This window comes from Bacillus sp. 204(2023) (assembly GCF_037027505.1).
In the GTDB taxonomy this organism is placed as follows: Bacteria; Bacillota; Bacilli; order Bacillales; family Bacillaceae; genus Bacillus; species Bacillus subtilis.
This window is the reverse complement of record NZ_JAXCHE010000012.1, coordinates 1-93,144: the sequence shown is the minus strand read 5'-3', so window position 1 is coordinate 93,144 and position 93,144 is coordinate 1. Positions and strand designations below refer to the sequence as shown.

Genomic DNA, 93,144 nt, shown 5'->3' with positions numbered 1-93,144 from the left:
GAAGAGTTTCTTGTGTGGAACATGAGAAAGACACCGTCCTTTTCAGTCTTTCTTTTATTTTATTACAGGGGAATTGATATTTTAAGGGAAAAATAAAGGCTGTCGAGATTTTCTCGACAGCCTGAGGGTTCTTTTTTGAACCCTCTTTTTTACGCTGCCATGCTGCGGCATTGTTCAGCACAGGTGAAGCAGGTTTTCGCACATGCTTGGCAATGATCATGATCGTGCTTTCCGCATTCAGTGCCGCATGCTTCACAAATATCGGCGCAAAGTGCACAAATTTCTTTCATAAACGGGCTGTCCGTTTGCATGGCTTTGACCGCCAGCGCGCAAATATCCGCGCATTCCCTGTCAAGCCGGATGCATCCGCTGAGATGATGCTGCACGCTTTCTTCCAAGCATTTAGTGAAACAATGATTGCAAGCCTTCATACAATCGATGCAAGCCTCAATACAAGCTTCAGAATATTGCTCCATGGTTGATTCCCCCTGTATGGCAGTATATGGTTTTATGTTTCCCGGCTGCATTTGAAAAAAACGGAGGAATGTGTTTTTAGCTGAGGAGATATGTACATATACCCTAAAACGGGTATATCTAACGTTTGGCCAGATAGTATAGGAACCAGACAGCGTGATTTTGTTCATCACGTGCTGCGCGCGTAAAGACGCCTTTCGCTTTTAAGTTTGACGTTTCCTCGGCCGAACGCAAGTAAAAGTCGACGGTTTCTTGTTCATCTTTAAAAGCGGCGTCCAGTCCTCTTGTGAAATTGTCCGGGCATTCTTCCGTTTGTTTCGGCATGATGTGTTTGCCGGTAATTGAACCATACAGTGTGGAAAATTCACGGAGGTGGCGAATCTCGTCACGCCTGATTTCTTCAATCTGTTTTCTGACCTCATCGCTGTGGGCGAGTTCGGCAAGCTTGCGGTAGCATTGAATTGCACTGAATTCTCCGTTGATGGCCTTCTGCAAATTCCGAATCAAAACAGGATCTTCCCTGTATGGCACCGGATAGGGATAGTAGCTGTAATGCAAGGGGATTCAACTCCATTCTTAGGAATTGGGCTTCTGTAAAAGTATATGTTGGGCAGGGAGAGATGTGCGGAGATAATCAGCTTTTTATATGTGAAAAGGCCGTTTTTACCAATAGATCAGATTGGTCATTTTCGTCAACATTCGATAAAATATATAGAGATAAAAAGAGAGGGGTCTTCTAATTTGGGAGCAGAGTTTTTAGTAGGCAGGTCCGGGAGTGGAAAAACGAAGCTGATCATCAACAGCATTCAGGATGAATTGCGCCGGGCTCCATTCGGGAAGCCGATCATTTTTCTAGTCCCGGATCAAATGACGTTTTTAATGGAATACGAGCTTGCTAAAACGCCAGATATGGGCGGGATGATACGCGCTCAAGTGTTCAGTTTTTCACGATTGGCCTGGCGCGTCCTCCAGCATACGGGAGGAATGAGCAGGCCGTTTCTGACGAGCACCGGCGTACAAATGCTCCTGCGGAAGCTCATTGAGGAGCATAAACAGGAGTTCAAAGTCTATCAAAAAGCGAGTGACAAAAGCGGGTTTACCGCACAGGTTGAGCGGATGCTGACAGAGTTTAAGCGCTATTGTCTGGAACCGGAGGATATCCGCCGGATGGCGGAAAGCGGAACGGCTTCTGAGTATCGCGGAGAACGTGTTTTATCTGAAAAGCTCCATGACTTATCAATTCTGTATCAGCAAATGGAAAAAAGCCTCGCAGACCAATATCTTCACTCTGAGGATTATTTGACATTGCTGGCAGAGCATATCCCGCTTGCGGAAGATATAAAAGGCGCCCATATCTATGTGGATGGCTTTTATCAGTTTACACCGCAGGAATTCAGGGTGTTGGAGCAGCTTATGGTTCATGCGGAGCATATCACGTTTTCGCTCACAGCGGACAAGCCGTCATATGAGCGGGAGCCGCATGAACTGGAATTGTTCAGAATGACGGGGAAAACCTATTACCGCCTGCATCAGAAGGCGAAGGAACTGAATTTGGACATTACGTATAAAGAGCTGAGCGGGACTGTGCGGCATACAAAGACGCCGGAATTGGCGCATCTAGAGGCACAGTATGAAGCGCGTCCGGCCGTTCCATACGCAGAAAAACAAGAAGCCCTTACTGTAATGCAGGCCGCAAACAGACGAGCTGAGCTGGAAGGCATTGCCCGGGAAATTCACGCCCTAGTCAGAGAGAAGGGATATCGCTATAAGGATGTAGCAATTCTTGCGCGCCAGCCGGAAGACTACAAGGATATGGTAAAGGAAGTTTTCGCAGATTACGAGATTCCTTATTTCATTGACGGAAAAGCATCTATGCTGAACCATCCGTTAATTGAATTTATCCGGTCAAGCCTTGATGTTCTGAAAGGGAATTGGCGTTATGAAGCGGTGTTTCGCTGCGTGAAAACCGAACTGCTATTCCCGCTCAATGAACCGAAGGCCAAAGTGAGAGAACAGGTCGATCAGCTCGAAAATTACTGTATCGCCTATGGTATTAAAGGCGACCGCTGGACAAAGGGCGATCGTTTCCAATACAGGCGTTTTGTGTCATTGGATGATGATTTTGCGCAGACTGATCAGGAAATCGAAATGGAAAACATGTTGAATGACACCCGCGATTGGATTGTTCCGCCGCTTTTTCAGCTTCAAAAACGCATGAAAAAAGCGAAGACGGTTCAAGAGAAGGCGGAGGCGCTCTATCGTTATTTAGAAGAGACGGATGTGCCGCTGAAGCTGGATCAGGAAAGGCAGCGTGCTGAGGATGACGGCAGAATCATTGAAGCGCAGCAGCATCAGCAGGCGTGGGACGCAGTCATTCAGCTGCTTGAGGAGTTTGTTGAAATGATGGGAGATGATGAGATTTCTCTTGATTTGTTTCAGCAAATGATAGAAGCCGGAGCGGAGTCGCTTACATTTTCTCTAATTCCGCCTGCGCTTGACCAGGTGTTTGTCGGCAATATGGATTTGTCCAGAATGTATGGCACCTCCTGCACCTTTGTGCTCGGGGCAAACGACGGCGTTCTGCCGGCACGCCCTGATGAAAACGGGGTCCTGTCGGATGATGACCGGGAATGGCTGAAAACGATTGGGGTTGAGCTATCCTCAGGCGGACGGGAGCGTTTGCTTGATGAGCATTTCCTCATCTACATGGCGTTTTCAAGTCCGTCTGACCGGCTTTACGTATCGTATCCGATTGCTGATGCGGAAGGAAAAACGCTTTTGCCGTCGATTATCGTTAAACGGCTGGAAGAACTGTTTCCGCATCATAAGGAGCGCCTGTTGACAAATGAACCTGAGCAGGTCAGCGATGAGGAGCAGCTGATGTATGTCGTGAATAAAAGCGTGGCACAGTCCTTTACCGCGAGCCAGCTCAGGTTATGGACACGGGAATACGACATCAGCGACGTCTGGTGGAGCACGTACAATGTGCTGATGAGTGAGCCGGACAGGCTGCAGTCGAAAAAGCTGTTCTCAAGCCTGTTTTTCCGGAATGAAGTGAAGCAGCTTGAACGCAGCGTGTCGAGACAGCTCTATGGTGAACGCATTCAGGGCAGTGTATCGAGAATGGAAACCTTTAACGCATGCCCGTTTTCCCATTTTGCGTCACACGGGCTGCATTTGAAGGAACGGCAATTCTTCAAGCTTGAAGCACCGGATATCGGCCAGCTGTTTCATTCCAGCTTAAAGCTGATTTCAGACAGGCTGCGTGAGCAAAAGCTGGATTGGCGCGATTTAACGAAGGAGCAGTGCGAGCTGTTTTCCTATGATGCGGTAGAACGGCTGGCACCGAAACTGCAAAAGGAAATTCTGCTCAGCTCAAACCGGCATTATTATGTGAAGGAAAAACTGCAAAAAATTGTGACACGTGTGTCCGGCATTTTAAGCGAGCATGCGAAAGCGAGCGGATTCGTACCGATCGGGCTTGAACTGGGCTTTGGAGGAAAAGGGCCGCTTCCGCCGCTGACCTTTCAACTGAAAAACGGCTGTACGATGGAACTCGTCGGGCGAATTGACCGTGTTGATAAGGCTGAAAGCTCAAAAGGCCTGCTCCTCAGGATTGTCGATTATAAATCAAGCGACAAAGGCCTTGACTTAGCGGAAGTATATTACGGATTGGCACTGCAAATGCTGACGTACCTTGATTTATCGATTACACATTCAGCTGACTGGCTCGGGATGAGGGCGACGCCTGCCGGAGTGCTGTATTTCCATATTCATGACCCGATGATTCAATCTAATCTCCCGCTTGGGCTTGACGAGATTGAACAGGAAATTTTTAAGAAATTTAAAATGAAGGGCTTGCTCCTCGGTGATCAGGAAGTGGTTCGCCTCATGGATACAACCCTTCAAGAGGGACGGTCAAATATCATAAACGCCGGCTTGAAAAAAGACGGATCTCTTAGATCAGACTCGGCAGCAGTCGGTGAAAAGGAATTTGATCTTTTGACAAAGCATGTGCGCCGCACCTTCCAGGAAGCGGGCGAACAAATCACCGACGGGCGCGTATCCATTGAGCCGTACAAAATGAAGAACAAGACGCCGTGCACATACTGTGCGTTCAAATCAGTATGCCAATTTGATGAATCACTGGAAGAAAACGAGTATCGCCCATTAAAGGCTGAAAAGGACAAGACAATACTTGAGTGGATAAAAAAGGAGGCGGATGGCAATGAACATTCCTAAACCGGCAGACAGCACATGGACAGATGACCAATGGAATGCCATTGTTTCAACCGGCCAGGATATTCTTGTGGCAGCGGCTGCGGGCTCTGGTAAAACCGCTGTGCTCGTTGAACGAATGATTCGGAAAATCACCGCGGAGGAAAACCCAATAGATGTAGACCGTCTTCTTGTTGTGACATTTACAAACGCCTCAGCGGCAGAGATGAAGCACCGAATCGCAGAAGCCTTGGAAAAAGAGCTTGTACAGCGACCCGGCTCGCTGCATATCAGACGCCAGCTGTCTCTTTTAAACCGGGCCAGCATTTCGACGCTTCATTCCTTTTGCCTGCAAGTGCTGAAGAAATATTACTACTTGATCGATCTTGATCCGGGCTTTCGGATAGCTGATCAGACGGAAGGCGAGCTGCTCGGTGATGAAGTGCTTGACGAGCTGTTTGAAGACGAATATGCAAAGGGTGAAAAGGCATTTTTTGAGCTTGTTGACCGCTATACGACAGACCGGCACGATCTGGACCTGCAATTTCTCGTTAAACAGGTGTACGAGTATTCCCGATCCCATCCCAACCCCGAGGCGTGGCTGGAAAGCTTTGTTCATTTGTATGATGTATCAGAAAAGAGCGCCATCGAGGAGCTGCCGTTTTATCAATATGTCAAAGAAGATATTGCAATGGTGCTTAACGGGGCGAAGGAAAAGCTCTTGCGTGCGCTTGAGCTGACGAAAGCGCCGGGCGGCCCGGCGCCGCGTGCTGACAATTTTCTTGATGATCTTGCGCAGATTGATGAACTGATTCAGCATCAGGACGATTTCAGTGAACTATATAAGCGGGTGCCCGCGGTCTCTTTTAAGCGTGCCAAAGCAGTAAAAGGGGATGAGTTCGATCCAGCGCTCCTTGATGAGGCGACAGATTTGAGAAACGGCGCAAAAAAACTGCTTGAAAAGCTCAAAACCGACTACTTCACGCGAAGTCCTGAACAGCACTTGAAAAGCCTAGCCGAGATGAAGACTGTCATTGAAACGCTCGTACAGCTTGTCATCAGCTATGGAAAACGATTCGAAGCTGCGAAACAGGAAAAATCAATCATCGATTTTTCTGATTTGGAGCATTACTGTTTAGCGATTTTGACAGCTGAGAATGACAAAGGTGAACGTGAGCCGAGCGAGGCTGCGAGGTTTTATCAGGAACAGTTTCATGAGGTGCTCGTTGATGAATATCAGGATACCAACCTCGTGCAGGAGTCGATTCTGCAGCTTGTCACAAGCGGGCCGGAGGAGACCGGTAACCTGTTTATGGTAGGAGATGTCAAACAGTCGATTTATCGATTCAGGCTTGCGGAGCCGCTTCTTTTCCTTTCTAAATACAAACGATTTACAGAGAGCGGAGAAGGCACGGGGCGGAAAATCGACTTAAATAAAAATTTCCGAAGCCGGGCTGATATTTTAGACAGCACAAACTTTTTATTTAAACAGCTGATGGGCGGCAAAATCGGTGAGGTCGATTATGACGAGCAGGCTGAGCTGAAGCTTGGTGCAGCGTATCCGGACAATGACGAGACGGAAACAGAGCTGCTGCTGATCGACAACGCAGAAGATACGGATGCAAGCGAGGAAGCAGAAGAGCTTGAAACGGTGCAGTTTGAGGCAAAAGCCATCGCTAAGGAAATTCGCAAGCTGATTTCATCGCCATTTAAGGTGTATGACGGAAAAAAGAAAACACATCGCAATATTCAATACCGAGATATCGTGATTTTGCTCCGTTCGATGCCGTGGGCTCCGCAAATCATGGAGGAGCTGAGAGCACAGGGCATACCGGTTTACGCCAATTTGACGTCAGGCTATTTCGAAGCGGTCGAAGTCGCCGTCGCGCTTTCTGTGCTGAAGGTAATCGATAATCCGTATCAGGATATACCGCTTGCCTCTGTGCTGCGCTCACCGATTGTCGGAGCAGATGAAAACGAGCTGTCTTTGATCCGGCTTGAAAATAAAAAAGCGCCGTACTATGAGGCGATGAAAGACTACCTGGCTGCTGGTGACCGGAACGATGAGCTTTATCAAAAGTTAAATACGTTTTACGGACATCTGCAAAAATGGCGCGCGTTTTCGAAAAACCACTCAGTATCTGAGCTGATTTGGGAAGTGTACCGCGACACCAAATATATGGATTATGTCGGCGGGATGCCGGGCGGAAAACAGCGTCAGGCCAATTTGCGTGTTCTTTATGACAGGGCGCGCCAATATGAATCAACGGCATTTCGCGGCTTGTTCCGTTTCCTGCGGTTTATCGAACGCATGCAGGAGCGGGGCGATGATCTTGGTACGGCGAGAGCGCTCAGCGAGCAGGAGGATGTTGTCCGCTTAATGACGATCCACAGCAGCAAAGGGCTCGAATTTCCAGTCGTGTTTGCAGCAGGTCTCGGCCGGAATTTCAACATGATGGATTTAAATAAATCGTACCTGCTGGATAAGGAGCTCGGATTTGGCACGAAGTATATTCATCCGCAATTACGCGTCAGCTATCCGACACTTCCGCTCATTGCGATGAAGAAAAAAATGCGCAGGGAGCTGCTGTCAGAGGAATTGCGTGTTCTCTATGTTGCATTAACGAGAGCGAAGGAAAAGCTGTTTCTGATTGGCTCATGTAAGGATCATCAGAAACAGCTTGCAAAATGGCAGGAATCCGCGTCCCAAACTGATTGGCTTCTGCCGGAATTTGACCGCTATCAGGCGAAAACGTATCTAGATTTCATCGGCCCGGCTCTTGCCAGGCACAGAGACTTGGGGGATTTGGCTGGTGTGCCAGCACACGCTGACATCTCAGATCACCCGGCTCGTTTTGCCGTTCAAATGATCCATTCCTATGATTTGCTTGATGATGATCTGGAAGAAAGAATGGAAGAAAAAAGCGAGCGCCTAGAAGCGATCCGCCGAGGTGAACCAGTTCCCGGCTCGTTTGCGTTTGATGAAAAAGCCCGCGAGCAGCTGAGCTGGACATACCCGCATCACGAGGTGACGCAAATTCGGACAAAGCAATCGGTTTCTGAGATCAAAAGAAAAAGAGAGTACGAGGATGAATACAGCGGCAGGGCCCCTGTAAAACCGGCTGACGGAAGCATTCTGTACAGACGTCCCGCTTTTATGATGAAAAAAGGCCTGACAGCGGCAGAGAAAGGGACTGCCATGCATACGGTTATGCAGCATATCCAGCTGTCACATGTGCCGTCGATAGAAGAAGCTGAGCAGACGGTTCACAGGCTTTATGAAAAAGAGCTTCTCACTGAAGAACAAAAAGACGCTATTGATATAGAAGAAATCGTGCAATTTTTCCATACAGAAATCGGCGGACAGCTGATCGGTGCTAAGTGGAAGGACCGGGAAATACCATTCAGCTTAGCGCTTCCGGCCAAGGAGATCTATCCTGATGCAAAGGAGGCAGATGAGCCGCTTTTAGTGCAGGGTATCATTGACTGTCTCTATGAAACTGAGGACGGATTATATCTATTGGATTATAAGTCGGACCGGATTGAGGGCAAATTCCAGCATGGATTTGAAGGAGCGGCCCCGATCTTGAAGAAACGATATGAAACGCAAATTCAGCTGTACACGAAGGCAGTGGAGCAAATTGCAAAAACAAAGGTAAAGGGATGTGCGCTTTATTTCTTTGACGGAGGGCACATTCTGACATTATAGCGAGATCCATAAGCTCCGGAATTTCAGGCGGAGCGGGTCTCGTTTTCTATATAAAAGAGAGGTGAAAGCATTTGCGGATTTTACATACGGCTGACTGGCATCTTGGAAAAACGCTTGAAGGAAGAAGCAGGCTGAGTGAACAGGCCGATGTGCTGGATGAACTGAATACGATTGTAAAGGATGAGCAGATCGATGCCATTGTAATGGCGGGGGATGCATTTGACACCGTAAACCCGCCAGCTTTAGCCGAGCAGCTGTTTTATGAGACCCTGTCTGCGCTTAGCGACAGAGGAAAGCGCCCGATCGTTGTCATTGCCGGAAACCACGATAATCCTGACCGTTTGTCCGCCGCTTCACCGCTGACACATGAAAACGGCATTCATTTAATCGGTTATCCGACAACAGAGCCGATTCATATTGAAGTGCCTTCAGCAGGAGAGCTTTTGGCGGTTGGAGCACTGGCGTACCCATCTGAAGCGCGGTTAAATGAAGTGCTATCCGATACGTTTGATGAAAAGCTGCTCCGTGATCACTATGATGTGAAAATCAGGCAGGCGTTTGAGCATATGACAAGCCGGTTCCGGAACGATGCAGTGAAGGTTGCCGCCAGCCATATTTATGTGGCAGGCGGAAACCAAACCGATTCAGAGCGGCCGATTGAAGTCGGCGGTGCATACACGGTGGCTGCTGAAAGCCTGCCGGCAGATGCCGCTTACGTTGCACTCGGCCATTTGCATCGACCGCAAACGATCAAGCGGGCGCGGACGCTTGCGCGTTATTCAGGATCTCCGCTCGCCTACAGCTTTTCTGAAGCGGGCTACGCTAAATCAGTGACGATTGTGGACGCAAAGCCTGGGGAAGAGGCCACTTGGCAAGAGGTGTTATTATCAAGCGGCAAGCCACTTGTGAAGTGGAAAGCGGCAAATGGATTGAGTGAGGTATATAGCTGGCTGGATGAAGGCAGAGATCAGAATGCTTGGATTGACCTGGAAATCCGTGTCGCGGACCAGCTGTCACTTGAAGAGATTCACAGGCTGCGGAAGGCGCACCCGGGCTTTATCCATATCAGGCCGGTTTTTGAAGAACAAAACAAAGACCGGGAACGGATCGAGGTTAAACATGTCTCAATCGAGGACCGCTTTAAGAAATTTTATGAAAAACAAACTGGTGGTGCGGTGCCGGATGAAGAAATGGTGAAGCTGTTTTTAGAGCTTGCATCAGGCGTTGAGGAGGAGGATGCGAAATGAAGCCGATCGCCTTAAGCATTAAGGGGCTCCACAGCTTTAGAGAGGAGCAGACGATAGATTTTGAAGGCCTTTCCGGTGCCGGTGTTTTCGGCATTTTCGGCCCGACAGGAAGTGGTAAATCCTCTATTCTCGACGCAATGACGCTTGCTTTATACGGAAAGGTGGAACGGGCGGCGAATAATACGCACGGTATCTTAAACCAGGCGGAAGATACGCTGTCTGTTTCCTTTACCTTTGCGCTTCAGACGAATCACCAAATCTCATACAAAGTCGAGCGTGTGTTTAAGAGAACGGATGAAATGAAGGTAAAAACGGCACTTTGCCGCTTCATCGAAATCAAGGATGAGCATACGGTGCTGGCTGATAAAGCCAGCGAAGTGAATAAAAGAGTGGAGGAGCTCTTGGGGCTGACGATCGACGATTTTACGAGAGCGGTGGTGCTGCCCCAAGGGAAGTTTGCTGAATTTCTGTCTTTAAAAGGGGCAGAGCGCAGGCATATGCTTCAGCGTTTATTTAATTTGGAGCAATATGGAGACAGGCTTGTGAAAAAGCTGAGACGGCAGGCGCAGGAAGCCAATGCGAGAAAAAATGAAATGCTTGCTGAACAGTCCGGTCTCGGTGAGGCGAGCTCAGAGGCAGTTGAGCAGGCTGAAAAAGCTCTCGAACAAGCTGAAGCCCGGCTGGAAGCGATGAGGAAGAACCGTGATCAGGCGAAGGAGCGGTTTACAGAGCATCAGGAGATTTGGAATGTCCAAAAGGAAAAATCCGCTTATGAAGAAGAGGAAAAACGTCTCGCAGAAGAACAGCCGCATATAGACAGCATGCAAAAACGCCTGCTGGAAGCAGAAACAGCAGCAGCTCTTAAGCCCTATGCGGACCGGTACGCAGAAGCGATCCAGCATGAGGAACAAGCTGAAAAGGAACAAACGCTAGCCCAAAAGGATTTAGCAGACCGGACAGCTTTCTTTCAGCAAAAACATGAAGAGTATGAAGCGTGGCGCCAGCATAAAAGCGAGAAAGAGCCTGAGCTTTTAACCAAACAGGAACAGCTTTCACGCTTGCAGGAAATCGAAATCAAACTGAGTGAGGCCAAGCAAGAGGAAGAGCGCAAAAAGGCTGACCTCCGACAGAAAGAAGAGGCTCTTCAATCTGTCATGAATGAATTAGAGACCGTAACAGACCGCCTGACACGAGGGCAAAACAGACAGACAGAATTGAAACAGCAGCTCAAATCCCTGCAGGTGACATCCGATGAGCGAAAAAGCTGCCAGCAGGCCGCAGAAATGGCATTGCGCATCAGACAAACCGAGGAGCAAATCAAAAAAGAGAAAAAACGAAGTGACGAATTGAACCTCGTGCTTCAGAAGATAAATGAAGAGAAGAATACACTCGTTCAAAAGACGGAAGCAGAAGAAAACAATATCATTCAGGCATATGAGGCAGTTCAAACTGTGTACCATTTGGTGTGCGAAACGGAACGCTCATTAACACGTATGACGGAAGAGACTAGAAAGAGTCAACACACGCTTCACTTACAGCGTGAAAAAGCAAGGGTGGCACTGCTGACAAAAGAGTTAGCCCAAAAGCTGACTGCCGGAAAGCCTTGTCCGGTATGCGGTTCAACCGATCATGATCCATCTGCCTCAGTACATGAAACGTATGAAGCCGACAGCCATCTTGAAGAGGACATCAAACGGACAGATGTGTTATTGACGGAAGCTGCAGCTCTCAGCCAGGAGATTCTTTCAGCCAAAATTACGCTTGAAGAACAATCCACGCGCTTTATTGAACAGTGTCCGTTTTTGCAGACAATTCAAGCGCAGAACCTTGAAGCGGCAGCTTCCTTCGAAAATCAGCCGGTGTATGAAGTATTTGAAACTGCCAAATTTGAATGGAAACGAATCAAGCAGGACATTCTTTCTGTTAAGACACGAATGGCACAAATGATCGGCGCCTATCAGGAGTCTTTAAAAAAGGCCGAGCAGCTTAATGAAAAAATCGGTTTTGAAAAAAGAGAAGCTGACCGTATTGAAAGCATCATCACTGAGCTTCAATCCTCAATGGACAGCAGTCTGAACATGTTTAAAGAAGCATTTCAGAATCAATCTGTGGACGAAGCAGAAAAATGGCAGCAAGCCATTGAAGAAAAGGACCGGGCTGCAGAAGAATGTGAAAAACGAATTGAGAAGAGTATCGCGTTTCTTGCTGAGCATGAAGCACAAAAGGAAAAACTGCAGGAATCTGGACACCGGCTTGAACGGGAAAAGCTGGAGCTTCATTATGCGGCTGAACGCATCAAGAGCGTGATAGCTGATTATGAGCACGAACTCGGAGATTATGCAAAAGGAGATTCGATTCAAATCAAACTCCGCTCTGTCCAGCAGGATCTAAAGCTGTTAAAGGAAAAAGAACAATCTTTATATGAAGAACTGCAAAGCGCCCAAATGAAGCTCAACCAGGCGAAAAGCCGCGCTTCGGCAAGCGAGCTCACTCTTCAAGAGGCGAAGGGCAGATTGGAAAAAGCAAAAGCTGCTTGGCTTGAGCATGCCAAAAACACCTGCTTTACCCGGACTGAGGAGGTTGAACAAAGTCTGATCCCAGCCGATGAACTTGAAAAGATGAAAACCGGCATAGACCAGTTTATGGATAAACTGAAGCAAAATGCTGCAAACTTAAAACGAGTAGCAGAGATACTTGACGGCAGAGCTTTATCAGAGAGCGAATGGAACGAAACCGTTGCAGCATTACAAGAAGCTGAGGACGCATTTGGCGCTGCTATAGAGGAAAAAGGCGCGGCAGCAAAAGCACTGGCTGTCATTCGCGACCATCATAAACGGTTTAATGAAATTGAAGCTGAACTGAAAAAATGGCAGACGCATATCGACAGGCTGGACAAGCTGCAAGCTGTGTTTAAAGGCAATACCTTCGTCGAATTTTTAGCTGAGGAGCAGCTTGAAAGCGTAGCGAGGGACGCCTCAGCAAGACTCAGTATGCTGACAAGACAGCGCTATGCCATCGAAGTAGATTCAGAAGGCGGCTTCGTGATGCGGGATGACGCGAATGGAGGCGTAAGACGCCCGGTTTCCAGTTTGTCTGGAGGAGAGACCTTCCTCACCTCGCTTTCACTTGCTCTTGCGCTGTCTGCGCAGATCCAGCTTCGCGGGGAATACCCGCTTCAGTTCTTTTTCTTAGATGAAGGCTTCGGCACACTGGATCAAGATCTGCTTGATACGGTTGTAACGGCCTTGGAAAAACTTCAGTCAGACAATCTGGCTGTCGGTGTCATCAGCCATGTGCAGGAACTGCGTGCACGGCTTCCGAAAAAGCTGATTGTCCATCCGGCTGAACCGAGCGGCCGCGGTACGCGGGTATCACTTGAGTTGATGTAAGGGAGGAGCGGAAATGGCAAAGCAGACTGCCGGAATATGTGAGCTGTGCGGCCGGAGCGATGTCCAGCTGACAGAGCATCATCTCACACCGAAAGAGGAAGGCGGAACGTTTTTGCCGACAGCGATGCTCTGTATTCCTTGCCATAAACAGATTCATGCCTTATATACCAATCAAGAGCTCGCTGTACGTTTAAACAAAATGGCTGAACTCAGAAGCGATCCAGAGCTTGCCCGGTTTGTCAAATGGATCAGAAAACAGCCGCCTGAGAAGCTGATCAAAACAAAGAAATCAAATGAACGAAAAAAGAAAAAATGACTAAAAAGCAGCCCTCTCTTTGCAGAGCGGCTGCTTTTATCCGTTTCCAACCATATCCTGATCGTTGACATCGGGGTCTATATAATTTGTCGCGTTGACTGCATTATTTAATAGAAGGAAATCTCCAGTGTTTCCTGCTCCCGAACCGAGCGCAGATTTTGAAGAGCTTTTCGGAGAAAGGTAAAAGGAATCACCAAAGTTTACGACTCCGCCCGATATGGAATTGATAGCTATAGGCCCGACAATTGCTGGCATAAACGACACCCTTTATCGAAGTCTCTGTTTATTATATGTTCTTGGCGGGCGATTGTGAGCGCGGAGACTGAATCTGTCTGATATGTTTGATTCTCGCGTCACCGCGGATAAGCGAAGCTGAACCAGCATGTAAAACAGAAGAGGCGGAAACCCCTTGAATTTTGATGCTGCGAACATAAATAGCCGGCACCTCGTGGCAAAATGCGCTTTGTACACCTGTTTCGGGAATCGGCTTCACGGCCTGCTGCTGAAAGATCTGATACTCCTTTTTGTTAAATGAGCCTTCATTATTGTAAAACGTGGACAGAGAACGCTGAACAGCAAATACTTTTACACTCATATCGATTTCATTTGTGTCGCCAACTTGAAACACACTTGCGATCCCGAGGGAATTAAACTTAACTAGTCTGATGCGTGATATGCGTTTAAGCATTATTCTGGCGAAATCGGAGCAAACGGCCCGATGATAAGAGATTCAGGCGGTGTATCAAAAATAGAAGACAGGTAGATGGATTCAGTGTCTCCGATGTGGAAAACGGAGGAACTGGACACACCGTTCATCCGGATGTCCCCGACTTCCAAGCTGCGGTTGATGACTGTAAAGATCATGCTTGCTCATCTCCTTTCATTTCTGATGGAATATGCTCCAGAAAGTGTTCTACAGCGCGGATGACATCACGCTTCACATGCTCAGCGATATGTTCTGCATATTGTGCAGGCGGTGTATTTTCTTCTTTTTTGATATGGGACATATAATAGTGAATCCGGCTGTCCATTTGTTTTCTGATGTCTTCAATAACATGGTGTCTGTTTGTATCGTCAAGTCTGCTGTCATATTGGTTTTCAAGCTGTTCCAAAATATCTGGGATTTCCTCAGTTAAGTACATGTCGACATTCTGGCGGATCTGCTGCATGAGCTGAGCGCTCTCTTCCTGCTGCATCATCCCGATTTGCGGTGTCGACTGGCTGACTTCAAAGTTTTGGACGCTGTTCGGGTCAGTCGGATTTAAGCCGATATTCAAAGTCCCGTCGAGCCTTTCGATTTTCAGCTGATCAAATTTATACTCCACACGCTCAATGGTAGTGGCCGGCCGCTGTTTCATCGTATTCATTTCAGTTTGAATCTCTTTCAGCTGACGTTCGAGCTGCTGAATGTGAATCGCCTGCTGCTGAACGAAGGAATTCAAGTTTTGCAGGTAAGAGGAAACAGATTGATCATACATGTTCTTCACCTCTTTCATATGATTAACGGCCAGGAGGCTGGAGCGGGACCAATGAACCTGTGTCGGGCTCCTGCAGCTGGAGCGGTTGCCCTGAGCCAGAAACTTCTGGTGCCGGTTCTACATAACTACCTGTATTATACAAATTTGACAGAGACTTGATTGATCCGGCGCTCCCGATTTGCAGAATGGAGGAGTTGCTGATTGATTCCAGCCGGAGATAGTTGATTTGAATGGTTTGATTAATATAGAAGTTCATGAGCCTCACTCCTTTTACGCATTGGCCACGATCGGCTGATCAACCGCATCATTGTCATACACATTCGTCGCGTTTTGATAATTCATCACCTTGAGGCTGTCGCCGGTATTAAAGCTGCCAGCACCGGCAAACGTTCTGACCTGAGCCTGAGGAGAAATCGTAATGCAGTCCCCGATGTGAACGACTCCGCTCGTACCAATCGCATTAATTTTAAACGCTCCGACAATGGCCGGCATACGAGCACATCCTTTGTTGAAAAATTAAAAAAAGACAGGTAAAGTGAAATGACAATTCTGATTTCAATTGGGCTATTCACGATAGCTTATGACAAACGCACATATGTGTGAGAGAAATTTAAAGGGGACATATCGGCTCTTGATGAAAGCGTTTTATTTTTTTCGGGCCGTTATGTTTAAACATGGCAAAAGAGGATGTTGGGTATAAATTGAGCGGAAATGCGGCGAAGGATGCCGCTATCCGCCTATGGTGATTTTTGTTTATTTCTTTGGTGTTTTTGCGTGTAGAATGCTTTTTGGAGTATGTCGTGCTGCGGTATTCGATTTTTGGGCGGGCACATTCTCGCCCTGAGGTATATCCCAGAAGTGCTGAGCAAAAAGCGGAGTTACAGGTGGTGTATTCTAATTGTTATAGAAAATGATTTACATACGGGAGTTTTCAAGATATCTCCCAAAAATCATTTCTTCTTTAATCCGGGTATTCAGCAGGATATCCAGCTCTTGGCTGCATTGAATCGTTTCCTTTGAATTCATGCCGTATTTTTGTGCGGTTTCAATTAGTGTGATCCTCATTTCTTCAATTTTACTGTTCATTACGCTATCTCCAATTCTAGATTTTATTTTGATATAAATACAGGATATCGTTAGTATAACCTATTTTGGCTCAAAAGGTTGCCTTTCGTCAATTTGACTAAAAAAGCGACAATTTTTGCTGCGGCCTTTTTTAATGGAGAAAGGACTAAAGTCTTGCTAAGTGTGCTTGTAAAAAGTTCTGCCGTTCCTCAATTTCTCTAAGTATGTTTGTCTGCTCTTTTTCGATCTGAAAGGGGCTTTTTTTGATAAAAGGATCATCAGCAGCGCTTTGACAAATGTCAAGGTGCCATTCGTTGATGAGAGGAGATAATTGTTCAATAGTAAACGACCGCTTCAGCACGTTTTTCATTAAGGTGTGATATTGCGACCGGAAGGCGGGAATGGATAGAAGCCTTGACGAAAGCGTCTTTCCTTTTGTCAGAAGCGGGTCTTCTTCATACCATTCTTGTACGGCAAGCGATCTTGTCTCCATCGGGGAAACGTAAAGCCGGCCTGATTCGTTTAAACAAAATGTGTAGTAAAAGCCTTGATTGGTGCAGGCGTTGCCGATCAGCCACAAAAAAAACAGCTTGACGTCCAGGTACAATTTAATCCTTTCAGCCAATTCGTCATCTCCGGCTGTGCGGATCAGGATGAAAAATTCATGTAAGAATGCCGAGGAATCATTGTTAAAAAGGGACAACGGAACCCTTGGATCGGCCGTCTTTGCTCCGTAACTCGTTTTACCAGCTGGCTGATGGTTCTTGATGTTCAAATAAATGCCTTCAGGCTGGCCATTGATGGTCAGAAAGCTGTACGAGGCAGCGGGAGCAGGTACGCCGATCTGGTCAAAAAAACAATAGGCGAGTCTGCGCCGCATCAGGGACGGATCATCCTGTTCTGCATTCAAAAAAAGTGTCCTTTCACCAAGCAGAGACTTTTCCCAGCTGATTTCATAGGATGCCTTTTCCGTTCTGTCACGCTGTGTGAGAAGAATGGGAGAAACAGATCGATCTGTTACGAAAAGCCCCTTGGCAGTACCTTTCCTTTTCAGCTGCTCCCGATGAAAAAATAAATGCACGCGCTCCATATTCTTTCCTCCTTCTCAAAACGACATTTGTATGATATGTAGAGCAAGCCCGTCCTGAAACGAAATGAAAACGGAATTGAGAAAAAGGGATTTCAGCATTCGACAGAGAATACATGAAGGAGCATTCTGATTTAAAAGATGATGGAGGAATAACATGAAATTTGCGACAGGGGAACTTTACAACCGAATGTTTGTCGGCCTGATCATTGACGATGAGAAAATTATGGATTTGCAAAAGGCTGAAAAAAAACTGTTTGAACTTGAGACGATTCCGGGATCGCTGATTGAATGTATCGCAGAAGGGGATAAATTCGTTGCGCATGCAAGGCAGCTGGCCGAGTGGGCAAAGAAACCGAATGATGAGCTGGGATCATTTATGTATTCATTATCTGAGGTGAAGCTCCATGCACCCATTCCGAAGCCATCAAAAAATATCATCTGCATCGGCAAAAACTACCGGGATCACGCGATTGAAATGGGAAGCGAGGCTGATATTCCGGAGCATCCGATGGTATTTACAAAATCGCCGGTAACGGTTACTGGGCATGGTGATATCGTAAAGAGCCATGAAGAGGTTACCTCTCAGCTTGATTATGAGGGAGAACTTGCTGTCGTGATCGGAAAAAGCGGGACCCGCATTTCAAAAGAAGATGCCTATGACCATGTTTTCGGATATACAATTGTGAATGATATCACGGCGCGTGATCTGCAAAAAAGGCATAAGCAGTTTTTTATCGGAAAAAGCTTGGATACGACATGTCCGATGGGGCCCGTGCTTGTACATAAATCATCGATTCAGGAGCCAGAGCGCCTCAAGGTTGAAACAAGAGTCAACGGCGAGCTGCGCCAATCCGGTTCGGCAAGCGATATGATCTTTTCCATTCCGGAATTAATTGAAACCCTCTCAAAGGGGATGACGCTTGAAGCGGGCGACATTATTGCCACCGGTACGCCGTCTGGTGTAGGCAAGGGGTTTACGCCTCCAAAATTCTTGCGATCAGGTGACAAAATTGATATTACAATTGACCCGATCGGAACGCTGTCAAACCAAATTGGCTGAATAAAACTGGAGGGCGGACCCGGACCCGCCCGTTTTTTCTGATAATCATCTTTGTGGCAGAGGACAAGTTCATGGTACTATAAGTGGGGTAATTTATCTGATAGGGGGAACATGTATGACACACCTACATATTACGACATGGGTGGTAGCGCTGATTCTGCTTTTCGTCAGCTACTCGCTGTATTCGTCAGGAAGTGCGAAGGGCGCAAAAATCACTCATATGATTCTGCGGTTATTCTATATCCTTATTATTTTGACAGGAGCTGAGCTGTTTGTCCGTTTCGCCAACTGGAACGGAGAATACGCCGGCAAAATGATTCTGGGCATTATCACCATCGGCCTGATGGAAATGCTCCTCATCCGCAAGAAAAAAGAAAAATCAACAGGAGGCCTGTGGGTCGGCTTCGTCATTGTCCTTTTGCTGACAGTGCTGCTCGGTCTGCATTTGCCAATTGGTTTTCAATTGTTTTAATAGAAAAACCTATGAACCCGGCTCTTTGATAGAGTTGGGTTTTTTTATATTTATCCCCTCATATTCCAAATCATTTAAAATAACCTTAAAATTCCCTGTAAGCGGTATCTCGTCCTATGAAATTATGATACCTTCAAGGAGATTCATTATTTTGCAGGAGGGATAACATGAAACGCAGAAAATTCAGCTCGGTTGTGGCGGCAGTGCTTATTTTTGCACTGATTTTCAGCCTTTTTTCTCCGGGAACCAAAGCTGCAGCGGCCGGCGCGATCGATCAGGCGGCTGCTCTGGAAAACGGCAAAGAGCAGACAGGCGCCATGAAGGAGCCGGAACAGGTGAAATGGTACAAAGTGACCCCGGGAGCAACGGATATTCAGAAAAACTCACATATGGCACTTACCGTAAAGAGTGATTCAGTACTGAATGTATCTGTATATCCAAGTAAGGAAAAAGCGCTTAAAGATGAGACGTTTGAGATGTACCGTTCTTTCACAGCGGAGGATGGAAAAAGCGAAGTCATCTTTCCATACGCGTGGAGCGGCCCTTACTATGTAAAAGTTGAATACCTCGGAGAAGAAGAGCCAGAGGACGACGGAACGGCAGAAGCAGCTGCAGAAGCCAAGTATACGATTGGGTATAAAGGCACCAAAAAACAGCCGTCAGATTTAGAAGAGGAAGAAGCTTGTCCGGTTGAAATGAGTGTCGATCAGAAGAAATCAGGAAAAGGCATCCTGGATAAGCTGAGAGCGATTCGTGATGAGCAGCTGAGCCAAACAGCAGAAGGCAAAGAACTGACAAGCCTTTATTACAAAGCAGCACCGTTTATCGTTGCAAAACTCGCACTCAATAAAACAGCAAGAAATGAAATCTATCAGGATCTTGTGACATTAAAGCCGTTATTTGACGATGTGTCAGAAAACGGAGCATCATCTTCGTATAAGGTCACTGAAAAGGATCAAAAAGCGATCAACCGGCTATACGATAAAGCTTTACAATCAGTCCCGTCATTCCTTAAAGAGGAGATAAAGAAACAAGCGGACCGACTAAATATGAAGCAGCTGCAAGGCAAAACAGCCGGAGCCATTTTAACAGAAAACAATATTGCAGCAAAAAGTGAAGTTCAGACAACAAAGGTTATTTTCAAGGTGAAGGACAATAAAAGCCTCTCATCCGTACATAATGAAATGAAGGGCTTTTCTGCAAGCGCGCAATCGAAAAAAGACATATCTAATGTGAAAAAGGCAAAGAAACTGTTTGACAATCTGTATTCATTTGAACTTCCGAAAGACGAGAAACAGAACGGCGCATATACGGCAAGCGCCAAAAGGGTCAAAAGCGCTGCTGCGACACTATCCAAGATGTCCAATGTAGAGTTTGCGGAACCCGTGCAGGAATACAAAAGCCTGGCAAACGACATTCAGTACCCTTATCAATGGCCGCTTAAAAACAACGGTGAAAACGGCGGTGTCAAAAACGCGGATGTGAAATATGAGCCTGCCAACACATTGCTGTCTAAACGCAAGCTTAACGATACACTCATTGCAGTAGTAGACACAGGCGTAGACAGCACGCTTGCTGATTTAAAAGGAAAAGTAAGAACAGATCTCGGACACAATTTTGTCGGACGAAATAACAATGCAATGGATGATCAGGGGCATGGGACGCATGTCGCAGGCATTATTGCGGCCCAAAGCGATAACGGCTATTCAATGACTGGATTGAATGCCAAAGCAAAAATCATCCCTGTAAAAGTGCTTGATTCCGCAGGTTCCGGAGATACTGAACAAATTGCTCTCGGCATCAAATATGCTGCTGACAAAGGAGCAAAGGTGATTAATTTAAGTTTAGGCGGAGGCTACAGCCGCGTGCTTGAATTTGCTTTGAAGTACGCAGCTGACAAAAATGTGTTGATTGCCGCAGCCAGCGGGAATGATGGAGAAAATGCCTTATCTTATCCTGCATCTTCTAAATATGTGATGTCAGTCGGCGCAACGAACCGCATGGATATGACCGCTGATTTCTCTAACTATGGAAAAGGTCTGGACATCTCTGCTCCAGGGTCTGATATCCCGAGCTTAGTGCCGAACGGAAATGTCACGTACATGAGCGGAACGTCTATGGCGACGCCGTATGCTGCCGCTGCTGCAGGATTGCTGTTTGCTCAAAATCCTAAACTGAAAAGAACAGAAGTTGAGGATATGTTGAAAAAGACGGCAGATGATATTTCCTTTGAAAGTGTCGATGGCGGAGAAGAAGAGTTGTATGACGATTATGGCGATCCGATTGAAATTCCGAAGACACCTGGTGTAGACTGGCATTCAGGCTACGGGCGGCTGAATGTCATGAAGGCTGTCAGCGCAGCTGATTTACAGCTTAAGGTCAACAAGCTGGAAAGCACTCAAACAGCTGTCAGAGGAAACGCGAAGGAAGGCACACTTATCGAGGTGATGAACGGCAAAAAGAAACTCGGCAGCGCCAAAGCCGGAAAAGACAATGCGTTCAAGGTTAATATCGCGACTCAAAAACAGGATCAAGTACTGTATGTGAAAGCAACTAAAGGCGATGCGAAAACATCGTATAAAGTTGTCGTCGTCAAAGGAAAACCTTCCGGCACACCGAAAGTAAACGCGGTGAAAACGAAGGATACGGCAGTAAAAGGGAAGGCAAACAGCAAAGCGATGATCAGAGTAAAAAACAAATCAAAGAAAGTCATTGCTTCTGCCAAAGCAGACGCAAAAGGAACGTTTTCGGTGAAAATCAAAAAACAAAAAGCCGGAACGGTGCTGTACGTCACGGCTGCGGATACAGATAAAAAAGAAAGCAAGGAAGCAAAAGTTGTTGTTGAAAAGTAACCAAAAAGCGGTGCTCGATGCACCGCTTTTTTATTTGCGCCCCCGTTGGACTGCTGAATACATAATGGATCGCTTTCCGTTTGAAGCTGTCCATTCAAAACGGTCTCCTGTCCCTTCGCTGCTGTAGTGATGCTGCATCGCGCATTGTGCGGTGTCATTTGAAAAGTGATAAAAGGACACACCCTGCCCCGCCGAAGTATTCGAAAAGACTCCTTTATTATAAGAAAAGACGCAATCGAATACCGATAAGCCGAAGCTGTGCAAGTGCTGTAGAAATGCGAGAAAGGTTTCGTCGTCAAGCGAATCCAAAAGCGCCATGAGCGGCCGCTTGACTGATTTCTCATAGCGGATGCGTTCTCCGCCGGAAAGGGAGATGTTTTCTTCACCGCATGCCAGAACCAATTGATCCTGAAAGCCGGCTTGCTCCCACTTTCCTTTATGATGGATCCAGATTGGGCTGTGTTGGAGACTGTCCGCCAGCAGTATATCGCCTTCTCCGTTTTCGATTAAACAGATGCCGTCTTCAATGAGGATGGTGCCGTATTCCCACTTTCGTTCCTCTGTATATAACAATTGTTTCCGTTTCATCCATGCTGTCTCCTTTTTCTTCATTCCTCTCTTTTCTTTCCAATTCAAGCCTGTCCCATACAACTCTTTTATGGACAAATCAACTATCTGCCTATAGATGCATAAACTTACTAAGGTGCTGAAAGAAACGAAATTGTTACGAAAGAAACGGGATTGGAGCTGATGTCACATGTGTGGAATTACGGGTTGGGTCGATTTTAAAAAGCAGCTCGTCCAGGAAAAACAAACGATGGACAGAATGACAGACACTCTTTCCAAACGAGGGCCTGATGATTCAAACGTTTGGGGGGAGCACCATGTTTTATTCGGACATAAAAGACTTGCGGTTGTTGATATTGAAGGCGGACGCCAGCCGATGGCGTGTACCTATAAAGGGGATACGTACACCATTATTTACAATGGCGAGCTTTATAACACGGAAGATTTGCGCAAAGAATTGCGGGCGCGGGGCCATCAATTCGAACGTACGTCAGATACCGAGGTGCTTCTGCACAGCTACATCGAATGGCAGGAAGACTGTGTCGACCATCTCAATGGCATATTCGCTTTCGCTGTGTGGGATGAAAAGCGAAATTTGCTGTTTGCCGCGAGAGACCGTCTCGGCGTAAAGCCGTTTTTTTACACGAAGGAAGGCTCTTCATTTCTCTTCGGGTCGGAAATCAAAGCAATCCTCGCGCACCCTGATATAAAAGCGCGAGTGGACAGAACGGGACTTTCTGAAATTTTCGGTCTTGGACCGTCCAGAACCCCGGGCACTGGCATATTTAAAGGCATAAAAGAAATCCGCCCGGCTCACGCGCTGACATTTTCCAAAGACGGACTTAATATTTGGCGTTATTGGAATGTTGAAAGCGAAAAACATACGGACAGTTTTGATGACACGGTTGCCAATGTCAGATCGTTATTTCAGGACGCGGTGACGCGGCAGCTTGTGTCGGATGTGCCGGTTTGCACATTCCTATCAGGCGGTCTGGACTCAAGCGCAATTACAGCGATTGCGGCGGGCCATTTTGAAAAGGCAGGAAAAGCACCGCTTCATACTTATTCGATTGATTACGAAGAGAACGATAAATATTTTCAAGCAAGCGCATTTCAGCCGAATGATGACGGACCATGGATTGAAAAAATGACAGAGACTTTCGGCACGACGCACCACAAATGCGTCATCAGCCAAAAAGATCTCGTTGATCATTTGGAGGAAGCTGTACTGGTCAAAGACTTGCCGGGAATGGCGGATGTCGACTCATCCCTGCTGTGGTTTTGCCGGGAAATCAAAAAGGACTTTGTCGTCAGCCTATCGGGAGAGTGCGCGGATGAGATTTTCGGCGGGTACCCGTGGTTCCATACGGCAGATGTTGAGTCTGGCTTTCCATGGATGAGATCAACGGAGGAGCGGATCAAGCTGCTTTCTGACTCATGGCAGAAAAAATTGAATCTGAAAGAATACGTAAATGCCAAATATGAAGAAACCTTGGCAGAAACGCCATTATTAGATGGTGAAACGGGTGTGGATAAAGCAAGAAGACAGCTGTTCTATTTAAATATGCTTTGGTTTATGACGAACCTTTTGGATCGGAAGGATCGCATGAGCATGGGGGCGAGCCTGGAAGTGCGGGTGCCGTTTGCCGATCACCGGCTTGTGGAATATGTTTGGAATATTCCGTGGGAAATGAAAATGCATGATAATCGGGAAAAAGGCATTTTGCGCAAAGCGCTTGATGGTATTTTGCCTGATGACATTCTGTATCGCAAAAAAAGCCCGTATCCGAAAACACATCATCCGGAATATACAAAAGGCGTCAGCGAATGGCTGAAAACGATCAGAAGCCAAAAGGACTCCGTGCTCCATACCTTGCTGGACAGAAAACAATTAGATCAGCTTTTAGAAACGGAAGGCTCCTCCTTCAAGGTGCCGTGGTTCGGGCAGCTCATGAAGGGGCCTCAGCTGATCGCCCATCTTGCTCAAATTCATACATGGTTTGAAGCGTATCGCATTGATATTGACGAGAGGTAGGTTCAATGCAAATGTGATTAAAAGCCAGAGATGTATAGATTTAAATAAGAAGGATAGATGAGCAGGGAAATATATGCTCTATCTATCCTTTTTTGTACAACAGCACTATCGAATTGCCCCCGCATTCCTTCAATAAGAATGAATAGGTTTTAATGTTCTGCCGATAAAACTAGCTGATACCGGGCTTAACTTTAATTCCCTAGCCCATACAGAAAGTTGACCAATATGGTGAATTTCGTGAGCGATGATATGGTGTAATATTTCATCTCGCGTATATAAAACACCTGTCTCCCAAGGAACGCTTACAAGTTTATCTTTTATTTGATCTGAATGTGTTTGTAAAACATCAATTATTTCAGTTCGGAATGTATTTGAGAGAGATTTCACTTTATTGAGTGTTTGATAATCAGCGAACTGAACAGCGATATCTTCTTTTCCTTGGATAGCACGAATCCAACTATATTCCACATCAATAATATGAAAAAGGGTATATAAAATATTCTCTACTCCGCCAAGACGGTTTTTAAGTAATTCTTCAGTGGTTAGTTGATGACACCAAGTAAACCATTGATCTCTAACCTGCCAGTTATATTCAAAAAATTTTATCACTGAACTCACTCCAATACTATCATGTATCATAACAATTAGCCCTTTTTTCCGTGATTCCTCTATTATTGAAGTGATGATTGAGAAATGTTTACATTCTACCTGTTGTATGGCATTAAAAATAATAATGCATATCTCGTCGATGATGCTGTGCGTCTTGTTACTTTTACAAAGTAAGAATCGGCATTTTCTTCATATACAATTAAGAAAAAACATACTAGACTTGAAGAATCAGTGATACATAGGAGTGAGAAAAATGAAAGAGATAAAAGAAGCTTACCAGCAATGCGGACAGATTGTTGGCGAATACGCGCCAGCCTGTTTCAAAGCATTATCATATCTCCCGCTAAAGCAAAGACAAGCCTCTTGGGCAGTATTGTCGTTTTGCCACACGGCGGCCAGTGCAGACGAAAAGGTATTGCCCGCATTTGAAGCTAAAGCTGATCATGTTTACCAAAGGACAAATAACGGTAATCAACATCTATGGAAGGCTTTTGATCATGCGTATCGGACCTTTACATTGGAAAGCGAACCTTTTCGGGAGTTTATTGCCGCACAAAAAGAAGACGCCAAGCCGTATGATGACCTTGATGAACTGCTCATGTACGCATATCGGACGGGCGGTGCTGCCGGATTGATGCTGCTGCCGATACTGACACGCCGAAAACAAGATCAGCTCAAACAAGCAGCCGTCTCTCTCGGCTTGGCCATACAGCTGGTTCGCTTCTTAAGTGATCTTGGCACAGATCAGCAAAAAAACCGCATTCCCCGTCAGGTAATGCAGCAATTCGGCTATACAGAGGCTGATCTCCAAAAAGGCACCGTAAATAAAGCGTTCACAATGACGTGGGAGTATATCGCTTTTGAAGCAGAAGCCTACCTTGAAGAGTGTCAGGATGCCTTGCCGCTATTTCCGCAGTATTCTCAAAAAACGGTGAAAGCCGCTCTTCATTTGTACCGGGCTGTTTTAGAAAAAATCCGGGCGAAGCAGCACGATGTATTTCAACATCACTTCGCTCTCACAGAGACCGAAGTGAAGCAGATTCTGTCTGATATCTAAAAAACACCCGGCCTTGATTGAGCCGGGTGTTACGCCATACCTTTTTGAATCCAGATACGTGAGCGCCATCTTCTGTACATTAAGATTCCCCGGACCCATTCATCCGCGATAAAAGAAATCCAAATGCCGGCAAGACCGAAACCGAGGTGGATGCCGAAAAGATAAGCAAGCGGGAGGCCGATGCCCCACATTGAAATCATTGCCATGTAAACCGGGAATTTCGCATCCCCCGCGGCCCGCAGAGAGTTAATGATAATGACATTAAACGAGCGGCCTGGTTCAAGGATAATGGTCATGGCAATCAATAGGCTTGCAGTTGCTATAATGTCAGGGCTTTGTGTGAAGAGTCCGATCAGGTCTTTTGAAAAGATCGTCATCAAAACAGAGGTAGCCGCAGCAATTCCGAGTGCCCAATATAAGCTCTTCATGCAGCGCTCATAAGCGGCATCAAATTGTTTGCCGCCGATATAACGGCCGATTAAGATTTGTGTACCCTGGCTGATCGCAGTGCCGAACAGCAAAATAAACATCGTAATATTTTGCGTATACACTTTTGTTGTCAACGCCTGCGCGCCCATGATGGCGATAAAATACGTGACAATCATTTGCGAAAGGTTGTATGAAAGCTGCTCTCCCGCAGAAGGAATGCCGATTTTCAGCAGCTTGCGCAAATGCTCTTTATGCATATGAAAGACTTTTTTCAGCGACATCTTCAGCTGGATGCGTTTGTTGACAATCACAATCATCGCGATTAATCCGATGACGCGGGCGATAGATGTGGACATGGCCACACCGGCAACGCCGAGAACAGGAAAGCCGAACAAACCGAAAATCACAACAAAGTTTCCGGCAATGTTTAAAATGTTCATGCCGATAGTGACAAACATTGTATCTTTTGTGTAGCCGTAGCTTTTTAAGATCGCGCTGAATGTCATGATTAAAGCCTGAATAAAGGACAGACCTCCGACAACTTGTAAAAAGACTTTCGCATCAGGCATCAGTGCGTCTGATAATCCCATCATATGAAGCAGAGGGACAGCCGCGAAAAAGACGACGGCGCTGATGGCCAGGCTGATGAAGAAGTTGGCGCCGATTGACACATAAGCGACTTCCATGGCTTCTTTCTTTTGCCGTGAGCCTAGAAATTGTGAAATGATAACGGTCGTTCCTGTTGCGATAAAGCTGAACATCACGATAATTAAATTTAAAATCTGGTTGCTGACGCCGACTGCTGCCACGCTGTTATCCGAGTATTGGCTGAGCATCAGTGTATCGGCATTACCCATAAACATATATAATGAGACCTCAATAAAGATCGGCCAAGTAAGCGAAAATAATGAGAACGTTTTGTCAGCGGGTTTTTTCAAAGCAGTTGATTTGAAGACAGCTTGTTTCATAGTGTCTAACCCCTTTCGTAAATAAAATCAACGTTTTAAAGTGTACCTCCATTTCCTTATAATAAAAAGGGATAGAAACGATACTTCTTGTAAAAATCCGACTTAAAAAGGAGGATGATTCAAATGCCTCGCATCCTGTTTACAGTCCCGCCTTTTCCGGTATTTATCGCAGCTGGGGAAGGGGTTTTTAAAAAAGGAGAAACCCATGTGAAACGTGTATTCTCCGTGTTTGATCTGATATATGTCAAACAGGGAACGTTATATATAACGGAAAATGAAACATCGTTTTCTGTTGAAGGCGGCGAGTACATCTTGCTTTCTCCCGGTCTTGAACACTACGGGACGAAGGGCAGTGATGAAGCAACCTCCTACTATTGGCTTCACTTCAGTGAACATCGATATGAATTTACGGCAAAGGGAGGCAGCAACTGGTCTGAGCTTCAGCAGGAAAAAGGGAGCTTTGAAGAGCCGGCCCGCTACGGATTGGCCTTGCCGAGAAAAGGCAAGGTGCAGCGCCCGCAGTTTATGGCGCAGCAGTTTGAAAAGCTGATCGATTACTCCGCGGAAAACTCTGATTTGCCGCTCAGAAAGCAAATCTTATTTGAGGAGCTGATGCTGCATCTTCAAAAAGAAGCGTTCCAAATACCGTCTGCGAAAGAGCGGGTAGCCTGGGAGGCGGCCCGGTACTTACAGGAGCACTATAAGGAAAAGACGACAATCAAGGATCTGTCGCTCGCCCTTCACTATCATCAGGATTATGTGAGCCGCTGCATGCAGCAGGTGCTCGGCGTGACTCCGGCACAATACACGAACCGGGTGAGAATGACGGAAGCGAAGCGTCTTTTATCCTCTACAAATGATAAAATGGGTGTTATTGCGGAAACGGTCGGAATGGAAGATCCGACATACTTTTCAAAACTCTTTAAGCAGATAGAAGGCATTTCACCAATTGAATACCGGAAAATTGTCAGCCGGAAAGTTCAATAACCAGACGAGGGATGAACATGAAAACAACAATTTACGATGTGGCAAAGGCGGCGGGTGTCTCGATCACAACTGTGTCCCGTGTGATAAACAATACGGGGAGAATCAGCGATAAAACACGGCAGAAGGTCATGAATGTCATGAATGAAATGGCATACACGCCCAATGTTCACGCCGCGGCGTTAACGGGAAAACGAACGAATATGATTGCTCTCGTGGCGCCTGATATTTCAAATCCGTTTTACGGCGAACTTGCTAAAAGCATTGAGGAAAGAGCGGATGAGCTCGGTTTTCAAATGTTGATTTGCAGCACCGATTACGATCCGAAAAAAGAAACAAAATATTTTTCTGTGCTGAAACAGAAAAAGGTGGATGGCATTATTTTTGCAACAGGGATTGAAAGCCATGACAGTATGTCTGCTTTGGAGGAAATCGCCAGTGAACAAATTCCGATTGCCATGATTTCTCAGGATAAGCCGCTGCTTCCGATGGATATTGTTGTGATAGATGACGTTCGTGGCGGATATGAGGCTGCCAAGCATCTTCTGTCACTCGGCCACACGAACATCGCCTGCATTATCGGAGACGGGTCAACGACAGGCGAAAAAAATAGAATCAAAGGCTTCCGTCAGGCGATGGAGGAAGCGGGCGTGCCCATTGATGAATCACTTATCATCCAGACGCGGTTTTCCTTGGAAAGCGGCAAGGAAGAAGCGGGAAAATTGCTCGACAGAAACGCTCCGACTGCTATTTTTGCCTTCAACGACGTATTGGCTTGTGCCGCCATACAAGCTGCGAGAATAAGAGGCATAAAAGTGCCGGATGATCTTTCTATCATTGGTTTTGATAATACGATACTCGCAGAAATGGCGGCTCCGCCCCTGACAACCGTAGCCCAGCCGATAAAAGAGATGGGGCGGAGCGTCATCGAACTGCTGGCAGAAGCAATAGAGGGAAAACGAAAGGCGAAACAAAAAATAGTGCTCCCGCCTGAGCTTGTAGTCAGACATTCTACATCACCGCTCAACACATGAGCCCGCTAATGAGCGGGTTTTTTCATTATGACAGTTGAAGCCAAAAAAACATATTGCGTGTAAACCAAAGGCAGTGTAAAATAAAACCATCTTTTGAGAAAGCGCTTGCGCAAAATGGCAGAGCGGATAGAACCGCTGTTTTTTTAGCTGTTAAAAGAAAGCGCTTTCTTAACCCTGAAATGAGTTAAAGGAGAGGATGGGACGTGGAACATCAAGTAAGATGTGCAGTATTGGGATTAGGAAGGCTCGGTTATGATCATGCGAAAAATCTCGTCACCAGTGTACCGGGGGCAAAGCTGGTTAGTGTCAGTGACCCGTTAAAAGGGAGAGCGGAGCAGGTTGCCAGAGAATTCGGTATCGAAAAATGGTCAGAGGACCCGTATGAAGTGTTAGAAGATCCCGGCATTGACGCTGTCATTATCGTAACGCCGACAAGCACACATGGTGATATGATCATCAAAGCAGCCGAGAACGGCAAACAGATCTTCGTTGAAAAACCGCTGACATTAAGCCTTGAGGAATCAAGAGCAGTTTCTGAAAAAGTGAAAGAGACAGGTGTCATCTGCCAAGTCGGCTTTATGAGACGGTTCGATCCAGCATACTCAGATGCCAAACGGCGGATCGACGCTGGAGAAATCGGCAAACCTATCTATTATAAAGGCTTTACGCGCGACCAAGGCGCGCCTCCCGCACAATTTATCAAACACAGCGGTGGAATTTTTATCGACTGTTCCATCCATGACTATGATATTGCCCGTTATTTGCTGGGGGCGGAAATCACTTCTGTTTCAGGACACGGCAGGATTCTGAACAATCCGTTTATGGAGCAGTATGGTGATGTGGATCAGGCGCTGACGTATATTGAATTTGACTCCGGCGCAGCGGGGGACGTCGAGGCAAGCAGAACCTCTCCATACGGACATGACATCCGGGCGGAGGTGATCGGGACAGAGGGCAGTATTTTCATAGGGACATTGAGACATCAACATGTGACCATCCTATCGGCTAAAGGGAGCAGTTTTGATATCATTCCAGACTTTCAAACTCGTTTTCATGAAGCCTACTGCTTGGAGCTTCAGCATTTCGCCGAGTGTGTCCGGAATGGAAAAACACCGATTGTGACAGATATCGATGCGACGATCAATTTAGAAGTCGGCATCGCCGCAACCAATTCCTTTCGAAGCGGCAGGCCGGTACAGCTAGATGTGAAGCGCGCTTATACAGGTATGTAAAAGCTAATATGTTGCATTTGAGGCTTTCCGCAAAAAAAAGCAAGGACATTTTAGCCCTTGCTTTCTCTTTTCTCATATAAATAGTACATATAATCAGTAGGTACGCCTGAATGGCCCAGCTGTCTCAGCATGGCGGTTACGTTCCCTCTGTGGTAAGTGCCGTGATTGACGACATGCAGGATGGTGTCTGCATAGGTTGATTCCAGTGTACCTAGTTTCGGATGCTGCATTGTGAAGGTCTGTTCTAAGTCCGTCTGGCGGCTGAAAAAATCATGATACTGTGACTCCAGCTCGGCAGCGTGCTGTTTAATCGCTGCCATATTACCTTGCGCGGACTCTAATTTGCCTGCGCTGTCTATAATCTCTTGGTAGGCCACTCCCGAAAGAACATTCAGCCAAATGTAGTCAGCCCTGCACATATGAAGCAGCACGTCGCTGACAGAAGGAAATACGCTCTTTACTTCTTGATAGGCAGTTTCCTCCGGCAGGTTTTCGATATGGGTAAATATTTTCTTGTTTGCCCAAGAATGATAGTCATAAAACTGTTTTGCATCAGTCATCAGCATGCCTCCTTTTCTAAGAAATTCGTTGTTTTCATTTGTTTCTCCTTCAATTGCAAAAGAGTGACACCCCAAAATATCCTGCCGCTGCCCACATTACCGCTGCAGAGCATTTGTTTACGATCAGCATAAGTCTGCCGCTCGTATCTATCGTCTGAAACAACCGGCCCGCTATTGCAAGGCTGATAAACCAAATCCAAGACACAGCGACGCAGGCGGCCATAAAGAGCCATTTCTCAAGCCCCGAATATTGAAGAGAGCTCGTGCCGATGACGCCGATCGTGTCCAGAATGGCATGCGGGTTTAAAAGAGAAACAGCGGCCGCAAACGCAGCTTGCTTTTTTGGTGTGAACGTATGTTTCTCATTTTGGCTTGTGTTCGGACGGCTGTTCCAAGTCACCCAGCCCATATAGAGCAAAAATAAAAATCCGCCGGCCATCATGACTGTCTCAAACACAGGCAGCTCCTGCACAATGACAGACACGCCCGCAACGGCTAATACGATTAACAGGGTATCGCAGACTGAAGCACTGATGACAGCTGGGAGAGCCCGCCAAATATGCTTTTGCCACGCGCCTTGCTGAAAAATAAACACATTCTGCACTCCCAGCGGCAAAATTAAGCCAAACGCGAGCACAATTCCGTGAATGATTGCATTCATGCTGAAAAAGCTCCCTTCACATTTTTTTTCAATCATAAGAGAGATTGTCACTAAAGTCTCCAGCCATTTGGTTGGGTTAGGAACCAGCCAAATGTATAATGTGTAAAAAAGGGGGCATGACCTTGTCGCAATGGCAGCCAAGCCGAAAGTCGGATGTTCCGCTGCATCGGCAGATCGAACAATATATGAAAGACAAGATTCTTCACGGAGAGTGGGCTGTAGGGACGAAAATCCCCTCACAGAGAACGCTGGCCGACATGTTTCAAGTCAACCGCAGCACAGTCACAGCAGCCATAGATGAACTCACGTCTCAAGGCTTGTTAGAGGGAAGAAGAGGCGGCGGTACGAAGGTTGTAAACAGTACTTGGAGCGTGCTGGCGGCTGAGCCTCCGCTTGATTGGAGCGATTACGTCCGTTCGGGCATTCATCGCGCCAATTCTTCCATCATTCAAGCTATTAATCAGAACGAACCAAGAGCGGATATCATCAGATTAGGAACTGGAGAACTTTCACCGGATCTTGTGCCTGCTGACACAATTGGACGGATGTTTCAGCAAATCAATCCGGGCGCCCTGTCTTTAGGATATGAGCAGCCGAAAGGAAACCGTCAGCTGCGGGAGGCAGTGGCCGACCATTTAAAAGGAAAGAAGATCCATGTGTCACCGTCTGCAACTTTAATTGTGTCCGGTGCACTTCAGGCACTTCAGCTCATCTCAATTGGACTTTTAAAACGAGATTCTGTCATTTTGACGGAGCAGCCGTCCTACCTTCAATCCTTGCATGTATTTCAATCAGCTGGGATGCGGCTTCGCGGCTTGCCGATGGATGATGAAGGGGTCAAAGCGGGGCTTGTTTCTTCTAATCGAAAACAATATGGAGGACAGCTGCTTTACACGATTCCGTCGTTTCATAATCCGACAGGCACAGTCATGTCAGAGCAGCGAAGGAAAGAGATCATCAGCCTGTCAAAAAAAGAGCAGCTGCCCATCATTGAGGATGATGCGTACGGTGATTTATGGTTTGAAGAAAAACCGCCGCAGCCGTTGAAAGCAATGGATCATGAGGGCAATATTCTGTATCTGGGCACGTTTTCAAAAACGGTTAGCCCCGGTCTGCGAATCGGCTGGCTTGCCGGTCCGGAGCCGGTTATTGAAAGGCTGGCGGACATTAAAATGCAGACAGACTACGGATCAAGCGGCCTGTCCCAGTGGGCGGCTGCCGAGTGGCTGTCACAGGGATATTATGAAGAGCATCTGACTTGGGTACGCAGGAAGCTTAAAGAAAGGAGAGACGCCGCCGTTCATTTTCTCGAGCGGTATGCCGGGGACATTGCCACGTGGCGGATTCCCGCAGGCGGCTTTTATATTTGGGTGACATTTCACAAAAACCTGCCTGTCAGCCGTTTCTTTTATGGATTGCTGAAACGGCAGGTGCTTGTGAATCCCGGCTACATTTATGACGGTGAAGACCGAAACAGCATCAGGCTGTCATATTCCTATGCATCTCTTGGAGATTTGGAAACTGGCATTAAAGCGGCAGCTGAAACAGCACGCCGCCTGATGATGTCCTAGGCTTTGGTTATACGATGACAGCTCCCAGTGCCCTGGCGAAGGCAATCGCATGCTCAGGTGCGATTTTGCAGCCTTTCAATTTGTCGAGGGAGACATGAAGCTGTTCAAAACGGCACGTGCTGATGTCCATGTTTTGAAGGGACGTGCCGGTAAAGCTGGCGCCTTCCAATTCGCACCTGTCAAAGTGTGTCTGCTGGAGCACCGTATTGCTACACTCACTTTGCATAAGAGCACAGTGATCAAATCGAACTTGTTTCATATTTGAGTACGAAAATGAGCTGAAATGTCCGTGGCATTCCTCGAATGAAACATTCCGCAGCGTTGCTTCCGCCACATTCATTCCAACCATTTTTGACTGCTTAACAGAAGTTCTGTGAATGACAGCCCCGCTGAAATCGGCGTTTGATAAATCGCATTTTTCAAAGATCACATCGGTCAGTTCAATATGCCGAAAAGACACATCGATAAAGACGACATTTCTGAATAGCGTTTTTTCCACACAAAGTCTTTCGATATCTTCGCCGCAGATTGTACAATCTTCAAACAAATGCATGCTGATTACATCATCCTGCGTCACGGCATCATGAAAATCTGCGGTTTGCAGGTTTTCCGGTATGTTCGGTTTTTGAATTGCGATTTTATTCATGTGATGACATCCTTTGCTGCCCGAAAAACAAAGGCTTCCGGGTTCAATTTAATAGATCGTTAAGGAAATTGATACATATAGTAAATCGTGAAGAGCCTTTTCTTGGTACAGCAGCCCGCTTGTTTTGTAAGCATAAATGGAAAGATTCCTATACGTCAAGGCGTTTACAGGCCGGGAAAGCCAAAGGGAACAGGAGGAATGCGGAATGGGGCATTACATCAAAACCGAGGAGCATGTGACACTGTTTGTAGAGGATATCGGACATGGAAGGCCGATCATCTTTTTGCACGGGTGGCCGTTGAATCATAAGATGTTTGAATATCAAATGAATGAACTTCCGAAAAGGGGATTTCGTTTTATCGGCGTTGATTTGCGGGGATATGGGCAATCTGACCGCCCTTGGGAAGGCTACGATTATGACACGATGGCCGATGATGTGAAAGCAGTCATTTATACGCTGCAGCTTGAGAATGCGATTCTTGCCGGTTTTTCAATGGGCGGCGCCATTGCAATCCGTTATATGGCACGGCATGAAGGAGCCGATGTTGATAAGCTGATTTTACTGTCTGCGGCGGCCCCCGCGTTTACAAAACGCCCGGGTTATCCATACGGGATGAGGAAGCAGGATATTGACGATATGATTGAATTGTTCAAAGCTGATCGGCCCAAAACACTGGCTGATTTAGGGAAACAGTTTTTTGAGAAAAAAGTGTCTCCAGAGCTTAGACAGTGGTTTCTCAATCTGATGCTGGAGGCCTCCTCCTACGGGACGATCCGCTCGGGCATCGCATTAAGAGACGAAGATCTCAGAAAGGAACTTGCTGCAATCAAGGTGCCGACGCTGATCCTGCACGGGAGAAAGGATAGAATTGCGCCGTTTGATTTTGCGAAAGAATTGAAGCGCGGCATCAAACAGTCGGAATTGGTTCCGTTTGCAAACAGCGGGCACGGAGCATTTTATGAGGAAAAAGAGAAGATCAACAGTTTGATTGCGCAGTTCTCCAACTCATAAGAAAAAACCCGACATTGATCGGGTTTTTTATATAATTCCTCTGTTTTGCAGTGCGTTAATGATGAGATCAGCTCCATCGGAAATAGAGGTCTGGTCTGACTCAATGATGAAATCGGGTGAAAGCGGTGCTTCATACGGAGAATCGATCCCAGTGAAATGTTTGATCTCTCCGTTTCGCGCTTTTTTATAAAGCCCTTTTGGATCGCGCTGTTCACAAACATGCAGCGGGCACTTCACATAAATTTCGAAGAACTCACCTTTAGGAAAGAGTGCTCTAACCATGTCCCGATCCTCTCTGAATGGAGAAATAAAAGCCGTTAAAATCATTTGCCCGCTGTCGACAAACAGCTTCGCCACTTCTCCGATCCGGCGGATGTTTTCAATCCTGTCATCAGTCTGAAATCCAAGGTCTTTGTTTAAGCCGTGGCGGATATTATCACCGTCAAGTACGTAGCTCTGAATGCCCTTGCGGTAAAGCTTTTCATCGACTGCATTGGCCAGCACCGATTTTCCGGAGCCGGACAAACCTGTAAACCAAAGGACGCAGCTTTTGTGTCCGTTTAAGGACTGTCTGTCAGACTTTGAGATGGCAGCGGGATGCCAAATGATGTTCGGATTGTGTGTCATTGCAATTCCCCGCTGTTTTGTTTGATGGCAACAGGCTGTTGGTGAAGTCCCTTGATCAGCACGGCTGCGACCTCAGGCCGGCTGAATTCTTTAGGCGGCTTTTTGCCTTGGCGGAGAAGCTCTCTCACTTTTGTGCCTGATAAGTGGATGTGGTCTCTTGAGCTGTGCGGACATGTTTTGGAGGTGCCCATGTTTCCGCATTTTCGGCAATAAAAGCTGTGCTCAAAAAACAGCGGCTTGATGCCAAGCTCCTCCTCTGTGAATGAATGAAAAATATTTTGGGCGTCGTATGTTCCATAGTAGCTGCCGACACCCGCGTGATCACGGCCTACAATAAAATGGGTGCAGCCGTAATTTTTTCGGACGAGCGCATGGAAAATCGCTTCCCGCGGACCTGCATAACGCATGGCGGCAGGGAATACCGATAACATGACACGATTCTTTGGATAATAGTGATCAAGCAAAGCCTGGTAGCTTTCCATTCTGATATCGCTTGGGATATCGTCTGACTTTGTTTCTCCGACAAGCGGGTGAAGCAGCAGACCGTCGACCGTTTCTAACGCTGTTTTTTGAATGTATTCATGCGCTCTGTGAACAGGGTTCCTGGTTTGAAAGCCGACAATCGTTTTCCAACCGAGTTTTTGAAAGGCCGCTCTTGTTTCTGCGGGCGTTGCATAAAACTGTTCGAAAGATTTGTCAGGCAGGCGGCTGATCGTGATAGGCCCTCCGATATAGTAATCCGGGCGCGCCAGCAATTTTTTTACGCCTGGGTGGGCAGGATCGTTTGTTTTAAAAACAGACAGTGCTTCTTGTGTTTTATCAGGCTGGTATATATCGGTGACTGTGATCATGCCGTAGGTAACACCGTCTTTCACTAGCTTGACGTGATCTCCGGCAGACAGCTGTTTTGCTGTTTTTTCTCCGACAGGCAGCGTAATCGGCAGGCTCCACGGCAAGCCGTTTGCCAGCCTCATTTCCTTCACAACACGATGATAATCTTTTTCTCCCAAAAAACCTGTTAACGGGCTGTATCCGCCGATCGCGATAAGCTCCAGATCACTCAGTGCAAGCTGATCTAGCTCTGCTTCGCACGCGCACTCTTCAAAATGGCATGCGGGATCACAGCGGTTGATTAATACCCCTCCGTGGGGTTCGTTTCCATTCAACGTGTTCAACCTCCATTTATACGTTTCCTTGTTTTCTTTGCTGCTGTTAATGAAAGTTTGACATCAGCGCCTCAACATCATTTCGATTCTCATAGCCAGAACCTGCCGTCCGCTATTCTTGATGCAGGCCGCATTCTGTTTTCTCCCGTCCGGCCCATCTTCCAGCCCTCTCATCGTTCGGGTCCGGGGAAGGCAATGTACACATTTCACAGCCTATGCTCGGATAATGTTGATCGTGCAGTTTGTTATAAGGCAAATTGTGCAGGCGGATGTACGTCCAAACGTCATCCCATGTCCAGTGGATGAGCGGGCAAATTTTGATGAGCTTAAACTTCTGGTCCAGGTTTACGTATTGAATATGCTTTCTCGTTGGCGACTGCTCCCGGCGCAGTCCTGAAATCCAAGCTGTCATGCCGGACAGGTGCTTTTTGAGCGGTTCAATTTTCCGCAATTGGCAGCAGAGGTTCGGGTTATGCTTCCACAGCTCTCCGCCGTACTTCGTCTCCTGTTCTGTTAAGCTCAGCTCGGGTTCGAGCATCTGGATTGCAAATCCCGGATATCGCTCTTTGACGGTCTCGATCAGCTCATATGTTTCCTGAAAATGAAGCCCGGTATCCAAAAAGATGATGTGTGCGTTTTTGTTGATTTTTGATATTAAGTCGAGAAGCACCATTCCTTCTGCGCCAAAGCTGCAGGCGTACACAATCTTTTCTCCGTACGTTCGGTAAGCCCATTTCAACACATCGAGCTCATCGATCAATTGATCCGTTATCCGTTTGGACAGCATGTCGTTCCATGTGTCATATGTGATGGTTTCGTTCAATGTTTTCCCCCCGTTTGCATCTGCTTTTTTTATCTATTGATCGAGTTATAGGCAGACTATTCATTTTTTGCATAAAGGTTCAGGGTTTTTAGGGGCTGCGCCCGCCTAAAATGAGGTGCGGAACCATTAAGAGCCCGGCTGAATATGCTTTTTAGCAAAATGGTTTTATGCCCAAGGAGAGGTAGTATGCCGATTGCCATTTATCAGGGGCATCATCATTCGCTTGCCCCGGCTGATATTAACATCGTCATTGATGTCATCAGAGCCTTTACGGTCGCCCATTATGCGTTTATCGGCGGGGCGAAAGAGATTTTGTTGGTCCGGACAGCTGATGAAGCCTTTGCGCTGAAAGACACCTATCCGGATTATGTTTTGACGGGAGAGGAAAAGGGGGTCGGTATCAGCGGATTTGATTTAGATAATTCTCCAAAACGTATGGCTGGGCAGAATATGGCGGATAAAAGCCTGATCCAGAAAACAACAAACGGCGTCACAGCAGCATTGGGGGCGCTGAACGCAAAGCATCTGTTCGTAACTGGATTTTCCAATGCCAAAACAACGGCACAGCATGTGAAAAAGCTCGCCGCAAACGATTGTGTCATAAACATTGTGGCTTCCCATCCATCCGGTGATGACGATATGGTGTGTGCGGAATATATCAAAGGCATCATTGAAGGGACAAATGCGGTAACGGCTGAGGAGGCGATTGAAAGAATAAAAGGCTCTTCTGTTGCGGAGAAATTTTTTGACAGCCGCCAGCCATTGTTTGATTCGGAAGACATCGTTTACTGTACAAAAGAACTGACGGGCGATTTCGTGATGAAAGTGAAACAAGATGGAGAAGTTCCAACGATAGAGAGGGTCATAATATGAATGATTTTTCACTAGAATTGCCAGTGAGAACAAACAAGCCGAGAGAAACCGGGCAGTCCATTTTAATTGATAACGGCTATCCCTTGCAATTTTTCAAAGATGCGATAGCCGGAGCGTCCGACTATATTGATTTTGTGAAATTCGGCTGGGGCACATCATTACTTACGAAAGATCTTGAAGAAAAAATCAGCACACTGAAAGAACATGACATTACATTTTTCTTTGGCGGCACACTGTTCGAAAAGTACGTAAGCCAGAAAAAAGTGAATGAATTTCATCGGTACTGCACCTATTTCGGCTGTGAATATATTGAGATTTCAAACGGTACGCTCCCGATGACAAATAAAGAGAAAGCGGCTTTCATTGCCGATTTTTCTGATGAATTTCTTGTGCTCAGTGAGGTGGGCAGCAAGGATGCGGAATTAGCAAGCCGGCAAAGCTCTGTGGAATGGCTTGAATATATCGTTGAGGATATGGAAGCGGGCGCGGAAAAAGTAATTACAGAAGCCAGAGAAAGCGGAACGGGAGGGATCTGTTCCAGCAGCGGCGATGTCAGATTTCAAATTGTTGACGACATCATTTCCTCGGATATTGATATCAACAGGCTGATTTTTGAAGCGCCTAACAAAACGCTTCAGCAAGGGTTTATTCAAAAAATCGGGCCGAATGTGAATCTGGCCAATATTCCATTTCATGATGCCATCGCGTTGGAAACGCTGCGTTTAGGGCTAAGATCCGATACCTTTTTTCTGTAAAATAGCGGCTGCGGGGCTCTCGTCGTGAAGAGAGCCTCTGCCTATTATTTTTTATGGCGGTACATAGGCGTGAGATAGGGAAGTGAGATCAGACGGATGTTGTAGATGAAGTCGATGACTCTTGTCGATATCACTTGGCATATGAGGGCTTGAATGACGATGCCCCAGTCAATAATAGACGCGGTGACCATAAAAATGATGCAATTCATGATGAGCAGGATCGTTCCGGGATTCCCGCCGCGGTAGATAGAAATCATCAGAGCAAGTGCTCCGAACCCTCCGTTTGAAATTTTATATTTGTATAAAAGTCCGATGCCGAGTCCCAATAACACTGCGCCGCTTGCCAGATCAAGCCACAGATTAGATGTGATATCCGGAAAAACCGCATCAAAGATCAATACCGAGACAGAGGTGACGGTGATAGAAGCGAGGGTGCCGGTGAATGTTCTCATCTCCAGCCATTTTAAAGCGGTAAAAAGCATTGATACATTCACAGCCCACACTGAAAATCCGTGGGGGATTTGAAACAGATAATGCAAAAGCACCGCAATACCTGCTGCACCGCCTGTTGGAATATCATGCGGAAATAAAAACAAGGACATGCCAAGTCCCTGTAGTACGCCGCCTACGACAATCATAAACGTAAGTTTTGCTTTCATCAGCAGTTCAGCCATTAAGTCATTTGCTCCTTTATGAAAAGACTTGTCCGCTGTTTTCATTTTATGAGGCTGTCCATGATTTATGTCTCAAAATGAAGAAATGGCCCAGCTTAATAGGCTGAGCCATCCCACTTGTAGCGATTGATGATTTCCATATTGATCTCTGTTCCAATCCCTTTTCCTTTCGGGATGTGGACCATTCCTTTTGAAGGCTGCAGGCTGACGAGATCTGTAAAAGGATTCTCCATGACGTCCCACTCGATCGGTTCAATGTGATCGTTCTTCATTTTAGACCATGGGGGCAGACAGGCTTGTGCAAATAAAGCATAGAGCCGTGAGAGCGATCCGTCATATGCATGGGCGGATGCTCTGACGCCAAAATAACGCGCGAGCTGAAGGCAGTCCCGAAACTCATCAATTCCGTTGACATGCATGACATCGGGCTGAATGATATCCAAACAGCGCTGTGAAAGGAGAGGCATAAATTGCGCCGGGTCCTTCATGTTTTCTCCGCCGGCAACAGGAACAGACAAACGGCTTCGAAGCATAGCGTAATCCTGCGGCTGATCAAAGGGCAAAGGCTCCTCAAGCCAGCCAATGTTCGTCCATTCGGAGAAATAGCGCTCCCATTTAAAAGCCGCAGCGGCATCGTAGCTTTGGTTTGCGTCCAGAATCATCGTAATGGAGCTGCCTGCTGTATGCTGCAGCGCATTGATGTGCCGGACATCCTCCTTGAATGAAGTCCCGCCAATTTTGACTTTGATTTGCTCAAAACCTTTTTTCAACTGGGCTTCAACATTGGAGACTGAGCGGCTGATCCATTGCGGGGAGTCTGAGTACGATTGAAAAGACGCGTACACAGGAATCTCCTCTCTGTATCGCCCGCCCCATAATTCGCAAACCGAACAATCCGCAGCTTTGGCTGCAATCTCTGTCAGCGCCATGCTTACAGCGGAGGCCGCCCGCATGTGCCATTTTTGAATCGTGCGCACTAATGACAGGCGGCTGCCAGCCTGTTTTCCTAATAGAAATGGGATGATTCGTTTCGTAAAACCGATATGGAGAGCAGGGAGCCAATCAACGCATTCTCCCCAGCCGTCTATCCCGCTTTCGGTGATAATCCTGATGAGATAACAAGTCCGATATCGTTTAAACCCATTGGCATCTCCGTATGGCTTTTCTAATCGGTGAAATAGCGGAAAGGTTTCAATCCGTACAATTTTCACACTGGGTGCTACCTTTCCTCAGCGGTCTGGAGCCGATTGCCAGCCATTTTAGGGTCTTCTTTTTCTTTTGTTTCTTCATTGTTTTGCTTCACATGGATGAGCATCATCACAAGAATCCCGACAACGAGAGTCAATCCCGCGATGCTTAAAAACATGCCGGGTCTGGACCATTGCATCAGGCGGCCGAAAATCGGAGGACCGATCGCTACCCCTAAGAAACGTACAGAGCCGTACAGAGAGGTGACAAATCCCCGTCTTTCTTTGCCGACAGCCCCGGTAATAAAACTGTTCACACAAGGAAGGACAAGACCTGAGCCGATACTGCTCAGTACAAGAACACTGATAAAAAGGACAAGATTTTCAATGAATGACAGTGCCGCGTAGGATACGGTCATGAACGCCAATCCAAGTACGATCAGCTTTTTCATTAACGATTGCTTTTGCCCGATTTTGCTTCCTGTTGTATAGGACGTCACACACATAACCAAAAGCGGGATCGCTAAAATCAAGCCTTTTTTCACGCCGTCGGTGTCGTATGTTTTTTCAAGAACATCTGAGAGATAAAACAGGATGCCGAATAAAGTAAACAAACAGGTCGCACCGGCTAAATAAGCGGTAAACAGCCATCTGCCTTCATGTTTAAAAACACTTAACAGCCCTTTTGCATATTTTCCGATTGGTGGCGGTTCTTTTTCCTTTTTCTTTTCTTTAATAAAAATCCAAGTCAGCACGATTGAAATGATACAAAACACAGGGAAGGCAAAAAACGCGCCATACCAGACAAGCAGGGCGATCAGCGAGCCAATGATCGGCGATAGCACTTTCCCCATGCCGTTTGAAGCTTCAACAAGGCCGAGCACCTTGCTCTCCTGGGCGCCTTTAAACAGATCTCCCGTCAGTGCCATGGCAATTGGGCCGGTTCCGGCTGCCCCGATTCCCTGAAGCGCACGTCCTGCCATGACCCAAGGAAAGGCATTATCAAAAAAACCTGCCGCAAACCCGGCTAACAAACCGCCGGCACCATACAAAATTAAGCAGGGAATAATGATGACTTTCCTTGAGAATCGGTCTGCGAGATAACCGACAATCGGAATCGCAAATGCTGCAATCAAGGAAAATACTGTGATCACGAGACTGACTTGAAATTGTGATAAATGAAGTTCAGATTTCATTTTTGGCAAAATCGGAATAAGCATCGAGTTTCCTAGGGTTAATATTAAAGGGATTGAACCGATTGCTACAATCGTCATTCCGTTATTTTGTTTTGATGATTCCATCTCAGAGCACACTCCTTTTCTTCTGCTTAGAATGTCCCTGATGGCTTCGTTTATTCAGCGATCAGACAGCAAAAAACCGAACAGAAGATACCTGTTCGGGAAAAAAGAGGGTTAACCGAGAGCCTGTGAAATCAAAGCATATAAGTGTCCATTTTGAATAGGCGCTTTTTTCTGATAGAACAAAAGCGGAGGTTCATCATCTTTATGAAATCCCATTTCTATCAGGCTGTCATGCAGAGACGTGTGTTCACTCGGTATATCGATTCGCATCGGCCCTTGTTTGCCGGCCGCCAGCCTGTTAATTATCTGTGCTGCAACATCTGATGATGGAGCGATGATAGGGCCGAATTTCAAATTGGCCGGTGTCTGTACAGAAAGTCCGTAGCCAATTAGCTGTCCTTCCTGATTTCGGGCGATGATACATTCGCATGAAGCAGAAATAAGCTGCTGCAAAAGGTTTGATCGATCTCCGCCAAAGGCAGCCAGATCCGCCGCGGTTAAGTCGTGAAAGTCTTGTTCTCTAAAGGATGTCAGTTCAGCATCAAGCTTTTTTGTATAAGGTTGAAAACTGTGACAGCTGTACTTTCGCACTGAACCTGCCGTATGAAAACCTGCTTTTTCATAAAGCGGCAAACCTTCTTTTGTGGCGCAAAGCCTGATGGCGGTGTTTTCACCCGTTTGGGTGATACAGGCGTTTACCATACGCCGGCCGAGGCCGAGCCGTTGATATTCTTTGTCCACGATCACGAGGCCGATAGAAGCAAGCCGGCCAAACAAAAACAAGCCGATGCAGGAAATAATATCACCGCTGACATTTTGATAGCCGTAAAAGCGTCCTTGCTGGACAAGCAGTGCCAGCTCTTGTTCGCCGTAATCCGGCCACCCGGCTTGCCTGCAAAGCCGCAATAGACTAGGGATATGTTCTTTATGAAGCTTAATCAGCTTATCGATTACCCTCATACAGATCACCTGCTTGTTTCGAGTTTTTTATACATGATGATATGAGTGCCTATGCCGGGAATCTCAAACGGTTCGCCGAGTTCTTCCCAGCCAAGTTTTGAATAGTAGCCTTTCACATGGCTTCTGGCATTGCACCAGACTGCCTGAACGCCGTTCTTTGCCAGTTTCTCTTCCGCGTGTTTGATTAGCATACTCCCGCCTTTTTGATCGCGATATCCTTCAAGCGTTGCCATGCCTCTCAGCCGATATGCTGGGGATTCTGTTATTAATGGCTGATTTTGCGGGGAAAAAGAAGCGATGCTGATCAGCTTCCCTTCAAAAAACGCGCCGAGATGAAAGGAGCCTTTTGCATGATCCTCTTCATATTTGCATTGTTCAATGGATTGATGAGGACGCAGAATACGGTGCCGGATTTCATATGTATCTTCCGCGGAAATGGTTTTGACTTCGAGCATAATGTTCCTCCTCATGACTGTTTTTCTATATCGTAACACGAATCCCGTTGAAAAAGACCGCCCGATTGGATCAGACAGTCTTTTAAGGGATTAATGCAAAAAGATATTTTGGCGCTGCTCATCTTTTTGCTGAATATATGAAGTAAGCTCAGCGGTTAAGTCAGATCTGAGGAAAGGCGTTATCAAGTAGATGCCGTTAAACAGCTCGCATGCCGTATCCAGCAGGGAGCGTGCAATCGCAAGGCCTTCCGCCTTTTGCTTTTCTTTATCTTCACCGGCACGGGCCATTTTTTCGCGAATCGTATCAGACAGCTTAATGCCGGGAATTTCATTATGGATGAATTCTGCATTCCGGCTGCTTGTCAGCGGCATGATGCCGATATAGATCGGCGTCTTCAGATGTTTTGTTTCGTTATGGATATCGACAAGCTGCTGCTCGGAATAGACAGGCTGAGAAACAAAATAATCTGCGCCGCAATCTATTTTTTTCTCAAGCCGTTTTACCGCTTTATCCAGATGGCGGACGTTAGGATTAAATGCAGCGGCAACTGAGAAATTCGTTTTCTTGCCGAGCGGTTTTCCAGACAGAGACAGACCTTCATTGAATTGTTTGATCAGCCTGATTAAATCAAAAGATGTTAAATCATATACAGACGTCGCACCAGGAAAATCCCCTATTTTAGAAGGGTCACCTGTAATAGCAAGCACGTCATTCAGCCCTAACGTATCAAGGCCCATTAAATGTGACTGTAAGCCGATAATGTTACGGTCACGGCACGTAATATGGACAAGGGAACGCATATCGAGCTGCTGCTTGACAAGGGCGCCGCAGGCAACATTGCTGATCCGCGGGGTCGCCAAAGAATTGTCGGCGAGTGTCAGGGCATCGATTCCCGCTTCTTTTAATTCAGCAGCAGCGGACAGAAATTTGTCAAAGCTTAGTTTTTTCGGCGGGTCCAGCTCTACGATAATAGAGCGTTTTTTCGCTGCGATCTCATCCAGGCCGGGCTCGGTTCGCTCGTGATGAACAGAAATGAATTCTTTCGCCCGGGTTTTGACTTCTTTTTCCGTAATCGGAGCCAGCCCGCCAACCGCTTCCGCCATCGCCCTGATGTGATTCGGCGTTGTGCCGCAGCAGCCGCCGATAATCCGCGCGCCTTGCTTACGGAATTCTGACGCGCTGTTTTGAAAATACGTGTCGTCTGTTTCATAGACGAGCCGTCCCTCTTCAAGCGAAGGGAGACTGCTGTTCGGATAAACGGATAAGAAGACGTCATCAAAAATCGGCACTTCGCTGAGCGCTTCAATCATGTGATAAGGGCCGAGGCGGCAGTTAATGCCGACGATATCAGCTCCGAGATCCGCAATCGAGCGCAATGCGTCAGAAAGCGGCGTTCCGTCCTGCAATACGCCTTGCTCGTGCATGGAGACATTGAGCATAATCGGAAGATCAGTCTCTTTGCGCGCGATTTTCAGCACTTCACGGGCTTCTTCCAAATCATAATATGTTTCTAACAGCAAGCCATCCGGCTCTTCATGCAGCAGCAGATACAACTGCTCGCGGAAGCTGCGCTTAATTTCGTCAAGACTGTACGCGTTTTTATTAAATGTCCGTATGCCGCCCATCGTTCCAAGCACGTATGCATCGCCTGCTGAAGCCCGCGCGATCTTTACGGCCTCCTGATTCATTTTTTTGATGTCATCCTCAAGCCCGTGTCTGGATAATTTAATATAGTTGGCCCCGTACGTATTCGTTTGAATAATGTTGGCTCCCGCTTCAACGTACGCTTTATGTATGCGCTGAATTTCCTCCGGCTTTGAAATATTGAGCTCCTCAAAACACCTGTCAATGCCATAGGAGTAGAGGAGCGTCCCCATGGCGCCGTCACCGATTAACACCTGTCTTTGCAAATCTTCTAAAAGTCCCATTGTCTGCCTCCTTTATTCACATCAGCAAGGAAAAAAGAGAAATAAAAAAAGTCCTCTTAAGAAGAAGACTTTGTCAGTGATTTTGTCTCTTCTTATCTTCCAAGCTGTTCGAGCTTGCTGGATTTAGCACCTTGGTCATGGCTGATCGCCATTACACCGGTTGCTGAAGCTTCGTCGGGCCAGTCCCTCTGCTTCTCTTGATAAGAACGGATATGAAATTTTCGTGTCAGGAAGTGCCAAAAGATACCTGGCGTTTTTCCCTTTCTCCAAATTTACCGAAAATAAAGACAATAATCAATAGGAATCAGAAAATTTATCTGAAATTTATAAATTGAACGTCAATTGGCAGATCTGCTGCCCGTACAGCTGAGATAATCTGCTGCAGGTCATCTTTGTTTTTTCCGGTGACACGCACTTGATCATCCTGCACCTGAGACTTTACTTTCAGTCCGGAGTTTTTGATGATCGTATTGATTTTTTTTGCGTTGTCCTTGTCAATGCCTTGAACAAGCTTTGCACGCTGGCGCACCGTTCCGCCTGACGCGTTTTCAACCTTGCCGTACTCAATGTTTTTTGTCGGTACGTTTCGTTTAATCAATTTGCTGACCAGCACATCTTTCAGCTGGCTTAATTTGAAGTCGTCATCAGAAACGAGGACCAGCTCCTCTTTATCTAAAGAAATGTCGCTTTTGCTGCCTTTAAAGTCGTATCGGGTACTGATTTCCTTCAGTGCGATTTGGATTGCGTTTTGCACTTCAGGCAATTCCACCTTGGATACAATATCAAATGAGCTTTCTTTTGCCATATGAAAACCTCCATAACATTTAACTTATGTGTTGATTATAGTAGAATAAAGAGAAACTTCCAACAGAACAAAGAATCAATTTGTGATGATTGGAAAAAATGTTAACAAAATCCGCAGAGAATAAGCGGAACAGGAAGGACGATAGCATGAGACCAGGGCAGCAATTAACCTTGAGTATAGATCACCAAACCGACTTCGGTTACTTTTTAACCGATGGGGAAGATACGATTCTCTTACATAACAGTGAAATGACTGAGGATATCGAGGACAGAGACGAAGTAGAAGTCTTTATATACGTAGACCAGCAGGAAAGGCTTGCGGCCACGATGAAAATTCCGGTCATCAGCGCGGATGAATATGGCTGGGTTGAAGTGGTGGATAAAGTGGAAGATATGGGCGTTTTCGTTGATGTCGGTTTATCGAAGGACGCACTAGTCGCAACTGAGCATTTGCCGCCGTACGAAGATGTCTGGCCGCAAAAAGGGGACAAACTTTACTGTATGCTGAAGGTGACGAACCGGGGGCGCATGTTTGCGAAACCAGCGCCGGAAGATATCATCAGCGAACTGTTTACCGACGCTTCAGAAGATCTGATGAATAAAGAGCTGACAGGTACGGTGTACAGGCTGATCGCATCGGGTTCATTCGTGATCACGGATGACGGTATCCGCTGTTTTATTCACCCGTCAGAAAGAAAAGAGGAGCCAAGACTCGGTTCAAGCGTCACAGGCCGGGTGATTCAAGTGAAAGAAGATGGTTCAGTCAACTTGTCGCTGCTTCCAAGAAAACAGGATGCAATGTCAGTTGATGCTGAGTGCATTCTAACGTATATGAGAATGAGAAACGGTGCCATGCCGTACAGTGACAAAAGCCAGCCTGACGATATCAGAGAACGTTTTAATATGAGCAAAGCCGCCTTTAAACGCGCGCTGGGCCATTTGATGAAAAACGGAAAAGTGTATCAGGAAAATGGATGGACATACGAGAAAAAATAGCATGAAAACGGCTCGCCTGCAGCAGACTGCGGAGCGAGCCGTTTTTTTATGTCTAGTTTAATTCATCAACCAGCGTTCTGATTGCCATTTCGCGATCCACATTGTCTGAAATCGCAATCGGCGTAATATCAATGGCGAGAATGATCAGAATCAGGGCACCTGCTGCAGCAACATAGGAAACATAATAGAAATAGTTAGCGGTATCAACAGTGTTGACAAGCTCGGCCTGAACTCTGGATGTATCATCCTTGGAAGCTGCGATTTCCTTTGCTGCTTCTACTTTTTCTTCAACGATTTGACCTGCTTTTTTCAGCAGTTCATCCACTTTCAATGCATCTTTGCTGTAAACAGCTTTCTTCAGGTTATCAAAAAAGTCAGCATCCTCTTTTTTAATATCAGCGACAACCTGATTGGCAAAAGCCTTTGCCTGTTTTGTGTTGAGTTTGTCTGTCATCGCTTTATTAAAGACCTCTGGAAGCTGTTTGCCAACTTCCCCTTGGGCAAACACAAAGCCTTTAAAAATTTCCTCACCTGAATACTCAAGCTGCTTTGCCTGTGCCACACTTTCTTGCTGCTTCACCAAAAACACAGTCGTCACCAATACAACCGACAAAAAAACTAGAAACGCCTTCTTCAAACTGAAACCTCTCCCTTCTTGTGTTTTTTATTCCACAACAGTCTGCGAATATATGTAAATTGAATCGTGGAATCGATAGGAGTGAGATACAATATCAAAATGCCGGCCATGATAATCGAAAAACTGATGAGGCCCAGCATGACTGCAAAAATCTCATGCATAAAAACAGCGATGATCAAAATCAATCTCCAATGCTTCTTCGGCGCAAACAGCGCCGCGAAGATGACAATTTGAACCAGCAGCGTCCCCCATGTCGGAATCACCACGAACGGACTTGTTACAATTGGCTTCGTTAACGCCTGAAAAAAGCCGTTGAAGCCAATGGTCTTTTCCTGGGCGAAATAATATACGGCCGTTCCGTCCACCCATTCCTGCTGAGACAGCTTAGCGACGGTAGAGTGAAAATAAAGCACCGCCACTTGGATTCTGATCACAAAATAAGAAATAAAAGCTGTTATTTTTCCAAGTGTTCTTTTGCCCTCTATAGGTCTCGTACTCCAATGCCATTTTCTCGGATCGGTCAGCGTGATGGGAAGCAATAAAAAGGTCATGACGGCTGCTGCCTGCTCGCCTCCGTCGATGACGATCAGCGATGACTGCAGGCTGTAACTGACATACCAATGCAGAACCCCGGTGATTCTGGGGCGCCAGCCAATGACAACAAGCACCAGAATGGCAATGCAGACCCATCTGAAAAGATTTAACATCATATAGTTATTTTCGCCGAGGCAAAAGAGACTGAGATTCATTTTACAAGCTGGATAGCTGCTGATCCCGCTGGCTGGCTTCATAATGAGGCTCGGGTGATTGATGAGCAGCGTCAGCAGGCTGGATAGCGCAATGATGCTTCGCGCGAGGCCGTATACATTTGTCCACGGGTTTCTTTCGTCCCATCTGGTGATGGTCTGTTTTATGTTTTCGAGCATGAAATCACAACCTTGACTATGCTTTTTACCTGATAAGGCGAAGGGGTGTATTTAGAATAGCTCCAAGGAACAATATCCTCTTTCGTCAAATAGTAGCTGCCACAAAGCAGCGGGCGGGGAGCGGGTGTTTTTAATTGCACGGTTTTGGCTTTGCTTTTGCATGCGCCGAGGTCCTTTTCTTTACATGCTGTCCACTGTTCCTTGCCGACTTGGCTGTAGATCACGCCCATTTCAACGCCTTGTGACCGCCCATACCGATACAGGCCGAATAGATTGTCAGCCCTCATATTGGGCCATCTGACCTTGGCGCTGGCATTTTCAGCCTCATATAAGCCGATTGCAGTATCACGCGGATTTTTGCTAAAAAAGCCCCAGCCCTGAGGGAGGATGCTGGACATGAGAAATTTGGAGTCCTTTGTCAGCGGAATCGGGGTTGTCCCTAAGCTGCCAATAATAGAAAACAGAAATAGAGAACCCCAAAGGATTGAAAAAATGACAAAAAATGATATCGATTTCTGCATTCGACTGCTCCTTTTAACCTGAAGAATCGTTTTTACACTTTTCATAATATAAAAATATTTATGTAATAAAAAGGTTAAAAAGTATGAGAAATTCCATTTTTGTTAAAAGAAAAAACAGGACATTTTACACTGCTATATGTGATTGATATATAGTGGTTTTTTCGATATATTTAAACCATGAAAACGAATCAAGTTAATGACCGCTGGATTGTTCAATTTCGAAAAGGGATTTTCGAGCTGGCCATCCTATCCCTACTGCGTTCTAAACCGATGTACGGTTATGAGCTGACGTCATCCTTAAAAACCACCTCGGCGCTGGCTATTTCAGAGGGAGCGATTTATCCGATTCTGAAACGTATGACCGAGAAGGGATGGATCGAATTTTTTTGGGAAGATTCACTGGACGGCCCGAAAAGAAAGTATTACAAAATGACGCAAAAAGGAGAAGAAATGTTAAAAGAACGGCTGGAGAAATACCTGGAAACCCATCAAGCCTTACTGTCTTTATCGGGGGATTTGCTATGAATGGACAGCTTATCATTGACCGATACATGGAGGAACTAAATGCAGAGCTGGCGAATATGCCTGATGTAGAGAGAGAAAACGCTATCGACGAATTAAAGGGGCATATCACCGCTTTCGTTCAAGACAGAATCAAAGCCGGCCTTAGTGAAGAGGAACTGCAGAAAGCTGTTGAATCTGAATTTTCTCATCCGAAGGAGCTTGCCGAATTGATGATGGGTGATGTGGGAGAGACGAAAAGGAGGAGGTCTTTATTGGGCAAAAGCTGGCTTTCGGTCCTTCTCATTGTCACGATTATCGCCCTGCCGCTGCTGCCGTCCGACTTCAGACATCTGCCGCTGGCTGTTTATTTAATGGTGCTCGCCGGATATGTATGGAAGCAAAAAAAATTGATGATGTTTGCAGGTGTCAGAAAAAACAAAATGCGCTCTCAAAAGGAGATTGTTACGATTTCGCGAGTCGGTGCGGTTTATCTGCTGTTTTTAGCAGTGCTGCTTCTTTTGAGCCCGTTCCTCAATGCGCTTGTCGTCCTGCTGCTGATTGCAGTAAGCTGTGCCGCTTTTTTTCTTTTTCTTAACATCAAGTAATCTTGTAGGAGGCTGTAAGATGGAAATCAGCATCAATTATCTATTAATTGTCATCGCGCTTTTATTCTTTGTGGTTGCCTATTTTGTCGGAATCAAAAAACAAACCTGGATGCTGGCTGGGTTTAACGAGGCGCGTATACGGGATAAAGATCGGCTGGCCAGAATAGCAGGCTACTTTTTCTTGAATTCCGGTTTGTTCATTTTGCTGAATAGTTTTATCTCATTTCAAGGTCAGGAGCAGCTCATACCTCCGCTTATACTGGCATATGGAGCAGGGGTTATTATTTATGTCAATAAAAAATTAGTAGAGTAGAAAAAGAAGGGCAGAGCGAAATATCTCTGCCCTTCTTTTTTGGGAAAATAAGAACGAAGCACCACATACAAGTTTTTGTATTTTTGATAGGATGAAGAAAAATGATAGATCCCAAAATAGGAAGGATGTGGTGTTTTGCGCAACTTGACCAAGACATCTCTATTACTGGCCGGCTTATGCACAGCGGCCCAAATGGTTTTTGTAACACATGCCTCAGCTGAAGAAAGCATCGAATACGACCATACGTATCAAACCCCTTCATACATCATCGAAAAGTCACCGCAGAAGCCGGTACAAAACACAACCCAGAAAGAATCGCTATTTTCCTATCTTGACAAGCATCAAACGCAGTTTAAGCTCAAAGGGAATGCGAACAGCCATTTTCGCGTTTCGAAAACCATAAAGGATCCAAAGACAAAACAAACGTTTTTTAAATTAACGGAGGTTTACAAAGGAATTCCGATTTACGGCTTTGAACAAGCGGTCGCGATGAAGGAAAACAAACAAGTGAAAAGTTTCTTTGGAAAGGTGCATCCGCAAATCAAGGACGTCTCCGTCACACCGTCTATTTCTGAGAAAAAAGCAATACATACAGCAAGGCGTGAGCTCGAGGCTTCCATTGGAAAAATCGAATATCTTGATGGGGAACCAAAAGGCGAATTATATATCTATCCACACGACGGTGAATATGATCTCGCCTACCTTGTGAGACTCTCGACATCTGAACCTGAGCCTGGCTATTGGCATTATTTCATCGATGCCAAAAACGGAAAGGTCATCGAGTCCTTTAATGCCATTCATGAAGCGGCAGGTACAGGAATCGGCGTGTCAGGTGATGAAAAAAGCTTTGACGTCACAGAACAAAATGGGCGCTTTTATTTGGCTGACGAAACAAGGGGAAAAGGGATCAATACATTTGACGCGAAGAACCTGAACGAAACCTTGTTTACGCTTTTGTCTCAACTGATCGGGTATACGGGCAAAGAAATAGTCAGCGGCACGTCCGTATTTAATGAACCTGCGGCTGTAGACGCACACGCAAATGCGCAAGCCGTTTACGATTATTACAGCAAGACATTTGGCCGTGATTCTTTTGATCAAAACGGAGCAAGGATTACGTCTACCGTGCATGTCGGCAAACAATGGAACAATGCTGCGTGGAACGGTGTCCAGATGGTATACGGGGATGGAGACGGTTCGAAATTTAAGCCGCTGTCTGGATCGCTCGACATTGTCGCGCATGAAATCACACACGCAGTCACACAGTATTCCGCCGGTCTTTTATATCAAGGAGAACCCGGTGCATTAAATGAGTCCATTTCTGACATTATGGGCGCGATGGCTGACCGTGATGATTGGGAGATCGGCGAAGATGTCTATACTCCTGGTATTGCAGGAGATTCATTGCGGTCATTGGAGGACCCATCTAAGCAGGGAAATCCAGATCATTACTCGAACCGCTACACAGGAACAGAGGATTATGGCGGAGTCCATATCAATTCGTCCATTCACAATAAAGCAGCTTATCTTCTTGCAGAAGGAGGCGTGCACCACGGTGTACAGGTTGAAGGGATTGGGCGTGAAGCAAGTGAACAAATTTACTATCGGGCTTTAACATATTATGTAACGGCATCTACAGATTTCAGCATGATGAAGCAAGCGGCGATTGAAGCTGCCAATGATTTATACGGTGAAGGCTCGAAGCAATCAGCTTCAGTCGAAAAGGCGTATGAGGCTGTCGGCATTCTATGAGCAAACAAAAACAGTCAGGACACAGAGTCTGACTGTTTTTGTTTGCTCATTTTCTTAAAAAGAATATCGCCAATGTACCTGGACCGGCATGCGAGCCGATTGCTGAACTGATTGGATGCATAATGATTTCTTTCGGCTTGAACGCTTCCTCAATCAGGTGTTTCATGTCCGTGGCTTTTTCTTTGTTCGCGGCGTAGCTGATCCCGACGGTTTGATCGCTCCAATCATCCCCGCGCTCTTTCATAAGCTCGATGATCCGTTTGAAAAGTTTCTTCTGTCCGCGGATTTTTTCCAGAGGCACAAGCTTGCCGTCCTCCATCTGAAGCAGCGGTTTAATATTCAACAGGCCGCCGACAAAAGCGGACGTTTTGGATATCCGGCCGCCCCTCGCGAGATATGTTAAATCATCAACGGTAAAAATGTGTTCAAGCTGGCTGCAAAAGTTCTTTACAGACGTTTCAATTTCTTGTATTGTATTCCCGTTGATACAGAGATCGGCAGCATGCCGGACAGCCAGACCGTATCCTAATGAAGCGCATTTGGAATCAATGACCCGCAAATCGAAATCGGGGAATTCCTCCTTCACTTCATTGGCGATCATTACAGCTGTCTGATACGTGCCGGAGAGACCTGAGGAAAAGGCAATGTAAAGAGCGGGATCACCTGTTTCGGCATATTGCAAAAACACATTTTTAATCGTTTGCGGTGAGGCTTGGGACGTCTTAGGCGTTTCTCCATTTTGCATCGCTTCAAATATTTGATCCGCTTGAATTGTGACTGCATCTTCGAATTCTTTATCACCGAGAGAAACCCTGAGCGGAATAAAGCCAATGCCTTTTTCTTCAAAATAAGAACGAGGCAAATCAGTGGCGCTGTCAGCGATGAGATGAACTGTCATATTGCTTCCCTTCTTTCCGTTATCGCTCGTTTTCATGAGAGTTAAGCCAACTATATCATATTAATTTGCCAAAATCGTGTTCAAATATTTGTTTTAAGGGAAAACATAATAAAGAAGAAAGAGCGGAGGAACATGCCATGGTACTAGATCAAACAAAAAAATTACTCATCGTCATCATCGGCGCTTTACTCAATGCTGCCGGGCTGAACTTATTTTTGATACCTGCAGATGTATATGCCAGCGGATTTACAGGTGTTGCCCAGCTTTTATCAAGCGTCGTTGATCAATATGCCCCCTTTTACATATCGACGGGAACGCTCTTGTTCCTCTTAAACATTCCGGTCGGTATTTTAGGATGGCTGAAGGTCGGCAAATCGTTTACAGTGTACAGCATTTTAAGTGTCGCACTCACTACTCTGTTTATGGGGATCCTGCCGGAAACAAGCCTGTCACATGACATTTTGCTGAACGCGGTGTTCGGCGGCGTCATTTCCGCAGTCGGTATCGGCTTAACATTAAAATACGGAGCTTCGACAGGCGGACTTGATATCGTCGCCATGGTGCTTGCAAAGTGGAAGGATAAACCCGTCGGCACGTATTTCTTCATTCTGAACGGGATTATCATCTTGACGGCAGGATTATTGCAAGGTTGGGAGAAAGCATTATATACCCTGGTTACGCTGTATGTGACAACAAGGGTGATCGACGCCATTCACACTCGCCACATGAAGCTCACGGCAATGATCGTGACGAAAAAGGCGGACGAAATCAAGGAAGCCATTTACGGAAAAATGGTGCGCGGCATCACAACTGTTCCGGCAAAAGGAGCTTTTACGAACGAACAGAAAGAAATGATGATTATCGTCATCACGAGGTATGAACTGTACGATTTAGAAAAGATCGTCAAAGAAGTTGATCCAAAAGCATTTACGAACATCGTTCAAACGACAGGGATTTTTGGTTTCTTTAGAAAAGACTGACGAAAGCAGGTGGAAGTCGTGAAACGGCTGCTTGTGATGCTCCTCCCCGTGCTGCTTTTGATAGGCTGCGGGAAAGATGAGCAGACAGAACCCGATAAGGAGGTATCAGGCGGAATGGAGAATCAAGAGGTTGTTTTATCTATTGACGCAATTCAGGAGCCTGAACAAATCAAGTTTAACATGTCGCTGAAGAACCAAAGTGAACGTGCTATTGAGTTTCAATTCAGCACAGGGCAAAAATTTGAACTTGTCGTGTATGATTCTGAGCACAAAGAAAGATACCGTTATTCGAAAGACAAAATGTTTACGCAGGCTTTTCAAAACCTGACGCTTGAATCTGGAGAAACATATGATTTCTCTGATGTGTGGAAGGAAGTCCCAGAGCCCGGAACCTATGAGGTAAAGGTGACATTTAAGGGCAGGGCGGAAAATCTCAAGCAGGTTCAGGCTGTTCAGCAGTTTGAAGTCAAATAAGAGGCTATGGCGAGTCGCCATAGCCTTTTTTTATTGGAGTTTGTCCAGCTGATTTTGAAATTGATGCAGCTGTTGACGTTCCGCATCTGTCGAATTGGCATACGCAGAAGATACAGCATTTTTGGCTCTCAGAATCGCTTGCTCCTGATCGCCTTCCTCAAAGCCGTTTGTCACCATGACCGCCTGTTGAACAAATGATTTTGCCTGCTGAAACAGTTCATTTCTCATTTAATATTCAACCTGGCTTTCGGCCGAGTCTCGTGCCGCGGCATGCTGGTGAGCTTCTTCTAAAGTAGACCGATATGGAAATCTTGCGGCGTGTAGCCCGATGGAGTCTTTACCCTGCTGAATAAACCTTCTGGATTTGCTTCGTTTACCCATTTTGAGACTGCCCCCTTCCATACTTTGACGAGATGAGTCGTCTTCAATAGTATGGTGGGGCAAAGTAAGGTTTATGAGTGGGAAAAATTAATACGGACCTTCTTTAAAGTGAGAAATATTCTTTCAAAAATCTTGCAACGCCGTCCTCTTCATTTGTAGCCGTTGTTCGGTTGGCAATCTGCTTGACCGCGTCAATTCCATTTCCCATTGCAACGCCGCAGCCTGCAAATTCAAGCATTTCCAAATCGTTATCCTCATCCCCGAAAGCAATGATCCGCTCCCTCGGCACGCCGTAATAATCGCTGATTTTCTGCAGGCCGACCGCTTTATTCATGCCGCTTTTGATAATTTCAATGACATGCCACGGTGCGGCCCATCTTCTATGGTCGATTACCTCGGCATGCACATCCGATAAATATGAGCGTATTGCCGGCACATCCTCTTCTTTTGCATGTATGAGTACAGACGTCACATCTTCACCAAGATTTTCCCGCAAGTCTCCGACCGTTACATTTGTTGTGTTCATATTAAAGGCATCTATCAGGTGCTCATCATGGTAATGAAAGTATACGTCGTCAATCACTTCAGCAAGCACGTTATGTACGTTGTAACTTTCGCTGATATCCACGAGCTGTTTGACAACATCAAGCGGCAGCGACGTATGATATCGTCCCCAGCTGTCGTCTTGCGGATGATGGACAAATGCTCCGTTAAAATTAACAATTGGCGTTGTCAGCTCCATCTGCTGGTAGTACATGGAACTTGAACGATACGGACGGCCTGTTGAGATGCAGACATAATGCCCGTCATCTTTTAGGCGCTGTATCGTCTGAAGGGTGTTTTCAGATATGGTTTTATCATCCTTTAATAATGTTCCATCTAAATCTAATGCGATTAAATAGGGTTTTGTCTCCATGAAAAGCTCCTTTAACCTTAGATTTTGCTTGTTTTGCTTTACTTACAGTGTAGCTTTTTACCATCTTTATTGTCTACATGTTACACTTATGATTATGGTTATCCTAAGGAGGGGCACATTGTGATACAAATTGAGAATCAAACCGTTTCCGGTATTCCGTTTTTACATATTGTAAAGGAAGAGAACAGGCACCGCGCTGTTCCTCTCGTGATCTTTATCCATGGTTTTACAAGCGCGAAGGAACACAACCTTCATATTGCTTATCTGCTTGCGGAGAAGGGTTTTAGAGCCGTTCTGCCGGAGGCTCTGCACCATGGGGAACGGGGAGAAGAAATGGCTGTCGAAGAGCTGGCGGGGCATTTTTGGGATATCGTCCTAAACGAGATTGAAGAGATCGGCGTACTTAAAAACCATTTTGAAAAAGAGGGCCTGATAGACGGCGGCCGCATCGGTCTCGCAGGCACGTCAATGGGCGGCATCACAACGCTTGGCGCTTTGACTGCATATGATTGGATAAAAGCCGGCGTCAGCCTGATGGGAAGCCCGAATTACGTGGAGCTGTTTCAGCAGCAGATTGACCATATTCAATCTCACGGCATTGAAATCGATGTGCCGGAAGAGAAGGTACATCAGCTGATGAAACGTCTCGAATTGCGGGATCTCAGCCTTCAGCCGGAGAAACTGCAACAGCGCCCGCTTTTATTTTGGCACGGTGCAAAAGATAAGGTCGTGCCTTACGCGCCGACCCGGACATTTTATGACACGATCAAATCCCATTACAGCGAGCAGCCGGAACGCCTGCAATTTATCGGAGATGAAAACGCTGACCATAAAGTCCCGCGGGCAGCTGTGTTAAAAACGATTGAATGGTTTGAAACGTACTTATAAAGCACTAAGTTATTAACAAGAGCTGAATTTACGTTATACTGTAGAAAAAAGGAGTGAGGGAACGTGGAAGAAGCATTAAAAGAAAACATCATGGGCGCCCTGGAACAGGTTGTCGATCCTGAGCTTGGCGTTGATATCGTGAACCTTGGTTTGGTATACGATGTTGACATGGATGAAGACGGCTTAACGCACGTGACGATGACACTGACATCAATGGGATGCCCTTTAGCGCCGATTATCGTGGATGAGGTGAAAAAAGCATTAGCGGACCTTCCTGAAGTGAAAGACACAGAGGTTCACATTGTATGGAATCCGCCTTGGACTAGGGATAAAATGTCCAGATACGCAAAAATTGCGCTTGGCATTCAATAAAACAAAAGAGGACAGCCTGATATGTGAGGCTGTCCTTTTTTACAGCTGAAAGGAGTGAAAGGAAATGATGTACCTGCTGGCAGTTTTATGCCCGCCGCTTGCTGTTTTGTTTTCGGGAAAACCGTTTCAGGCCTTGCTGAATCTTATATTGACCTGTATCTTTTGGCTGCCGGGCGCGATTCACGCTTGCTTTATCGTCGCCGACCGCCGTGCCGAAAAACGGGCTAGAAGATAATTTGGAAAAATGAGGATGAATTCATGGTATAATGGTCATAAAAAACAGCAGGGAGAGTACTATGAAAAAGAAATTGCTTGCATTCGCGCTTTGTACTGGCGCGTATGCGGCCCTGTTTGCGTACTCTGTGCACTCAGAGCAAAAAACAGACACAAGCGAGATGACGGATGTCAGCCGCCTGATGCCTGTAAAAATAAAGCAGACAGTGAAAGGGCAGGAAGAGGAAACGCTCATTGACACAGTCAAAGAGGCAAATCGAAAAAACATAAAAATTTCAATCGCCGGGGCCCAGCACTCCATGGGCGGCCATACATATTATGAGGACGGCATCGTTCTCGACATGACGGGCTACAACAAAATCCTGTCACTCGATCAAGAGAAGAAAACCATCAGGGTGCAAAGCGGTGCAACGTGGAATGATATCCAGAAATACGTGAATCCATACGGACTCGCGGTAAAAGTCATGCAGTCACAAAACATTTTTACAATCGGCGGATCTCTCAGCGCAAATGCACACGGACGTGATATTCGCTACGGCTCGCTGATTGATACAGTCAAATCATTTCGGCTTTTAAAAGCTGACGGGACGATTATCACTGTCACTCCAAAAGATGATTTGTTTACGGCGGTCATCGGAGGGTACGGCCTTTTTGGCGTGATTCTTGATGTAACGCTTGAGCTGACAGATGATGAGCTGTATGTCATGAAGACAGAAAAAATGAATTACAGCACATACTCAGACTATTTTTCAAAGCATGTAAAAGGAAATCCAGATGTCCGAATGCATCTTGCGCGAATTTCAACAGCGAAAAAAGGATTTCTGAAAGACATGTATGTCACAAATTACGTATTGGCTGATCACCAGGATCAGCTGCCATCATACAGCGATCTCAAAGAAGATGAGTATACGGGAGCCACAAAGTTTGCACTCGGTTTGTCAAGACGGTATGAATGGGGCAGGAATTGGCTGTGGGACACACAGCAATCCTATTTCCTGAGCCAAAACGGCACAGAGATTTCACGCAATAACGTCATGCGGTCCGAATCTAAGTTTCTTGAGTATGAAAACAATGACAACACAGATGTTTTGCAAGAATACTTTGTGCCCGTAAAGGAGTATGGGTCCTATATTGATGACCTGAGACAAACGCTGTCGGACGAAGATCTGAACCTGCTGAACATTACGATCCGCTACGTGCAGAAAAATGAAAAGGCCGACCTTTCCTATGCGAAGGACGATATGTTTTCGCTCGTGCTATTAATAAACGAGGGCTTTTCAAAAGAAGACCAGGCAGATACTGCCCGAATCATCAGGCGCATGACAGACGTTGCCATCAAGCACGGCGGCAGCTATTATCTGCCTTATATGACCTACCAGACAAAAGCGCAAATGAGGCAGGCATATCCGAAAAGTGAAGCGTTTTTTCAGAAAAAACGAACCTATGACCCGGATGAGCGCTTTATGAATTACTTTTATCAGAGGTATAAATAATGGGGAAAAACAAATTAAAATGGCTGACATTATCACAAAGCAGCGTGTTTTTCGCAAGCAGTTTAATCTTTCCGTTTTATATTCTGTTTGTGAAAAATATCGGCTCAAGCTACACACAGTTCGGTTTTTCCTACGGATTGTTCGGGTTGAGCGGAGCGCTCATTTACCCGCTCCTCGGACGGCTGTCTGAAAGGTTTGACAGCCGTTATTTTCTGCTTCTGAACTCGTGGGGGATGGCTGTTCTGCTTTTATATGTCCCGCATATCGGAAGCGTCGTTCAAGTGTATATCGTCCAAGTGCTGTTAGGGCTCTTTGGAGCGATGCAAAAGCATGGAGAAAAAGTGCTGATCGCTAATTTTACAGACAGCGGAGAGCGTGGAAAGAAGATTGGGAATTACCATTTTTGGACAGCTGTCTTTTCAGCAGCAGCCATTATGCTCGGGGGCTTTCTCGCTGACTTTTTCACAGTGCAAATGATTTTTTATGCAAGCTCTATTCTATATTTTTTGAGTGGATTGATGATGATGAAAACAGGCTGACGCGGTCAGCCTGTTTTTTATGCGGCTGAAATGCGGCACCGCATCAACGTTTTTGTGCTGGAGTCGTGCTGATTTTTTTGAGCGGAATTTCCATTGAACAGAAAATTTATAAATGAATAAAAATATTAAATATACGATTGAATTAATTTTTATTCATGTTATAATGTTAAATAATTTCACAAAGACCAAGAGGGTGAACTTGTTTTGAAAATAGGAATTGTAGGTGCTACAGGATATGGAGGCACCGAACTTGTCAGGATTCTTTCGCATCATCCTCATGCAGAGGAATGCATACTTTATTCATCCAGCGGAGAAGGGAATGTCTATAGCGAGGGTTATCCTCATCTTACTGGCTTAGCGGATCAGCAGCTGAAGCCGATTGATATGAATACGATCAAACACGAAATAGATATCATGTTTCTCGCTGCGCCGCCCGGAGTATCAAGTGAATTGACTCCAAAGCTGGCAGACGCGGGAATTCCGGTTATTGATCTGTCAGGTGATCTGAGGATACAAGAATCGGCTGAATATGAAAAATGGTATAAACGGACAGCGGCACCGAAGGCGGTGATTCAAGAGGCGGTATACGGTCTGGCAGAACTGAATCAACTGCAAATTCAACAGGCGAAACTCATTGCCAATCCAGGCTGTTTTCCAACAGCTGTTTTGCTTGGCCTCGCGCCATTGGCTCAAAAGAAACTGCTCGATGAATCTTTTGTTATCGTTGACGCGAAGACGGGTGTTTCCGGAGCGGGAAGAAAAGCATCCATGGGAACCCATTTTTCTGAGCTGAACGGCAATTTTAAAATTTACAAAGTCAATGAACATCAGCACACGCCGGAAATTGAGCAGGCGCTGAATGAATGGCAGCCAGGCCTCGGGCCCATTACATTTTCGGCTCACTTGGTTCCGATGACAAGGGGCATCATGGCGACGATGTATACCAGATTAACCTGTGATCTATCCGCAGATGACCTGCATGATTTATATTCGGAATTTTACCAAGATTCATATTTTGTGAGAGTGAGGCCAAAAGGTCAGTACCCGCAAACGAAAGAAGTGTACGGCAGCAATTTCTGTGATATCGCCGTGACCCTCGATGAGAGAACGAACAGAGTCACGATCGTCTCGGTAATCGATAATTTAATGAAGGGTGCCGCCGGTCAGGCAGTGCAAAACTTTAATTTGATGAATGGCTGGAATGAAGAAACTGGACTCACCATCACGCCAATTTATCCATAGAACGGGAGAGAATCGAACCATGATTCAGTTAAGTGAAGATCAAATTGTAAAAGTAACAGGTGATGTATCCTCACCAAAAGGATTTCAGGCAAAGGGTGTGCATTGCGGGCTGCGTTACTCAAAAAAAGACCTCGGCGTCATTATCAGCGAGACACCGGCCGTGAGCGCAGCGGTTTATACCCAAAGCCACTTTCAGGCTGCTCCGATCAAAGTGACACAAGACAGCTTAAAGCACGGACCGACACTGATAGCCGTCATCGTCAACAGCGCCATTGCCAACGCCTGCACGGGAGAACAGGGCTTAAAGGACGCATACACAATGCGGGAGAGCTTTGCTTCACAGCTTGGCATTGAGCCGGAGCTTGTCGCTGTTTCATCAACGGGTGTCATCGGCGAGCATTTAGACATGGAAAAAATCCACGCGGGGATCGAGTTGCTGAAAGAAACACCTGCGGGATCAGGCGATTTTGAGGAAGCGATTTTAACAACTGATACGGTGATCAAGCAGACGTGCTATGAGCTGGCAATCGGCGGCAAAACAGTCACGATCGGCGGAGCGGCCAAAGGCTCTGGGATGATACACCCGAACATGGCCACGATGCTGGGATTTATGACAACTGACGCGGCAATCGAAGAAAAAGCGCTGCAAAAGGCGCTTCGGGAAATCACTGACGTTTCCTTTAACCAAATCACAGTTGACGGAGAAACATCCACGAACGATATGGTATTAGTTATGGCGAATGGCTGCGCCGAAAACGAGTGCCTGACAGAAGACCATCCAGACTGGCCGGTCTTTAAAAAAGCGCTCTTGCTCACTTGTGAGGATCTGGCTAAAGAGATTGCCAGAGACGGAGAAGGCGCGACAAAACTAATTGAAGCCCAAGTACAGGGAGCGAAAAACAATCTTGATGCAAACGTCATTGCCAAAAAGATTGTCGGCTCAAATCTTGTAAAAACGGCAGTATACGGAACAGATGCCAACTGGGGGCGGATCATCGGAGCCATCGGACACTCCGCAGCACAGGTGACGGCAGAAGAAGTAGAGGTTTATCTTGGCGGCCAATGCCTGTTTAAGAATAACGAACCTCAGCCATTCTCTGAATCTCTCGCTAAGGAATACCTTGAAGGAGATGAAATCACCATTGTCATCAAGATGGATGAAGGGGACGGAAACGGGAGAGCGTGGGGCTGTGACCTGACCTATGACTATATCAAAATTAACGCGAGCTATCGCACGTAATAAGGGGAGCGAAATGAAGAAGACAATCGTTTTTAAATGCGGGGGAAGTGTAATCCGTGAGCTGTCGGAAGAATTTTTTCAAAATCTGAAAGAGCTGATGGCGTCAGGCTGGAAGCTGGCGATCGTACATGGCGGGGGACCGGAAATCACAAATATGCTGAAACGGTTAAATATCAAGACAGAGTTTTCGGGCGGACAGAGGAAAACAACGAAGCCGGTGCTGGAAGTAGCGGAAATGGTTTTATCCGGTTCTGTCAATAAATTTTTCGTTGCTGAGCTTGCCAAACACGGACTGCGAGCCGCGGGCATTTCTGGTAAGGATGGCGGTCTTTTGGAGGCTGATTATCTAGATCCGGAAACATACGGAGAAGTGGGAGAAATCAAAAAAGTCGATGCGTCCATGGTGAACGCGCTGATGGAAAATGGCATCATCCCCGTTATTGCGCCGCTGTCTATGACAAGCGACTGTAAAACGCTGAATGTAAATGCTGATCTGGCTGCTTCAGCAGTCGCCGGAGCGCTTGAAGCCGATAAGCTTATGTTCGTCACGGATGTCGATGGAATCATGAAGGAAAAGCAGCGTCTGAACGTCCTGACCCCTAAGGAGATTCAGATGCTGATCAAGCAGGAAGTGATCACAGGAGGGATGATCCCGAAGGTCAATTCAGCCTTGTCAGCTTTATCAGATCAGGTGTCTGAAGTCATGATCGTAAACGGAAAAGGATCATTCTTCGCAGAACAAACCTTTCAAGGGACAAAAATCGTCAAAGCAAAGGAGGCTGTTTCATGAGCAGCTTGTTTCAAACCTACGGCCGTTGGGATATTGACCTCAAAAAAGCAAAAGGAACGTACGTTGAGGATAAAAACGGCAAAACGTACCTTGATTTCATTCAGGGGATTGCGGTATCAAATCTAGGACACTGCCATGAAGCGGTGACAGAGGCAGTCAAAAAACAGCTTGACAGCGTATGGCACGTATCAAACCTGTTTCAAAACAGTCTCCAAGAGCAAGCGGCGCAGAAGCTGGCAGCGCATAGTGCGGGAGATCTTGTCTTTTTCTGCAACAGCGGCGCGGAGGCGAATGAAGGTGCGATAAAGCTTGCCAGAAAAGCAACTGGAAAAACAAAAATCATCACTTTTCTGCAGTCGTTCCATGGCCGCACGTATGCAGGGATGGCTGCGACCGGACAGGATAAAATCAAAACAGGCTTCGGCCCGATGCTTGAAGGCTTTCACTACCTGCCATACAATGATCCTTCTGCTTTTAAAGCTCTTGGGGAGGAAGACGATATTGCCGCGGTGATGCTTGAAACCGTGCAGGGAGAAGGAGGAGTCAATCCGGCGAGTGCTGAATTTTTATCAGCCGTACAGTCGTTTTGCAAGGAAAAGCAAGCCCTTCTCATCATTGATGAAATCCAGACCGGCATCGGACGGACGGGAAAAGGCTTCGCATATGAGCACTTCGGACTCTCACCGGATATCATCACAGTCGCCAAAGGATTGGGAAACGGCTTTCCGGTCGGCGCTGTCATCGGAAAGAAACAGCTTGGAGAAGCGTTTACCCCTGGTTCTCACGGAGCGACTTTCGGAGGAAACATGCTGGCGATGGCTGCTGTGAATGCCACATTGCAAATTGTATTCCAGCCTGACTTTTTGCAAGAGGCTGCTGACAAAGGGGCGTTTTTAAAAGAACAGCTTGAGGCAGAGCTAAAGAGCCCTTTTGTTAAACAAATCCGAGGTAAAGGATTAATGCTTGGAATTGAGTGTGATGGCCCGGTTGCTGACACTATTGCTGAATTGCAGACATTAGGCTTGCTTGTATTGCCGGCCGGCCCGAACGTGATTCGGCTGCTGCCGCCGCTCACCGTGACTAAGGATGAAATAGCAGAAGCCGTCAGCAACCTGAAACAGGCAATCGCTCATCATTCCGCTGTAAACCAGTGATTTTTTTTCGATATAAAGGCATAAAAATTCATTTTTATAATTAATTATTCATCAAGAGGTGGGCTGTTAGATGGAAGGTTATTTAGTGTTAGAAGATGGGACATCGTTCAGCGGCGAGCTGGACGGTCATGAAAACTGTACGGGAGAAGCTGTTTTTTTCACAGGAATGACAGGCTACCAGGAAGTGCTGACAGATCCATCATATAAGGGACAGATTATTGTATTTACCTACCCGCTGATTGGCAACTACGGCATAAATGAAAAGGATTTTGAAAGCAAGAAACCGCAAGTAAAAGCCGCGGTTGTCTATGAGGCGTGTGATCACTTTTCACATTATGAAGCGGTATACAGCCTCAAGGAGTATTTACAGAAATGGAACATTCCGCTGCTAACCCATGTTGATACGAGGGCTGTCGTGAAGAAAATCCGGGCAAACGGGACGATGGGTGCGACAGTCACAGCCTCTAAAGAAGGAGCTGAGATTGCCCTTCAACCAGAGAATGTGGCAGAGCAGGCTTCCGCCCAGGAAATCAGCACATTCGGCGACGGGAATAAACATATCGCTCTCATTGATTTTGGCTATAAAAAGTCAATTGCATCATCACTTGTCAAACGAGGCTGCAAGGTTACCGTGGTGCCATACCAGCAAATGGAGGCCGTATACAACATCAAACCCGATGGCATTGTGCTATCGAACGGACCTGGAGATCCGAAAGCAATCGAGCCATATTTAGGAAAGATCAAAAGCATCATCAGCCGCTTTCCGACTCTCGGCATTTGTCTCGGACATCAGCTGATCGCGCTCGCGTTTGGAGGGAATACTTTTAAGCTGCCATTCGGGCACAGGGGAGCTAATCATCCGGTCATCGACCGTGAGACGAAACGGGTCTTTATGACAAGCCAAAACCACAGCTATGTGGTTGATGAACAGTCGATTAATGAAGAAGAGCTCACGATCAGGTTTCATCATGTCAATGATACGTCAGTTGAAGGGCTTGCCCATAAAAAACTGCCTGTCATGAGTGTGCAATTCCACCCGGAAGCACATCCCGGACCGGCGGAAAGCGAATGGATTTTTGATGATTATCTAAAGAATGTGATACCAGCAAGGAGAGAAATCGCGCATGCCTAAAGACACCAGTATTTCAAGCATATTAGTAATCGGCTCAGGCCCGATCATCATCGGGCAGGCAGCAGAATTTGATTATTCAGGCACTCAAGGTTGCATCGCGCTGAAGGAGGAGGGCTACCGGGTGATTCTCGTCAACAGCAATCCGGCGACAATTATGACTGATGAAGCCTTCGCTGATGAAATTTATTTTGAGCCTCTGACAGCAGAAAGCCTGACAGCCATCATTAAGAAAGAACGGCCCGATGGACTTCTTGCCAATTTAGGCGGTCAGACCGCGTTGAATTTAGCGGTGGAGCTTGAAGAAACGGGTGTTTTAAAAGAGCAAGGCGTCAAACTCCTCGGCACATCCGTTGACACGATACAAAAAGGAGAAGACCGGGAAAAATTCCGTTCGTTAATGAATGAATTAAAACAGCCCGTGCCGGAGAGTGAAATTGTTGATAACGAGGCCGATGCCCTCCATTTTGCGGAATCCATCGGTTTTCCTGTTATTATCAGACCGGCTTACACATTAGGCGGAAAGGGCGGAGGAATCGCCCCTGATAAAGAAGCCTTTACAGCTATGATTAAACAGGCGCTATTAGCAAGCCCGATCAATCAATGCCTTGTCGAAAAAAGCATTGCCGGCTTTAAAGAAATTGAATATGAAGTCATGCGTGACAGCAATAACACATGCATTACCGTCTGCAATATGGAAAATATCGATCCGGTCGGCGTGCATACAGGTGACTCTATCGTTGTGGCGCCGTCACAAACATTGACAGACGAAGACTATCAAATGCTGCGGACAGCAAGTCTGACGATCATCTCAGCACTTGATGTTGTAGGCGGCTGCAACATTCAATTCGCGCTTGATCCATTCAGCAAGCAATATTACGTCATTGAAGTGAATCCGCGTGTAAGCCGGTCATCGGCTCTCGCATCTAAAGCGACCGGTTATCCGATTGCGAAGATGGCCGCGAAACTGGCAGTCGGATACACCCTTGACGAGCTGAAAAATCCGCTCACAGGCTCGACTTACGCAAGCTTTGAACCGGCACTGGACTATGTGATCGTCAAATTTCCGCGCTGGCCGTTTGATAAATTCAAAAACGCAGACCGCAAGCTTGGCACAAAAATGAAAGCCACCGGTGAAGTGATGGCGATTGAACGGAATTTAGAAGCGGCGATACAAAAGGCAGCCGCGTCGCTTGAATTAAAAAATATCGGGACACACCTTCCAGAGCTCAGCGGGTTGTCAATTGATACGCTATGGGATTTGGCAATCACTCCGGATGACCGCAGATTTTTCGTTGTCATGGAGCTGTTGAGCCGCAGCGTCTCGATTGATGACATCCATGAAAAAACAAAAATTGATCCGTTTTTCCTTCATACCTTTGACAACATCATCAAATTGGAAAACCGCCTGATGGAAGCAGGGAGCGATCTCACTTTTGAATTATTGAAGAAAGCAAAGGAAAAGGGATTCTCAGACGCAACGATTGCCTCGCTGATCAGCAAAACAGAAGAAGAGGTGCGCGCGCTTCGCAAGGAGATGGGCATTACGCCTTCCTTTAAAATCGTAGATACATGCGCAGCAGAGTTTGATGCGAAAACAAACTATTTTTACTCCACATATTTCGGAGAGACCGATGGAGACATCAGCCGCAAAGAGAAAAAACGCGCGCTCATTATCGGATCAGGCCCGATTCGGATCGGCCAAGGCGTTGAATTTGATTACAGTGCTGTTCACGGAGTGCTGACACTGCAAGAGCTTGGGTTCGAAACCATCATGATTAACAATAACCCGGAAACGGTCAGCACCGATTATGAAATTGCGGACCGCCTGTATTTTGAACCGATGACAACGGAGCATATTGTAAACGTGGCGGAGCAGGAAAATATTGATTTTGCAATTGTGCAATTCGGCGGCCAAACTGCAATCAATGCTGCTGAAGCGCTCGAAAAAGCCGGCATTACTCTTCTTGGCACATCATTTCAAACGCTCGACGTGTTAGAGGATCGGGATCAATTCTATCAGCTTCTTGACGAGCTGGGATTGAAGCACGCAAAAGGAGAAATTGCCTATACAAAAGAAGAAGCCGCTTCAAAAGCGAGTGAGATCGGCTATCCGGTGTTAATCCGCCCATCTTACGTTATCGGCGGAATGGGCATGATCATTGTTGACTCGCAAGCCCAGCTTTCTCAGCTGCTGAATGATGAGGACAGCATGCCATACCCGATTTTGATTGATCAGTATGTGTCTGGAAAGGAAGTCGAAATTGATTTGATTTCCGACGGCGAGGATGTCTTTATCCCGACATATACCGAGCATATTGAACGGGCAGGTGTCCATTCAGGGGACAGCTTTGCCATTCTTCCCGGACCGTCCATCACGAGCGGGCTGCAGCAGGGCATGAAAGATGCGGCACAAAAAATTGCCCGAAAACTTTCATTTAAAGGCATCATGAACATTCAATTTGTGATCGACAATGGAAACATACTCGTTCTTGAAGTGAATCCGAGAGCGAGCCGCACGGTTCCTGTCGTCAGTAAAGTAATGGGCGTTCCGATGATTCCGCTCGCTACACGTCTGCTGGCGGGAGCGTCCTTAAAAGATCTAAATCCGGCAGTTCAAAATCATCATGGAGTTGCCGTGAAGTTCCCTGTTTTTTCTTCTCATGCGATCCAGGATGTGGATGTCAAGCTTGGGCCGGAAATGAAATCAACGGGAGAAGGCATGTGTGTCGCCTATGATGCCAACAGCGCCTTGAAAAAAATCTATACAAGAGTCTGGAGTCAAAAAGGAAGCATTTATTTGCAAAACGTTCCGGAAGATGTGAAGGAGTTAGCAGAAAACGCAGGTTTTACCGTTCATGAAGGGACATTTGCCTCATGGATGGAACAGGAAGGAAAATCGCTCCACATCAATCTGAGCGGTTCTGAAGAAGCACGCAAAGAACGTTTGGAAGCCATGACGCACGGCATCCCCGTCTTTACAGAAGAAGAAACCGTGCGGGCGTTTTTACAAAGCGGTTCAGGCCATCCGCAGCCTGTATCTCTCAAAGACCTCTATAAAAAGGAAGTGGCAACATGCACACAGTGACGCAAACCAGTTTATACGGAAAAGATTTATTAACGTTAAAGGACCTTAGTGAAGAGGATATAAACGCCTTGCTCGCAGAAGCCGGTGAGCTGAAACAAAACAAAATTCAGCCTATATTCCATGGCAAAACCTTGGCGATGATTTTTGAAAAATCATCAACGCGGACACGTGTTTCATTTGAAGCGGGCATGGCGCAGCTTGGCGGGAACGCCCTCTTTCTAAGCCAGAAAGATCTGCAGCTGGGGCGCGGTGAGACTGTCGCTGATACGGCAAAAGTGCTGTCAGGCTATGTGGATGCCATCATGATCCGGACCTTTGAACATGAAAAGGTGGAGGAACTTGCCAAAGAAGCTGACATTCCGGTGATCAATGGACTTACCGATAAATACCACCCATGCCAGGCGCTGGCGGATCTCTTGACGATTAAGGAGATAAAAGGGAAGCTTAAAGGCGTAAAAGTCGCATACATCGGTGACGGAAATAACGTGGCGCACTCCTTGATGATCGGCTGCGCGAAAATGGGCTGTGATATCTCAATCGCTTCGCCAAAGGGATATGAAGTGTTAGATGAAGCAGCTGAAGCGGCAAAAACATATGCACTTCAATCCGGCTCTTCTATCACGCTGACAGATGATCCGATTGAAGCTGTAAAAGACGCGGACGTGATTTATTCTGATGTGTTTACAAGCATGGGGCAGGAAGCGGAAGAGCAAGAACGTCTTGCTGTCTTTGCGCCTTATCAGGTGAATGCGGCGCTAGTCAGCCATGCCAAGCCTGACTATACATTTTTACATTGTCTCCCTGCGCATCGCGAGGAAGAAGTGACTGCGGAGATTATTGACGGGCCGAACTCTGCAGTGTTCCAGCAGGCGGAAAACCGTCTTCATGTGCAAAAAGCACTGCTGAAGGCCATTTTATATAAAGGGGAATCATCAAAAAACTGCTGAGCCAAACTCAGCAGTTTTTTTGATGGCAACATATTCACAGCCGCTTAGGCGCATACTACAGCAAAAAGGAAAAGGAGGAAAAATAGTGGGACAGCAGCACCAATTCCGGCCCGGACAGAAAGCGCCTAATAACGGTGTCTACGTAGAAATCGGCGAGACAGGGAGCATGGTTAAAAACCCTCAAAAGGTCCATCTGTCAGCAGGGGAAATGTTCCCCGAAACATCAAACCACAACCGGCTGTGGACCTACAAAAGAAAGCCGTGACCACTAAAAAACCCAAAACAATAAATGTTTTGGGTTTTTTGGCTTTTTAATGCTGGCTTGCATTTTTGTTCATAGGCATGATTTCTGCTAAAACCATGATTAAGACATATAGTACAACAGCAATGACAGATGATGTTTTGAAATTATACGTAACGCTGTTCATGCTTGCAACCAAGTAGCATGCCATATGTGATAAAAGGAACGTCCAAATAAAGGCAATAATATATCGCACGTTTCCACCTCGTCCTTCTCATTCTATTCTAAAAGTTATCATACCATACAAAAAGCGAAGGGGGAATCCAATTTTAGCAGAAAGTGAGGTGACAAAAGAGTCTGATTCGTCACACTTTAATGGTAAAATATAAAAAACGTCAATCAGTATAATAGCCAAAAATGTAAAAGGCTAGGACTTTACCTTATTCGTTTCTTTTCTATTTACATAAGATAGCGTGAGATGAAGTGTGAAAGGAGGCGGGCAAGCGATGGGAATAACGGAAAGATACTTTCAACTGGGAACGGAGCATAATGTCATTCATCTGCCCTATCGCCCGAACGGCTTCGGCATCTTTATCTTGGGGGACAGAACCCACTTTGTCGGACATGATTCAAGCTTTTGGCAGCAGCATTATGGCAGAAATCAGCTTCTGAGCATGTTGATGAATGAAGGATACACTCTTTTTAACAGCAATCTGTTCGGAAGGCATTGGGGGGCGGAAAAAGCAGTCACCTATGCCAAACAGCTGATACATTCTGTGCTGAAGCAGGAAATCCTCAATCCGAAGATTCATATTTTAGCAGAAGGCATGGGTGCTCTCGTGGCCGATGAACTGCTTCGTTTTTCCCCGGATCATATCCGCTCAGCCGCAATGTTGAATCCTTGTCTCGATCTTCAGGCACATTATGAATCGGAAAAAGAAAATAAATTTTTCTATAAGCAATTTTTGAAAGAAGTATCGAAAAGCTACGGAATTTCTGAAAAAGAAGCGGAAGCGCTTCGTTATAAAACAATTCAAAGCTACCCGAGCGGCGTACCGGTTCATATATGGCAGCGTATGACCGGAGCTCCATATCCCTACAGTGTACATGCGGAAGTTTTCAAGGAAAAACAGCAAAAGCAAGGCTCACCGGTCGACATGACATTTCATTTATTTGAGCATCCAAGCAGAATTTATGCATCAATTTGCAAATTCTTTCACAGTCATGAAAAAGAATTATAGAGAATATAATGACAACAGCCTTCTCTTTTGCGGAGGCTGTTTTGTTTTGGGAAATGAAAAACCGGAAGGGCGGCAGATGCAATGGAATCAACGCTGATTGTAGGTGCGGACGAATTTTTCGGCCTTTCATTATGTGAGCGAATGATGGATGAAGGCATACATGTTGACGTTGTTCTGGCGGAAACAGAAGATAAAATGAGACAAATGTACTTAGAAGAAAGACTCATGTGGCTTGGGAGAAATGAACTCTTTCGCCAGCTTGAGCACATTGGAGATCAAAAGTATGATACAATTTGTATCCAGTTCGGAAGTTTTTTGCCTTTAGAACAATGTGATTCTCCTTATATTTTAGTATATGAAGAAGACCGAAAAGAATGGGAAAAACGTGAAAAAACAGGCTCGGAAAAAACCGTGATCCTGCCGAAAATGTATGGGCCATGGAAAGAAGAAACAGAGGAAGACGGCTATTACACAAACGACGTCGCTGACGAGTTGCTGAGATTCCTGTTAGAACCAAGCCGTCATAGCAAAGATCAGCTTTTTGAATTGCAAGTCACAGAGAAAACCTCAAAAGAAGAAGCAAAAACAAAAATTATCGAGTGGAAAAGACAATTTTCATCAATTTTCGACAAATATTAAGAAAAACCTTCCATGTTTCGAGTTTTCTAGATACAATAAACGTATAAAAATAATACATGTTATAGCTTGTCAAAAGGAGTTGAACATGACTTGATCACAAGGCTTGTCATGATCTTTTCTGTCCTCCTTTTATTGAGTGGATGTGGACAAACTCCGTTCAAAGGAAAAATTGAGAAGGTCGGCATGCTCTTTCCTGATACGATTAATGACCTCGTATGGGGCACAAAAGGGTATAAAGGATTACTGAATATACAATCCAAATACAATGTGGACGTCTATTATAAAGAAGGCGTTAAAACAGAAGAAGATATCATAAATGCGATTGAGGATTTTCATAAGAGGGGCGTCAATCTGCTCTACGGCCATGGGAGTGAATATGCTGAGGTGTTTAACTTGGTCGGCGAAGATTATCCAGATATGGAATTCGTCATTTCCAATGCGAAAGCGAAAGCTGATAATGTAACGAGTGTCCATTTTAGCGGGGAAGCAATGGGCTTTTTTGGAGGAATGACTGCTGCCCATATGTCGAAAACGAATCAGGTCGGTGTAATTGCCTCCTTTACGTGGCAGCCTGAGGTTGACGGTTTTATCAAAGGGGCCAAGTATGAAAATCCGGATATAGAGGTAAATACGAAATATACGGATCATTGGGATGATGATACGACAGCAGTAAAGCTTTATCAGAAAATGAAGGACGAAGGCGCGGATGTTGTATATCCCGCCGGAGACGGATATAATGTTCCTGTTATTCAGCAAATCAAAAAAGACGGTCTTTATGCCATAGGCTACGTCACAGATCAATCGGATCTGGGCGAGAATACCGTATTAACCAGCACGGTGCAAAATGTGGACAAGGCCTATGAAATCATTGCTGAACAATTTAACAAAGGCACCCTTGAGGGCGGCGATCATTACTACGACCTGAATACGGGAGTCGTTGAGATGGGGACATTCAGCCCACTCGTCGATAAAGACTTTCAGCAAAGAATCGCCAAGCTGATCAAAACATACAACAAAACAGGCGAGCTGCCAAAAAACGAATAATGGAGTGACGTCACATGCAGCACGAAAAATCACTTGAATTCTTGCAAATTGCCATGAAATATCTCCCTGAAGCGAAAGAACAGCTTGAGAAATCAGGCATTGAGCTCTCAATGGAGGCAATCCAGCCGTTTATGAATCTATTTACAACGGTAATGGCGGAAGCTTATGAGCTTGGGAAGTCTGACGCTAAATCTGAAACAGAATAAGAAGAAGCCACTTTTTTGAAAGTGGCTTTTCACATGATTTTCTTTTTAATAGCGGAGAGCATGGGCGCAAGCTCCTTTAAAGCAGGCTTGATTTGATCTAGAGAGTTCATAATTGAACCGATTTGGTCCATAATATGCATGTAATTAATCGTCTCTTCGTCGTTTGTCTGAGAAACCTGAGAAACCTCCTCTTGCTGTTCCTCCTTCTCTTCTGTTGGTTTTGCTGCATCGCCGAACATCATTCTTGAAAACACATCCAACTGCATACGCCTCCTTTCCATATACCATACTCTATGAGTAAGATGAACTGATAGTTTAGACGAATATATTGCCATGTGAAAAAAAATAGGATAGAATTAGTACCTGATACTAATAATTGATCACAACCTGATTGATCTTCTAAATTTAAGATATAAAGGAGTCTTCCCTTATGAAAGCTGGAATACTTGGTGTTGGACGTTACATTCCTGAGAAGGTTTTAACAAATCATGATCTTGAAAAAATGGTTGAAACTTCTGACGAGTGGATTCGTACAAGAACAGGAATAGAAGAAAGAAGAATCGCAGCAGATGATGTGTTTTCATCACATATGGCTGTTGCAGCAGCGAAAAATGCGCTGGAACAAGCTGAAGTGGCTGCTGAGGATCTGGATATGATCTTGGTTGCAACTGTTACACCTGATCAGTCATTTCCTACGGTCTCTTGTATGATTCAAGAACAACTCGGCGCGAAGAAAGCGTGTGCTATGGATATCAGCGCGGCTTGTGCGGGCTTCATGTACGGGGTTGTAACCGGTAAACAATTTATTGAATCCGGAACCTACAAGCATGTTCTAGTAGTCGGTGTAGAGAAGCTCTCAAGTATTACCGACTGGGAAGACCGCAATACAGCCGTTCTGTTTGGAGACGGAGCAGGCGCTGCGGTAGTCGGGCCAGTCAGTGATGACAGAGGAATCCTTTCATTTGAACTAGGAGCCGACGGCACAGGCGGTCAGCACTTGTATCTGAATGAAAAACGACATACAATCATGAATGGACGAGAAGTTTTCAAATTTGCAGTCCGCCAAATGGGAGAATCATGCGTAAATGTCATTGAAAAAGCCGGACTTTCAAAAGAGGATGTCGACTTTTTGATTCCGCATCAGGCGAACATCCGTATCATGGAAGCTGCTCGCGAGCGTTTAGAGCTTCCTGTCGAAAAGATGTCTAAAACTGTTCATAAATATGGAAATACTTCTGCCGCATCCATTCCGATCTCTCTTGTAGAAGAATTGGAAGCCGGTAAAATCAAAGACGGCGATGTGGTCGTTATGGTAGGGTTCGGCGGAGGACTAACATGGGGTGCCATTGCAATCCGCTGGGGCCGATAAAAAAAGGTGAGGTGCACACAAGATGACTAAAAAAAGAGTAGTTGTTACAGGACTTGGAGCATTATCTCCACTTGGCAACGACGTCGATACAAGTTGGAATAACGCAATCAACGGTGTGTCCGGAATCGGTCCGATCACTCGTGTTGATGCTGAAGAATATCCGGCAAAAGTTGCCGCTGAATTAAAAGATTTTAATGTTGAAGATTATATGGATAAAAAAGAAGCCAGAAAAATGGACCGCTTTACACAATATGCAGTTGTGGCTGCGAAAATGGCGGTTGAAGATGCAGATCTTAACATTACCGATGAGATCGCGCCGAGAGTCGGTGTTTGGGTAGGCTCCGGTATTGGAGGACTTGAAACACTAGAGTCTCAATTTGAAATCTTCTTAACAAAGGGCCCAAGACGGGTAAGCCCGTTTTTCGTGCCAATGATGATTCCTGACATGGCGACAGGCCAGATTTCTATTGCATTAGGAGCAAAAGGAGTGAACTCTTGTACGGTTACAGCATGTGCTACAGGAACGAACTCCATCGGTGACGCGTTTAAGGTTATTCAGCGCGGTGATGCAGACGTGATGGTCACAGGCGGAACAGAAGCGCCGCTGACAAGAATGTCATTCGCCGGCTTTAGTGCCAACAAAGCTCTGTCTACTAATCCAGATCCGAAAACAGCGAGCCGCCCGTTTGATAAAAACCGTGATGGCTTTGTCATGGGGGAAGGTGCAGGGATTATCGTTCTTGAAGAACTTGAGCATGCCCTGGCCCGCGGCGCTAAAATTTACGGAGAAATTGTCGGCTACGGCTCAACCGGAGACGCTTATCATATCACAGCACCGGCCCAAGACGGTGAAGGCGGAGCGAGAGCGATGCAAGAAGCCATTAAAGATGCAGGCATTGCACCTGAAGAAATTGATTACATCAATGCTCACGGGACAAGCACGTATTACAACGACAAATACGAAACAATGGCGATTAAGACCGTTTTTGGCGAGCATGCGCATAAACTTGCGATAAGCTCTACAAAATCGATGACAGGCCACCTCTTAGGAGCAGCCGGCGGTATTGAAGCCATTTTCTCTATCCTGGCCATTAAAGAAGGCGTGATTCCGCCGACAATCAATATTCAAACACCTGACGAAGAATGTGATTTGGATTATGTGCCTGATGAAGCCCGCAGACAGGAACTTAATTATGTTCTCAGCAACTCATTAGGATTCGGCGGACACAACGCAACATTAATCTTTAAGAAATATCAATCATAATCAAGCCAAACCGGCTGCCCTTAAAGGGTAGCCGGTTTTTTTTGTGTGCATAGGATTAAAAGAGGAGGCGATCACATGAGTATAGAACAAACATATAGCTGGCTCAGGAAGGCCGGTTCAATAGATGATTTGGCGCATTACATTATCCCGCTTTTTTCAGGTGCGGAGAAAAAGAACTGGAAGGGCATTCTGGGGCATCTTCAGCATCATGGGATGTTTAAAAACATAAAAGAGGGTATTCAGACTGTTTCCAAGCTGAAGGAAAAAGGTTTTTACGGACATATCCAAAAGGAAGAACAGTACCTCAAAAACAAATGGCAAGGTCCTGATGTACCAATTGTCACGCTGCCGGTTGATGAACGAAACAGGAGAATCCGTTTAGAATTCGGATCAAAATCAGGACTCGCCTTTCAAGACAAAATGTTCCTTTTTCTTTCGTCAGATTTAGGTTTTGGGTCGGTATCGGCCCTTATGACGCATGAGTATCATCACGTTTGCCGGTTAGGTCATCTGACAAAAGAGGAAAAGGATGTCACATTACTTGATACAATCATCATGGAAGGGCTGGCGGAATATGCTGTTTATGAGAGGTTCGGCCGAAGTCAAACGGCTGAATGGACGACTTGGTATACACCGGAACAGCTTCAGGCTTTATATGAAAAAAAGATTGCGCCCCATCGGGATATCAAACGGGATAATCGATTATTTCCCCAGCTGTTATTCGGCAAAGGATATCAGCCAAAAATGCTTGGATACGCAGTTGGATTCAATATTGTAAAAAAATATTTAACTGCCAGCAAGGCAAGCGCCGCAGACGGACTGTCCATTCCTGCTGAAACCTTTTTGGATGCAATGCTTTAAAAGGATAAAATAATGGAATTTCATTAATAATATTACATTTATCCTAAAAAATTCTTGATTTTGCAAAATGATTGTAATAATATACAACTATAAAATTTTTCGATAATTCAATATTATTTATTATTTCTGAATAAAGGGATTGCTTTCTCTTGAAAACGTTTGACAACAAGAGGGGGGGAAAGGGGAGCTAGCATGAGCACACTTTTAGAAGTGAATAATTTAAAGACTTATTTTTTCAGGAAAAAGGAGCCGATCCCTGCGGTTGACGGAGTCGATTTTCACATCAGCAAAGGCGAAACCGTCGCGCTTGTAGGTGAATCGGGCTCCGGAAAAAGCATTACTTCTTTATCAATTATGGGCCTCGTCCAAAGCTCAGGCGGAAAAATCATGGACGGCTCTATTAAACTCGAAGACAAAGACCTCACCTCATTCACTGAAAACGATTATTGCAAAATCCGCGGTAACGAAGTATCCATGATCTTTCAGGAACCAATGACCTCCCTTAATCCGGTGTTAACAATCGGAGAACAAATTACCGAAGTGCTGATTTACCATAAAAACATGAAGAAAAAAGAAGCCCGTCAACGAGCTGTTGAACTCTTGCAGATGGTCGGTTTCTCCCGGGCGGAGCAAATTATGAAGGAGTACCCGCATCGGCTGTCCGGCGGTATGAGACAGAGGGTGATGATTGCCATCGCACTGAGCTGTAATCCTAAACTGCTCATTGCCGATGAACCAACGACAGCGCTGGACGTGACAATACAAGCCCAGGTGCTGGAGCTCATGAAAGATCTCTGTCAGAAGTTCAATACATCGATTCTTCTGATCACACACGACTTAGGTGTCGTGTCTGAGGCTGCCGATAGAGTAATTGTCATGTACTGCGGACAAGTCGTAGAAAACGCTACCGTTGATGACTTATTTTTAGAACCGCTTCATCCGTATACAGAAGGCCTGCTTACGTCAATTCCTGTTATAGATGGAGAGATTGATAAATTAAATGCGATTAAAGGCAGTGTGCCTACACCGGATAATCTGCCGCCGGGGTGCCGTTTTGCCCCAAGGTGCCCGAAAGCTATGGATAAGTGCTGGACAAATCAGCCTTCGCTTTTGACACACAAAAGCGGAAGAACGGTGAGATGCTTTTTATATGAGGAAGAGGGTGCCGAACAATCATGACAGCAGCTAATCAAGAAACAATCTTAGAGCTTCGTGACGTAAAAAAATACTTTCCGATCCGGTCAGGCCTTTTTCAAAGAAAAGTCGGTGATGTAAAAGCGGTGGATGGTGTTTCATTTTCGTTAAAAAAAGGAGAAACACTCGGAATCGTTGGAGAGTCGGGCTGCGGAAAATCGACTGCCGGCAGAACGATGATCAGACTGTACAAACCGACAGAGGGCCAAATTCTTTTTAAAGGGCAGGATATTTCCAATCTGTCAGAGGAGAAGCTGCGGAAAAGTGTCCGCAAAAATATTCAAATGGTTTTCCAAGATCCATTTGCTTCGTTAAACCCGAGGAAGACACTGCGTTCCATCATAAAGGAGCCGTTTAATACACACAACATGTATACCATGCGTGAACGAAACGAAAAAGTTGAAGAGCTGCTTGCAAGAGTAGGCCTTCACCCGTCGTTTGCAAGCCGTTATCCTCATGAGTTTTCCGGCGGCCAGCGTCAGCGGATCGGCATTGCCAGAGCACTCACTTTGAATCCAGAACTGATCATTGCAGATGAGCCGGTATCCGCACTTGATGTATCCATTCAGGCCCAAGTGATTAACTTGATGGAGGAATTACAGGAGGAATTTAATCTTACGTATCTATTTATCTCTCATGATCTGAGTGTCGTCCGCCATATCAGCGACAGAGTCGGAGTAATGTATCTTGGCAAAATGATGGAACTGACCGGCAAGCATGAGCTTTATGACAACCCGCTTCACCCATATACCCAAGCGCTTTTATCCTCCGTTCCTGTTACAAGAAAAAGAGGATCTGTCAAACGTGAACGCATTGTCCTGAAGGGAGAACTGCCTAGTCCGGCCAACCCGCCAAAAGGCTGCGTATTCCACACAAGATGTCCTGTTGCAAAATCGATATGCAAGGAACAAATACCAGAATTTAAAGAAGCTGCTCCCAGCCACTTTGTGGCTTGTCACCTTTATAGCTAATGTTGCCCGCACAGCTTTGAGAGGGGGTATGCACACTACATAAACAACAGCTAAGAAGAACGAACATTTCAAGAGGGGGAATATCTAATGAAAAGACGGAAAACCGCACTGATGATGCTAAGTGTATTGATGGTTCTGGCCATCTTTTTATCAGCCTGCTCGGGATCAAAATCAAGCAACAGCAGCGAGAAAAAATCAGCAGGCAAACCGCAGCAAGGCGGGGATTTGGTTGTTGGTTCAATCGGAGCGCCAACACTTTTCAACTCATTATATTCAACAGATGAATCAAGTACAGATATTGAACAAATGATTTACAGCTTTTTAACGAAAACCGATGAAAACTTAAATGTCAAAATGTCACTGGCGGAAAGTGTGAAAGAGCTGGATGGCGGATTGAAATATGATGTAAAAATCAAAAAAGGCGTTAAGTTCCATGACGGAGAAGAGCTTACTGCCGATGATGTCGTCTTTACGTACAGCATTCCGCTGAACAAGGATTACAAAGGAGAGCGCGGCTCTAACTTTGAAATGCTGAAATCAGTAGAGAAAAAGGGAGATTATGAGGTTTTATTTACGCTGAAATACAAAGACCCTAACTTCTATAACAATACGTTAGACAGCTACGGGATTCTGCCTGAGCACATTTTAAAAGATGTACCGGTTGCAGAGCTTGAAGATAACGAATTTAATAGAAAAAATCCAATCGGCTCGGGGCCTTTCAAATTTAAAGAATGGAAAGACGGACAATACGTGAAGCTTGTTGCCAATGATGACTACTATGACGGCCGTCCGTATTTAGACAGTGTCACGTATAAAATCATTCCTGACGCCAATGCAGCAGTTGCCCAGCTTCAGGCCGGAGATATTGATTTCTTTAACGTGCCGTCAACTGACTATAAGACAGCTGAATCGTTTAATAATGTCAAAGTCGTAACAGATTTAGCGTTAAGCTATACGTATATCGGCTGGAATGAGAAAAATGAGCTGTTTAAAGACAAAAAAGTGCGCCAGGCGCTTACGACAGCTTTAGACCGTGAAACAATGGTGCAAACCGTATTAGATGGGGACGGGAAGGTCGCTTATATCCCTGAAAGCCCGGTTTCATGGAACTATCCGAAAGATATAGAGGTGCCTAAATTTGAATACAACGTCAAAAAAGCTAAGAAGATGCTGAAAGATGCCGGCTGGGAAGATACTGACGGTGACGGCATCCTCGATAAAGAAGGTAAAAAATTCGAGTTTACACTGAAAACGAATCAAGGAAATAAAGTTCGTGAAGACATTGCAGTTGTTGTTCAAGAACAATTGAAGAAAGTCGGGATTAAGGTAACGCCGCAAATCGTTGAGTGGAGTGCATTAGTAGAACAGACAAATCCACCTAATTGGGACTATGACGCAATGGTTTTAGGATGGAGTTTATCAACGTTCCCAGACCATTACGATATCTTCCATTCTAGCCAGTCTGAAAAAGGCTTAAATAACATGTGGTACAAAAACCCTGAAGTTGATAAGCTTCTCAAAGATGCAAAATCAATCAGTGACCGCAACGAATACTCAAAAGCTTACGAAAAGATTTACCAAAAACTTGCTGAAGATCAGCCGTATACCTTCCTTTACTATCCGAACAACCATATGGCGATGCCGGCTAACTTAGAGGGTTATGTGTATCATCCAAAACGCGAGTTGTACCAAATTGAAAAATGGTGGCTTGCCCAATAATTTTCCCTTGCAGGGGAGGGAGTGCGTTTCCTTCCCCTTTGAATTTGAAAAAGAACAACGAAGGGGACAAGAATATGGTTACATATATTATTCGAAGAACGTTATCTTCGATTCCTATTCTTTTGGGAATTACAATTTTGTCTTTCATTATTATGAAAGCCGCTCCAGGGGACCCGATGACACTTATGATGGATCCTACGATCAGCCAGGCAGACAGGGCTCAGTTTATTGAAAAGTACGGTCTCAATGACCCTGAGTATGTTCAATATTTAAAATGGCTAGGCAATATGGTTCAAGGTGATTTCGGCACATCCATCATCAGAAAAGGGACGCCTGTTTCAGAACTGATTTTAGCACGGCTGCCCAACACACTCCTCTTGATGCTGGTGTCAACAATTTTGGCGCTGATCATTTCCATCCCATTCGGGGTAATTTCTGCAAAAAAACCTTATTCGAAGCTGGACTACGGCATTACATTTACTTCATTTATCGGTTTGGCAATCCCGAATTTTTGGTTCGGTTTGATTTTAATCATGGTGTTTGCCGTGAATCTCGGCTGGTTTCCAACCGGGGGAGTCGCCACCCTTAACTCAGATTTCAGTATAGTAGACCGGATTCATCATTTGCTTTTACCCGCTTTTGTGCTGGCGACAGCTGATATGGCAGGCTTAACGAGATATACAAGATCCAATATGCTTGATGTTTTAAATCAAGATTATATTCGGACTGCCAGATCAAAAGGTTTCAAAGAGAATCGAGTATTATTTAAGCACGGCTTGCGGAATGCACTATTGCCTGTTATTACGATTTTCGGCTTAATGATTCCTTCCTTTATTGGCGGAGCGGTTGTCGTAGAGCAGATTTTCACTTGGCCGGGATTAGGAAAGCTGTTTGTCGATTCAGCATTCCAGCGCGATTATCCGGTTATCATGGCAATGACTGTGATCTCGGCGGTTCTTGTCGTTGTCGGAAACCTCATTGCAGACATCCTTTACGCGATTGTTGATCCGCGGATCGAATATTAAAAGGAGGGAAACAGAGATGTCAGAGCTGCAAACAACTCCCTCGCCGGAGATCAGGCTGAAAGAAAATATTTCGAAAAAGCCAGAAACAATGACAAAGATTTTCTGGGAAAAATTCTCGAAAAACAAACTGGCCATTTTAGGTGCCGTTATTCTTTTTATCATTATTATGTCGGCTGTTTTCGCCCCTTTAATTGCACCTTATCCCCAAGAGCAGCAAAGCCTGCTTGATAAATATAAGGCGCCGGGCCTTGAACATCTGATGGGAACGGATAAATTTGGACGTGATATTTTCAGCCGGATCCTATATGGAGCGCGTGTCTCTTTATTGGTTGGATTTGCGTCCGTAGTCGGTTCGATTTTGATCGGAACGGTTTTAGGAGCATTAGCCGGATATTTCAGAGGAATAGTGGATGCTGTCATTATGCGTGTAGTTGACATTGTGTTATCCATTCCTGATATTTTCTTGTTGATCACGCTGGTCACCATCTTCAAGCCGGGTGTGGACAAACTGATTTTAATTTTCTGTCTCACAGGATGGACCACAACAGCACGATTAGTAAGGGGAGAATTCTTGTCGCTCCGTTCAAGGGAATATGTTCTTGCTGCTAAAACAATTGGAACAAAAACGCACAAAATTATTTTTTCTCATATCCTGCCCAATGCGTTAGGGCCGATTATTGTGTCAGCTACGCTGAAAGTAGGGTCTGTTATTCTAGCTGAATCGGCGCTAAGCTACTTGGGCTTTGGAATCCAGCCGCCAATCGCTAGCTGGGGAAACATGCTTCAGGATGCTCAAAACTTTACATTAATGATTCAAGCATGGTGGTACCCGTTATTTCCCGGGCTATTTATTTTAATGACCGTTTTATGCTTCAACTTTGTCGGTGATGGCCTGCGGGATGCGCTTGACCCGAAAAATATTAAATAAAAATGAATATCATATCTGTTATAAAATATCACCAAATCAGAAAAAAAGCAGATCTCCTTTTGTCAGAAAATATACAAAGAGATCTGCTTTTTATGATTCTTACATAAACCCAGTGATTCCAGATTTCCTCAATCTCTTTGGAATAATTTCTCTATCCCTTGCCTATACTGTGGACAACAGTTTTTATAAAAGTGAGGGGTTAGAGATGTTATTTCTTCATGATGTGTGGGTCAATTGGTTTGAAGGGGAAGAAAATGGCTACAATGTATGCCACTTTCACGAATGGCGCAAGGAAGATACGGTTGAGCTTTTGGATCAGGTGCCGCTGTTAAGGGTGCCGTCAGTACTGTTTCATTACATAGAAAACGATTTGTCAGAGCTTCCGAAAGGTTTGCTTGAAGACATACATCAGAAATCGTACATTCGGAAAAATCATGAGCGGACAAAGCTTGAGTATTGTTTTGTCGTAACAGACGGAATCGGCATTTTAGCTGTCGACACGATCGGCTACACGATCCCTGTCAGAAAAAGCCGTTTAATCCCAAGACAGGAGCAGCTCGTTTATGAAATGGTAAAAGATGTAGAGCCTGAAGCATATGAATTTGAGCCAAAGAAGCTGGAATCCTCCAAGGAATATCACATCTTATCATTAGCACCAGAACATGTCAGAGGACTGACTAGAAAAGAACGGCAAATTAAGCAGCTGATGTTTATGGCGCTTGACCAATTAAAAGGGCTGAAAAACCGGGCTGAAATCGGCTACTGGTACACAGAGTGGAATCCGCATATGTATGAACAAATCAAAAGGATGAGCTTTGAAGAGATTTGGGACATGCTGTATAACGAAACAATTGAAGGCTGGTCGGACAAGCACCTAGCTTTTTGCGAAAACCTAATAAAAGGACAGCCTTTTTTCGAAAAGCTTTGGGAAATGGAAAACGAATCAAAGGTCAACTAAAAAAAACCGCTCTTTGCAAAGAGCGGTTTTTTGATTAGCGTCTTTTTCTTCCAAGACCCATGGCATTCTCCATTTTTTTCAGCATTTTGTTTGCTGTCCGGTTCGCTCGTTCCGCGCCTTCATCAAGAATCCGGTCTAATTCTTCAGATTCTACCAGCTCGTAATAGCGGTCCTGGATCGGTTTTAATGCGTTCACCACGACTTCTGCCAAATCACCTTTAAACTCGCCGTAGCCTTTTCCTTCGTACTTTGCTTCAAGCTCTTCAATTGTCGTATTGCCGAGGATTGAATAAATCGTAAGAAGGTTGGAAACGCCCGGTTTGTTTTCTTTATCAAATTTCACAATGCCTTCAGAATCTGTCACAGCGCTTTTGATTTTCTTTTCAAGAAGCTTCGGTTCATCCAGCAGGGTAATATAAGCTTTCTGATTCGGATCAGATTTGCTCATTTTCTTCAGCGGATCATTCAGAGACATGATACGTGCACCGACTTTTGGAATTTTCACTTCCGGAATCGTGAAGATGTCGTTGTATTTTTTGTTGAAGCGTTCTGCGAGATTCCGCGTCAGCTCAAGGTGCTGCTTTTGATCCTCACCGACAGGCACAAGATCCGTTCCGTACAGCAGAATATCAGCGGCCATCAGCGGCGGGTATGTTAACAGGCCGGAGACGACAGCTTCATTGCCTTTGGATTTGTCCTTAAATTGAGTCATTCGTTCAAGCTCGCCGATATATGCGACACACTGCATCATCCATCCGGCCTGTGCATGCGCGGGAACCTCTGACTGAATAAATAATGTTGCTTTTTCTGGATCAAGTCCGACAGCTAAGTAAAGCGCCGCGAGATTGCGGATATTCTTTCTAAGCTCAAGCCGGTCTTGAGGAACTGTTATCGCATGCTGATCGACGATGCAAAAATAGCTGTTATAATCATGCTGCAGTTCGACAAACTGCTTCATTGCACCGATATAGTTGCCGAGCGTCACTGAGCCGCTTGGCTGAATGCCTGAAAAAATCGTTTGTTTCATGAAAACATCAACCTCATTTCTTAAAACATAATAAAAAAGGCTCATTCTTCCCCTGTAAAAAAGGGACGAATGAACCGTGGTACCACCCTGATTATTCCATTAAAATGGAATCACTCTGACGTTTGTAACGGAGACTGCTCCGGCTGAGCCTACTTTTTTCCAGTTCGGTCAGCTGCTCCAAAGTCCATTCCACATTGCCCGTTATCTGCTCCCAGCACCGCAGACTCTCTTCAAACGGGTGAAATGTGTACTACTCTTTTTCATAGCAAGCTTTTCTTTTGATTGCTTCATTATAAATCAATTATAACCAATTGTCATCATGAAAAAACATTCTTTTTTCCAGTAAAATTGTAATAATATAAATAACACGAGTGCTGTAAAATCCTTAAATGATAACTGCTATCAGCGTAAAAACAGGCAGATATTATATGTAAAAAGCAATATGGGCAGAAAACACATGAAAAAGTTTTTAATCAATTTATGCTTTAAATGGTAGAAGGATATTATGTTCATGGAAGAAAAACTAACGAAGTTTAAATATTTTAAATTGATAAAATAATATTGCAATAAATTATTTGTTTCATTATAATGAACTTGTTCACTCTATTGTTACAGCTTTTTTACAAAAATAATCAGAAAAGACGGAACAGAATAAAAGTTGTGGAAACTCAGGTTCATTTGTCTGATATTTCTGAGGATTTAGCCGTAAGGAGCTGAAAATTATTATTAGGGGGTTTGCGAATATGAAAAAACGTTGGTCGATTGTCACGTTGATGCTCATTTTCACTCTCGTGCTGAGCGCGTGCGGCTTTGGCGGCAGCGGATCAAACGGTGAAGGGAAAAAGGACAGTAAAGGAAAGACGACACTTAACATTAATATTAAAACTGAGCCGTTCTCCTTACATCCGGGATTGGCAAATGATTCAGTATCAGGCGGTGTCATCCGTCAGACTTTTGAAGGATTGACACGTATCAATGCAGATGGTGAGCCTGAAGAAGGCATGGCTTCTAAAATTGAAACGAGCAAGGACGGAAAGACATATACATTTACCATTCGTGATGGTGTGAAATGGTCTAATGGAGACCCTGTAACAGCACAAGATTTTGAATATGCTTGGAAATGGGCGCTTGATCCTAATAACGAATCACAATACGCTTACCAGCTCTACTACATAAAAGGTGCTGAAGCGGCGAATACCGGCAAAGGCAGCCTAGATGATGTGGCAGTAAAAGCTGTGAATGACAAAACGCTGAAGGTTGAATTAAATAACCCGACTCCATATTTCACTGAATTAACTGCGTTCTATACGTATATGCCGATCAATAAGAAAATTGCAGAGAAAAATAAAAAGTGGAATACAAATGCCGGAGATGATTATGTATCAAACGGGCCGTTCAAAATGACGGCATGGAAACACAGCGGTTCTATTACTCTCGAAAAAAATGACCAGTATTGGGATAAAGACAAAGTCAAACTGAAGAAAATCGATATGGTTATGATCAACAATAACAATACGGAACTGAAAAAATTCCAAGCTGGCGAACTTGATTGGGCCGGTATGCCGCTCGGACAGCTTCCAACAGAATCCCTGCCGACCCTGAAAAAAGACGGTTCTTTACATGTTGAGCCGATTGCAGGTGTGTATTGGTACAAATTCAACACTGAAGCTAAGCCATTAGACAACGTAAATATCCGTAAAGCTTTAACATATTCGCTTGACCGTCAGTCGATTGTTAAAAACGTTACGCAAGGAGAGCAAATCCCGGCAATGGCTGCAGTGCCGCCTACAATGAAGGGATTTGAGGATAACAAAGAAGGCTACTTCAAAGACAATGATGTCAAAACAGCAAAAGAATACCTTGATAAAGGCCTAAAAGAAATGGGCTTAAGCAAGGCATCTGATTTGCCAAAAATCAAATTGTCTTACAACACTGATGACGCACACGCGAAAATCGCTCAAGCAGTACAAGAAATGTGGAAGAAAAATTTAGGCGTTGATGTTGAGCTTGATAACTCAGAGTGGAATGTCTATATTGATAAGCTCCACAGCCAAGATTATCAAATCGGCCGTATGGGCTGGCTCGGCGACTTCAATGATCCTATCAACTTCCTTGAATTGTTCCGTGACAAAAACGGAGGAAATAACGATACAGGCTGGGAAAATCCAGAATTCAAAAAGCTTCTGAATCAGTCACAAACTGAAACAGATAAAACAAAACGTGCAGAGCTGCTGAAAAAAGCAGAAGGTATTTTCATTGATGAAATGCCGGTTGCCCCAATCTATTTCTATACTGATACTTGGGTACAGGATGAAAACCTAAAAGGTGTTATCATGCCAGGTACTGGTGAGGTTTATTTCAGAAACGCATATTTTAAATAAGGCTACGTCTGAAAATAAAAGACCTCAAGGTATATGGGGAGAAAAGCCCCATATACCTTTCTTACTGATGGAGTATAAAAATGTAAAAACCATGGAGGTGTTCCCCCTTGCTAAAATATATCGGAAGACGTTTAGTCTATATGATTATCACACTATTTGTGATTGTAACTGTGACATTCTTCTTAATGCAAGCAGCACCGGGCGGGCCATTTTCAGGTGAGAAAAAGCTTCCGCCTGAAATTGAAGCAAATTTAAATGCGCATTATGGCTTGGACAAGCCGCTGTTTGTACAATATGTCAGTTATTTGAAATCAGTTGCAATGTGGGATTTCGGACCGTCATTTAAATATAAAGGTCAGAGTGTTAACGACCTGATCAGTTCAGGTTTCCCCGTTTCATTTACTCTTGGAGCAGAAGCTATTCTCCTCGCTTTAGCGTTAGGTGTATTGTTTGGGGTCATTGCAGCCCTTTACCATAATAAGTGGCAGGATTATACCGTCGCGATTTTAACGATATTTGGTATTTCGGTTCCGAGCTTTATCATGGCGGCTGTTCTGCAATATGTGTTCTCCATGAAGCTTGGGCTGTTTCCGGTCGCGGGGTGGGATTCCTGGGCATACACCTTTTTGCCTTCAATCGCACTTGCTTCCATGCCGATGGCGTTTATTGCCAGACTTTCCCGTTCAAGCATGATCGAAGTGTTAAACAGTGATTATATCCGCACAGCGAAAGCGAAAGGGCTGTCCCGCCCAGCGGTTACAGTGCGGCACGCCATTCGAAACGCGCTTTTGCCGGTTGTTACATATATGGGCCCGATGGCCGCACAGGTCTTAACGGGGAGCTTCATTATTGAAACCATTTTTGGGATTCCGGGGCTTGGTGCACACTTCGTCAACAGTATTACAAACCGTGATTATACGGTCATTATGGGTGTAACGGTGTTCTTCAGTGTCATCTTGCTATTGTGTGTATTAATCGTAGATGTGTTATACGGCATTATTGATCCAAGAATCAAGCTTTCCAAAGCAAAGAAAGGAGCCTAGGCCATGCAGAACATTCCAAAAAACATGTTTGAACCAGCCGCAGCGAATGCCGGCGATGCAGAAAAAATAAGTAAAAAGAGCCTTTCCCTCTGGAAAGATGCGATGCTTCGCTTCCGCAGCAATAAGCTTGCAATGGTCGGGCTTATCATTATCGTACTTATTATCCTTATGGCCATTTTTGCGCCGATGTTCTCAAGGTATGATTATTCAACTACTAATCTCTTAAATGCGGATAAGCCGCCTTCAAAAGATCACTGGTTCGGAACAGATGATCTTGGACGAGACATTTTCGTCCGTACATGGGTAGGGGCTCGAATCTCAATCTTTATCGGTGTTGCAGCTGCTATTCTCGATTTGCTGATCGGCGTCATTTGGGGGAGCATTTCAGGCTTCCGCGGAGGCAGAACGGACGAAATCATGATGCGTATCGCTGATATCCTTTGGGCAGTTCCTTCATTATTAATGGTTATCTTACTGATGGTTGTTCTTCCGAAAGGTCTATTTACGATTATTATTGCCATGACGATTACAGGCTGGATTAATATGGCCAGAATCGTGCGCGGACAAGTGCTGCAGCTGAAGAATCAGGAGTATGTGCTTGCTTCACAGACACTGGGTGCAAAAACATCCCGTCTTCTGTTTAAACATATCGTGCCAAACGCGATGGGTTCTATTTTGGTCACGATGACACTGACAGTTCCTACTGCGATTTTCACAGAAGCCTTTTTAAGCTATTTGGGACTTGGTGTTCCGGCTCCGCTGGCAAGCTGGGGAACGATGGCTTCTGACGGATTGCCTGCATTGACCTATTATCCGTGGCGTTTATTCTTCCCTGCCGGATTTATCTGCATTACAATGTTTGGTTTCAACGTTGTCGGCGACGGATTAAGAGACGCATTGGATCCTAAGTTACGTAAATAAGGGAGTGATACGGGTGACACGCCTATTAGAAGTAAAAGATTTAGCAATTTCATTTAAAACATATGGCGGAGAGGTCCAGGCGATCCGCGGAGTGAATTTCCATCTGGATAAAGGGGAGACGCTGGCCATTGTTGGAGAATCAGGTTCCGGAAAAAGTGTAACCTCTCAAGCGATTATGAAGCTGATTCCAATGCCTCCGGGTTATTTCAAACGCGGTGAGATCCTGTTTGAAGGAAAGGATCTGGTGCCGCTGTCCGAAAAAGAAATGCAAAATGTCCGGGGAAAAGAGATCGGCATGATATTCCAAGATCCGATGACCTCTTTAAATCCAACGATGAAGGTCGGTAAACAAATTACGGAAGTGCTTTTTAAACACGAAAAGATCTCGAAGGAAGCGGCTAAAAAACGCGCGGTTGAACTGCTGGAATTAGTCGGTATCCCAATGCCGGAAAAGCGGGTGAACCAATTTCCGCATGAATTTTCAGGCGGGATGAGACAGAGGGTTGTCATTGCCATGGCGCTTGCAGCGAATCCGAAGCTTCTGATCGCCGATGAGCCGACAACTGCTCTTGATGTAACGATTCAAGCGCAAATTTTGGAATTAATGAAGGATTTGCAAAAGAAAATTGACACGTCCATCATCTTTATCACACACGATCTTGGTGTTGTGGCTAACGTTGCTGACCGGGTCGCTGTCATGTACGCGGGACAGATTGTAGAAACCGGTACGGTAGACGAAATCTTCTACGATCCGAGACATCCGTACACTTGGGGGCTTCTTGCATCCATGCCGACACTGGAAAGTTCAGGAGAGGAAGAGCTGACTGCCATTCCGGGCACACCGCCTGATTTGACAAACCCGCCAAAAGGAGATGCTTTTGCCCTGCGGAGCCCTTATGCGATGAAAATCGATTTTGAACAGGAGCCGCCAATGTTTAAGGTATCTGATACTCATTATGTCAAATCGTGGCTGCTTCATCCCGACGCGCCAAAGGTAGAGCCGCCAGAAGCGGTAAAAGCGAAAATGCGTAAACTGGCAAACACGTTTGAAAAACCTGTCTTAGTGAGAGAAGGTGAATGAATTGACTGAAAAACTATTAGAAATCAAACATTTAAAACAGCACTTTGTCACGCCGAGGGGAACGGTTAAGGCTGTAGATGATTTATCATTTGATATCTATAAAGGTGAAACATTAGGGCTGGTTGGTGAATCTGGCTGCGGTAAATCGACAACAGGCCGAAGCATTATCCGGCTGTACGAAGCAACCGATGGTGAGGTGCTGTTTAACGGTGAAAATGTGCACGGGAGAAAATCGCGGAAAAAGCTGCTGGAATTCAACCGCAAAATGCAGATGATTTTCCAAGACCCCTATGCATCCCTGAATCCGAGAATGACAGTTGCTGATATTATTGCTGAAGGCCTTGATATTCATAAGCTGGCGAAAACGAAAAAAGAGCGGATGCAGAGGGTTCATGAACTATTGGAAACAGTTGGTTTAAACAAGGAACACGCGAACCGCTATCCGCATGAATTTTCCGGCGGCCAGCGCCAAAGAATCGGGATTGCCAGAGCTCTTGCTGTTGATCCGGAATTCATTATCGCGGATGAGCCGATTTCAGCTTTGGATGTATCCATTCAAGCGCAGGTCGTGAATTTAATGAAAGAACTGCAAAAAGAAAAAGGGCTCACATACCTGTTTATTGCCCACGATTTATCGATGGTCAAATACATCAGTGACCGCATTGGCGTCATGTATTTCGGGAAACTGGTTGAGCTTGCGCCGGCAGATGAGCTTTATGAAAATCCGCTTCACCCATATACAAAATCATTGCTTTCTGCGATTCCGCTTCCTGATCCGGACTATGAGAGAAATCGCGTTCGCCAGAAATATGATCCGTCTGTCCATCAATTAAAGGATGGGGAAACGATGGAATTCCGTGAAGTCAAACCGGGACATTTTGTGATGTGCACGGAAGCCGAATTTAAAGCTTTTTCATGATTCATCAATCCTTCAAGAGATTTCTCTTGAAGGATTTTTTTGCGTCTTCATAGAAAGTGAGAATGATAACATTTACAATTAGAGGAAAAAGCGGAGGCGAAATACGATTCAATTTCTGCATAACAAAAATGTTTTTGCGCTATTGCTGTCTCAATCTTTTCAATCTTTAGCAGGAGTCCTCGTCACAATCGTTTTAATGGTCCGGATCTATCAAATGACTGACTCCGTTTTTTTGGCGGGCCTTATTTTATCGTTCATGTCGTTTGCGAGTATAGCAGCAAGCTTTTGCGTCTCTCCGGTGCTTCGCATTCTCGGTTTTAAAAAGGTGCTTGCGGGAGCGAATCTGCTGAGAGCGGTCTTTATAATACTGATGGCATACAGCGTCACTCATCACGGACAGGCATTCTTTTGGATTACGCTGCTGTTTGTGTTTTGTTTTTCCTTCGCGGGCGCTTTTTTTCAGCCGGCAAGATTTGCGCTGCTGCCGATTATTGTTCCAAAGAAGCAATATGTAAAAGCGAATGGTGTGATCTCCCTCTCGAATCAATTGTTCTTAACAGCAGGCTGGGGCCTTGGAGGCCTTCTGACGTACGCCGTTCCTTTTGAACTCGTTGTCGGCGCTGCCATTTGCCTGTTTGTTCTATCGGGAGCTTCCATCAGTGTGCTGCATGTAAATGAAGAAGAGGCTGCAGGAACTGCTGAAACAGCATCTGTCAGAAGTATATGGAAGGATTTAATGATCATCCCTATTGTAAGAGACATTACTGTAATGGACATGTTAGAAGCTTTGGCGGGTTCCGTATGGTCATCTGCTATTCTCCTCGCATTTACTGCGGCTGTTTTGCATGAAACAGAGGTGTGGTGGGGGATGTTTAACGCTTCCTATTTTATAGGCGCAATTGTCGGCAGTGTGATTGCTATTCGTTTTTCTTCTTTTTTTGAGCGGAATATGGGCTATGCCATTATGTTCAGCTCGCTTGTAATGTCGGCGCTGACCCTTTTGTTTTCATTTTCTCCAGTCCCATTTTTATGCGCTCTGGCTTGTGCTGCAATGGGGCCTTTTTATCAGGTGCGTGATATTTGCCAGGAAACCATGCTGCAGGAAGTTATTCCCGAGCAGAAACGAATCGGAATCATGGCTGCAAAAAATGCGATTTTGACTCCTTGGTCAGGCGTCACCTACTCCATTATGGGGCTAGTGGCTGATGCTGCTGGTGCGAAAATAGCTTTTATCGCGGCTGCTGCATTATATATCATGACATTTCTGATTGCACTGGCGCAGCCCCGTCTGGTTCATTACAGGCGAGAAAATCGAGTTCAATGAGAAACACTTCAAAATGAACGGAGCAGCTGGCTCCGTTTTGCTGAAAAAAAAATGAAACCATGGCGGAAGTTCGCACGTCTTTATAGATGTAAGGCTGTTTAAACAAGAAGAAATGGGGTATATCTAAAAGTATGAAGACAACGAACTCATAAGGAGCAAATCAATGAACTGGTATGAAAAGCTTAGCGAGTACTTTCCAATTGAAGAAATGAAATCAAAAGCGCATATGGAAGCTCTTCTGAAAGAGCGAAGCGATATTTATCATAAAGATGAAGGCAAACATCATATTTTAATGTTTGCGGAATTCGATTCTTTTATCTTCGTTGATTATCTGTATGTGTCTAAGGATGCAAGAGGGCAGGGGCTTGGCGGCAAATTGATCGCGAAGCTGAAAAAGAAAAATAAGCCCATATTGCTCGAGGTGGAACCTGTGGATGAAGATGATACTGATACAGAAAAACGCCTGAGGTTTTATCAAAGAGAGCATTTCAAGCATGCTCAGTCAATTGGGTACCGGCGCCGGTCATTGGCTACGAATGAAGTAAACAAGATGGAGATTCTGTACTGGTCACCAAAAACAGAATCAGAAGAAGAAATTCTTGAAGCCATGAAACAAACATATGAAAACATTCATACTTATAAAGACGAGAAATGGTACGGGGAATCGTACGAAAAAACGGATGAAGTCCTGAAACTCATTGATGAAGAAAAACAAAAAAATATTTTCGATCAGTTAAGCTAATTGAGAATTAGAACATATCATAAACATTAAAAATTTGCTGGATTGACACATTTTTTTCTTAGGATACTGTTCACACTTACTTTTTTATAGTATAATACCTGTAAAGATTCCTTTTTTAGAGTAATTTCAATTTAAGAATAAAATAGATGTTCATCCTACTAATTAGAGGAGTGAAGATGAATGGTTACACTATACACATCACCAAGCTGTACTTCATGCAGAAAGGCGAGAGCGTGGCTCGAGGAGCACGATATTCCATTTGTAGAAAGAAACATTTTCTCTGAACCTTTATCAATTGATGAAATAAAACAAATTCTTCGAATGACTGAGGATGGTACAGATGAAATCATCTCAACCCGTTCAAAAGTATTCCAAAAACTGAATGTGAACGTTGAATCTATGCCGCTGCAAGATTTGTACCGCTTGATCAACGAGCATCCAGGTTTGCTTCGCCGTCCGATCATCATTGACGAAAAACGTTTGCAGGTCGGATATAACGAAGACGAAATCAGACGTTTCCTGCCAAGAAAAGTTCGCTCTTTCCAATTAAGAGAAGCACAGCGTTTGGCAAACTAATAGATCGTATCATCAAAAGAAGGCTGAGTCATCAGCCTCAGGCTGTCGAGAAAATCTCGACAGCCTTTATTTTTCCCTTAAAATATCAATTCCCCTGTAATAAAATAAAAGAAAGACTGAAAAGGACGGTGTCTTTCTCATGTTCCACACAAGAAACTCTTC

93 protein-coding genes, 1 pseudogene, 1 riboswitch and 1 other annotated feature are annotated in these 93,144 nt (G+C 45.4%); of the genes and pseudogenes, 58 read left to right on the top strand and 36 right to left on the bottom strand.

Going from position 1 to position 93,144, the window contains the following annotated elements; translation table 11 throughout:
• Window positions 1-149 precede the first annotated feature (149 nt).
• On the bottom strand, window positions 150-476 hold the full coding sequence (locus WA279_RS19395; protein WP_327829014.1) for a four-helix bundle copper-binding protein: 327 nt from the start codon (window positions 474-476) through the stop codon (window positions 150-152).
• Between the two features lie 118 nt (window positions 477-594).
• Complete coding sequence (locus WA279_RS19390; RefSeq protein ID WP_327829013.1) at window positions 595-1,032, bottom strand: ferritin family protein; 438 nt, start codon at window positions 1,030-1,032, stop codon at window positions 595-597.
• A 183-nt stretch (window positions 1,033-1,215) separates the two neighbouring features.
• Between WA279_RS19390 and addB the strand changes: the two genes are divergently transcribed.
• The 5 genes from addB to hlpB all read left to right on the top strand — a co-directional run bounded on the left by addB (window position 1,216) and on the right by hlpB (window position 13,353).
• A complete protein-coding gene (gene addB, locus WA279_RS19385; RefSeq protein ID WP_336156382.1) occupies window positions 1,216-4,716 on the top strand; it encodes a helicase-exonuclease AddAB subunit AddB in 3,501 nt (1,166 codons plus the stop codon).
• The gene (gene addA / locus WA279_RS19380) at window positions 4,703-8,401 is read left to right on the top strand and encodes a helicase-exonuclease AddAB subunit AddA (protein ID WP_336156381.1); all 3,699 of its coding nucleotides are present in this window, start codon (window positions 4,703-4,705) and stop codon (window positions 8,399-8,401) included. Before addB ends, addA begins: the two co-directional genes overlap by 14 nt.
• A 71-nt stretch (window positions 8,402-8,472) precedes the next feature.
• On the top strand, window positions 8,473-9,648 hold the full coding sequence (gene sbcD / locus WA279_RS19375; RefSeq protein ID WP_336156380.1) for an exonuclease subunit SbcD: 1,176 nt from the start codon (window positions 8,473-8,475) through the stop codon (window positions 9,646-9,648).
• Window positions 9,645-13,037: an exonuclease subunit SbcC gene (sbcC, locus tag WA279_RS19370; protein WP_336156379.1), complete on the top strand. Its 3,393-nt coding sequence runs from the start codon at window positions 9,645-9,647 to the stop codon at window positions 13,035-13,037. Before sbcD ends, sbcC begins: the two co-directional genes overlap by 4 nt.
• 13 nt (window positions 13,038-13,050) lie before the next feature.
• Window positions 13,051-13,353 carry an HNH nuclease-like protein HlpB gene (hlpB, locus tag WA279_RS19365; RefSeq protein WP_064671212.1) on the top strand — a complete coding sequence of 101 codons (303 nt, stop codon included), beginning with the start codon at window positions 13,051-13,053 and terminating at the stop codon, window positions 13,351-13,353.
• 36 nt (window positions 13,354-13,389) lie between these two features.
• On the opposite strand, the gene WA279_RS19360 is transcribed toward hlpB, so the two are convergent.
• From WA279_RS19360 to WA279_RS19325, 8 genes are all read right to left on the bottom strand, one after another.
• On the bottom strand, window positions 13,390-13,608 hold the full coding sequence (locus WA279_RS19360) for a spore germination protein (RefSeq protein ID WP_003233096.1): 219 nt from the start codon (window positions 13,606-13,608) through the stop codon (window positions 13,390-13,392).
• 31 nt (window positions 13,609-13,639) lie between these two features.
• Window positions 13,640-14,041, bottom strand: a complete 402-nt coding sequence (locus WA279_RS19355) for a spore germination protein GerPE (RefSeq protein WP_032725362.1) — start codon at window positions 14,039-14,041, stop codon at window positions 13,640-13,642.
• Window positions 14,041-14,217 carry a spore germination protein GerPD gene (gene gerPD / locus WA279_RS19350; RefSeq protein ID WP_123373353.1) on the bottom strand — a complete coding sequence of 59 codons (177 nt, stop codon included), beginning with the start codon at window positions 14,215-14,217 and terminating at the stop codon, window positions 14,041-14,043. Before gerPD ends, WA279_RS19355 begins: the two co-directional genes overlap by 1 nt.
• Window positions 14,214-14,831 (bottom strand): spore germination protein GerPC, encoded by a 618-nt coding sequence (locus tag WA279_RS19345; protein WP_014476381.1) that lies wholly within the window; start codon window positions 14,829-14,831, stop codon window positions 14,214-14,216. Before WA279_RS19345 ends, gerPD begins: the two co-directional genes overlap by 4 nt.
• Before the next feature lie 22 nt (window positions 14,832-14,853).
• Window positions 14,854-15,087, bottom strand: coding sequence for a spore germination protein GerPB (gene gerPB, locus WA279_RS19340; protein ID WP_003233090.1), 234 nt, complete (start codon window positions 15,085-15,087; stop codon window positions 14,854-14,856).
• Window positions 15,088-15,101: 14 nt separating this feature from the next.
• Window positions 15,102-15,323: a spore germination protein gene (locus tag WA279_RS19335; protein ID WP_003233088.1), complete on the bottom strand. Its 222-nt coding sequence runs from the start codon at window positions 15,321-15,323 to the stop codon at window positions 15,102-15,104.
• A gap of 423 nt (window positions 15,324-15,746) precedes the next feature.
• A complete protein-coding gene (gene yisI / locus WA279_RS19330; RefSeq protein WP_003233086.1) occupies window positions 15,747-15,917 on the bottom strand; it encodes an aspartyl-phosphate phosphatase YisI in 171 nt (56 codons plus the stop codon).
• Between the two features lie 145 nt (window positions 15,918-16,062).
• Window positions 16,063-16,986 carry a CotH kinase family protein gene (locus WA279_RS19325; RefSeq protein WP_251186902.1) on the bottom strand — a complete coding sequence of 308 codons (924 nt, stop codon included), beginning with the start codon at window positions 16,984-16,986 and terminating at the stop codon, window positions 16,063-16,065.
• 154 nt (window positions 16,987-17,140) lie between these two features.
• On the opposite strand from WA279_RS19325, the gene WA279_RS19320 reads away from it, so the two are divergent.
• From WA279_RS19320 to wprA, 3 genes are all read left to right on the top strand, one after another.
• Window positions 17,141-18,046 carry a fumarylacetoacetate hydrolase family protein gene (locus tag WA279_RS19320; protein WP_003245441.1) on the top strand — a complete coding sequence of 302 codons (906 nt, stop codon included), beginning with the start codon at window positions 17,141-17,143 and terminating at the stop codon, window positions 18,044-18,046.
• Between the two features lie 115 nt (window positions 18,047-18,161).
• Window positions 18,162-18,518 (top strand): YisL family protein, encoded by a 357-nt coding sequence (locus WA279_RS19315; RefSeq protein ID WP_003244937.1) that lies wholly within the window; start codon window positions 18,162-18,164, stop codon window positions 18,516-18,518.
• A gap of 167 nt (window positions 18,519-18,685) precedes the next feature.
• Window positions 18,686-21,370, top strand: coding sequence for a cell wall-associated protease WprA (wprA, locus tag WA279_RS19310; protein WP_041851007.1), 2,685 nt, complete (start codon window positions 18,686-18,688; stop codon window positions 21,368-21,370).
• Between the two features lie 30 nt (window positions 21,371-21,400).
• Here wprA and WA279_RS19305 read toward each other — a convergent pair whose 3' ends face one another.
• The gene (locus tag WA279_RS19305) at window positions 21,401-21,982 is read right to left on the bottom strand and encodes a DUF2777 domain-containing protein (protein ID WP_123373639.1); all 582 of its coding nucleotides are present in this window, start codon (window positions 21,980-21,982) and stop codon (window positions 21,401-21,403) included.
• 145 nt (window positions 21,983-22,127) lie between these two features.
• Here WA279_RS19305 and asnB point away from each other — a divergent pair, with 145 nt between their 5' ends.
• The gene (asnB, locus tag WA279_RS19300; RefSeq protein ID WP_336156378.1) at window positions 22,128-23,972 is read left to right on the top strand and encodes an asparagine synthase (glutamine-hydrolyzing); all 1,845 of its coding nucleotides are present in this window, start codon (window positions 22,128-22,130) and stop codon (window positions 23,970-23,972) included.
• A 129-nt stretch (window positions 23,973-24,101) separates the two neighbouring features.
• On the opposite strand, the gene WA279_RS19295 is transcribed toward asnB, so the two are convergent.
• Window positions 24,102-24,581, bottom strand: coding sequence for a DinB family protein (locus tag WA279_RS19295; protein ID WP_336156377.1), 480 nt, complete (start codon window positions 24,579-24,581; stop codon window positions 24,102-24,104).
• A gap of 231 nt (window positions 24,582-24,812) precedes the next feature.
• Between WA279_RS19295 and farP the strand changes: the two are divergent.
• A pseudogene (farP, locus tag WA279_RS19290) lies at window positions 24,813-25,638 on the top strand (farnesyl diphosphate phosphatase).
• Between the two features lie 29 nt (window positions 25,639-25,667).
• On the opposite strand, the gene WA279_RS19285 reads toward farP, so the two are convergent.
• Window positions 25,668-27,035 (bottom strand): MATE family efflux transporter, encoded by a 1,368-nt coding sequence (locus WA279_RS19285; protein ID WP_003233074.1) that lies wholly within the window; start codon window positions 27,033-27,035, stop codon window positions 25,668-25,670.
• 123 nt (window positions 27,036-27,158) lie between these two features.
• Here WA279_RS19285 and WA279_RS19280 point away from each other — a divergent pair, with 123 nt between their 5' ends.
• The 3 genes from WA279_RS19280 (at window position 27,159) to iolX (ending at window position 30,285) form a co-directional block, all read left to right on the top strand.
• Window positions 27,159-28,022 (top strand): AraC family transcriptional regulator, encoded by an 864-nt coding sequence (locus WA279_RS19280; protein WP_336156376.1) that lies wholly within the window; start codon window positions 27,159-27,161, stop codon window positions 28,020-28,022.
• Between the two features lie 17 nt (window positions 28,023-28,039).
• A complete protein-coding gene (gene degA, locus WA279_RS19275; RefSeq protein ID WP_003245813.1) occupies window positions 28,040-29,053 on the top strand; it encodes a transcriptional regulator DegA in 1,014 nt (337 codons plus the stop codon).
• A gap of 203 nt (window positions 29,054-29,256) precedes the next feature.
• Window positions 29,257-30,285, top strand: coding sequence for a scyllo-inositol 2-dehydrogenase (gene iolX / locus WA279_RS19270; RefSeq protein ID WP_335388536.1), 1,029 nt, complete (start codon window positions 29,257-29,259; stop codon window positions 30,283-30,285).
• Between the two features lie 50 nt (window positions 30,286-30,335).
• On the opposite strand, the gene WA279_RS19265 is transcribed toward iolX, so the two are convergent.
• Together WA279_RS19265 and WA279_RS19260 are read right to left on the bottom strand one after the other, a co-directional pair.
• Window positions 30,336-30,845: a DinB family protein gene (locus tag WA279_RS19265; protein ID WP_064671447.1), complete on the bottom strand. Its 510-nt coding sequence runs from the start codon at window positions 30,843-30,845 to the stop codon at window positions 30,336-30,338.
• A 49-nt stretch (window positions 30,846-30,894) separates the two neighbouring features.
• A complete protein-coding gene (locus tag WA279_RS19260; RefSeq protein WP_327829000.1) occupies window positions 30,895-31,557 on the bottom strand; it encodes a LysE/ArgO family amino acid transporter in 663 nt (220 codons plus the stop codon).
• Window positions 31,558-31,622: 65 nt separating this feature from the next.
• Between WA279_RS19260 and WA279_RS19255 the strand changes: the two genes are divergently transcribed.
• A complete protein-coding gene (locus tag WA279_RS19255) occupies window positions 31,623-33,077 on the top strand; it encodes an aminotransferase-like domain-containing protein (protein WP_336156375.1) in 1,455 nt (484 codons plus the stop codon).
• Window positions 33,078-33,084: 7 nt separating this feature from the next.
• Here WA279_RS19255 and WA279_RS19250 read toward each other — a convergent pair whose 3' ends face one another.
• Complete coding sequence (locus WA279_RS19250) at window positions 33,085-33,723, bottom strand: pentapeptide repeat-containing protein (RefSeq protein WP_336156374.1); 639 nt, start codon at window positions 33,721-33,723, stop codon at window positions 33,085-33,087.
• Window positions 33,724-33,928: 205 nt separating this feature from the next.
• Between WA279_RS19250 and WA279_RS19245 the strand changes: the two genes are divergently transcribed.
• Window positions 33,929-34,735, top strand: a complete 807-nt coding sequence (locus tag WA279_RS19245; protein WP_336156373.1) for an alpha/beta fold hydrolase — start codon at window positions 33,929-33,931, stop codon at window positions 34,733-34,735.
• A 27-nt stretch (window positions 34,736-34,762) separates the two neighbouring features.
• Here WA279_RS19245 and cysC read toward each other — a convergent pair whose 3' ends face one another.
• The 3 genes from cysC to WA279_RS19230 form a co-directional block, all read right to left on the bottom strand.
• On the bottom strand, window positions 34,763-35,362 hold the full coding sequence (gene cysC, locus WA279_RS19240; RefSeq protein ID WP_123373364.1) for an adenylyl-sulfate kinase: 600 nt from the start codon (window positions 35,360-35,362) through the stop codon (window positions 34,763-34,765).
• Window positions 35,359-36,528, bottom strand: a complete 1,170-nt coding sequence (gene sat / locus WA279_RS19235; protein WP_336156372.1) for a sulfate adenylyltransferase — start codon at window positions 36,526-36,528, stop codon at window positions 35,359-35,361. The genes cysC and sat overlap by 4 nt, the downstream gene beginning before the upstream one ends.
• A gap of 112 nt (window positions 36,529-36,640) precedes the next feature.
• The gene (locus tag WA279_RS19230; RefSeq protein WP_336156371.1) at window positions 36,641-37,351 is read right to left on the bottom strand and encodes a phosphoadenylyl-sulfate reductase; all 711 of its coding nucleotides are present in this window, start codon (window positions 37,349-37,351) and stop codon (window positions 36,641-36,643) included.
• A 186-nt stretch (window positions 37,352-37,537) separates the two neighbouring features.
• On the opposite strand from WA279_RS19230, the gene WA279_RS19225 reads away from it, so the two are divergent.
• Window positions 37,538-38,224 carry a 2-phosphosulfolactate phosphatase gene (locus WA279_RS19225; RefSeq protein ID WP_326211270.1) on the top strand — a complete coding sequence of 229 codons (687 nt, stop codon included), beginning with the start codon at window positions 37,538-37,540 and terminating at the stop codon, window positions 38,222-38,224.
• The gene (locus WA279_RS19220) at window positions 38,221-38,979 is read left to right on the top strand and encodes a phosphosulfolactate synthase (protein ID WP_336156370.1); all 759 of its coding nucleotides are present in this window, start codon (window positions 38,221-38,223) and stop codon (window positions 38,977-38,979) included. Before WA279_RS19225 ends, WA279_RS19220 begins: the two co-directional genes overlap by 4 nt.
• A gap of 44 nt (window positions 38,980-39,023) precedes the next feature.
• Here WA279_RS19220 and WA279_RS19215 read toward each other — a convergent pair whose 3' ends face one another.
• From WA279_RS19215 to WA279_RS19185, 7 genes are all read right to left on the bottom strand, one after another.
• Entirely contained in the window at window positions 39,024-39,653 is a 630-nt protein-coding gene (locus WA279_RS19215; RefSeq protein WP_336156369.1) for a YitT family protein, read from the bottom strand.
• Between the two features lie 95 nt (window positions 39,654-39,748).
• Window positions 39,749-40,864 (bottom strand): mandelate racemase/muconate lactonizing enzyme family protein, encoded by a 1,116-nt coding sequence (locus WA279_RS19210; RefSeq protein ID WP_336156368.1) that lies wholly within the window; start codon window positions 40,862-40,864, stop codon window positions 39,749-39,751.
• 8 nt (window positions 40,865-40,872) lie between these two features.
• Entirely contained in the window at window positions 40,873-42,141 is a 1,269-nt protein-coding gene (locus WA279_RS19205) for an MFS transporter (protein WP_336156367.1), read from the bottom strand.
• Between the two features lie 111 nt (window positions 42,142-42,252).
• Window positions 42,253-43,101 (bottom strand): GNAT family N-acetyltransferase, encoded by an 849-nt coding sequence (locus tag WA279_RS19200; RefSeq protein WP_336156366.1) that lies wholly within the window; start codon window positions 43,099-43,101, stop codon window positions 42,253-42,255.
• 5 nt (window positions 43,102-43,106) lie between these two features.
• Window positions 43,107-43,556: a GNAT family N-acetyltransferase gene (locus WA279_RS19195; protein WP_336156365.1), complete on the bottom strand. Its 450-nt coding sequence runs from the start codon at window positions 43,554-43,556 to the stop codon at window positions 43,107-43,109.
• A gap of 90 nt (window positions 43,557-43,646) precedes the next feature.
• Window positions 43,647-45,485: a bifunctional homocysteine S-methyltransferase/methylenetetrahydrofolate reductase gene (locus tag WA279_RS19190; protein ID WP_326214082.1), complete on the bottom strand. Its 1,839-nt coding sequence runs from the start codon at window positions 45,483-45,485 to the stop codon at window positions 43,647-43,649.
• A gap of 89 nt (window positions 45,486-45,574) precedes the next feature.
• Window positions 45,575-45,692: riboswitch (SAM riboswitch) on the bottom strand.
• A 106-nt stretch (window positions 45,693-45,798) separates the two neighbouring features.
• Window positions 45,799-46,290: a YajQ family cyclic di-GMP-binding protein gene (locus WA279_RS19185; RefSeq protein WP_336156364.1), complete on the bottom strand. Its 492-nt coding sequence runs from the start codon at window positions 46,288-46,290 to the stop codon at window positions 45,799-45,801.
• A gap of 98 nt (window positions 46,291-46,388) precedes the next feature.
• On the opposite strand from WA279_RS19185, the gene WA279_RS19180 reads away from it, so the two are divergent.
• Window positions 46,389-47,285 carry a CvfB family protein gene (locus WA279_RS19180; protein ID WP_336156363.1) on the top strand — a complete coding sequence of 299 codons (897 nt, stop codon included), beginning with the start codon at window positions 46,389-46,391 and terminating at the stop codon, window positions 47,283-47,285.
• 52 nt (window positions 47,286-47,337) lie between these two features.
• Here the strand turns inward: WA279_RS19180 and WA279_RS19175 are convergent, their stop codons facing one another.
• The 3 genes from WA279_RS19175 to WA279_RS19165 are packed head-to-tail and all read right to left on the bottom strand — an operon-like array spanning window position 47,338 to window position 49,369.
• Complete coding sequence (locus tag WA279_RS19175; protein WP_003244950.1) at window positions 47,338-47,922, bottom strand: sporulation delaying protein family toxin; 585 nt, start codon at window positions 47,920-47,922, stop codon at window positions 47,338-47,340.
• Window positions 47,919-48,848 carry a sporulation-delaying protein SdpB family protein gene (locus tag WA279_RS19170; RefSeq protein ID WP_003233028.1) on the bottom strand — a complete coding sequence of 310 codons (930 nt, stop codon included), beginning with the start codon at window positions 48,846-48,848 and terminating at the stop codon, window positions 47,919-47,921. The genes WA279_RS19175 and WA279_RS19170 overlap by 4 nt, the downstream gene beginning before the upstream one ends.
• The gene (locus WA279_RS19165) at window positions 48,833-49,369 is read right to left on the bottom strand and encodes an SdpA family antimicrobial peptide system protein (protein WP_335388523.1); all 537 of its coding nucleotides are present in this window, start codon (window positions 49,367-49,369) and stop codon (window positions 48,833-48,835) included. Before WA279_RS19165 ends, WA279_RS19170 begins: the two co-directional genes overlap by 16 nt.
• A gap of 177 nt (window positions 49,370-49,546) precedes the next feature.
• On the opposite strand from WA279_RS19165, the gene WA279_RS19160 reads away from it, so the two are divergent.
• The 4 genes from WA279_RS19160 to nprB all read left to right on the top strand — a co-directional run bounded on the left by WA279_RS19160 (window position 49,547) and on the right by nprB (window position 52,543).
• Window positions 49,547-49,894 (top strand): PadR family transcriptional regulator, encoded by a 348-nt coding sequence (locus tag WA279_RS19160; RefSeq protein WP_003245674.1) that lies wholly within the window; start codon window positions 49,547-49,549, stop codon window positions 49,892-49,894.
• On the top strand, window positions 49,891-50,478 hold the full coding sequence (locus WA279_RS19155; RefSeq protein WP_336156361.1) for an HAAS signaling domain-containing protein: 588 nt from the start codon (window positions 49,891-49,893) through the stop codon (window positions 50,476-50,478). Before WA279_RS19160 ends, WA279_RS19155 begins: the two co-directional genes overlap by 4 nt.
• A gap of 19 nt (window positions 50,479-50,497) precedes the next feature.
• On the top strand, window positions 50,498-50,791 hold the full coding sequence (locus tag WA279_RS19150) for a DUF3784 domain-containing protein (RefSeq protein ID WP_003233021.1): 294 nt from the start codon (window positions 50,498-50,500) through the stop codon (window positions 50,789-50,791).
• 135 nt (window positions 50,792-50,926) lie between these two features.
• Window positions 50,927-52,543, top strand: coding sequence for a neutral protease NprB (gene nprB, locus WA279_RS19145; RefSeq protein ID WP_009966979.1), 1,617 nt, complete (start codon window positions 50,927-50,929; stop codon window positions 52,541-52,543).
• Between the two features lie 46 nt (window positions 52,544-52,589).
• Here nprB and WA279_RS19140 read toward each other — a convergent pair whose 3' ends face one another.
• On the bottom strand, window positions 52,590-53,441 hold the full coding sequence (locus WA279_RS19140; RefSeq protein ID WP_017695667.1) for a DegV family protein: 852 nt from the start codon (window positions 53,439-53,441) through the stop codon (window positions 52,590-52,592).
• Window positions 53,442-53,578: 137 nt separating this feature from the next.
• Here WA279_RS19140 and WA279_RS19135 point away from each other — a divergent pair, with 137 nt between their 5' ends.
• Entirely contained in the window at window positions 53,579-54,421 is an 843-nt protein-coding gene (locus WA279_RS19135) for a YitT family protein (RefSeq protein WP_003245017.1), read from the top strand.
• Window positions 54,422-54,439: 18 nt separating this feature from the next.
• Window positions 54,440-54,895 carry a BsuPI-related putative proteinase inhibitor gene (locus WA279_RS19130; protein WP_014479419.1) on the top strand — a complete coding sequence of 152 codons (456 nt, stop codon included), beginning with the start codon at window positions 54,440-54,442 and terminating at the stop codon, window positions 54,893-54,895.
• A 30-nt stretch (window positions 54,896-54,925) separates the two neighbouring features.
• Here WA279_RS19130 and WA279_RS19125 read toward each other — a convergent pair whose 3' ends face one another.
• The 3 genes from WA279_RS19125 to yitU all read right to left on the bottom strand — a co-directional run bounded on the left by WA279_RS19125 (window position 54,926) and on the right by yitU (window position 56,192).
• Window positions 54,926-55,123: a DUF3813 domain-containing protein gene (locus WA279_RS19125; RefSeq protein WP_003245613.1), complete on the bottom strand. Its 198-nt coding sequence runs from the start codon at window positions 55,121-55,123 to the stop codon at window positions 54,926-54,928.
• Complete coding sequence (locus WA279_RS19120; RefSeq protein ID WP_017695668.1) at window positions 55,124-55,276, bottom strand: hypothetical protein; 153 nt, start codon at window positions 55,274-55,276, stop codon at window positions 55,124-55,126.
• Between the two features lie 103 nt (window positions 55,277-55,379).
• Window positions 55,380-56,192 carry a 5-amino-6-(5-phospho-D-ribitylamino)uracil phosphatase YitU gene (yitU, locus tag WA279_RS19115; RefSeq protein WP_014476412.1) on the bottom strand — a complete coding sequence of 271 codons (813 nt, stop codon included), beginning with the start codon at window positions 56,190-56,192 and terminating at the stop codon, window positions 55,380-55,382.
• 120 nt (window positions 56,193-56,312) lie between these two features.
• On the opposite strand from yitU, the gene WA279_RS19110 reads away from it, so the two are divergent.
• From WA279_RS19110 to WA279_RS19050, 13 genes are all read left to right on the top strand, one after another.
• Window positions 56,313-57,080 (top strand): prolyl oligopeptidase family serine peptidase, encoded by a 768-nt coding sequence (locus WA279_RS19110; RefSeq protein ID WP_336156360.1) that lies wholly within the window; start codon window positions 56,313-56,315, stop codon window positions 57,078-57,080.
• A 63-nt stretch (window positions 57,081-57,143) separates the two neighbouring features.
• Window positions 57,144-57,452 carry a metal-sulfur cluster assembly factor gene (locus tag WA279_RS19105; RefSeq protein ID WP_014479422.1) on the top strand — a complete coding sequence of 103 codons (309 nt, stop codon included), beginning with the start codon at window positions 57,144-57,146 and terminating at the stop codon, window positions 57,450-57,452.
• A 64-nt stretch (window positions 57,453-57,516) separates the two neighbouring features.
• The gene (locus WA279_RS19100) at window positions 57,517-57,687 is read left to right on the top strand and encodes a YqaE/Pmp3 family membrane protein (protein ID WP_003232996.1); all 171 of its coding nucleotides are present in this window, start codon (window positions 57,517-57,519) and stop codon (window positions 57,685-57,687) included.
• A 61-nt stretch (window positions 57,688-57,748) separates the two neighbouring features.
• On the top strand, window positions 57,749-59,179 hold the full coding sequence (locus WA279_RS19095) for an FAD-binding oxidoreductase (protein ID WP_328568509.1): 1,431 nt from the start codon (window positions 57,749-57,751) through the stop codon (window positions 59,177-59,179).
• Complete coding sequence (locus WA279_RS19090) at window positions 59,179-59,718, top strand: MFS transporter (protein WP_003232993.1); 540 nt, start codon at window positions 59,179-59,181, stop codon at window positions 59,716-59,718. Before WA279_RS19095 ends, WA279_RS19090 begins: the two co-directional genes overlap by 1 nt.
• Before the next feature lie 204 nt (window positions 59,719-59,922).
• Window positions 59,923-60,960, top strand: a complete 1,038-nt coding sequence (gene argC / locus WA279_RS19085; protein WP_041345489.1) for an N-acetyl-gamma-glutamyl-phosphate reductase — start codon at window positions 59,923-59,925, stop codon at window positions 60,958-60,960.
• A 19-nt stretch (window positions 60,961-60,979) separates the two neighbouring features.
• The gene (gene argJ / locus WA279_RS19080; RefSeq protein WP_041339938.1) at window positions 60,980-62,200 is read left to right on the top strand and encodes a bifunctional ornithine acetyltransferase/N-acetylglutamate synthase; all 1,221 of its coding nucleotides are present in this window, start codon (window positions 60,980-60,982) and stop codon (window positions 62,198-62,200) included.
• Between the two features lie 13 nt (window positions 62,201-62,213).
• Window positions 62,214-62,990, top strand: coding sequence for an acetylglutamate kinase (gene argB, locus WA279_RS19075; protein WP_015252370.1), 777 nt, complete (start codon window positions 62,214-62,216; stop codon window positions 62,988-62,990).
• The gene (locus WA279_RS19070; protein WP_336156359.1) at window positions 62,987-64,144 is read left to right on the top strand and encodes an acetylornithine transaminase; all 1,158 of its coding nucleotides are present in this window, start codon (window positions 62,987-62,989) and stop codon (window positions 64,142-64,144) included. The genes argB and WA279_RS19070 overlap by 4 nt, the downstream gene beginning before the upstream one ends.
• A gap of 70 nt (window positions 64,145-64,214) precedes the next feature.
• Window positions 64,215-65,276, top strand: coding sequence for a carbamoyl phosphate synthase small subunit (locus WA279_RS19065; protein WP_268554832.1), 1,062 nt, complete (start codon window positions 64,215-64,217; stop codon window positions 65,274-65,276).
• The gene (locus WA279_RS19060) at window positions 65,269-68,361 is read left to right on the top strand and encodes a carbamoyl phosphate synthase large subunit (RefSeq protein ID WP_336156356.1); all 3,093 of its coding nucleotides are present in this window, start codon (window positions 65,269-65,271) and stop codon (window positions 68,359-68,361) included. The genes WA279_RS19065 and WA279_RS19060 overlap by 8 nt, the downstream gene beginning before the upstream one ends.
• Window positions 68,349-69,308 carry an ornithine carbamoyltransferase gene (argF, locus tag WA279_RS19055; RefSeq protein WP_032721338.1) on the top strand — a complete coding sequence of 320 codons (960 nt, stop codon included), beginning with the start codon at window positions 68,349-68,351 and terminating at the stop codon, window positions 69,306-69,308. Before WA279_RS19060 ends, argF begins: the two co-directional genes overlap by 13 nt.
• Before the next feature lie 85 nt (window positions 69,309-69,393).
• Window positions 69,394-69,573, top strand: a complete 180-nt coding sequence (locus tag WA279_RS19050) for a YjzC family protein (protein ID WP_003245356.1) — start codon at window positions 69,394-69,396, stop codon at window positions 69,571-69,573.
• Window positions 69,574-69,619: 46 nt separating this feature from the next.
• Here the strand turns inward: WA279_RS19050 and WA279_RS19045 are convergent, their stop codons facing one another.
• Entirely contained in the window at window positions 69,620-69,805 is a 186-nt protein-coding gene (locus WA279_RS19045) for a YjzD family protein (RefSeq protein WP_003245236.1), read from the bottom strand.
• Window positions 69,806-70,055: 250 nt separating this feature from the next.
• Here WA279_RS19045 and WA279_RS19040 point away from each other — a divergent pair, with 250 nt between their 5' ends.
• The 4 genes from WA279_RS19040 to comZ all read left to right on the top strand — a co-directional run bounded on the left by WA279_RS19040 (window position 70,056) and on the right by comZ (window position 72,679).
• The gene (locus WA279_RS19040) at window positions 70,056-70,790 is read left to right on the top strand and encodes a hypothetical protein (RefSeq protein WP_032721340.1); all 735 of its coding nucleotides are present in this window, start codon (window positions 70,056-70,058) and stop codon (window positions 70,788-70,790) included.
• Window positions 70,791-70,871: 81 nt separating this feature from the next.
• Window positions 70,872-71,429 (top strand): hypothetical protein, encoded by a 558-nt coding sequence (locus WA279_RS19035; protein ID WP_336156354.1) that lies wholly within the window; start codon window positions 70,872-70,874, stop codon window positions 71,427-71,429.
• 90 nt (window positions 71,430-71,519) lie between these two features.
• A complete protein-coding gene (gene med / locus WA279_RS19030; protein WP_160244045.1) occupies window positions 71,520-72,473 on the top strand; it encodes a transcriptional regulator Med in 954 nt (317 codons plus the stop codon).
• A gap of 14 nt (window positions 72,474-72,487) precedes the next feature.
• Window positions 72,488-72,679, top strand: a complete 192-nt coding sequence (gene comZ / locus WA279_RS19025; RefSeq protein WP_003224559.1) for a ComG operon transcriptional repressor ComZ — start codon at window positions 72,488-72,490, stop codon at window positions 72,677-72,679.
• A gap of 29 nt (window positions 72,680-72,708) precedes the next feature.
• Here the strand turns inward: comZ and yjzB are convergent, their stop codons facing one another.
• Window positions 72,709-72,945 carry a spore coat protein YjzB gene (gene yjzB / locus WA279_RS19020; protein WP_015383342.1) on the bottom strand — a complete coding sequence of 79 codons (237 nt, stop codon included), beginning with the start codon at window positions 72,943-72,945 and terminating at the stop codon, window positions 72,709-72,711.
• Between the two features lie 164 nt (window positions 72,946-73,109).
• Between yjzB and fabH the strand changes: the two genes are divergently transcribed.
• From fabH to WA279_RS18975, 9 genes are all read left to right on the top strand, one after another.
• Window positions 73,110-74,048 (top strand): beta-ketoacyl-ACP synthase III, encoded by a 939-nt coding sequence (gene fabH / locus WA279_RS19015; protein ID WP_003232971.1) that lies wholly within the window; start codon window positions 73,110-73,112, stop codon window positions 74,046-74,048.
• Window positions 74,049-74,070: 22 nt separating this feature from the next.
• Window positions 74,071-75,312 (top strand): beta-ketoacyl-ACP synthase II, encoded by a 1,242-nt coding sequence (gene fabF / locus WA279_RS19010; protein WP_336156353.1) that lies wholly within the window; start codon window positions 74,071-74,073, stop codon window positions 75,310-75,312.
• A gap of 75 nt (window positions 75,313-75,387) precedes the next feature.
• On the top strand, window positions 75,388-76,173 hold the full coding sequence (locus tag WA279_RS19005) for a DUF2268 domain-containing protein (protein ID WP_336156352.1): 786 nt from the start codon (window positions 75,388-75,390) through the stop codon (window positions 76,171-76,173).
• 192 nt (window positions 76,174-76,365) lie between these two features.
• Window positions 76,366-77,352: an oligopeptide ABC transporter ATP-binding protein AppD gene (gene appD / locus WA279_RS19000; protein WP_003232965.1), complete on the top strand. Its 987-nt coding sequence runs from the start codon at window positions 76,366-76,368 to the stop codon at window positions 77,350-77,352.
• Entirely contained in the window at window positions 77,349-78,338 is a 990-nt protein-coding gene (gene appF, locus WA279_RS18995) for an oligopeptide ABC transporter ATP-binding protein AppF (RefSeq protein ID WP_041056494.1), read from the top strand. Before appD ends, appF begins: the two co-directional genes overlap by 4 nt.
• 87 nt (window positions 78,339-78,425) lie before the next feature.
• Window positions 78,426-80,057: a peptide-binding protein gene (locus WA279_RS18990; protein ID WP_336156351.1), complete on the top strand. Its 1,632-nt coding sequence runs from the start codon at window positions 78,426-78,428 to the stop codon at window positions 80,055-80,057.
• 74 nt (window positions 80,058-80,131) lie between these two features.
• Window positions 80,132-81,082: an ABC transporter permease gene (locus WA279_RS18985; protein ID WP_014476430.1), complete on the top strand. Its 951-nt coding sequence runs from the start codon at window positions 80,132-80,134 to the stop codon at window positions 81,080-81,082.
• Between the two features lie 16 nt (window positions 81,083-81,098).
• Window positions 81,099-82,010: an oligopeptide ABC transporter permease AppC gene (appC, locus tag WA279_RS18980; protein ID WP_336156349.1), complete on the top strand. Its 912-nt coding sequence runs from the start codon at window positions 81,099-81,101 to the stop codon at window positions 82,008-82,010.
• Between the two features lie 205 nt (window positions 82,011-82,215).
• The gene (locus WA279_RS18975; RefSeq protein ID WP_336156347.1) at window positions 82,216-82,968 is read left to right on the top strand and encodes a YjbA family protein; all 753 of its coding nucleotides are present in this window, start codon (window positions 82,216-82,218) and stop codon (window positions 82,966-82,968) included.
• A gap of 34 nt (window positions 82,969-83,002) precedes the next feature.
• On the opposite strand, the gene trpS is transcribed toward WA279_RS18975, so the two are convergent.
• Window positions 83,003-83,995: a tryptophan--tRNA ligase gene (trpS, locus tag WA279_RS18970; protein ID WP_086344582.1), complete on the bottom strand. Its 993-nt coding sequence runs from the start codon at window positions 83,993-83,995 to the stop codon at window positions 83,003-83,005.
• A gap of 58 nt (window positions 83,996-84,053) precedes the next feature.
• Window positions 84,054-84,268 (bottom strand) — a binding site (T-box leader).
• Between the two features lie 470 nt (window positions 84,269-84,738).
• Here trpS and oppA point away from each other — a divergent pair.
• The 8 genes from oppA to spx all read left to right on the top strand — a co-directional run bounded on the left by oppA (window position 84,739) and on the right by spx (window position 92,982).
• Entirely contained in the window at window positions 84,739-86,376 is a 1,638-nt protein-coding gene (gene oppA, locus WA279_RS18965) for an oligopeptide ABC transporter substrate-binding protein OppA (RefSeq protein WP_015252360.1), read from the top strand.
• A 107-nt stretch (window positions 86,377-86,483) separates the two neighbouring features.
• Window positions 86,484-87,419, top strand: a complete 936-nt coding sequence (gene oppB / locus WA279_RS18960) for an oligopeptide ABC transporter permease OppB (RefSeq protein WP_003245554.1) — start codon at window positions 86,484-86,486, stop codon at window positions 87,417-87,419.
• 3 nt (window positions 87,420-87,422) lie between these two features.
• Window positions 87,423-88,340, top strand: a complete 918-nt coding sequence (oppC, locus tag WA279_RS18955; protein ID WP_015252359.1) for an oligopeptide ABC transporter permease OppC — start codon at window positions 87,423-87,425, stop codon at window positions 88,338-88,340.
• 4 nt (window positions 88,341-88,344) lie between these two features.
• Window positions 88,345-89,421 carry an oligopeptide ABC transporter ATP-binding protein OppD gene (oppD, locus tag WA279_RS18950; RefSeq protein ID WP_072173823.1) on the top strand — a complete coding sequence of 359 codons (1,077 nt, stop codon included), beginning with the start codon at window positions 88,345-88,347 and terminating at the stop codon, window positions 89,419-89,421.
• Between the two features lies 1 nt (window position 89,422).
• Complete coding sequence (oppF, locus tag WA279_RS18945; protein WP_003245567.1) at window positions 89,423-90,340, top strand: oligopeptide ABC transporter ATP-binding protein OppF; 918 nt, start codon at window positions 89,423-89,425, stop codon at window positions 90,338-90,340.
• A gap of 106 nt (window positions 90,341-90,446) precedes the next feature.
• Window positions 90,447-91,664 carry an MFS transporter gene (locus WA279_RS18940; RefSeq protein WP_010886478.1) on the top strand — a complete coding sequence of 406 codons (1,218 nt, stop codon included), beginning with the start codon at window positions 90,447-90,449 and terminating at the stop codon, window positions 91,662-91,664.
• Between the two features lie 163 nt (window positions 91,665-91,827).
• Window positions 91,828-92,406 (top strand): GNAT family N-acetyltransferase, encoded by a 579-nt coding sequence (locus WA279_RS18935; protein ID WP_003224597.1) that lies wholly within the window; start codon window positions 91,828-91,830, stop codon window positions 92,404-92,406.
• A gap of 180 nt (window positions 92,407-92,586) precedes the next feature.
• Window positions 92,587-92,982, top strand: coding sequence for a transcriptional regulator Spx (spx, locus tag WA279_RS18930; RefSeq protein ID WP_014476435.1), 396 nt, complete (start codon window positions 92,587-92,589; stop codon window positions 92,980-92,982).
• The last annotated feature ends 162 nt before the right edge of the window (window positions 92,983-93,144 follow it).

What these genes read in the sequence shown, in the direction of transcription:
- WA279_RS19265 (WP_064671447.1), bottom strand. Translation starts at nt 30,845, where the DNA reads ATGACTGATGCAAAACAGTTTTATGACTATCATTCTTGGGCAAACAAG.
- WA279_RS19195 (WP_336156365.1), bottom strand. Translation starts at nt 43,556, where the DNA reads ATGCTCGAAGTCAAAACCATTTCCGCGGAAGATACATATGAAATCCGG.
- gerPB (WP_003233090.1), bottom strand. Translation starts at nt 15,087, where the DNA reads ATGAACTTCTATATTAATCAAACCATTCAAATCAACTATCTCCGGCTG.
- WA279_RS19125 (WP_003245613.1), bottom strand. Translation starts at nt 55,123, where the DNA reads ATGAGAAATGAACTGTTTCAGCAGGCAAAATCATTTGTTCAACAGGCG.
- WA279_RS19325 (WP_251186902.1), bottom strand. Translation starts at nt 16,986, where the DNA reads ATGGAGCGCGTGCATTTATTTTTTCATCGGGAGCAGCTGAAAAGGAAA.
- WA279_RS19065 (WP_268554832.1), top strand. Translation starts at nt 64,215, where the DNA reads ATGGAAGGTTATTTAGTGTTAGAAGATGGGACATCGTTCAGCGGCGAG.
- WA279_RS19160 (WP_003245674.1), top strand. Translation starts at nt 49,547, where the DNA reads ATGAAAACGAATCAAGTTAATGACCGCTGGATTGTTCAATTTCGAAAA.
- fabH (WP_003232971.1), top strand. Translation starts at nt 73,110, where the DNA reads ATGAAAGCTGGAATACTTGGTGTTGGACGTTACATTCCTGAGAAGGTT.
- WA279_RS19285 (WP_003233074.1), bottom strand. Translation starts at nt 27,035, where the DNA reads ATGAAACAAGCTGTCTTCAAATCAACTGCTTTGAAAAAACCCGCTGAC.
- WA279_RS19280 (WP_336156376.1), top strand. Translation starts at nt 27,159, where the DNA reads ATGCCTCGCATCCTGTTTACAGTCCCGCCTTTTCCGGTATTTATCGCA.
- yjzB (WP_015383342.1), bottom strand. Translation starts at nt 72,945, where the DNA reads ATGCAGTTGGATGTGTTTTCAAGAATGATGTTCGGCGATGCAGCAAAA.
- WA279_RS19170 (WP_003233028.1), bottom strand. Translation starts at nt 48,848, where the DNA reads ATGCTCGAAAACATAAAACAGACCATCACCAGATGGGACGAAAGAAAC.
- WA279_RS19140 (WP_017695667.1), bottom strand. Translation starts at nt 53,441, where the DNA reads ATGACAGTTCATCTCATCGCTGACAGCGCCACTGATTTGCCTCGTTCT.
- WA279_RS18985 (WP_014476430.1), top strand. Translation starts at nt 80,132, where the DNA reads ATGGTTACATATATTATTCGAAGAACGTTATCTTCGATTCCTATTCTT.
- WA279_RS19070 (WP_336156359.1), top strand. Translation starts at nt 62,987, where the DNA reads ATGAGCAGCTTGTTTCAAACCTACGGCCGTTGGGATATTGACCTCAAA.
- WA279_RS18990 (WP_336156351.1), top strand. Translation starts at nt 78,426, where the DNA reads ATGAAAAGACGGAAAACCGCACTGATGATGCTAAGTGTATTGATGGTT.
- appD (WP_003232965.1), top strand. Translation starts at nt 76,366, where the DNA reads ATGAGCACACTTTTAGAAGTGAATAATTTAAAGACTTATTTTTTCAGG.
- oppA (WP_015252360.1), top strand. Translation starts at nt 84,739, where the DNA reads ATGAAAAAACGTTGGTCGATTGTCACGTTGATGCTCATTTTCACTCTC.
- WA279_RS19150 (WP_003233021.1), top strand. Translation starts at nt 50,498, where the DNA reads ATGGAAATCAGCATCAATTATCTATTAATTGTCATCGCGCTTTTATTC.
- WA279_RS19120 (WP_017695668.1), bottom strand. Translation starts at nt 55,276, where the DNA reads ATGGGTAAACGAAGCAAATCCAGAAGGTTTATTCAGCAGGGTAAAGAC.
- WA279_RS19135 (WP_003245017.1), top strand. Translation starts at nt 53,579, where the DNA reads ATGGTACTAGATCAAACAAAAAAATTACTCATCGTCATCATCGGCGCT.
- degA (WP_003245813.1), top strand. Translation starts at nt 28,040, where the DNA reads ATGAAAACAACAATTTACGATGTGGCAAAGGCGGCGGGTGTCTCGATC.
- WA279_RS19205 (WP_336156367.1), bottom strand. Translation starts at nt 42,141, where the DNA reads ATGGAATCATCAAAACAAAATAACGGAATGACGATTGTAGCAATCGGT.
- wprA (WP_041851007.1), top strand. Translation starts at nt 18,686, where the DNA reads ATGAAACGCAGAAAATTCAGCTCGGTTGTGGCGGCAGTGCTTATTTTT.
- WA279_RS19225 (WP_326211270.1), top strand. Translation starts at nt 37,538, where the DNA reads ATGCCGATTGCCATTTATCAGGGGCATCATCATTCGCTTGCCCCGGCT.
- WA279_RS19090 (WP_003232993.1), top strand. Translation starts at nt 59,179, where the DNA reads ATGGGGAAAAACAAATTAAAATGGCTGACATTATCACAAAGCAGCGTG.
- WA279_RS19255 (WP_336156375.1), top strand. Translation starts at nt 31,623, where the DNA reads ATGACCTTGTCGCAATGGCAGCCAAGCCGAAAGTCGGATGTTCCGCTG.
- WA279_RS19345 (WP_014476381.1), bottom strand. Translation starts at nt 14,831, where the DNA reads ATGTATGATCAATCTGTTTCCTCTTACCTGCAAAACTTGAATTCCTTC.
- appF (WP_041056494.1), top strand. Translation starts at nt 77,349, where the DNA reads ATGACAGCAGCTAATCAAGAAACAATCTTAGAGCTTCGTGACGTAAAA.
- WA279_RS19355 (WP_032725362.1), bottom strand. Translation starts at nt 14,041, where the DNA reads ATGCTTAAACGCATATCACGCATCAGACTAGTTAAGTTTAATTCCCTC.
- WA279_RS19035 (WP_336156354.1), top strand. Translation starts at nt 70,872, where the DNA reads ATGGAATCAACGCTGATTGTAGGTGCGGACGAATTTTTCGGCCTTTCA.
- WA279_RS19200 (WP_336156366.1), bottom strand. Translation starts at nt 43,101, where the DNA reads ATGAGGGTAATCGATAAGCTGATTAAGCTTCATAAAGAACATATCCCT.
- WA279_RS19155 (WP_336156361.1), top strand. Translation starts at nt 49,891, where the DNA reads ATGAATGGACAGCTTATCATTGACCGATACATGGAGGAACTAAATGCA.
- WA279_RS19165 (WP_335388523.1), bottom strand. Translation starts at nt 49,369, where the DNA reads ATGCAGAAATCGATATCATTTTTTGTCATTTTTTCAATCCTTTGGGGT.
- comZ (WP_003224559.1), top strand. Translation starts at nt 72,488, where the DNA reads ATGCAGCACGAAAAATCACTTGAATTCTTGCAAATTGCCATGAAATAT.
- WA279_RS19040 (WP_032721340.1), top strand. Translation starts at nt 70,056, where the DNA reads ATGGGAATAACGGAAAGATACTTTCAACTGGGAACGGAGCATAATGTC.
- gerPD (WP_123373353.1), bottom strand. Translation starts at nt 14,217, where the DNA reads ATGATCTTTACAGTCATCAACCGCAGCTTGGAAGTCGGGGACATCCGG.
- WA279_RS19060 (WP_336156356.1), top strand. Translation starts at nt 65,269, where the DNA reads ATGCCTAAAGACACCAGTATTTCAAGCATATTAGTAATCGGCTCAGGC.
- WA279_RS19335 (WP_003233088.1), bottom strand. Translation starts at nt 15,323, where the DNA reads ATGCCGGCCATTGTCGGAGCGTTTAAAATTAATGCGATTGGTACGAGC.
- appC (WP_336156349.1), top strand. Translation starts at nt 81,099, where the DNA reads ATGTCAGAGCTGCAAACAACTCCCTCGCCGGAGATCAGGCTGAAAGAA.
- WA279_RS19395 (WP_327829014.1), bottom strand. Translation starts at nt 476, where the DNA reads ATGGAGCAATATTCTGAAGCTTGTATTGAGGCTTGCATCGATTGTATG.
- oppC (WP_015252359.1), top strand. Translation starts at nt 87,423, where the DNA reads ATGCAGAACATTCCAAAAAACATGTTTGAACCAGCCGCAGCGAATGCC.
- hlpB (WP_064671212.1), top strand. Translation starts at nt 13,051, where the DNA reads ATGGCAAAGCAGACTGCCGGAATATGTGAGCTGTGCGGCCGGAGCGAT.
- spx (WP_014476435.1), top strand. Translation starts at nt 92,587, where the DNA reads ATGGTTACACTATACACATCACCAAGCTGTACTTCATGCAGAAAGGCG.
- WA279_RS19215 (WP_336156369.1), bottom strand. Translation starts at nt 39,653, where the DNA reads ATGGCTGAACTGCTGATGAAAGCAAAACTTACGTTTATGATTGTCGTA.
- WA279_RS19100 (WP_003232996.1), top strand. Translation starts at nt 57,517, where the DNA reads ATGATGTACCTGCTGGCAGTTTTATGCCCGCCGCTTGCTGTTTTGTTT.
- WA279_RS19305 (WP_123373639.1), bottom strand. Translation starts at nt 21,982, where the DNA reads ATGAAGAAAAAGGAGACAGCATGGATGAAACGGAAACAATTGTTATAT.
- fabF (WP_336156353.1), top strand. Translation starts at nt 74,071, where the DNA reads ATGACTAAAAAAAGAGTAGTTGTTACAGGACTTGGAGCATTATCTCCA.
- WA279_RS18935 (WP_003224597.1), top strand. Translation starts at nt 91,828, where the DNA reads ATGAACTGGTATGAAAAGCTTAGCGAGTACTTTCCAATTGAAGAAATG.
- WA279_RS19185 (WP_336156364.1), bottom strand. Translation starts at nt 46,290, where the DNA reads ATGGCAAAAGAAAGCTCATTTGATATTGTATCCAAGGTGGAATTGCCT.
- WA279_RS18975 (WP_336156347.1), top strand. Translation starts at nt 82,216, where the DNA reads ATGTTATTTCTTCATGATGTGTGGGTCAATTGGTTTGAAGGGGAAGAA.
- WA279_RS19095 (WP_328568509.1), top strand. Translation starts at nt 57,749, where the DNA reads ATGAAAAAGAAATTGCTTGCATTCGCGCTTTGTACTGGCGCGTATGCG.
- WA279_RS19320 (WP_003245441.1), top strand. Translation starts at nt 17,141, where the DNA reads ATGAAATTTGCGACAGGGGAACTTTACAACCGAATGTTTGTCGGCCTG.
- trpS (WP_086344582.1), bottom strand. Translation starts at nt 83,995, where the DNA reads ATGAAACAAACGATTTTTTCAGGCATTCAGCCAAGCGGCTCAGTGACG.
- argJ (WP_041339938.1), top strand. Translation starts at nt 60,980, where the DNA reads ATGATTCAGTTAAGTGAAGATCAAATTGTAAAAGTAACAGGTGATGTA.
- argB (WP_015252370.1), top strand. Translation starts at nt 62,214, where the DNA reads ATGAAGAAGACAATCGTTTTTAAATGCGGGGGAAGTGTAATCCGTGAG.
- yitU (WP_014476412.1), bottom strand. Translation starts at nt 56,192, where the DNA reads ATGGAGACAAAACCCTATTTAATCGCATTAGATTTAGATGGAACATTA.
- asnB (WP_336156378.1), top strand. Translation starts at nt 22,128, where the DNA reads ATGTGTGGAATTACGGGTTGGGTCGATTTTAAAAAGCAGCTCGTCCAG.
- WA279_RS19245 (WP_336156373.1), top strand. Translation starts at nt 33,929, where the DNA reads ATGGGGCATTACATCAAAACCGAGGAGCATGTGACACTGTTTGTAGAG.
- WA279_RS19180 (WP_336156363.1), top strand. Translation starts at nt 46,389, where the DNA reads ATGTTAACAAAATCCGCAGAGAATAAGCGGAACAGGAAGGACGATAGC.
- addA (WP_336156381.1), top strand. Translation starts at nt 4,703, where the DNA reads ATGAACATTCCTAAACCGGCAGACAGCACATGGACAGATGACCAATGG.
- sbcC (WP_336156379.1), top strand. Translation starts at nt 9,645, where the DNA reads ATGAAGCCGATCGCCTTAAGCATTAAGGGGCTCCACAGCTTTAGAGAG.
- WA279_RS19250 (WP_336156374.1), bottom strand. Translation starts at nt 33,723, where the DNA reads ATGAATAAAATCGCAATTCAAAAACCGAACATACCGGAAAACCTGCAA.
- WA279_RS19315 (WP_003244937.1), top strand. Translation starts at nt 18,162, where the DNA reads ATGACACACCTACATATTACGACATGGGTGGTAGCGCTGATTCTGCTT.
- cysC (WP_123373364.1), bottom strand. Translation starts at nt 35,362, where the DNA reads ATGACACACAATCCGAACATCATTTGGCATCCCGCTGCCATCTCAAAG.
- argF (WP_032721338.1), top strand. Translation starts at nt 68,349, where the DNA reads ATGCACACAGTGACGCAAACCAGTTTATACGGAAAAGATTTATTAACG.
- yisI (WP_003233086.1), bottom strand. Translation starts at nt 15,917, where the DNA reads ATGAACAGTAAAATTGAAGAAATGAGGATCACACTAATTGAAACCGCA.
- WA279_RS19220 (WP_336156370.1), top strand. Translation starts at nt 38,221, where the DNA reads ATGAATGATTTTTCACTAGAATTGCCAGTGAGAACAAACAAGCCGAGA.
- WA279_RS19360 (WP_003233096.1), bottom strand. Translation starts at nt 13,608, where the DNA reads ATGCCAGCAATTGTCGGGCCTATAGCTATCAATTCCATATCGGGCGGA.
- WA279_RS19190 (WP_326214082.1), bottom strand. Translation starts at nt 45,485, where the DNA reads ATGGGACTTTTAGAAGATTTGCAAAGACAGGTGTTAATCGGTGACGGC.
- WA279_RS19005 (WP_336156352.1), top strand. Translation starts at nt 75,388, where the DNA reads ATGAGTATAGAACAAACATATAGCTGGCTCAGGAAGGCCGGTTCAATA.